The organism is Nocardia sp. NPDC051030, assembly GCF_040683015.1.
GTDB lineage: Bacteria > Actinomycetota > Actinomycetes > Mycobacteriales > Mycobacteriaceae > Nocardia.
In genome coordinates this window covers 57,402-171,420 of record NZ_JBFBCD010000001.1, presented here as the reverse complement: position 1 = coordinate 171,420, position 114,019 = coordinate 57,402, and the positions used below count along the sequence as shown (strand labels likewise).

Here is a 114,019-nt window from a genome sequence, read left to right as displayed (position 1 = left end):
AATCCTCGGCGGGCGTATGGAATCGGATGGACTACCGGCCCCTGGAAGGGTTCGTGTACGCCATCACGCCGTTCAACTTCACCGCCATTGCCGGAAACCTGCCCACCGCACCGGCCTTGATGGGCAATACCGTGGTGTGGAAACCATCTCCGACACAGACGCTTTCGGCGTACTACACCATGAAACTGCTGGAGGAGGCGGGACTGCCGCCCGGGGTGATCAATATGGTCACCGGGGACGGAATCCAGCTCTCCGAGGTCGTGCTGGCGGATCCACGGCTGGAGGGGATCCATTTCACAGGATCTACCCGTACCTTCCAATATCTGTGGCAGACCGTCGGCGCGAATATTGCCCGCTACCACAGCTATCCGCGCCTGGTGGGGGAGACCGGCGGCAAGGACTTCATTGTCGCGCACGCCTCCGCCGACCCGGATTCGCTGCGCACCGCGCTGATTCGCGGAGCCTATGAGTATCAGGGACAGAAATGCTCGGCGGCCTCCCGCGCCTACATCGCGAAATCGGTGTGGCGCGAGATGGGAGACGCGTTCCTCGCCGAGGTCGAGGAACTCACCTACGGTGATGTCGCCGATCTGTCGAATTTCGGTGGGGCGGTGATCGATCGGCGCGCCTACGACAAGAACGCCGCCGCCATCGACCGGGCCCGCAGCAAGGGGCTCACCATCGCGGCGGGCGGCACCTGCGACGACTCCGAGGGCTATTTTGTCCGGCCCACCGTGCTGCTCAGCGACGATCCGGGCGACGAGTCCTTCGCTACCGAGTACTTCGGCCCCATCCTGTCCGTGCATGTGTACGACGACGATGCCCCGGGCGGCTACGCCGATGTCCTCGCCACCGTCGAATCGACCTCGCCCTATGCCCTCACCGGCGCGATCTTCGCCCGCGACCGCCAAGCCGTCGAACATGCCGAGGCCGCACTGCGATTCGCCGCGGGCAACTTCTATATCAATGACAAACCCACCGGCGCGGTCGTCGGCCAGCAACCCTTCGGCGGGGCCCGCGCCTCCGGCACCGACGACAAGGCGGGCTCACCACTCAACCTGCTGCGCTGGGTCGCCCCGCGCACGCTGAAGGAAACCTTCATTCCCCCCACCGATTACCGATACCCGCACATGGAGGCGTGATGAACCCATTGCGTCCGGCGATCCTCGCCGCGGCCGGATCGACGCGCATGAAGAAGGCGGTCACGCGCATCCCGGTCACCGCCGGGGTGGTGCGGCGGTTCGTGGCGGGGGAGACGCGGGACGAACTCGTCCCGGTGGTGCGCGAGCTACTGGCCAGCGGCCGGATGATCAGCGTCGACTTCCTCGGCGAGTACACCACCGAACAGGCCATGGCGAATGCGGCCGTCGCGGAATATGTTTCACTCATCGACGACCTCGCGGCACTTGGGGACTCGCTGGGTGAGGTGCCGAACGTGGAAGTCTCGGTGAAGCTGTCCGCGCTCGGCCAGGCACTGGGGCCGGACGGTCCGGCCATTGCCACGGAGAACCTGCACAAGCTGTGCGTCAAGGCGGTCGAATCGCGGGTCTGGGTCACCGTCGATGCCGAGGACCACACCACCACCGACGAGACCCTGGAGACCGTGCGGCAGCTGCGGCACGAATTCCCTTGGCTGGCAGTGGCGGTGCAGACGTATCTGCGCGCCGCCGAGGACCGCTGTCGTGACCTCACCGCGGACTCCGCTCGAATCCGCCTGTGCAAGGGCGCATATCAAGAGCCCGAGAATGTTGCCTACCAGCGCAATGCCGATGTGGACGCGTCCTACCTGCGCTGCCTCGACGTCCTCATGCGCGGCCCGGGCTACCCGATGGTGGCTTCCCACGATCCGGCCATGATCGAGGCCGCCCTCGCCCTCTCCGCCGAAAACCGGCGCAGCCCCGGCGATTTCGAATTCCAGATGCTCTACGGGATACGCGACGCCGAACAACGCCACCTCGTCGACGACGGCCACGCCCTGCGCGTCTACGTCCCCTACGGCGGCCAGTGGTACGGCTACCTCATGCGCCGCCTCGCCGAACGCCCCGCCAACCTCGGCTTCTTCCTGCGCGCCCTGGCCGAACGTGGCTAGACCAGCGAGACGCCCAGGCGGCGGCGGATTCGCATGTCCGTCAGATAGAAGTTGAAGGGGAACACGCGGATCACCGTGGGCATGCGGGTCCACACGGCCGAGAAGGTCTTCAGGAACCGTCCGAAGTTGCGCTCGTCGCGGGCGGTCCAGGTCATGCGCATTTCCTCGCGAAGGTGCTGCGGGAGCAGAGCGGTGACGAAGAAGCGATTCAGCCGGGCGAAGACGAACTGGACGGGCTTCGGCATCATCTTCAGGTCAGCGAGGTTGTTGAAGTACTCGCGGGTCCGGTCGTCGATGGTGCGATTGGGGAGGTTCTCCTCCCAGTACGCGTAGAACTCGTCGCGGGTGGCGGGCCACATCTCCTCGCGCATCTGCAAGGTGGTGCCCAGACGCGCGCTGTACTGGTAGAAGGCTTCGGCGGTTTCGGGATCCATGGATCCGTGCATGCGCAGGTACATGTCGTCGAAACCCCAGTACAGGCAGCAGGCCACCCACAGCTGCAACTTCGGGTCGAAGGCGTTGTACTTGACCGGGCTGTCCGGCTTGGAGCGCACGCTGCGATGTGAGCGGTTGACGGCTTCGCGGTAGTCCGCGCGCTCGTCCTCGCTACCCATCCAGGCGACCGCCAGGTACGTGAGGGTGGTGCGCAGCCGCTTGATCGGGTGCAGGGTGACCTTGCCGCTGTCGACGTCACTCTCCAGTACGCCGTAGCCGACGGGCGGGTGGGAGAGCTGCATGATCACATTGGCCGCGCCGCCGAGGAATGCGGCGGGGCCGTCGAGGTACTCGCGGACGGCTTCCGGGGTCAGCTCGGCGTATTCGACCGGCTGGTACTCATCGGACTTGCGCAGGGGTGCGGTCATCGTCGACACGGCTCCTCGTAGTCACTCCTCGCCAATGAGGAGAATGTGAGAAAGTTCGCTTCTCACCTTCTCATCGAGGGGTGCCGGTGTCAATGTGCGATGATTGGTGCCTCATCGTATCTCCGCCATCGGAAGGGGCCTGGACCATGGCCAAGCTGGCCAAACTCCTGCCGCTCGTGCGCGGATCCGCCCCCGAGGACAAGGGGCAGACCAAGGTCCTGGACGCGGCGCTGATGGCCTTCCTCGACTTCGGCATCAAGCGCACCAGCATGGTCGAGGTCGCCCGGCGCGGTGGGCTCTCCCTCGCCACGCTGTACCGGCGCTTCGCGGGCAAGAACGATCTCATTGCCGCGGTGGGCCTGCGTCAGGCTCGCCAGTTCGTGACCGATGTGGATGCCGCCCTGCGCGAGCCGATCGAGCGCGATGCCAGCGCCGAGGAGCAGATCGTCGCCCTGTTCGTCGCCTTCAGTGAGGGCCTGCGCGGCAACCAGCTGCTCGTCCGGCTCATGAACACCGAACCGGAAATCGTGCTGCCCTACCTCACCGTGCAGGGCGCGCCGGTGCTCGAACTCGGCCGCGACTATCTGGCCGAGTTCATCACCCGCCTGCAATCGGAAGGCAAACTGCCCGAATACGATCCGCTACCGCTCGCCGAAATGATCGCGCGCACAGCGCTTTCCTTGGCGCTCACCCCGCAGACCGTCATTCCCCTCGACGACAGCGCCGCGCTGGAGCAGTTCGCCAAAGACCATGTGGTGCCGGGCTTCCGGATCTTCTGACCCTCACACGAGTTTCAGGCCCAGTCGGCGGCGCAGGCGCAGGTCGATCAGATAGGCGTTGAGCGGGAAATTGCGCACCGGCCGGGGTGCGACGCGCTCCACCGCACCGAGTGTGCGCATCATGCGGGCCAGCAGCTTGTCCTGGCGTGGAGTCCAGGTCATGCCCATTTCATCGCGAAGATGTTGCGGCAGTAGGCCTATGACGAAGAAGCGCTGGAGGGGTCCGAAGGCCATCTGTACGGGGCGGGGAAACATCTTCAGATCGATGAGGTCCTCGAAATAGGCCTTCACCGTCGGGTCGATCGACGTCTTCGCGAGGTTCTCATCCCAATAGGCTTGGAAGGCGGCGCGATCCGCGGGCCACATCTCCGGGCGCATCTGCAGGCTGGTGCCGAATCGGGCGGACCACTGGTAGATGGCGTCGGCGTCGGACTCGTTCATCGGGCCGTGCATGCGCTCGTAGGCGTCATTGAGGCCCCAGTAGATGCTGGCGGCCACCCACAATTGGAGCTTGGGGTCGAAGGCGTTGTACTTCACCGGACTTCCGGCGCGGGAGCGGACGCTCCGGTGCGAGGTATTGACGGCCTCGCGGTATGTCGCGACGTCTTCCTCATTGCCCATCAGCGCCACCGCCAGATAGGTGAGGGTGGTGCGCAGCCGCTTGATGGGGTGGAGCATGACCTTGCCGCTGTCCACGGTGCTCTCGACCACGCCGTAGGCGACCGGGGGAGTGGCGAGCTGCATGATCACGTTCGCGGTGCCGCCGAGAAACGCGGCTGCGCCATCCAGGAACTGCCGAATATCGATCGGCGGTTCGTCTACCTCGGGCGTCGTTGCGCGAAGCGGCTTGGTCATCGTTGACCCCATCCTCGTGTGAGAAGTTTGTACACAAACGCTCTCACCCACTCAGGGCTGTGTCAACCATCACAGCAAGATCGAAGCCCATTCGTGGCAGGCAGTAGCCTTGGCCCGTGTCGTACGGATCCCCGCTCTTGCTGAGCTCGCTGAATCCCGCCGCCGTGGCCGCCGGGGACGATATTCCGAATGCCGTCACCATCGACGGCGAAGTGCTCTCGCGCAGCGATCTGCTGGGCGGGGCCACCTCCGTTGCCGAGCGCATCGCGCAGGCGCAGCGGGTGGCGGTGCTGGCCGAACCGACCGTGACCACCGTGCTGGCCGTGGTGGGCTGCCTCATCGCGGGGGTCACCGTGGTGCCGGTGCCGCCGGATGCGGGAAGCGCGGAACTCGAGCACATTCTGAAGGATTCGGGTGCGCAGGCCTGGCTGGGCACAGCGCCGGAGGGGACCGGACTGCCGGTCGTGCCGGTGCGCAAGCATGCGCGGTCGTGGCATCGCTATGGCGAACCCGCCCCCGCATCAACGGCTTTCATTCTCTACACCTCCGGCACCACCGGCGCGCCCAAGGGCGTGATGCTGAGCCGTCGGGCCATCGCCGCCGGGCTGGACGCGCTCGCGCAGGCCTGGGAGTGGACCTGGAAAGACACTCTGGTGCACGGACTTCCGCTGTTCCATGTGCACGGGCTGATCCTCGGCGTGCTCGGTCCGCTCCGGGTCGGCAGCCCGCTCGTCCACACCGGTAAGCCGACTCCGCAGGCCTACGCCGCCGCGCACGGCAGCATGTACTTCGGCGTGCCGACGGTCTGGTCCCGGGTCACCGAAGAGCCCGACGCGGCAAGGGAATTGGCGAAAGCGCGAATTCTGATCTCGGGCAGCGCGCCGCTGCCGGTGCCGGTGTTCGAGCGGCTGCAGGAGCTCACCGGGCATGCGCCGATCGAGCGCTACGGCATGAGCGAAACCATGATCACCCTGTCCACCCGGCCCGACGGGGAACGGCGTCCCGGCTGGGTCGGCACGCCGGTCGCCGGAGTCGAGACCCGGCTGCGCGACGAGGCGGGCGAGGCCGTGCCCCACGATGGGGAAAGCGTTGGCGGGCTACAGGTTCGCGGGCCCATGCTCTTCGACGGCTACCTCGGCCGTCCGGAGACCACGGCCGAGAACTTCACCGAGGACGGCTGGTTCAAGACCGGCGATGTGGCGGTCATCGACGCGGCGGGCTTCCACCGGATTGTCGGGCGGGAGTCGGTGGATCTCATCAAGTCCGGTGGCTACCGGATCGGCGCGGGGGAGATCGAGACCTCGTTGCTCGGGCATCCGGCCGTCGCCGAGACCGCGGTGATCGGCGTTCCGGACGAGGATCTGGGGCAGCGCATCATCGCGTACGTGGTGCCGCGCAATGGCTTCGGTGCGGCAATTGCGCAGGAGCTCATCGACCATGTGGCGGGGGAGCTTTCGGCGCATAAGCGTCCCCGCGAGGTGCGCATGGTGGACTCCCTGCCGCGCAATGCCATGGGCAAGGTGCAGAAGAAGCTGCTGTCCTGACGCGCCCAGCCGTTTTCTGATGCGGACAGCCCGGCGGGCTTGACCTCGAGCGCACTCGAGGTCCTAATGTCGCGGGCATGATCGCAACACTGTCGCCCGCCCAGCTCGACTATCTCGGCAGCCAGCGCCTGGGTCGGCTCGCCACCGTGCGGCCCGACGGCTCGCCACAGAACAACCCGGTCGGCTTCCGCTACAACGAGGCCCTGGGCACCATCGATATCGGCGGCTTCAATATGGGCGCGAGCCAGAAGTTCCGGAATCTGGCCAAGGAGGAGCGCGTCTCCTTCGTCGTCGACGATGTCGCCTCACTCAACCCGTGGACCGTGCGCTGCCTCGAAATCCGCGGCACCGCACAGGCCTTGAAGGATGTCGACTCCTACGTCGAGGGCTCCCGCGAACTCATCCGCATCACCCCGGAGCGCATCCTCGCCTTCGGCATCGAATAACGCGGCATCGAATAACACAGCGCCCCTCGCGAATCCATCGCAAGGGGCGCAGCGTCAGAAGCGATAACTCAGTCGTTGGCGTGCAGCGCGGCATTCAGTTCGATGCCGGTGCCCTTGCGCGCCACCACTTCCACCGCACCCGAGAGCGAATTGCGGCGGAACAGCAGGTTGTTCTTGCCGGACAGTTCGGCGGCCTTGATCACCGCGCCGTCCGGGAGGACCACCTTGGTTCCGGCGGTGACGTACAGCCCCGCCTCCACCACGCAGTCGTCGCCGAGCGAGATGCCCAGGCCCGAGTTCGCGCCCAGCAGGCAGCGCTCGCCGAGCGAGATGACCTGCTTGCCGCCACCGGACAGGGTGCCCATGATGGATGCGCCGCCGCCCACATCGGAGCCGTCGCCGACCAGCACACCGGCCGAAATGCGGCCCTCCACCATGGAATTGCCCAGGGTTCCGGCATTGAAGTTCACGAAGCCCTCGTGCATGACCGTGGTGCCCGAGGCCAGGTGCGCGCCCAGGCGCACGCGATCGGCGTCGGCAATGCGCACACCGGACGGGGTCACGTAGTCGACCATGCGCGGGAACTTGTCGATGCCGTACACGGTGACCGGGCCGCGGGCGCGCAGCTTCAGCCGGGTCAGCTCGAACTCCTCGAGCGAGCACGGGCCGTGGTTGGTCCACGCCACATTGGCGAGCAGCCCGAACTGGCCGTCCAGGTTCGCGCCGTGCGGGCGGACCAGTCGGTGCGAGAGCAGGTGCAGGCGCAGGTACACATCATGGGTGTCGATCGGGGCCGCGGCCAGATCGGCGATGGTGGTGCGCACCACGACCGTCTCGACCCGGCGCGCCTCGTCCACGCCCGCCAGGTCGGCGAACTTGGCGTACTCCGCATCCGAGGCATCCAGGCGCTGGGTACCGGTCGCCGCGAATTCCCCCAGCTCGGGGTACGGGTACCAGGTGTCCAGAACCGTGCCATTGGTGGTGATGGTGGCGATGCCGACCGCTGATGCTCCCTGAATGCTCACAGCTCTAGAGGTTACCGGGAGTAGAAAGTGACACATCACGGTGTCGATTTGTGCCATCGCAGGTGGGATGCAGAGAGCGGAGGTAGTTCCTCCTTTAGGGTGGGTTGAGTGACCATCGATCTGAGCGCCGACCCCATCAACCTGACTGCCGCTCTCGTGGACATTCCCAGCGTGTCCAAGGACGAGAAACTCATTGCCGACATTGTCGTGAAGGCATTGCGTGAGCAGACCGAGGGGTTCGAGATCGTGCGGCACGGCAATACCGTGCTGGCGCGCACCAATCGCGGCCTGCCCACCCGGGTCATTCTCGCCGGGCACCTCGACACCGTGCCGATCGCCGACAATGTGCCCAGCCGCTTCGAGGTCGGGCCGAACGGCGAGAAACTGCTCTTCGGCTGCGGCACCGTCGATATGAAATCCGGCGACGCGGTCTTCCTGCATCTGGCCGCCACCGTCGCCGATCCGGTGCACGACATCACGCTCATCTTCTACGACTGCGAGGAGATCGCCGCCGAGTTCAATGGCCTCGGCCGCATCGAACGCGAACTCCCCGAATGGCTCGAGGGCGACCTCGCCATTCTCGGCGAACCCTCCGGCGGCTGGATCGAAGCCGGTTGCCAGGGCACGCTGCGCATTCGCCTCACCACCTCGGGCGTGCGCGCGCATACCGCGCGAGCCTGGCTGGGCGACAATGCGATTCACCGGCTCGCACCGATTCTGGAGCGGCTGGCCAACTATGAGGCACGTGAGGTCGAGATCGACGGCTGCGTGTACCGCGAGGGCCTGTCCGCCGTGCGCGTCTCCGGCGGTGTCGCGGGCAATGTGGTGCCCGATGTGGCCGAGGTGGACGTGAACTTCCGCTTCGCCCCCGATCGCACCCTGGACCAGGCCACCGAACATGTGCGCGAGGTCTTCGCCGGTCTGGACCTGGGCTTCGAGCGCACCGACGGCGCGCCCGCCGCGCTGCCCGGGCTGTCCGCGCCCGCCGCCAAGGACCTCATCGAGATCGTGCACGCGCACGGCAGCGGCGGCGTCCGCGCCAAGTACGGCTGGACCGATGTGTCCCGCTTCGCCGCCCGCGGCATCCCGGCCGTGAACTTCGGCCCCGGCGACCCGAATCTGGCCCACAAGCGGGACGAACACCTGCCCGTGGAGCAGATCACCCAGGTCACCTCCATGCTGCGCAGCTACCTCACGGGCGACAAAGCCTGACCCGGTACGGTTGGCTGCATGTCTGCTGAGGCCGAAAACCCCCGTGTGAATTCGCCGAAGACACCCACCTTCCGCGGTCCGATAATGCTGCGGCGCGACCGCAAGGAAGGCATCGGCACCACGGATCAGCATCTGCTGGACGAGGGCGGGTCGGCCGACTGGGTGCACACCGATCCCTGGCGCGTGCTGCGCATCCAAGCCGAATTCGTCGAGGGCTTCGGCGCTTTGGCCGAGGTCCCGCGTGCGGTGTCCGTGTTCGGATCGGCGCGTACGCCGGTCGAACATCCGGAATACCAGGCCGGAATGGCGATCGGTGGTGCCCTGGCGCGCGCCGGATTCGCCGTCATCACCGGCGGCGGGCCGGGAGCCATGGAGGCCGCCAACCGCGGCGCGTCCGAGGCGGGCGGATATTCGATCGGGCTCGGTATCGAGCTGCCGTTCGAACAGCACCTCAATGAGTGGGTCGACCTCGGGATCAACTTCCGCTACTTCTTCGCCCGCAAGACCATGTTCGTGAAGTACTCGCAGGCATTCGTCTGTCTGCCAGGCGGATTCGGCACCCTGGACGAACTCTTCGAGGCGGTGACTCTGGTTCAGACCCGCAAGATCACCCGTTTCCCGATCATCCTGTTCGGCACCAAATACTGGTCGGGACTGGTGGATTGGATGCGCGACTCACTGCTCGGCTCGGCCAAGATCGGACCCGGCGACCTGAATCTGTTGCACGTCACCGACAGCGTGGACGACGTCATCGCGATCGTCACGCAGGCCGCCGAGGCGCGCGCGGAATCCGAAGCGGCAGCGGGGGATCAGCGGTGAGCGACCCGTATTCGGTATGCGTCTACTGCTCCGCCAGCGCCGGTGACCAAGCCGCCCTGGATCTGGCGACCGCCGTCGGAGCCGAAATCGCGCGCCGCGGCTGGCAATTGGTGTCCGGCGGTGGCCACGTGTCCATGATGGGCGCGGTTGCCACGGCGGCGCGGGCGGGCGGCGCGAAGACCATCGGCGTCATTCCGAAGAAGCTCGTCCACCGCGAAATGGCCGACGTCGACTCCGATGAACTGATCGTCACCGACTCCATGCGCGAGCGCAAACAGATCATGGAAGACCGCGCCGACGCCTTCCTCACCCTCCCCGGCGGCATCGGCACCCTCGAGGAACTCTTCGAAACCTGGACCGGCGCATACCTCGGCGTACATGACAAGCCGGTGGTGGTGCTCGATCCCGAGGGCCACTACCGCGGCATGTTCGCCTGGATCGAAGAACTCCGCGAGAAGGGCTTCGTGGGGCGCCAGGCCCTCGACCGGGTGGTCGTGACCGACGATCTGCCGACCGCGTTCGCGGCTCTGAACCCCGACTTCTGACCTCGGGGTTGACCTAATCCGCCGAAGTTGCGATGCTTCTCGCCGAACGAAGTGGAACCAACTGGTTTCACTCGACAACCCGGCGTACATCCGCAAGGGTGTGAATCGGTGCGCCGAGGCTAACCCATGGGGGAGACAGCCACGTGCGCCGCGTGAGCACGACCCGGTGAGGAGTCAACGAAGTGAATACGGATGCCCGTTCGACCGTGAGCCTGCTGGACCTGGCCCGCAGTCTGCCCGGAATGGCGTGGCAAGCGCCCGGCATGCTCCGCAATGCCGTGCACATGCTGGTGAAACCCGGGAATCGGGCCTCCATCGGACTGTTCTTCCAGCGCACCGCTGATCGGCATCCGGACCGGCCCTTCCTGAAATTCGAAGGGCGCGTGTACAGCTGGGGCGAGGCCAATGCCGAGGTCAACCGGTACGCGAGCGTGCTCACCGACCGCGGCGTCAAGCGCGGCGACGTGGTCGGCATTCTGATGACCAACCGGCCCGAGGCGCTACTCGCCGTGCTCGCCGTGGTGAAGCTCGGCGCGACCGCCGGACTGCTCAACCACAATCAGCGAGACACCGTGCTGCAGCACAGTTTCGGACTCCTGAACTCGGTCGTGAACGTGATCGGCGAGGAGTGCGCGGACGCCCTCGACACCCTCTCCGAGTCGCTGACTGGCGTGCTCTGGGGCCAAGAGCTGGAAACCGCCGCCCGCACCGCCGATTCGAGCAATCCCGCTGTGTGCGAACAGATCACGGCCAAGGAACGCGCCTACCTGATCTTTACCTCCGGCACCACCGGCCTGCCCAAGGCCAGCGTCATGACGCATCTACGCTGGACCAAATCCATGGCCGGAATCGGAGGTCTCGGTGTCCGGCTCGACAACCGCGACACCCTGTACTGCTGCCTGCCGCTCTATCACAACAACGCGCTCACGGTGGCGCTGTCCTCGGTGATCGCCGGCGGCGCGACTCTCGCACTGGGGCGCAAGTTCTCGGCCTCCCGCTTCTGGGAGGAGGCCATCGCCAACCAGGCCACCGCCTTCGTCTACATCGGCGAACTCTGCCGCTATCTGCTCAACCAGCCCGCCAAACGGACCGACCAGCTGCACAAGGTCCGGCTCGCCGTCGGCAATGGCATGCGCCCGGAGGTGTGGGACAACTTCCAGCAGCGATTCGGCATCAAGCGGATCGTCGAGTTCTACGGCGCGAGTGAGGGAAACGTCGCCTTCATCAATGCCTTCACCGTCGACAAGACCGCCGGGTTCACCCCGTTGCCCTTCGCCATCGTCGAATACGACGAAGCCACCGGCAAGGCCCGGCGCGCCCCCGACGGCAAGCTGCGCCGCGTCCGCTCCGGCGGCGTCGGCCTCCTGCTCGCCAAGGTGACCACCAGCTCCCCCTTCGACGGCTACACCGACAAGTCGGCCACCGAATCCAAGCTCGTCCGCGACGGCTTCAAGCCCGGCGACTGCTGGTTCGACACCGGCGACCTGGTCCGCGACCAGCGCTGGGGCCACATCGCCTTCGTCGACCGCCTCGGCGACACCTTCCGCTGGAAGGGCGAGAATGTGGCCACCACCCAGGTCGAGGGCGCCTTCGACGGCATCGACTCGGTCACCCAGGCCGTTGTCTACGGCGTCGACATCCCCGGCACCGACGGCAAGGCGGGCATGGCAGCCGTAACCCTCGCGGAGAACGCCGTTTTCGACGGCAAGATCGCCGCTAAGACCCTCTACGACCGCCTCCCGACCTACGCCGTCCCGCTGTTCATTCGCGTGGTCCCGGAACTCGAACAGACCTCCACCTTCAAGAGCCGCAAGGTCGAACTCCGCAACCAGGGCTTCACCGAAGACTCCGATTCCACCCTCTACGTCCTCGCGGGCAAGTCCGACGGCTACATCCCCGCGTACCCGGACTACGCCGACGACGTGGCCGCCGCCAAGGCTCCGCGTAACTGAACCGTCGCCGCGGCCGACAGGCACCGTGTTTCGGTCCCCGCCGAAACATGGTGCGTGAGTCGACTACTCGTTCATAAGCTCCTGAACAGCAACGTTTAGGAGCTTGGACATGATGAAGGATGTAGCGGCGCGGGTAGACGGCGATATGGTGGTCGCGCACCTCGCCGACGATGTGATATCGGCGTGGAAACGTCTGCGGCTCTTGTGGTTGCAGGGTCGTCGGAAGGGTGCGCGGGAGTCATCGGTGGTGCCGCGGTCGCCGAGCGCGAACGATTTGCTGGACTCTCTCATCGCCGCGACATGGCGAGGTCCGCGGTGACCGGAGGTAGCGTGGTTCCGAACCGAGGAACGACGATGCGGGGCGGGGAATGAAGCGGATCCACTGCACGCCCGACGATTTGATGCGTATTCGAATCGGGCCGCCGCTCGGCGCGATCGGCGAGACCATTCTCGCCTCCCGCATCGTGCAGCGCCGCGACGCGGTCGTCTTCGACGGTTGGCGCAGGCAGGTTCTCGGCGCGATCCCGGAGAATTTCGGTGTCCTCGCCGATATCGTTCCTCCGATCGGCGGCCACTTCCTCGACCTGATCACGCCCACCCGCAACGCACAGCCGCGGTCGATGGCCGCGGGGATCGAGGCATTGCATCTGGCATCGCGCGACGAGATCCGCAATGAGGTGGAATGCCTGATCCGATACCGCGCGGAGAACGGTGTCCAGCCACTACCCACGTGGACATCGGAGCTGTCCGATCGGGACGGCAGCGCGCGACGCGATTTCGCGGCCGCCGCCGAGGCATTCCACTCGGTGGCGTTCGCCGGCCGATGGGCACATATCCAGTCCTATCTCGACAGCGCCGCCGAACAGCTGGCCCGCACCCTGGCCACCGAGGGCGTCGAACGAATGCTGGCCGCTCTGCGGCCGTTCGTGCGCTGGCACGCACCGGTCCTCGAGATCTCCACGAACGCCCACCGCCACGACGAGTACCTCGATGGACGCGGCCTCGTCATCGTGCCCTCCCTGTTCGCCTGCCCCGAACCGGTCCTGCTCATGTCCACCGTCGATACCGACGCGCCGCACACGCTGATCGTCCCGGTAGTGCACCGCATCGGCGATTTCGCAGCGGCATGGGGTCCCCGCCCGATCAACGAGGCACTGATCGGGCTGCTCGGCCGGACCCGCGCCGCCGCCCTCCAAGAAATCGCGGAAGGCTGCTCCACCACCGAACTCGCACGGCAATTGGAGATCTCACCCGCGACGGCGAGCGAGCACGCATCGATCCTGCGCGCGGCCGGGCTCATCGAGAGCCGCAGGTACCGAAACACCATGCGGCACGAGGTGACGCCCCTCGGCGCGGCCCTACTCGACGGCAATCTCGAGCGCGGTATTCGCGTCGCGTAATAGACCCCCGGCCAGGGATCGGTTCCGGTCGGCTGCCCCAGGAGGGGCGGTGAGGTTGACGGCTGAACTCCCACGAACCGGCCGTGCCCACGTCCTGTAATGCCGAGGTCCGGATTACCGGCCTATTCATGCACTAACCTCTGTTGCCGGTCAGCTTTCTGACTGTTCATGGGTCTAAGTGCATGTTCAGGCCGGACGCGATCGTTGCTGTGCCTTCCGGACGCGACATCCTGTCATGCCGCTGCGAGGGCGTTCTGTACGCGCGAGATCAACTGCGGCGCAGAACATTCGGTTGCCGACTGTGTGAGGTTGTCAGCAGCTGTTGGGCGTTCATGCTGCGGGCTGCCGGGCAGGGGTGTTCGTCAGGAGTCTTGGCGAGCGGTGGCGGTGAGGGTGCCGAGCAGGGTGAGGGCCTGGCGGCTGGGGGTGGCGGGGTCGGCGTGGTAGACGACGAGTGCTTGGCCGGGGCTGGATCGGACGTCGAAGGTTTGCATCGTCAGCGTGAGTGGGCCGAGGTCGTGGTGGTGGAAGCGCTTGCTTTCCAGGGTCTTTCCTCGAGCGTCGTGAGTGGTCCACAGGCGTGCGAATTCGGGACTGCGGTCGAGTAGTTCGCTGAGCACCTGCTGGATTCGCGGGTCGTCAGGAGCTTGGCCGTGGCCGAACCGGAACCCGGACACCGAATTACGGGCGACGTCGTGCCAGTCCGCGTAGAACTCTCGGGCAGCGGGGTCGGTGAAGACGATGTGCATGAGGTTGCGCGAGTGGGTCCAGTCGTGGAACAGCGCGTCGGCGATCGTGTTGGAGGCGAGGACGTCGTAGGCCCGGTTGTAGACGACGGCGGGGTTGTCGGGCCAGGCATCCATGAGCTGCAGCAGGCTCGGATCGACGCGGTCGGGTGTCGCGGTGGTGCGGGCGCGCGGGGTGAGCCCGGCCAGCCGGAATAGATGCTGGCGGCCGTCGGCGTCGAGCCGCAACGCGGTGGACAGGGAATCGACGACCTGCGCCGACGGTCCACGCTCACGGCCCTGCTCGAGCCGGATGTAGTAGTCGACGCTGACCCCGACCAACAGCGCCACCTCCTCGCGCCGCAGACCCGGAACCCGACGCGGTCCCACGGATGGGAGGTTCACCTGCTCGGGCCGTAGTTGCGCGCGGCGAGCCCGCAGGTATTCGCCGAGTTGGGTCGGTGCCATATCGGCCATGGTAGGTCGCGCCCGGCCCGGTCATCCTGGGTGCGCTGCTCCCACGAGAACGGCGTCCTGCCGCCAGGCGCTCGTCCCGGACATCGTGGTCGACATGGCTACGAAACAGAAGACAGTGCTGGTCACCGGTGCCAGCAGCGGAATCGGCGAGGCGGTCGCCGCCCGGCTGGCCGGTGCGGGACATCACGTCGTCGCGGGCGCCCGGCGCACCGACCGACTGCACGCACTGGCCGAACGCGTCGGCGGCACCCTGCATCCGGTCCGGCTCGACGTCACCGATCCCGCTGACGTCGCCGCCTTCGTCGAGGCCGCGCATCAACTCACCGGACGCGTCGATGTCCTTGTGAACAATGCCGGGGTGATGCCGCTGTCGCGGCTGGACTCGCTGCTGGTCGACGAATGGAACCGCATGATCGATGTGAACATTCGCGGTCTCCTGCACGGAATCGCCGCGGCCCTACCGTATTTCACCGCGCACGGCTCCGGCCACTTCGTCACGATCGCGAGCGTGGGCGCCCACGAGGTGGTGCCGACCGCAGCGGTGTACTGCGGCACCAAACATGCCGCCTGGGCGATCACCGAAGGGCTGCGACAGGAGTGTGACCCCTCGATCCGGGTCACGACGATCTCACCCGGAGTGGTCACCTCCGAATTAGCGGACTCCATCACCGAACCCAGTGCAGCACAAGCGATGCGCACCTACCGGGCACACGCCATCACACCCGATGCCATCGCCGCGGCCGTCTCCTATGCCATCGATCAGCCCGCGGAGGTCGACGTGAACGAGATCGTCATACGCCCGGCCCGGCAGCGTTGACAACCGGCAACCACCGACGGTTCGGGTACCTCGATAACCCGCCAAGTTCGCCGACCACAACCAGCAGCCGCAACGCGTACGCCTACAAGAGCCCCAGCTAGGGCTCGTATTGGCGTGGGCCGCGCTGCTCGAGCATCCTTGGCTGGCGGTCGACTCGGTGACCTAGCTCGAGCGCGGTATTCGCATCGCGTAGTGGCCCCCGGTCAGGGATCGGTTCCGGTCGGCTGCCCAGCAAGGCTGGAACAGGGGTCGGTACATTGGGGTGCATGTGTGCGCCGTTGCCGACATTGTGCGGGAAGCCGGTGGCGACGGATCGGGCGCTGGTGATGGCGATCGTGAACCGGACGCCGGATTCCTTCTATGACAAGGGCGCGACTTTTACCGATGAGGCCGCCATGGAAGCGGTTTCTCGGGCCGTGCGCGAGGGCGCGGATCTGGTCGATATCGGAGGCGTGAAGGCCGGGCCCGGGTCGGATGTGGATGCCGTGGAGGAAGCGCGGCGGGTGGTGCCGTTCGTGGCCGCCATTCGGGAGAAGTTTCCCGAGCTACTGATCAGCGTCGACACCTGGAGGGCTGAAGTGGCGCGAGCCGCGGTCGCCGAGGGCGCGGACCTGATCAATGACACCTGGTCCGGGGCCGATCCGGAACTGGTGGGGGTGGCGGCCGAGTTGGGTGTGGGGATTGTGTGCAGCCACACCGGCGGGGCGATTCCGCGGACCCGGCCGCATCGGGTGCGGTACGCGGATGTGGTGGCCGAGGTGACCGAGACCGTGGTGACCGCGGCCGAAAATGCTGCGGCCGCGGGGGTGGCCAAGGACTCGATTCTGATTGATCCGACCCATGATTTCGGGAAAAACACCTATCACGGGCTCGAATTGTTGCGGGCGATAGACGTTCTTGTGAAAAGCGGATGGCCGGTCTTGATGGCGCTGAGTAATAAGGATTTCATCGGAGAGACTCTTGGTGTCGGCCTGTCCGAGCGATTGGAGGGCACATTGGCTGCGACTGCTTGGTCAGCCGCCGCCGGTGCGCGTGTCTTCCGTGTGCACGAAGTCGCCGCGACCCGACGGGTGGTGGACATGATTGCCGCCATCCAAGGCCAGCGCCCGCCCGCCCGAACCTTGCGAGGTCTCGCATGAAGCATCAGAACTGGGTTTCGACGAACACCTGGGATCGTCCCGACTGGACGGTCCGAGAACTGGTAGCGGTCAAGGGCGACCGCACGGTCTCCGTGGTGCTGCCCGCACTCAACGAGGAAGACACCGTCGCCGCCGTGGTGGCCAGTATCCGGCCCCTGCTCGGCACGCTGGTGGACGAACTCGTCGTCCTGGACTCCGGCTCCACCGACGCCACCATCGAACGCGCGCAGGCCGCCGGGGCCCGCGTGGTGACCCGCGAGCAAGCGGTCCCCGAACTCGAACCGGTCCCCGGTAAGGGCGAGGTGCTGTGGCGCTCGCTCGCCGCGACCACGGGCGACCTGATCGCCTTCGTCGACTCCGATCTCATCGACCCGGACCCCATGTTCGTGCCCAAACTCCTCGGTCCCCTGCTGACCGTGGACGGCATGCACCTGGTGAAGGCCTACTACCGCCGCCCGCTGCGCCAGGGCGACACCATCGACGACAATGGCGGCGGCCGCGTCACCGAACTGGTTGCCCGGCCGCTGCTCGCGGCGCTGCGCCCCGGGCTCTCGAATGTCTTGCAGCCCTTGGGCGGTGAATACGCGGGCACCCGCGAACTCCTCACCGCGGTGCCCTTCGCGCCGGGCTACGGCGTCGAGATCGGCCTGCTCCTGGACACCCACGACATGCTCGGGCTGTCCTCCATCGGCCAGGTGAATCTCGGTGTGCGCCAGCACCGCAACCGGCCGCTCGCCGAACTCGGCGTCATGAGCCGCCAGATCGTCGGCACCTTCCTGCGCCGCATGGGCGTCGCCGACTCCGGTGCGGCGCTCACTCAATTCCCGCTGGTAGGTGGCGAATTCATCGCCCAATCCACCGAGGTCTCCCTGGCGGACCGTCCGCCGATGAACACCCTGCGCCCCGCGGAGGCTGCTGCCTGAGTGGGGCTGGGCCCCACGCCCCGAGGGGGAGATTCTTGGGGGCAAGCCCCCAAACTCCCAGTCAGGAGCCGCCGTTCAGCGGTCGTGGCGGTAGATCGGGGTGAGCAGGTCGGCCTCGATCGGCTCGCCGTTCGTGCGGTCGTAGCGGACACCCACCACCGCTGAGAAGGGGTGGGTGGCCGCTCGCTCGTGCAGGGTGGCGAGTCTCGTTGCCAGCAGCCGGATTGCGCCGAGCGAGGCGGGCGGGTGCAGGCCGTCGATGACCAGCACGGTGCCCTTGCCGTCCGGGCGGGGGAGCCGGGCCAGGTAGGCGATGTCGTAGGGCTCGGTGCCGCCGGGGCGGTAGACGCGGCGCGCGGCGCGGTCCTCGATGCCGCGGCGGACGCGGCCCGCGCGGGCCACCGTGCGCCGCAGCCGCGGGTCGGCGGCGACGAGATAGCGCAGGCTGGGCGACAATTCGGGTCCGCCGAGCACGATCAGGCCCTCGCGGTCCAGGTCGAGCGGGCGGCCGGGCAGGAACCGCTGGACATTGGCGGTGAAGCCGAGCTCCCGTAGCAACTCGACCAGGCGTTGCGGGGCCGCGGGATCCGGGGCTCCGACCAAGGCGATGGATCGGGTGGCGCTGCGCACGTCCGGGGTGACGATGGTGAGCGGTCCGTGGCCGAAGAAAAGACCCTCCGGTACCGGCCCCTGGGTGCTGACCTGATGGATGCGGGCCCGGGAAAGTCCCGCTGCCGCACCGATTCTGGCAAACGTCCAGCCCTCGGCGTGCAGTTCGCGAATGACGGCGCGGCGGATGCGAGTCAGCTCATTGATCTGCTGCTGCGCAGCTGCCACGCCTTCGGTGGCGGCTTTCAGGCGTTCGACCTTGTCCTCGATCGCGAATACCCGGGCCACCTCGTCGGCCGACATGTGCGCAGTCTAGATAGCTGGACAGCTCCAGGTGTCTAGTCGGCTAGACAGCTGTGATCTCAGGTGGCGTCCGGATCGACCGGCGGACGTTCGTTGCGCTCCAGCGGTTTCTGCGGTTTCGGCATGGTGAAGTCGCCGTATCCGCTGTTCGCGGAACTATTGGGGGAGCCGCCGGGTGAACTGATCGGCTTGTCGAAATTGAGATTCAGGAACGAATCGTCGCCATCCAGAAGATGTTTGGTCACCATGGCTCGCGGGTTCATACCGCGAAGTTCGTTCAGCTGTTCCAGGGGCTTGCGGATCTCGTCGAATTCCGGTCCGAGTTCCTGCTTCAGGGTCTGGGTCGCGCCACTGGCGTAATCGCGCGCCTGCCGCAGCGCCTGGGTAGCCCAGCGCACGGCACCGGGCAGGCGCTCCGGACCGAGAATCACGAGTGCGGCGACGAGCAGAATCAGCATCTCGCCCCAGCTGATATTGCTGAACACGGGTCCAGGCTACCCAGCTAGTCGGACTGGAGTGTCACGGGCACATCCACCTCGCGCCCGTCGCGAATCAGCCGGACCGTCACGGTCTGCCCGATCTCGTGCGACTGCACGGCCACGGTCAGTTCCTCCGGACCCGACACATCGCGATCGCCGACCTTCACGATCACGTCGCCCTCCACGATGCCCGCAATGGCGGCCGCGCTCCCGGCCTGCACATCGGCCACCGCCGCACCACTCATCACATCATTGGCGACGATCTTGGTCTTGGCGCTCACGCCCAGCTTGGGATGGTTCACATGGCCGTCGCGGATCAGCGCCTGCGAGATCCGCTTGACCTGATCGATCGGAATCGCGAAGCCCAGACCCACCGAGCCGCCGCTCTCGGACTTGATCGCCGAGTTGATGCCGATCAGCCGCCCCTGCATATCCACCAGCGCGCCACCGGAGTTGCCGTGGTTGATGGCGGCATCGGTCTGCACCGCGTCCAGGGTGGCATCGGTATCGGTGCCCTCGCCGCCGACCTTCACCGGCCGGTGCAGCGCGGACACGATGCCGGAGGTGACGGTCTTCTCCAGGCCCAGCGGTGAACCGAGCGCGATGACATCGTCACCGACCTGCACATCGTTCGAACTGCCGAGCTGAATCACCTTCAGGTTCTTCACATCGACCTTCAGCACCGCCAGATCCGATTTGGTGTCGCGGCCGACGATGGTGGTCGGCACCTTCGAACCATCGGAGAAGACGACATCCAGCTTGGCCTTGCCGGTCTTGTCATTGGCCGCGAGGGAGACCACGTGATTATTGGTGACGATGTAGCCCGCGCCGTCGATCACCACACCCGAACCGGTGGAACCGGTATCGCCGAGCCAGGCGCGCACGGTCACGACCGAGGGCATGACCGCATTGGCCACCTTGGCGATCTGATTGTGCGGCTGCTCGCCCCCGTCACCGGTCGATTGCAGGGCGACCTTGCTGGAAGTCAGCGAGGAGGTCGATTCCGCGGTCAAGCGGCCCACGTAGCCGCCCGCCAGCCCGATCACCAGGGCGACGGCCGCCAGCGTGCCCAGCGCCTTCGGCGCGATCTTCCCGCCGAACAGCACCTCGCGCGCGGTGAGCTGGCGCCCCGGGGCCAGCGGCTCCGAGCGCGGCGTCGCGACGGCGGGGGAACCCAAGCGGGCGGCGGAGTCGGGATCCCGCCACGGATCGGCCGGACCTGCGGCAGTGGCCTTCTCGCCCTGCGCATCCGGATCGCGCTGTAGCAGCTCATCGGAACCGGCCGGTCGGCCGAACGCCTCGGCCAGCACGGAATCCGGCGGCCGGTTCTGCAATTCGAGACCATTGGTTGCGGCGCTCGCGGCGGCGGCGGCGGAACGGGCCGAGAAGGAGCCGTTCTGCCCGCTCGGGCGGCGGAAGGCGCGCGCGGTGTGTTTGTCGACATGCGGCCTATAGACCGGTCGCGGCCCCAGTACGGGTGCGTCCGACGGCCTCAGGTTCCCCCGATCGGCCGCCGAATCCGAAGCCTGCGCAGATCGCGGCAGGTTGCCATCCGCGGGCCCGTCACCCGGAATCGGGCCCGTGTTCTTCGATTCGGTGGTCACGCGATGAACTCTACTTGCGCCACCACGAGGTCCACCGTCTGCTGTCGAACGAATCTTGGCGCAGCCCGAAGGAACTCGCGCCGCGGGCGAGTATGCCGCGATCGCCGTGCGGATCGGACGGGTTCGATGCGGAGAGAGTGTTTCCCGCGCCCGGCAGCTCGGACAGCGGAATACGGCTCAGGGTGTCGTGCAGGCGCAGCGGCGCGGAAATCTGATCCGCCGACTGCTGCAACGCGACACGGGCCTGCTCCTGGGCATCCACCTCGGCCGCGCATTCGCGGCACACGGAAAGATGATGGGCGGCACGCAGATACGCGTTCATCCGCAACTCACCGTCCACATACGCGGCAATGGCCTCGCTGGCCAGATGCTCGGTGGGAGCGAAACGAGGTGGACGCCGGGGCGATCTGTCCTCGCCACTCATACGCTGCACACCCTTCCGGACGATTCGAGCTGTATCGGGGGAATGCCGAGAAGCGGGCGGGAAAACCCGCACTCTCACCCGACCTTTTGAGCGGCCGTAGTGCGCCGCTCCACCCCATTATGCTCGAGGTGCTCGCGCAGTGCCTGACGTCCTCGGTGGATGCGGCTGCGCACGGTGCCCAGTTTGACGCCCAGCGTGGCGCCGATCTCCTCGTAGGACAGGCCTTCGATGTCACACAGGACCACGGCGGCGCGGAATTCCGGGGCCAGCGAATCCAGCGCGGATTGCAGCTCGGGATCCAGATTGGCATCGTGGTAGAGCTGCTCGGGGCCCGGGCCCTCGGACGGCACCCGGTCGTAATCCTCCGGCAGGGCCTCCATGCGGATCCGATTGCGGCGGCGCACCATGTCCAGGAACAGGTTCGTGGTGATGCGGTGCAACCAGCCCTCGAAGGTGCCGGGCTGATAGTTGGACAGCGAGCGGAACACCCGGATGAAGGTCTCCTGGGTGAGGTCCTCGGCGTCCTGCGGATCGCCGGTGAGGCGGTAGGCCAGGCGGTACACGCGATCGGCGTGCTCGCGGACCAGTTCGTCCCAGGTCGGCATCATGGTGCGGTCACCGGTGGCGTCGAAGGCGGCGGTGCCGGACAGGGCGGCGTCGTCCTCGGGCTCGATGACGGGGGTCGTGTCGGCGGGCATACCTATGCCATCGCTCGACACAGCGAATGCGCTATCGAGAGTGTCACTCGAAAGCGGCTTGACCTGCGGGTGCAGGGTGGCGTGTTCACGCGCCGCGTCGACCATGTGGATGGGGTTACCTCCTACTCGGGACCGTGGCTTCGGTTTTCGGGTACAACCGACTGTGTGAGTCGCGTTGTTCCCGATCTCCGGGCCGCCGGTCGCTGGCCTGGCGTAGGCATTACTTTTGCCGGTCGGGATGTGGCAGTCGTATGTGCACGCTGAGGGACACCTGAGAAAATTCGACGCACCGGCCGGTCGCAGCCGCACGATCCCGCCTTCGCGCCATTAGCCTCTAGATCGTGAGCCAGACTCCCGCGGCACAGAACCTGCAGCGCAACCTCGCCTACGTGGAGGAATCCGTCGCCGAAGACGAGATTCTCGTTTCCGCGCGCGAACGCGCCCTCGAACTCGGCGCCGCACCCGTACCACCGTCGGTCGGCGCGCTCCTGAGCATGTACGCCCAGCTTCTGGGTGCGCGTGCGGTGGTGGAGGTGGGCACCGGGGCCGGTGTGAGCGGGCTGTGGCTGCTCGACGGCATGCGCGAGGACGGCACGCTCACCACCATCGACTCCGAGCCCGAGCATCAGCGCGCGGCGCGCGAGGCCTTCCGGTCCGCGGAGATCGCGCCCGCCCGCACCCGGCTGATCAATGGCCGGGCCCTGGATGTGTTGCCGCGCTTGGCCGATGGGGCCTACGACCTCGTATTCATCGATGCCGCACCGCTCGAGCACCCGCAGTATGTGGGGCAGGCCGTGCGACTGCTGCGCGAGGGCGGGGCGATCCTGCTCTACAACGCGCTACTCGGCGGCCGGGTCCCGGACCCGGCCCAGCGTGACCCGCAAACCCAGGCCGTCCGCGCCGCCACGCGCGCGATCGCCGAGGATCCCTTGCTCACCAGCGTGCTGATTCCGGTCGGCGACGGACTGCTCTGCGCTTCGCGCGGATAGCGGCTATCCGCGCCGCAATAGGTGCCTCGACGCAGAGTTCCCGCGCGCAGAAGTCCGCGCCGAACCGTCGATGAGCGGCGCGAATGGTGATCTTCACAAGTTCGCATGAATGACACGGGCGTGGCTCTTGCCTTCCGGCTGAACGAGTGTTTAGCATATTGAACATGCGTTCAGCCGATGACTTGACGACCCGGGCGAGGATCCGCGATGCGGCGATCGTCGCCTTCGGGGAACAGGGCTTCGGAGTCGGAATCCGGGCCATCGCCGCCGCGGCGGGGGTGTCACCCGGGCTCGTCATCCACCATTTCGGGTCGAAGGACAACCTGCGCCAGGAGTGCGATGACCACGTTCGTGAAGTGATCCGGGTCGCCAAGATGGACTACATCGAGCATCCATCGCCCAACGGGCTGATGCAGCAGCTGGCGGAGATCGAGGACTTCGCGCCCCTGATGGCCTACCTGCTGCGCAGCTTCCAGAGCGGCGGCAGCCTGCTCGTCACCTTCTTCGACCATATGGTCGAGGACGTCGAGCAGTACCTCACGGCGGGCATCGCCAATGGCACCATCCGCGCGCCCAAGGATCTGAAAGCCATGGCGCGCTATGTCGCCACCACCAATGGCGGCGGCATGGTGATGTTCCTGCAGCTCTACGCGGCCGCGCAGGACGGGCCCGTGGACTACCGCAAGGCGCTGCGTGCCTACGCCGACAGCATGACGCTGCCCGCGCTGGAGATCTACACGCACGGCATGCTCACCGACTCGATGATGCTGGACGCACTCACCGATCCACCCGAGTAATCAACATCAACGTCGTTTTCCTACAAGGAGATTCGATGAACGCTCCGGCCAACCCGGCTATCGAAGTCCGGGATCTGCACAAGCACTTCGGGCAGGTGCACGCGCTCGACGGCCTCGACCTCGAGGTCGCCGAAGGCGAGGTGCACGGGTTCCTGGGGCCCAATGGCGCGGGAAAGTCCACCACCATTCGCATCCTGCTCGGCATTCTGTCCCGCACCTCCGGCGAGGCCGTGGTGCTCGGGAGAGACCCGTGGACCGATGCGGTCGCCCTGCATCGCGATATCGCCTATGTCCCAGGCGATGTCACGCTGTGGCCGTCGCTGTCCGGCGGTGAGACCATCGATTTGCTGGCGCGCATGCGCGGCGGGCTGGATCAGCAGCGGCGCACCGATCTGATCGAGCGATTCGAACTCGATCCGAAGAAGAAGGCCCGCGCCTACTCCAAGGGCAACCGGCAGAAAGTCGCACTGGTGTCGGCGTTTTCGTCGAATGCGCGACTGCTGCTGCTGGACGAGCCCACCTCCGGCCTGGATCCCTTGATGGAGCAGGCATTCAACGAATGCGTGGCCGAGGCGAAGCAGCGCGGCTGCACCGTGCTGCTGTCCAGCCACATCCTCTCCGAGGTGGAGAAGCTGTGCGAGCGGGTCACCATCATCCGGGCGGGGCGCACCGTGGAAACCGGGACGCTCGCCGAGATGCGACACCTCAGCCACACTTCCATCACCGCCGAATTGACCGGCAGCCCAGGCGATCTCGGCCGGATCGCGGGCATCTCCGACCTCAGCGTCGAGGATCACACCCTGCACTGCCAGGTCGACGCCGAACACCTCGGCGAACTCATTCGCGTACTCGGCGATGCCGGGGTGCGCAGCCTGGTCAGCCAGCCACCGACACTGGAAGAGCTATTCCTGCGCCACTATTCGCTCAATGGCGATGATGCGGCGCGGTCCGGCCGGGTCGGCGAGGAACGGGAGAAGGTGGCGAAATGACCGCCATCGCCGCGCCGCGAGCGCTCGAATCACCCTTGAGTTCAACGGATTTCACGGGCACCGGACGGTTGCTGCGTTTGTATCTGCGCCGCGACCGGATCGTGCTGCCGCTGTGGGTGCTGCTGCTGTCAGTGCCGATCGGCAGCGTGTACATCGACAGCGTCGACAAGGTGTACCCGGAGGCGGCGGATCGCGCGAGTCTCGTCGCGTCCATCCTCGCCAGTCCCGCCCAGCTCGCCATGTACGGGCCGGTGTACAACACCAGCCTCGGCGCGGCGGGCATCTGGAAGGCGGGGATGTTCTACACGCTCATCGCCATCGCCACCATTCTCACTGTCATCCGGCACACTCGCGCCGAAGAGGAAACGGGGCGTGGGGAACTCGTGGCCGCCACCCGGGTCGGGCGCTTCGCCGGACTGACCGCGGCGCTCATCCTCGCCTACGGGGGGTCCCTGCTGGCCGGGCTGTTCGCCTTCGCGAGCCTGTCCAAGACCGATGTGCCGCGGACCGGATCGCTGGCCTTCGGGCTGGCCCTGGCGGCCTCGGGTGCGGTGTTCGCCTCGGTGGCCGCGGTGGCGGCGCAGCTGTCCACCAGCGCGCGGCTGGCGCGCGGCATCGCCTTCGCGGTGCTGGGTCTCACCTTCACACTGCGCGCCATCGGTGATGCCCGCGCCGGAGACGGGCCGAGCAGTCCGCTCAGCTGGATGGCGCCGCAGGGCTGGTCATTGCAGGTCCGCCCGTATGCGGGAGATCATTTCGCGGTCTTGCTGCTGCCCGGTATCACCATCCTCGTGTTGACCGTGCTTGCGTATTCGCTGCTGCGGCACCGCGATGTGGGTGCGGGACTGCTGGCCGAACGGCCCGGCGTGGCCACCGCCGGACCCGGTTTGAACGGTCCATTCGGACTCGCCTGGCGCTTGCAGCGCGGCACGCTGCTGGCCTGGACCGTCGGGCTCGGCCTGTACGGGCTGCTCATCGGCAGCGTGATCCACGGGATCGGTGACGAATTGGGCACCAGCCAGGCCATTCGCGACCTCATCACCCGCATGGGCGGATCGGCGTCGCTGGAGAATTCGATGATCAGCTACGCCTTCACCATGATCGCGGTGGCGGCCGCCGCCTACTCGGTGTCGGCGGCGCTGCGCCTGCACTCGGAGGAGAGCAGCCAGCACACCGAGACCGTGCTCACCGGTGCGGAATCGCGAACCCGCTGGGTCGCTTCACATCTGGTGTTCGCGCTGGGTGGACCCGCGGTGGCGCTGCTGGTTTCCGGTTTCGTCGGCGGCCTGGTCTACGGGAAGTCGGCCGGGGATATCGGCGGCAAACTCGGAGATGTGCTGGCGGCGGCCTTGATTCAGTTGCCCGCCGTGTGGATGTTCACCGGTGTGACCGTGCTGCTGTTCGGCCTGCTCCCGCGCTGGACCCCGGTGGCCTGGGGCGTGCTGACCGCCGCCATCGCGGTATTCCTGCTCGGCGCGATTTCGGGTGCCCCGCAATGGTTCCGCGATCTCGAACCGTTCGAGCACGCCCCGAAGGTGCCGGGCGCGGACTTCACCCTCACCCCGGTGCTCATCCTCTTGATCGTCGACGCGGCCTTGATTGCCGTGGGGCTCTTCGCGTTCCGGCGGCGTGACCTGCGCTGATAGCGCTTCGAATCTGAAAAGACTATTACGGCGGCATCGGGATCACCCGGTGCCGCCGTTTGCCGTGGAGATGCGGGGCAGCGCTGGGGCAGCGGCAGGGTCTGGTTTCGGGTACCGCGCGAGTGGTACCGAAGAGGGGGAACAAATTCGAGGGAGGTGGGAGATGTTCGGCGAAGGATTGATGCTCGGTGTGCATCTACCGTCCGGATGGCTCTGGCCCGCACTGATTGTCTTCGGAGGCGTCGTCTTCGTGGGGCTGCTGGTGCTGCTGCTGGTCAGTGGGGCACGATTCGACGAACCGTCGAGCGTGGTGCCGTCCACACCCGGCTCGTGTCAGCCGTTCTGCGGGACCAGCACTCTCGCCCCGGCGAATCCGGGCTGAACGACCGCCCCGTTCGCGAGGATTACCGGGCCGCGATCGGGTTACTCCATGGAAGATATCGATGAATGAGGTTTCCATGGGTCAGCGAGTTCCGGCGGTGGTGGGCTTGTACTTCCGCGCGCGGACGAGAAGTGCGGCCGGGCGATGGCGGCGGATCGCCGAATTCCGCCTGACCGCCGACGGTCACGCCACCTTCCGGGCGGTGGATCCGGTCGAAGGACTGGTCGCCCGGGTCTGGTACCACCAGGGTGTCGACATTCTCGGCGAGGACCGCACCGTCACGCCCGAGAACGGCCCCGAATTCCTGCGAGCCCTGTTGCAGCCGTTCGGATTCCGCGACTACCGCTTCCGGGACGAAAGCACCTCAACCACCCGGCCGGGGCCGCCGCACGGCGGACGCAATGGCAGCACACACAATGCCGCCGCGCACAACGGTCATGAAGTGGCCGCGCACAACGGTCATGAAGTAGTGTGCCCCGAAAAGCCCACGGCCGATGCCGATTCCGAACGCCCCGCCGCGTGGCGGTCTCTCGACGCGGACGTCATCCGCTTCTGAACCGCCACAACGGGTTTCGGCATCTGCGCGAGCTATAGGCTATTGGCCAGCAGCGTGTATTGCGCCGCCGCCATCTTCTGCGCCTCCGCCTCCGTGCCCGCGCTCACTCCGGCGACATACCGCTTGTAGATGACATAGCAGCGATTATTGATATCGCCCGACTTATGGTGCACGCATTTCACCTCCGGCACCTTGTCCGGCGCGCCCGCCGAGGTCTCGTTCAAGCTCAGGATCAGCCCGGCGACCAGATCCGCGCCCGCCTTGGCATCACGGACGCGGAAGAGCAGCGTGTCGTCGGCCACGGCCATCTGATCCATGCCGGTATCGGTGAAAAGCCTGGTGCGCAAGGCCATATCGCCCGCCAGCCCGATCATCCAGTTGGGGCCGTAGACCGCGAAGTTGTCCTGATCGGGCTTGCGATTATCTCGATCGGCGACCAGCGCCCGCGCCAGCAGCCGGTCCGGATCGACCGGCAGCTGATCGACCTTGTCGGCCGGGGTGGGCGCGAACGCGTCCACCGCCGGGACCTCCGCGTCCAGCGTCTTCTTGGCCCAGGACAGCAGATCGGCCTTGTCGACGGTCGGGCGCGCCAGGAACACCGAGATGACGAATTCCTTGCGCGCCATGGTCACACCGATATTGCCGACATTCGGCCGCCAGTGCGCGAACGCGTCCGGATACTCCGGCATCGTCAGCTTCTGGTTCTGGTTCAGCGCCACATTGAAATCGGCGTCCTCGAGCTCCTTGGCCGCCAGCTTGGCGCTATCGGCGGACGGGAAACGCAGCAGTCGCAGGGTGACGCTGGTGCTGTTCGGGTCCGGTGTGTCCTTACCGGCCGGGTCCTCCATATCCGCACCGCTGTTCGCGTACCCGGCGATGAAGCCGCGGTTCGCCAGCACCGGCTTGGCCGACGAGGACAGGCGGCTCACGCTCACCACATCCGCGACGCTGGACAGCACCACGCCGCCGCGCCCGACCTTCAGACTGGGATCGATCTTCACGGCCGGGGCCACCGCATCGGCCATGCGCATGCCCTCCAGGGTCGCGCCATTGCCATTGGAATTACGGTCGTAGGTGAATCGATTGACCGGGTAGGTGCCGGAATCCAGCGTGCGGACATCCATTTCGGCCGCTACCGGTGTCCCCTTGGTGCCGCAGCCGGTCAATAGCGCGGTCAGCGCCAGACAGGTGACAGCGGTGAAAACCCGTGCCGCGTGGGCCATGATGCTCCCTCCCGCGCAACCGAGCCGGTGGCGCGCCACTCCAAGATTTTCGGACCCGGATGGGCGGACTGTCCACCTTTATCGGGAGAACCGCGCGTGACAGGCCGGAAGGGTCACACCCAGATGCCCTTGCCGACGGTCACCACGCCGCCATTGCTCACAGCGAAACGATCCCGGTCGCGGTCCAGATCGACCCCGATGATCTCGCCCTCGGTGACCACCACGTTCTTGTCCAGAATCGCGTGCCGCACCACGGCGCCCCGGCCGATCCGCACGCCCGGCATGAGCACGCTGCCCTCCACGGTCGCGCCGTCCTCCACCATGACATTGGAGAACAGCACCGAATTGCGCACCGTCGCCGCCGACAGGATGCTGCCCGCGCCGACGATCGATTCCTGAGTGAGCCCGCCGCGCCCGAACTTGGCGGGCGGCAGGTTCTCCGCGGCCCCGCGAATCGGCCAGTGCTTGTTGTAGAGGTCGAAGACCGGATCCACCGACACCAGATCCATATGCGCCTCGTAGAAGGCGTCCAGGGTGCCGACATCACGCCAGTAGCCGCGGCTGCGGTCGGTCGTGCCGGGGACCTCGTTATTGGCGAAGTCGTAGACCGAGGCCGCGCCCGAACGCACCAGGCCCGGAATGATGTCGCCGCCCATATCGTGGTCGGAGTCATTGTCGTCGGCGTCCGCGCGAATGGCGTCCACCAGCACTTTCGTGGTGAAGACGTAATTGCCCATGGAGGCGAAGGTGACGTTCGGATCGTCGGGGGTGCCAGGCGGATGCACCGGCTTCTCCAGGAAGCCGATGATGCGGCCGGATTCGTCGGAGTCGATGCAGCCGAACGCGCTCGCCTCGCTGCGCGGCACCCGGATGCCCGCGACGGTCACGCCCGCGCCGGATTCGATATGCGCCTGCACCATCTGTTCCGGATCCATCCGGTACACGTGATCCGCGCCGAAAACGACGATGTACTCCGGATCCTCGTCATAGATCAGGTTCAGCGACTGCATGATCGCGTCCGCGCTGCCGGTGTACCAGCGCGGGCCGAGGCGCTGCTGCGCGGGCACCGGGGTGATGTACTCGCCGCCGAATCCGGACAGCCGCCAGGTCTGGGAGATATGCCGGTCCAGCGAATGCGACTTGTATTGCGTGAGCACACAAATCCGCAGGTACCCGGCGTTCACCAGATTCGACAGCACGAAATCGATGAGCCGGTACGCGCCGCCGAACGGCACGGCGGGCTTGGTGCGGTCCTTGGTGAGCGGAAAGAGTCGCTTGCCCTCGCCACCGGCGAGCACGATCCCGAGTACGTGCGGCTGGCTCCTCACACTCGCCAAACTACCGCTTGTAGGGGAACGTGGAATGTCCGCCATGTCCCGTGTTCATCGCGTTGTCTGATTGGTTCGCTCGCGGCCCAGCGACTAGTTTGACGGGGTGAGTTACGGCGCGGACGGACCCCGCGGAGTGCGGGTAGCCATGATGACCCGCGAATATCCGCCGGAGGTCTACGGCGGCGCGGGCGTGCACGTCACCGAATTGGTGCCGCGACTACGGCAACTGTGCGACGTCACCGTGCACTGCATGGGCGTGCCCCGCCTCGATGCCGTGGTGCACCAACCCGATCCGATGCTCTACGCCGCCAACTCGGTGCTGCAGATGATGTCCGCGCAACTACGCATGGCCGATGCCGCGGGCGGGGCCGACGTGGTGCACTCGCACACCTGGTACGCCGGGCTGGCCGGGCACCTGGCCGCCGAGCTCTACGGCATTCCGCACGTGCTGACCGCGCATTCGCTGGAACCGCGGCGGCCGTGGAAGGCCGAGCAACTCGGCGGCGGCTACCGGCTCTCGTCCTGGTCCGAACACAATGCCATGACCTACGCCGATGCCGTGATCGCGGTGAGCGCGGGCATGCGCGAAGACGTCCTGGCCGCCTACCCGGACCTCGATCCCGCCAAAGTCCATGTGGTGCACAACGGAATCGACGCCGACGTCTGGCATCCCGGCGGACCCAAGCCCGGCTCCCGCGACATCCTCACCGAACTCGGCGCGGACCGGGACAGACCCATCGCGGCCTTCGTTGGCCGCATCACCCGGCAGAAGGGCGTCGCGCACCTGCTCGCCGCCGCCCGCCACCTCGACCCCGGCCTGCAACTGGTGCTGTGCGCCGGAGCCGCCGACACCCCCGCCATGGAAGCCGAAGTGGCCGCGGCCGTCCGCGAACTCGGCAAGACCCGCGACGGCGTGTACTGGGTCAAGGAAATGCTCCCCACCGAAATGGTTCGCCAAGTGCTTTCCGCCGCAACGGTTTTCGTCTGTCCCTCGGTGTACGAACCCCTGGGCATCGTCAATCTCGAAGCCATGGCCTGCGGGACCGCCGTCGTCGCCTCCGCGGTGGGCGGCATTCCGGAGGTCGTCTCGGACGGCATCACCGGCCGCCTCGTGCCCTATGACGAGAACGGACACGAGACCTACGAGCGCGGACTCGCCCACGCCATCAATGAGATCGCCGCCGATCCCGTGGCCGCCGCCGCCATGGGCAGCACCGGCCGCAGCCGCGCCATCACCGAATTCGACTGGAATCAGATGGCGGCCCGCACGGCCGCCATCTACGACAGCGTCCGCAAAACCTAGAGCTCGAACCTCATGAACACATCGGCCCGGTCGTAGGGGATCGGCCGCAATTCCGTGCGCGGGACATGCACGAAGCCGACCGATTCGTACAGGTGCACCGCGCTGGCGAGCCTGGCATTGCTGGCCAGGAACAGGGAGGTCGCGCCCAGCCCGCGCGCCTCATCGATGGCCGCGAGCAGCACCGCGCGACCGATGCCGCGGCCCTGGGAATTGGGCGAGACCGCCATTTTCGAGAGTTCGAAGACCCCGGGCTCCTCGGCCACCAGCGCGACGCAGCCGACCGCGTGCGCGCCGTCCCGGGCGATCAGCACCCGCCCGCCCTCGGCGACGATCTTCTCCGGATTGTCGAGGGTGACGAGGTCCGCGGGCTCGAGGGTGAAGTACGCGGCGATCCATTCCATATTCAGCTCTTTGAACGCCTGGGCATCGGCGGGACCGGCCATCGGTTCGACCACGACGGCACCGTGTTCGACGATGGCAGGGTGTTCGGCAATGGCAGGGCGATCGGCAATGGCTTCCGTTTGCTGAGTCACCAGGTCAGCATGCCGGGTGGCGAACCATAACGTCCAATACTTGATAGCTGCGATTGATACGCTCAGCTTATGGTTGAAGGCGTCGAACTCCGCCACCTCCGCTACTTCCTCGCCGTGGCCGACGAACTGCACTTCGGGCGCGCCGCCGCCCGCCTGCACATTGCCCAGCCCGCCCTCACCCAGCAGATCCAGCGCCTCGAAACCCTGCTCGGCACAAGACTGTTCGACCGCACCTCCCGCAGCGTCGCGCTGACCGCCGCCGGAACCGTCCTGCGCGAACGGGCCACCGCCCTGCTCGGCCACGCCGACCGCGACCTGGCCGAGATCACCCGCATCGGCCAAGGCGGCCAGGGCACCCTCTACCTCGGCTTCGTCCCCTCGGTGCTCCCGCTCGAGCCCCTCCGCGCCGTCCGGGACTTCCGCGACCGCTTCCCCCTCGTCGACGTGGACCTGGTCGAGGGCTTCACCAGCCACCTCATGGAACGACTCGCCACCGGCAGCCTCGACATGGCCATCGTCCGCGACCCCGACGACACCCCCGGCACCGAAACCGTCCCCCTTATCACCGAACCCTTCGTCGCGATCCTCCCCGCCGACCACCCGGACGCGAACCGCCCCACCATCACCGGAGCCGAACTGGCCACCAACCCCTTCGTCTTCTTCCCCCGCATCGCAGGCCCCCGAGCCCACGACCGCAACCTCTCCCCACTCCTGGAATCCGGCCACCGCCCCCACATAGTCCAGGAAGCCACCAACTGGACCATCCTGCTCTACCTGGTTGCCGCGGGCCTAGGCGTCACAATCGCCCCCCGCAGCGCCACTTTCACGGCCCCCAACACGGTCCGCATCATCCCCCTGGCCGAAACCCAAGCCACCACATCCATCTACATAGCCACCCGAACCGGCGACACCCGCCCCCTCATCCACAACTTCCTCACCCTCCTCCCCGCTATGCAGCGGTGAGGGAGCACTGGTGGAGTCAATTGTCCGATTTCGACACCACCATTACTCCCTGATCTTGAAGACGGGGGTCAGGTGCGGCGGTAGGTGGAGAGGGTGACGGACGCTGTCACCGTGAGGGGGTTCGGGAGTGCGGCGATGAGGGCGGTGCGTTGCTCTGCGGCGTGGTGGGCCGACGGGCCCATGGCGGCCACATTCGCGATATCGGTGTGGGTCAAGGACATCGGGTACTCGACCTCGGTGCGGTCGGCCAATGTGAAGTGTTCACCCAGAGTTTCGGCGAGGCGATCCGCCTTGGCCGCGTCCACGCTGACCATGCCGAGCGGGCGGATGAGTTCGGCCAGATGCCGGGCCGTCGGCGTGACCACGAGGAAGCGGCCGTCGGCGGCCAGCACGCGGGCGACCTCGTCGGCATTGCGCGGCGCGAAGACCGACAGCACCGCGCTCAGGACGCCATCGCGCACGGGCAGCCCACGCCATGCATCGGCCAGCACCGCGCCTGCCCGGGGGTGGGCGCGGGCGCTGCGTTTCGCGGCAGGTTTGGAGACGTCCAGTGCGATGCCGCGCGCATTGGGTACGGCATCGAGGACAGCGGCGGTGTAGTACCCGGTGCCCGCCCCGATCTCGAGCATGGCCGGACCCGTGGGGGTTGGTGTTGGGACCGGATGGGACAACAGAGTCGCGGAGAGTCTGGCCGACGAGGCGGCCGCGGCGGTCGAGCCGGGATGCGTGATCCCATTGGCGTGCTTCGCCGGAGCCGGGAGAACCGGCACGGCGGCAGCTGCCCGTGTGGGAGCTTCGGTCGCTGCCCGTGTGAGGGCTTCGGCGACTGCTCGTGCGAGGGCCTCGGCGATCGGGGTGAAGTGGCCCGCGGACTGGAAGACCACGCGGGCTTCGAGCATCGCGGGGGTGTCACCGGTCATCTTTGTGGATGCACCGGTCAGCAGACTGACATAGCCCTGTTTCGCGATGTCGAAGGTGTGGCCCCGGGGGCAGCGCAGGCTGCGGTCCGAGGGGGTGAGGTGCTCGGCGCACTCTGGACAAGCCAGGAGATCGGCACAGGCCATGAGTCGATCCGCCGGTGCCGGTGAGGGCGTGGCTGGTGACTCGGCTGGGCCGATATTTTCGGTGTGCACCGATGTGCCGGTGAGCCCCACCGGTTCGATGCGGTGGCTCACCGGCACGTGTGCGTCCGATTTCTAGCTGGTGACACTCTTGAGTTCGTCACCGAGCGCTGCGGCTTCTTCCGGCGTGAGCTCGACGACCAAACGCCCGCCACCCTCGAGTGGAACCCGCATGACGATTCCACGCCCTTCCTTGGTTGCCTCGAGGGGACCGTCCCCGGTGCGGGGCTTCATGGCCGCCATCCTCTGCTCCCTCCAGATCTGCGCGGTCTGCTGCGCACTTTCATGGAACTCCAGTTGTCACCAACCAGGCAGCCCGCCGGTATGTGGCGGGCCGCACCAAGCCCATTCTTCCCTATCGCGGATCGGGGCGGGTACCTGAGTTCCAAAAACCGACCGACGTGGCGTCTAAGAAGTACTCGGATTCACCCAGCAATCGGCCACGTGATCGTCTACCATCCCGGTCGCTTGCATGAGTGCGTACGCCGTAGTGGGCCCCACGAATTTGAATCCGCGGCGCTTGAGATCTTTTGCGAGAGCGGTGGATTCGGCGGTGACAGCGGGCACATCGGACATCCTCCGGGGCCGTTTCCGGGCCGCCGGAGCAAAGGACCAGAGCAGTTCGTCCAAACCGGTGCCGAGGTCCCCGGCAACCCGCGCATTGTGGATGCTGGCCTCGATTTTGGCGCGATTGCGAACAATGCCCGGATCCGCCATCAGGCGTTCGACATCGGCATCCCCGAACTCCGCGACCCGCTCGATCACGAACCCTTCGAAGGCCGCGCGGAAGGCTTCCCGCTTCCGCAAAATCGTGATCCACGCGAGCCCCGACTGAAACGCTTCCAGACAAACCCGCTCGAACAACGCATCGTCGCCATGGAGTACCCGTCCCCACTCGTTGTCGTGATAATCCCGATAAAGCCGGGACCCCAGCGACCACCCGCAGCGAACGCGGCCGTCATCCTCGAGTTCCAAGTCGGTACTCATTACGCTTTCCCGGTCTCTGAATCGGACGGTGCGGCGGTTTGATCGCTCACCGCGGGGATGGACTCCTCGGAAGCGCCGGGGAGGACCTGGGGGAGCGGTAGCGCTTCGCCGGACGCGGCCTGCGGCTCGATCGGTGGCACGCGGCGGGGTGCGGGCGCCCCATCCGATCCGGGATGCGTGGCGAAGGCCGTCGTGCCGTTCACGGAATTGTCGTGGGGTGCGGCGGAGGCCTTCTCCAGATTCGGCGCGGAGGGCGCGGCGTCGGCCGGTCCGGTGCGGGCCTGGGCCAGTTGCCATTCGAGTTCGTCGATGCGGGCGGCCAGGCGCGTCAGCGCCCAATCCACTTCGCCCGCCTTGTAGCCGCGCAGCACCTGCTGGAAGCGCAGGGCGCGGACATCGCTGCCGCTGATGGCCTCGGCGGGTAGCACGGTGACCGTGGTGCCCTCGGGTAATGGGCCGAGTTCCTCCGAGCGCCCGAATACCGCGCTCGCGACCAGGAACAGCAGCGCGGCCACCAGACCGACGATCAGCACGTACAGAAGCAGCGTGAGCATGTACCCGAGCTTAAGCGGAGCGCGGGCGCGGTCGCCGCGTCACCCCGGCGGATTTCGGCCGTCGAATTCCGGCGCAGCCGTAGCGCTCTCGACTCGGAACGAGAAAACCCGTGCCCGCCGCGAAGGCAACGGGCACGGGTGTCACTCGGGTGTACGACCTAGAAGTTCTTGGTGGTGTCGATGCTGAGGGACATGCCCGCGAGGCCGCGCTTGCGGACGGCGAGCTTGTCGGCGATGCCGAGCAGGGCCTTGCCGGACTCGCTGTCGGGGGCGCTCAGCACGATCGGGGTGCCCTCGTCGCCCGACTCACGGAGCTGCTGCTCGATCGGGATCTGGCCGAGCAGCGGGACGGGTGCGCCGATGGCCCGGGTGAGGTTCTCGGCCACGGTCTGGCCGCCGCCGGAGCCGTACAGCTCCATGCGCGAGCCGTCCGGCAGATCCAGCCAGGACATGTTCTCGATGACGCCCGCGATGCGCTGACGGGTCTGCAGCGCGATCGAACCGGCGCGCTCGGCCACCTCGGCGGCGGCCAGCTGCGGGGTGGTGACGACCAGGATCTCGGCATTCGGGATCAGCTGCGCCAGCGAGATGGCCACATCGCCCGTGCCCGGCGGCAGGTCCAGCAACAGGATGTCCAGATCGCCCCAGAACACGTCGGCCAGGAACTGCTGCAGCGCGCGGTGCAGCATGGGCCCGCGCCACACCACGGGCGTATTGCCCTGGGTGAACATGGAGATCGAGATGACCTTCACGTCATGTGCGATGGGCGGCATGATCATTCGCTCCACCTGGGTGGGGCGCTGTTCGGTGCCCAGCATGCGCGGCACCGAATGGCCGTAGATATCGGCGTCGAGCACGCCGACCGAGAGCCCGCGCGCGGCCATGGCGGCCGCGAGATTCACGGTGACACTGGACTTTCCGACGCCGCCCTTACCGGAGGCGACCGCGTACACGCGGGTCAGCGAGCCGGGCTGGGCGAACGGGATGACCGGTTCGGCATTGTCACCGCGCAGCTTCTTGCGCAGTTCGGTGCGCTGCTCGTCGTTCATCACGTCGAGGGTCACGGTGATCGCGCCGACGCCGGGCACGTCATTGACGGCCTTCGTGACGCGTTCGGTGATCGCGCCCTTCATCGGGCAGGCCGAGGTGGTCAGGTAGACCACCACATCCACGCTGCCGTCGTCGCCGACGACCACGCTCTTCACCATGCCCAATTCGGTGATCGGTTTCCGGATCTCCGGGTCATTCACCTTCGCGAGCGCGCCCCGCACATCCGATTCCGTTACCACTGGCATGCCGCCAGTCTATGAGCGCCGGTGCGGAACCCCGTCTCGGGTCCCGGACGCGGCTACTCGACGGTCAGATCCGGGGGAGCGCGGAGGCCGCGGGGGCGAGGCCGGAACCGTAGGCCGTCTCCCACGCCATCACATTCGCGACATAGGCCATGGAGTTGTTGTAGCGCAGGATGGCGCGGGTCTGCTGCGCCGGATCACGCATATCGAGGCCGCCCGAGCACAGGTACTTGCCGGAGGTGAGGGCCGCGTCGAAGAGGTTCTGCGGATCGGCGATGCCGTCACCATTGCCATCGGCGGCGTACTTGCGCCAGGTTTCCGGCAGGAACTGCATGGGGCCGATGGCGCGGTCGTAACCGGACAGGCCGTCGAGCTCGCCGCCGTCGGTGTCGTGAACGACGTTGTTGCCGTACAGACTTCCGTCCAGGACCGGTCCGTAGATCGGGTCGAGGGGGTTGCCGTCCGCATCGGCCTTGCCGCCGAAGGCGTGCGTGGATTCCACCCGGCCGATACCGGCCAGCAGCGACCACGGCATACCGCAGGCCGGATTCTCCGCTGCCAGAATGCGTTCCGCGTTCTGGTAGGCGTTCTCGGAGATGCCGGGCATTCCGAGTGGTCCGGCGGGGAGGGCGGCGGGTACTCGACCATTCGGCAGCGCAACGGTTTTCACGACCGGCGGCGGGGGTGGGAGTACTTGCTTGGCTTCGCGGAGCAGACGATCCGGTGCGGCGGCCGGGGCGGCGGCCGCCTCGGGTCTGGGTAGGTGCTCGTCCGAATCGTCCGAAAGCTGTTGCTGGACTGTCGATGTCAGCTTGTCGGCCAGATGGCCATCGGCTGCGCCGGTGACGGAAGCGAGTCCGGCAGGTACGAGACCGGTGAGCGCGACAACTGTCGAACGACGAACTGTCGGGACCGGCGGTTTGCGGTGACGTCCCACTTGGTGGTGACCCTCCATTGCCAACGGTTGTTACCGGGGGGTGAAGCAATGGAGGCCACGTTACCTTATTTGAGACCTTTCCGTTACTAGTTCGTGACCGGACCTGAAATGCCCAGGTCAGCCAACCGGAACCGGCACCGGAATGGTGATGCCGAACGGCAGTGTGATGCCCGGGGCCGCACTCGTGGGCTGAGCCGATTCGGGGGCCGCTTCCGGAGCCGCCTCGGCGGGCGCAATGGCCTCGGGCTCAGTGGTCTTCGCGGGTTCCGGGGCGGGCTGATTCTGCGGCTGCTGCACGGCCGCCTGATCCGGCACCGGCTGGCTGCACAGCACCTGGTTCTGCACCGGCTGGCCATTGGTGCCGACATTCTGCTCGGGCTGAGCGGCCTTGCCGTCCTCGGTCTTGACGTCCTCCGGCTTGGCGTCCGGGTTGGTCTCCTTCTGCGTCGAAACCGTGGTCGAGTCACAGGGATTCACGTTCACGGGCGCGGGGCAGAAGACGCCGCACGGAATGGCGGGCAGGCCCGGAATGGTGATCATCACCTGGGTCTGCTGGGTCGTCGACGGGGTGGTCGTCGTGGCTTCCGTGGTGGTGGGCAGCGTGGTGGAGGCCGCCGTCATATCCGGCCCGGCGGTCAGTGCGCCCGGCTGGACCAGATCCGCGGAGATCGCCACGGGCGCGGGTGTGCCGCCGGTCTTGTACGCGTTCGACCAGCTCAGCACATTGGCGGCGTAGGTCATCGAATTGTTGTAGCGCAGTACGGCTTTGAGCTGCTGCTGGGAATCGGCCAGGTCCAGGCCGCCCGAGCACAGGTACTTGCCCGCGGCGAGGGTGGCGTCGAAGACATTGTTCGGATCCGAGACGCCGTCGCCATTGCCGTCGGAGGCGTAGTTGGTCCAGGTGCCCGGCAGGAACTGCATGGGCCCGACCGCGCGCACGTAGCTACCGTCGGAGGCCTTGATGACCTCATTGCCCGCCAGGGTCCCGTCCAGTGCCGGGCCGAGGATGGGCGAGAGCGTGGTGCCCGCGGTGTCGGTGCGGCCATTGCTCGCGTGCAGGGATTCGATGCGGCCGATGCCCGCCAGGAGGTTCCAGGGCAGGTGGCAGTTGGGCATGGAGGAGCCCAGCGCCAGTTCGGCATTGCGGTAGGCGGCCAGCACCAGCTCTGGAATCCCGAGCGCGCCGGTGCCGCCGGGCAGGGCGATGTTCTGCAGCGCGACAGTGCCGGGATTGCCGTCGGCGGGCGGGACCATTGCGCTGAGTTTGCGGGGGGCTTCCGGAGCCGCTGGAACCAGGCCAACCAGTTGGTCCGAGGCCGGTTCGGCCGCGGTAGCGCGGCCCCCGGTATCGGTCGCCGCGGCCGCGAGCAGCGCCTCCGGCGCAGCCTGCGGGGCCGTGTTGTGCGCGGTGGTATTGGTGGCCGAACCCGCGGTGACCAGGCCCGCTATCAACAGCGCCGACGCTGTCACCGGTGCAGATATTCTCTTCGCCACCACACAATCCCCTCAGTCGTGCGGCCGGGCCCCGGGTGATGACACTCTCGAATCCCTAGTGTCTGGGTCGGTCGCTCGGAACAACGTGATCCAGGTTACCCATCAGTCAGCTTGTTCGTCACTGACTTGTGAGGTCATTCGCTATCTTTTTGCGACAAAACCGGGACCTCGGGCCTCTTTCGGTCGGTACTCTTCTTCGCTTTCTTGTCCTTGACCGGCTCCCCGTCAGAGACCAGCTTCTCCAGTCTGAACAGGTATTCCTTGATGTCGTCAAGCTCGCGCCGCACATAGTCGCGTGTCGCGACCTCACCCACGGCGAGTCGCACGGCCGCGACCTCGCGCGCCAGAAATTCGGTGTCGGCTTTCGTCTGGGCCGCCCGGGTCCGATCCTCCTCGAGCGACACCCGGTCGCGATTGTCTTGCCGGTTCTGCGCCAGCAGGATCAGCGGCGCGGCATAGGCGGCCTGGGTGGAGAACGCCAGGTTCAGCAGGATGAACGGGTACGGATCCCATTGCAGCCGCAGCGCGAAGACATTCAGCAGGATCCAGACGATCACGATGACTGTCTGAATCACCAGGTAGCGGCCGGTGCCGAGGAAGCGCGCGACGTTCTCGCTGGTGCGGGCCAGGGCCTCGGCGTCCCAGTCGAAACCGCGGAAGCGCGTCTCGACCGGGGTTTCCAGGCGCTGGCGCGCGGTGACCTTCTCCGCTCGATCGGTCATGCCCGGCCTCCGGTCCCGTCGATCACGGGCAAGCCGTGCACATCGTGGTTGTCCTCATCCTGCTCGCGCCAATCCTCCGGCAGCAGGTGATCGAGCACGTCGTCGACGGTGACCGCGCCCAGCAGATGATTCTCGTCGTCCACCACCGGGCCGCAGACCAGGTTGTAGGTGGCGAAATACCGGGTGACCGCGGTGAGCGGGGCCTCGGGCCGCAATTGCACCAGATCCGCGTCCACGATGCCGCCGACCAGGTTCGCGGGCGGTTCGCGCAGCAACTGCTGGAAGTGCACGCAGCCCATATAGCGGCCGGTGGGGGTGGCGGTGGGCGGCCGCACCACGAAGGCCATGGAGGCCAGCGCGGGGGTCAGCTCGGGATCTCGAATGCGGGCCAGGGCCTCGGCCACGGTGGTGGCCGGGGTGATCACCACGGGGGCGGGCGTCATCAAGCCACCGGCGGTGTACGGGGCGTGCTCGAGCAGGCGGCGGACCGGTTCGGAGTCCTCCGGATCCATCAGGGCGAGCAGCGATTCCGCCTCGCTGGTGGGCAGTTCGCCCAGCAGGTCGGCGGCATCGTCGGGGTCCATGGCCTCGAGCAGGTCGGCGGCGCGTTCCACGCCGAGCTGCTCCAGGAGTTCGACCTGATCGGTCTCGGGCAGCTCCTGCACCACGTCGGCGAGGCGTTCGTCGTCGAAGGCCGCCGCCACCTCGATGCGGCGCTTGCGCGGCAATTCGCGCAGCAGGTGCGCGACGTCGGCGGGCCGCATGCCCTCGAATTGTTCGAGCAGCTGGGTGACGTCCTGGCCGGGCAGGTTGAGCTCGGTCTGGGTGAGGCCGCGCACCTGATTCCAATTCACCACGTGAATGGCTCCGCGCCGCCCGAATCCGACGCTGAGCCGGCGGCGTTCGCGCACCGCGACCCGGTTGACCCGCCAATCGCGGGTGCGGGCCTGCTCGATGCCGAGGTCCACCACCACCACATCGGTATCGGCCAGCTGCGGCAGCTCCGGATCGGCGACTCGCACGGTGGAGTCGAGGATCTGCGCCACGGCCAGCACCTCGCCGTGCCGCTGTTCGAAGCGGCGCACGCTGATGGTGCCGGTGGTCAGGGTGACCGCGCCCGGTTCGACGGCCTGCACCCGGAGCATCGGCACGAAAATCCGCTTCCGGGTTGGCAGTTCGACGAGGATGCCGAGCACGCGCGGCTGTTGGCGGTCGTACCTGATCGAGATCACGATGTCCCGGAGGCGGCCGATAGACTCACCGTCCGGTCCCAGTACCACCAAGCCCGCCAGCCGGGCGGCGAAAACTTTCGTCGCTGCCATGAAGGCAAGGCTAGTGGGTAAAAGCTGCCCGAAATGCCACGCCACGGGCGTAGAGGAGTGATCCATGACATCCCGCCGTTCGGTGCTCGCCGTCCCCGGCAGCAACCCGCGCATGATCGAGAAGGCCAAGGGGCTGCCCGCCGACGAGGTGTTCCTGGATCTCGAGGACGCGGTCGCACCGGCGGCGAAGGCGGTGGCCCGGGACAACATCGTGGCGGCGCTGAAGTCGGGCGGGTGGGGGTCGCAGATTCGCGTTGTGCGGGTCAATGATTGGAGCACCGAGTACACCTACGCCGATGTGATCGCCGTGGTCGAGGGCGCGGGAGCGGAGATCGACGCCATCCTGCTGCCCAAGGTGATCGACGCGGGGCAGGTGCGGGCCCTGGATCTGCTGCTGACGCAGCTGGAGAAGGCCCATGGCCTCGAGGTCGGGCGGATCGGCATCGAGCCGCAGATCGAGAATGCGCTCGGGCTGCGCAATATCGACGCCATCGCCACGGCCAGCCCGCGCGTGCGAACCCTGGTGTTCGGTCCCGCCGACTTCATGGCGTCGATCAATATGCGCACGCTGGTGGTCGGTGAGCAGCCCGAGGGCTATGAGCCGGGTGATGCCTACCACCACATCTACATGACGATTCTGCTCGCGGCGCGCGCCCACGGCCTGCAGGCCATCGACGGCCCGTACCTGGCGGTCCGCGATCTCGACGGGTTCCGCCGCAACGCATCCCGCACCGCCGCACTGGGTTTCGACGGCAAGTGGGTGCTGCACCCGGATCAGATCACGGCGTGCAATGAGATTTTCAGCCCGCGTCAGGCAGATTACGACCGCGCGGAAGAGATCCTGGACGCGTACGCTTGGCACACCTCGGCCGCGGGGGGAGCTCGCGGCGCGGTCATGCTCGGTGATGAGATGATCGATGAGGCCAGCGCCAAGATGGCGCAGGTAATCGCAGATAAAGGGCGGGCCGCGGGAATGACGCGAACCACGCAATCTTTTGAAATGCCGCACAGCGTGACCCCGTCCGACGAGTCGAAATAGCATGATGGAGTCATGACGAATCCCTTGGGGAACGCGAGCCGGAACCGTCCGGGCCTGCCGACACCACCGTCGGGCTGGCCGGTCGGCTCGTACCCGACCTATGCCGAAGCGCAGCGGGCCGTCGACTACCTGGCCGACAATGCGTTCCCGGTCGAGAACGTGACCATTGTCGGCGTGGATCTCATGCAGGTCGAGCGGGTGCTGTACCGCTTGACGTGGGGCAAAGTCATTGGCGGCGGCATTGTTTCGGGCGCCTGGCTGGGTCTGTTCATGGGGCTGCTGCTGAGCCTGTTCACCAATGGCGCGGCATTGATCGTGGGCCTGGTGGGCGGCATCATCTTCGGGCTGATCTCCACCGCCATTCCGTACGCCGCCACTCGCGGGCAGCGTGATTTCGCCTCCACCATGCAGTTGGTGGCGGGCCGCTACGACGTGCTGTGTGACCCGAAGGCCGCCGAACAGGCGCGGGACATGCTGGCGAGGTTGGCTATCTAGATCTATGGATGTCATGGACAAGGTCCGGGCCGGGGTGCTCGGACATTTCAGTAATAGACACAGTGGTGTGGAGTCCGTGGATACGGCATCGGTGACGTTCCTCGGGTTGGAACCCATCGATATCCTGCGCGTCCCGGACGGCGAATTCGTGCACTACGTGACGGTCGGCGGCTCCCGGCATCCGATGACGGATCCGACTGCGGCGCTTGCCGATCCCTTGCTCGGACCGCGCGCGGAGCTATCGCTGACCCTGCTCGGTGGCGTCGGCGCGGGCTCGGGGCTGACCCGGGCGCTGGGCGTGCTGGTGGCGGCTCCGGCGGTGGAAGGTGTTGTGCTGCAAGCCGATGCGCTGCTGGATCTGGGCGAGCCCCTGTGGGCCGACGCGCCCTTTACCGCGGTATTGCTGGGGGAGAGCGACATTCCCGAGGTCGCCTTGCCGGAACCCGCTGAGCCGGTGCGCTTCCTGACCGTCACCCCGATCACGGCGACCGAGGCGGCCTGGGTGCGCATTCGCGGTGCCGCCGCGCTGCGCGATGCCTGGACCGAGGCGAAAATCGATGTGCGCGACCCGGATCGGGCCGCCGCCACCCTCTAGAGCCAGTTGTTGCGGTGGAAGTTCACCCAGAGTGCGGTGCACAGTCCGGCCATGAGGACGAGCACGGCCGGGTAGCCGAAGGTCCACGAAAGTTCGGGCATATGCTCGAAATTCATGCCATAGACGCCAGCGACCATGGTCGGCACCGCCGCCATGGCGGCGTACGCGGAGATCTTGCGCATATCGGTGTTCTGCTGGACGCTCACCTTGGCCAGCGCGGCATTGATGAGGGCGCTGAGGGATTCGTTGTAGTCCGTGATCTGGTCATTGACCGCGGTGTGGTGGTCGGTCACGTCGCGCATGTAGCGGCGGATCTCCTTGGGCACCGGCAGCGTGATGTCGTGGGTGAGCATCTGCAGTGGCAGGGTCAGCGGCTTGACCGCCCGACGTAGCTCCACCACTTCGCGTTTGAGCTGGTAGACGGCCTCGATAATGATCTTGCTGGCGGGGGTGAAGACCGCTTCCTCCATGGCGTCCACATCCTCGCCGATGGCCTCGGTGACCTGCACGTAGGAGTCGACGACCCGATCGGCCACGGCATGCAGGACCGCGCTCGGGCCGAGCGTCAGCTGGGTCGGATCGGCCTCCAATTCCTTGCGCACACTGGCCAGTTCGGTGTGTTCGCCGTGCCGCACGGTGATCACGAAATCCGGGCCGACGAACACCATGATCTCGCCGGTGTTCACGATCTCGCTGACACTGTTCATTTCGTGCTCGTGGTACTGCACGGTGCGCATGACCATGAACAGAATGTCGTCGTAGCGTTCGAGTTTCGGCCGCTGATCGGCGTCCACCGCGTCCTCGGCGGCCAGCGCGTGCAGCCCGAAGGTGTCGGCCACCCGGGTCATCATGTCCTTGTCGGGCCCATGCAGGCCGAGCCAGACGAAGCCCTTGCCGCGCTCGCGCACCTCGCCCAGCGCCTGCGGGTAGGTGCAGTGCTCGTGCACCCGATGGCCGTCCACATAGATCGCGCAATCGACGATCTCGTTGAGCCTCGGTGCGGGCTGTGCGGGCTTGCCGGGCCGCTCACCGGACCGTCCGGGCCAGCGGAAGTACGGTAGCGGCGGGATCGATGACACGTGCCGATGCTAACCGTCCCGGACCCGTCCTCCGGGACAATGGCTGCCGCGCAGGCAAGATAGAGCTTGTGCGTATCGATCTCCACACCCATTCCACTGCCTCCGACGGCACGGACACCCCCGCCGAGCTGATCGCGAAGGCCGCGGCCGCCGGTCTCGACGTGGTGGCGCTGACCGACCATGACACCACCTCCGGGTGGGCCGAGGCGGTCGAGGCGCTACCCCCGGGGCTGACGCTGGTGCGGGGCATGGAGATGTCGTGCGTGGGCATGGGTGAGGACGGGTACCCGGTGCCCGTGCATCTACTGGCGTATCTGTTCGATCCGGCCGACGCGTCGTTCGCGCAGGAGCGGGAGCGTTTGCGCGCCGAGCGGACTGTGCGGCTGCGGGCCATTGCCGAGAACATGGCCGCCGACGGCCTGCCCGTGGATCCGGACGCGGTGCTGGCCTCTGCTGGGCCGTCGGCCGGGCGGCCGCATCTGGCTCGGGCGCTGGTCGAGGCGGGCGTGGTGCCGACGGTGGACGCGGCCTTCCAGGATCTGCTCGCGCCGCACGGCAAGTACTACGTGGAAAAGGCGGACACGCCCCTGCAGCGTGCGGTGGAAATGGTCGCGTCGGCGGGCGGCGTGAGTGTGGTGGCGCATCCGCGGGCTCGAAAGCGCGGGCGGCTGCTGGCCCTCGATCACATTCGGGAGCTGGCCGAGCACGGTCTGGGCGGGCTGGAGATCGATCACATCGATCACAGCGCCGAGGATCGGGAGATCCTGCGCGCGCTGGCCGCCGATCTGGGGCTGGTCACCACCGGTTCGTCGGACTACCACGGTTCGAACAAGACCATTCGTCTCGGTGAATTCACCACCGACCCAACCCAATTCGAGGAAATCGTGGGCAAATCCAGCGGTGTCCCGGTGGTCACCGCATGACCCTTCCCGGCGCGGGGTCCTGTCCGGTGGCGCGCGCGTGAGGGTGCTGCGGGGGTTGAGTGGCATTGTCGCGGGCGGCATCGTGGTTTTGGCGGTGACGGTGATCGGGGCGGCGGTCATCGGTGCTGAACGCGGTTTTCCGGGCCCGGGGGCCACGGATGTGGCCTGGCATGCGGCGGCCGCATTGCTGGTTTTGGCGGCGCAGATTTATGCGGATAAGCGTCGTGGTTTTGCGTCCTTTTTCGGATGCTTGGTTGTTTTCTCGGTAGCCGGTTATCTGCTGTGGGCGCAGTGGTGGAATTGATATACGCATAACGGTTGCGGGCGGTTGAACTGTCCGCGAACATTTGTCGATATGACCGAATTCGACGCCGATGTGCTGGTGCTTGGCGGTGGTCCCGCCGGGGCCTGGGCCGCGCTCGCGGCCGCTGCCGCCGGCGCTCGGGTAGTGGTGGTCGACAAGGCGAAAGCCGGGTCCAGCGGGCCGACCGCGCGCGGCGGGGTCACGCTGTGGAACATTCCGCAGGGCCGGGCGCGCGAGGAAGTGGTCGAGCAGAATCACGCGCAGGGCGGCGGGCTCGGTGATCCGGAGTGGATGTGCCGGGTGCTGGAGGAGACGCACCGGCGTGTCGGGCAACTCGTATCGGGTGGTTTCCGGTTCCGGGGTGATCACGTCGAGCGGCCCGCGCGGGTGTACCTCGACGGCGCGAAATATCTCGGCCGGATGCGGCGCAGCATGATCGTGGCCGGAGTCCGGATTCTGGACCACCATCCGGCCCTGCAGCTGCTCACCGACGGCGATGGCATGGTGTCCGGGGCGTGCGGGGTCTCGCTGGACGACGGCTTCCGAGGCTGGACCGGACGGGCGAAATCGGTGGTCCTGGCGACCGGTGGCTGCGCCTTCCTCTCCGGCGGCGCAGGGACCGATGTGGACACCGGGGACGGCCTGCTCATGGGTGCGGAGGCCGGGGCTCAGCTGTCCGGCATGGAGTTCTCCAACGCGTATTCGCTGGTGCCCTGCGGCAGTCCGATCCAGCTCGGCGGCGCGCCCGCGCCCGTGGTCTTCACCCCCGATCAGATGATGCACTTCGCGACCCTCTACGACGAATCCCGGGCCGTGCTCTGCGGCGATGGAAGCGGTTCGCGGGCGCAGGCTTTCGCGGCCATCGCCGACGGCCGCCGCGTGTACGCCGCCCTGGACGAGTTGCCCGAGGAAATCCGGGCCGAACTGCATCGCCACGGCTCCACGCACCCGACCGGGCAGGTGCCGCTGCGCGCGGTGCTGGAGGGCACGGTGCGCGGCACGGGCGGGCTGCGACTGGCGGGAATGGATTGCGCCACCACGGTTCCGGGCCTGTACAGCGCGGGCGATGTCACCACCCGTGAGCCGGTGACCGGCGCGGTCAGCGGTTTCGGCGGCCAGAACGGAGCCTGGGCAATCTCCTCCGGCGTCTGGGCCGGTATGGGCGCGGCCCGCTTCGCCGGGACCCGCCGCCGCCTCGGCAAGGCCCGCCCCGTCCCCGGCGCGGGCCTCGGCGACAAGGCCCGCATAGACCCCCGCGCGGTCGTAGGCCTGGTCCAGGAACACACCCTCCCTCTGCGTCGCAGCTACTGGCGCAGCGACGGCAGCCTCCGAGACAGCATCGCCGAACTCGACAGCCTCTGGCCCGGCGCGGAATTCGACCTCGGCGGCAAAGGCTCCGACCGCCTCCAAGCCCGCCAAGCCGCCGCCCTCCTCGCGGTGGCCCGCTGGACCAAATACTCCGCCCTCGCCCGCACCGAAACCCGCGGCATGCACCGCCGCACCGACCACCCCGGCGCAGCCGCCGACTGGCGCGTCCGCCTACTCTCCGGCGGCCTCTCCGACGTCTGGGTCCACCCAGAGCGCGCGGAATCCGAAACCACCGCCCCAGCACCCACTCCCGCGTAGCCCTTCCTCACGACCGCGCACGCAATGCGGCATGACACCTCACCGGCGTCGCCGCGACGCGGTTGTGACAGTTCTCCGGAGTCGCGGCCGGACGTGCGAGTTTCCCTTAACCGGGAGGTGATTCGGGTCGCCTACGCTTCGTGGATGACGCGCGATCGGGACGGTCCGGCACCCGATTTGGCGCGTTGTCGCCGTGACTGGCAGAATGTGTCGATCCCCGGCTGTAGCCACCGCGCGGCCCGGGACACTCGGTGATCGCGAACCCAGACTCGGGTTCCTCCTGACTCACCCCGGCAGTATCGCCCGGACACACCCCTCCGGTTCTCGCTCGACGATCTGTGCCGCGACATACTCACGAGTAGCCGTAATACTTTGTGCCGACCGCCACGATGAAGTGGCATGGTTCCCGCACAGGGTTATTGCAAGAAGGCTTGCCGTGGCTTGTCCGGCGCGCCAAACGAGCACCGAAACCATCGAATATCTATTACCGAACGGTAACCGTCCAACGGTTGAGTCCGCACCGAGCAGGAGTGAAATCGTGTCACCTGTGACTGAAGCAGTGAATGCCACCCAAGCGAATCTGTCCGACATCACCACGGAAGAAATTTTCGCTGGTCATCTTGGCGGCAAGCTTTCGGTCGAACTCACTTCGCCGCTGGAAACCCAGCGCGATCTGTCCATCGCTTACACCCCGGGCGTGGCGCAAGTCTGCCGCGGGATCCACAAGGACGAGTCGCTCGTCAAGACCTACACCTGGGCCGAGCGCCTGGTCGTGGTCGTGTCCGACGGCACCGCGGTGCTGGGCCTGGGCGATATCGGCCCGCGCGCCTCGCTGCCGGTGATGGAGGGCAAGGCGGCGCTGTTCAAGAAGTTCGCGGGCCTGAACTCGATCCCGATCGTCCTGGACACCACCGATCCCGACGAGATCGTCGAGACCCTGATCCGCCTGCGCCCGAGCTTCGGCGCGGTCAATCTGGAGGACATCTCCGCGCCGCGCTGCTTCGAGATCGAGAAGCGCGTCATCGAGGCACTGGACTGCCCGGTCATGCACGACGACCAGCACGGCACCGCCATCGTGGTGCTGGCCGCCCTCAAGGGTGCGGCCGCGGTGCAGGGTCGCGACATGTCCGGCCTGAAGGTCGTCGTGTCCGGTGCCGGTGCGGCCGGTGTGGCCTGCACCAACATCCTGCTGGCCGCCGGTGTCGGCGACATCATCGTGCTCGATTCCAAGGGCATCGTGAGCCGCGACCGTGCCGACCTGAACGACGTGAAGGCCGAACTGGCGCAGCGCACCAACCCGCGCAATGTGACCGGCGGCCCGGCCGAGGCCCTCGCGGGTTCGGATGTGTTCCTGGGGCTTTCGGCGGGCACCATCGCCGAGGAGCTCATCGCCTCCATGGCTCCGGAGTCCATCGTCTTCGCCATGTCCAACCCGGACCCGGAGATCCACCCCGAGGTGGCGAGCAAGTACGCCGCCATCGTGGCGACCGGCCGCAGCGACTTCCCGAACCAGATCAACAACGTGCTCGCGTTCCCGGGCGTCTTCAAGGGCGCGCTGGATGCGGGCGCGCGCCGGATCACCGAGGGCATGAAGGTGGCCGCCGCCGACGCGATCTTCGCCGTGGTGGCGGACGAGCTGTCCGTGGACAAGATCATCCCGAGCCCGCTGGATCCGCGGGTGGCTCCGGCCGTGGCCGAGGCCGTGGGTAATGCCGCGCGCGCCGAGGGCGTCGCGTAGCTCGCTCCGCATAGAGTTCGACCCCCTTGCAGTTCCTGCAAGGGGGTCGAACTATTTGGCTTCGCCGATCAGGCTGCGGCCGTTGCCTTTCCGATCCCGACTGCCTTGTCCCGACCGGATTCCGAGGCGGCGGTGCGATCGCTGATGGCGTCGCCAGAACCTGCATGCCTTGTCGACACCTGCGCGCCCTACAACCCCTGCAACTGTCGAGAAGGTACGCAGCTTCGATCACGCCGTCCGGCGTGCTACTTCTGGTGGCCGCAGGCCTTGTGGTAGTCGATCACGGCCTGGCGGGCGGTGCGGAGGTCTTGTGCCGCTTGCGGATTGGCGGCGCGCCAGGTCTTCCATTCGGCCTTGCGCTGATCCTTGGGGAGCGTCTTGACCTTGGCGATCTCGGCGGCCACATCGGGGTGCCCGGCCAGGTACGCGGCCACCTTCGGTGTGGCGTCCGCGCGCGCCTGCGCAGCCGCGGCGGGGCCGCAAGTCGGGGTGTCAGCGGAGGCGGTGCCCGGCACCGCCAGCCCGATCACGGCGAAGGCCGCTGCGCCGGTAAGTGTTGCGGCGATAGTGCGTTTCATTTCCACTCCAAGTGCTGTGTGAACGGGTGCCGCACTCGAATCTGCCCCCGCGAGCTGAAGATGCCCTGAAGCTGAGGGGCATCTTCAGGGGATCTTCAGGAGGCGTGGGCAGAGCGGGGAAGTCGCAGGGTGAAGGCCGCGCCGGAGACACCGGGTGGGGGAGGAGTGCAGGTAAGAGTCCCGTTATGGGCTTGGGCGAGCCCTCGTGCGAGGGGGAGGCCCAGGCCGGAGCCCTTGTGCGGGTTACGGGCTTCGTCGAGGCGGACCAGGCGGTCGAAGATTCGTTCGCGGTGTTCGGGTGGGATGCCGGGACCGGTGTCGGTGATGGAGAGTTCGGCGGTGTCGGGGGTGGTGTGGATGTCGATGGTGACCGTGCCGGTGTCGCCGGTGGCCTGGCAGGCGTTGTCGAGAAGGTTGACCAGGATCTGGGTGAGGCGTTCCGGGTCGGCGGGGAGCGTGGGGCTGTCGCCTTCGAGGCGGAAATCGATGTGGGGGTACAGCATTCGCAGGCGATCGAGTTGGGTGGCGGCGACCGCGTGCAGATCGACCGGTTGAGCGTGTAGTTGCAGGCCGGTGTCGATGCGCGCCAAGTCCAGAAGATCATCGACCAGGCGTCCTGCGCGGTGCGCCTCGCGGGCGAGGAGTAGGTGCATGCGCTGGCGCTCTTCGGGATCGGTGTCGGCGGGTTGTTGGATGACGGCTTCGGCCAGGGCTCGGATTCCGGCTATGGGGGTGCGCAGTTCGTGGGCGGCGTCGCCGACGAACGTGCGGATCTGCTGTTCGGAGGCGCGGGCTCGGGATTCGGCGGCGGCGGTGTCGTGGAGCGCGCCTTCCAGGGCGTCGAGCATTTCGTCGAATGCGGCTGCGGTGCGGCCCAATTCGGTGTCTTTACGGGAGGGGTTGAGGCGGCGGCCGAGGTGGCCCCGGGAGATGTCGCGGGCGAGGCGGGTCATGGCGTCGAGGGGTGCGAGGGCGCGGGGGACGCCGAACCAGAGGGCGGCGGCGATCACGGCGATGGCGGCGGTGGTGGACAGGGTGAGCAGCAGGCCCAGGCGCGTTTGGACTTTGGCGAGAAGGGGCGTGTCCACCTGCAAGGTGAGGCGGGCATTGTTCAGGTCGCCGGAACCGGTGAGCCGGGCATTGCGAGATTTTGTGGTGCTGTCCTCGGCGTTCTTGCCTTTGAGGCTGCCGAAGGTGCGGCCGTCGGCGAGGATCAGGCGGGCGCGCACGGAATGGGTGTCGACGTGCGAGATGAGGTCGTCGGGCGACATGCCCTGCTGCGCGTATTGTTTCGCGATCTGGACGCGGTCATTGAGGACGGCGTTCTCGCCGCGATTCACCACCACCGCGAAGAGGCTGTGCACGATCACCGCTACCAGCACCAGGACCACGCCGGAAACGATTGCGGCGGTGAGGGTTACGCGGCGGCGCAAGGACACGGTTTTCACGCGTCGACCCTCAATGTGTAGCCGAGCCCGCGCACGGTGTGCACCAGCCGGTCCCCGTGTTCCTCGAGTTTGCGGCGCAGGGCGCTCACATGCACTTCGACCAGGTTGGGGTCGTAGTCCTCGTATCCCCAGACGGCCGTGAGGATCTGGGTCTTGGTGACCACGCGGTCGCGATGCGCGGCGAGGTAGGCGAGCAGTTTGAATTCGGTGGCGGTGAGGGTGAGGTCGGTGGAACCGCGTCGCGCACTGCCGGTTTCGACGTCGACGATCAGGTCGCCGATGGTGACCCGGGCCTGAGCGCGTCCCATGCGCCGCAGCAGCGCTTCCACCCGTGCCACCAGTTCGGCCAGGTCGAACGGCTTCACCACGTAATCGTCGGATCCGGCCCGCAGCCCGCGCACCCGGTCCTCGATCCCGTCGCGCGCGGTCACCATGACGACCCCGGCGGCGGACCGGGCCCGCACCGCTTTCAGCAGCGCGAACCCGTCCCGCCCGGGCAGCATCACATCCAGTACGACGACATCCGGCCGGAATTGGGTGAGGTCCGGCTCCAACCGCATACCGTCGGCCCGCCCGAGCACCTTGTGCCCGGCCGCGGACAGGCCTGCCACCACCGCGGCCCGAATGGCTTCGGCGTCTTCGATGACAAGAATGCGTCCCGGCTGCACGGGCTCATTCTGCTGCGGTCTCCTGTGAGTCCGCTGCGAATGCGGAAGGGGTCCGCTCCGTCCGGAGCGGACCCCTCGGTCTTGTGTCCGCGCTCAGTGCGGCACCGACACCGCTGCCACGAATTCGGCCAGTTGCTTGTCGCTGACGTTCTTGGCGAGGTCGGATTCGCAGATCATGCCGATCAGGCGTTTGCCGTTCTTCACGTCGATGACGGGCAGTCGCTTGATCTGGTTCTGTTCCATGATCTCGAGGATTTGGGCGACCTCGGTGTCGGCGTCGACCCAGCGGGGGGTGCCCTGCGCGAGGTCGCCGCAGCGGACGCGGCTGGGGTCGTGGCCCTCGGCAATGCAGCGGACGACGATGTCACGGTCTGTGAGCATGCCGATCAAGCGGTCGTTATTGCAGATCGGCAGGGCCCCGACATCCATATTGCGCATCATTTGCGCGGCTCGGTCGAGTGTTTCGTCCGAGGGCACGCATTCTGCGGTGCGGTGCATGATGTCGCGGGCTTTCATGGCTTTCACAAGAACCTCCTCAGTGACTTCGGTGGTGCTCGGCCACGAACATCGTGACCCGCATCACACGGAAGGTCAATGCGGCTGTTTCAGAACGCCTTGTGAGCGGCGCAGGCGTCCGGTGCCGGGGGCCGTCAGCCACGCCGCGAAGGCCAGCATCGAGTCCAGGGTCATGGCCAGCACGGCGACCAGCACCGCGCCGACGAGGACGCGATCGTATTTGTAGAGGCCGATGCCGTCGAAGATGTAGCGGCCCAGTCCACCCAGATTGACGTAGGCCGCGATGGTGGCGGTCGCGACCACCTGCAGGGTGCAGCCGCGCAGGCCGGTGAGCAGGACAGGGAGCGCATTGGGCAGCTCGACGCGGAACAGGACCTGCCGTTCGGTCATGCCCATGGCCCTGGAGGCGTCCACCACGGCCGGATCCACATTGGCGATACCGGCATACGCGCCCGCGAGCAGCGGCGGAATCCCCACGGTGACCAAGGCCAGCAGGGGCGGCAGCAGGCCCAGCCCGAGCAGCAGCACCACGAAGGTGAGCAGGCCGAGGGTGGGGAGCGCGCGCATGGCATTGGCGAAGCCGACAATGGCCGCCGACCCGCGCCGGGTGTGCCCGACGATCAGGCCGATCGGCAGTGCGACGATCGCCGACATGCCGACCGCGAGGAGGCTGTACCAGAGGTGCTGGAGGATGCGCTGGCCGATGCCGGTGGGGCCGGACCAGTTCGCGCCGTCGGTGAAGTAGTGCCAGGCATCAATGAAAAGGTTCATGCCGCAGACCCTTCCGTCGAATCGGCGGGATCATCCGGGAGGTTCACGGTCACAATCGGTAATGGTTTTGCCCCGCGCAGGAAGCGGTTTCGCCGATTCCGGCCCGTCCCGCCGATCCGCGACCACGGGGTGGCCACTCGTCCGAGCACATACAGCAATCGGTCCATGATCAGCGCCAACACCAGCACCACGATGATGCCCGCCAGGATCTCGTCCGGATAGTCGCGCTGATAGCCCTGCGTGAACAGTTTGCCGAGCCCGCCCACGCCGATCAACGCGCCAACGGTCACCATCGAAATATTGGTGACCGCGACAACACGCAGATTGGCGATGAAAACCGGTAGGGCCAAAGGAAAGTCGACGGTGAGCAGGCGGCGCACCCGGGTGTAGCCGATGGCGTCGGCGGCATCCAGCACCGCCGCGGGCACCGAATCCAGGGCGGCGGGGACGGCGGTCACCAGCAGCGCCACCGAGTAGATGGTCAGCGCGATAATCACATTCAGCGGATCGATGGCGCTGATGCCGACCAGCGGCGGAATGATCACGAACAGCGCCAGCGACGGAATCGTGAAGGCGACTCCGGCGATGAAGGTGCTGGTGCGCCGCAGCCACGGCACCCGATGCGCGACCGCGCCGAACGGGATGGCGATGACCAGCCCGATCAGCAGCGGCAGCAGCGCCAGATACAGGTGGGTGCGCGCGTATCCGGTGATCTCGTCGAGATTGTCGAGCAGATACCTCACGCCGGTTCCTGTTCGAAGAAGATCCGGTTTCGTTCGGCATCCTCGGCGGCGCGTTGCCGGGACAGCTGTTCCAGGACGTCCTTGGCGAGTACGCCGCCGCGGACGGCTCCGGAATCATCCACGGCCACACCGATTTCCGAGGGTGAGGAGATGGCGGAGTCGAGGGCGTGGCGCAGATCGCCGTCGGGCGGGAAGAGCGAGCCGCCCGCCGCGATGCTGTCGGCGAGCGCGTGCCCGGCGCGGACGCCTTCCACGCCGGTGGTGTCGATCCAGCCGACGGGGTGACGGTTGTCGTCGACCACCAGCCGCCATTCGCCCTTGCTCAGGCGGATTCCCTTGACCTCTTCGGCGGTGATCAGTGGAAGATCGTGCACCGGAACGGCATCCGCGGCGCGGAAGGAGAGCTCCCGATACCCGCGATCGCGTCCCACGAAGCCCGCGACGAAATCCGTTGCGGGCTGGGACAGTACCCGCTGCGGCTGGTCGAACTGCTGGAGTCGCCCGCCGGGTCCGAAGACCGCGACCCGGTCGCCGAGTTTGATGGCCTCGTCGATGTCGTGGGTGACGAACACGATGGTCTTGTGCAGTTCGGCTTGCAGCCTTTGCATTTCGTTCTGCAATTCGGCCCTGACCACGGGATCGACCGCGCTGAACGGCTCATCCATGAGCAGGACGGGTGGGTCGGCGGCCAGCGCCCGGGCGACTCCGACGCGTTGCTGCTGTCCGCCGGAGAGCTGTGCTGGATACCGTTGCGCCAGACCGCGATCCAGGCCGACGCGATCCAGCACCTCGAGGGCGGCCTTGCGTGCCTCGCGCCGGGACTGGCCCTGCAGCACGGGCACGGTGGCCACATTGTCGAGCACGGTGCGGTGCGGCAGCAGCCCGGCATTCTGGATGACGTAGCCGATGCCGAGCCGCAGCTTCACCGCGGACGTGCGCGAAATGTCTTGTCCGGCCACGGTAATGGTGCCGGAGCTGGGCGCCTCCATGCGGTTGATCATCCGCATGGAGGTGGTCTTACCGCAGCCGGACGGGCCGACGAACACGGTGAACGAACCCGATTCGATGTGCAGGCTCAGGTCGTGGACGGCGGTGGTGCCGCCCGGGTAGGTCTTGGTGACTCTGCTGAACTCGATGTCGGACACCGTGTTCCGCCTCCTATCCGATCGGCTTGTCGAGCCCTTGCGCCTGCACCCACTGCTTGGCAGCGGCCGCGGGCTCGGTCTTGGCCGAACCCGAGACTGCGGTATCGAGCGAGATCAGTTCGGCGGTGGTGAGTTTCGCCGAGACCGCATTGAGGACGGCGAGCAGCTTGTCGCTCTTCTTGGCGGTATTGAACAGCGGCACCACGTTCTGGGCGGCGAAGTTGTGCTTCGGATCGGCCAGCACCACCAGGTTATTGGCGACAATGGCGGGGGAGGTGGTGAAGATGTCGGCGGCCGTCACCTGGCCGTCGGTCAGGGCGCGCACGGTGGCGGGGCCGCCGCCGTCGGCGATCGGCACGAAGTTCGCGGCCGAGACGTCGAGGTTGTAGTTCTTCTTCAGGCCGGGCAATCCGCCCGCGCGCTCGGCGAATTCGGCGGGTGCGGCGAATTTCACCTCGGCCGAATGGGCGGCCAGGTCCTCGATGGTCTTCAGGTTCCACTTGTCGGCGGTGGCCTTGGTGACCACGACGGCGTCGGAGTTCTCACCCGGGGCGGGGGTGCCCATGCCGAGCTGATCGCCGAGCGCCTTGGCGAGCGCGGCATTCACATCGGCGGCCGAGCTGGCGGTGGCCGACTTGTCCAGGTACTGGAGCAGATTGCCGGTGTAGTCCGGGATCAGGTCGATGGCGCACTGCCGCAGCGACGGGATATAGGCTTCGCGGCTGCCGATATTGAGCTTGGTGTCGATCTGGAATCCATTGGCCCGCAAGGCCTCCGCGTACACGTCGGCGACGGTCTCGGATTCCGGGAAGTTGGCCGAGCCGACCTTCAGATTGTCGGTGCCGCCGGAGCAGTCGGATTTGCCGCCGAGGGGATTGGAGTCGCCGCCGCAAGCCGACAGCGCCATGGCCGCCGCCAGGGCCACCGAGGCGGCGAGTATGCGGAATACGGTGCGGGCGGTGCGCCTGCCGCCGACGCGGGTGGTGATGAGCGAATGCACTGTCGTCCTTCCGAGCGGGGTTCCTGAGGTCGGCCGGAATGCCGAACCTCCGGAACAGACCTGGCTGTATATATTGCCTGTTCCCTCGCTCGCTCGTTGCCTACCGTGGGTCGGTTTCGCGTTTCGGCGGTCCGAGACGGCAGACTGTCGCACGTGTTCGGCAGAACAGACTCCCGCGCGCTGACCGATCGCGCCCCCCGGCGAATTCGCCGCGCCCTGCTGCATTCCGCGCTGGTAGCGGCCCTGACCGCCGCGGCCGTGGGCTGCGGTTCCAGCGACGACGGCCCGGTCCTGACGATCGGCGCGGGCGATTCCGCACAATCACGAGTGCTCGCCGAGATCTACGCGCAGGCCCTGGCCCGCACCGGTGTCCGCACGGCAACCAAGAACAATCTCGGCGAGCGGCAAGGCCAGCTGGCCGCCCTCGACTCGAACACCGTCGCGGTGGTGAGCGATGTCAGCGGCGATCTACTGACCGCTCTCGACTCCACCTCGAAGGCCGAGAAGCCCGACAATGTCCTCAAGGCCCTCAATAGCGCCCTCCCCGAAGGCCTCACCGTCTCGGACGCCGCCGCCGACGGCACCGACCTGCGCCCCACCGTGGTGGCCGCCACCACCCGCACCGCGGATTTCCCCTCCTCCTTGAAGGCTCTCGCTCCCCGCTGCGAGGAACTCACCGTCGGCATAGCCACCGGCCCCGCCCTCGACCCCATGCGCGCCCCCCTCGACCCGCAACGCGACGTCGTGGACCCCCTCCACACCGTCTACGGCTGCACCATCACCCACTACCAGCCGTATCCCTCGGACATGGACCTCCGAAAAGCCCTCTCCGAAGGCGAAATCCAGCTGGGCGTCCTGTCCGGCCCCGCCTCCTTCCTCCCCGCAGGCGGCCCGGACCTGACCTCCCTGGCCGACCCGGATTACGCCTTCCGCGCAGCGAACATCCTGGCCCTCCTCCGCAAATCCACCCTCACCGCCCAGCAACTCCGCAAACTCAACTACGTCTCAGGCGAACTCGACACCACATCCCTCGCCGACATGATCCGCGCCGTCCGCGACAACCACGCCCTCCCCGCAGACCTAGCCCGCTCCTGGCTCGACGACCACGCTCTCTGACTCCTACACGGAGGTCAGGGGTTCGTTCACGGTGAACCGCTCGCGGGTGTTCGCGCAGACGACATCGGCGAACTTCACCAGTGCCGGAATCTCGCCTGCCTCGAAGTGTTCGAGGCCGGGCGCAATCAGAGTGTCGACATATTCGCCCCACAGAAGATTCATCAGCCGACTGAGAACAGCGTCCCGATCCGGATCCGCCAACACCATGACGGCCACCGAATAGCCGAGCTCCGTTGCCAGAGCGTGTATCCGGGCCTCATCCTGCTCGCGGGATCCGCCGGAGACATCTCGGCGCAGAAAACCGATCACATATCGTGTCATGACCCAGCACCCGCGCATTCGCGATACGTCGCCTTCCCGACCGCCAATCGCCCGCGATCAGTGCACCGCCAGCTCGCCGGACTCCACTGGGTGCCGAGCGCGAGACCATCGTTCGAGAGCCTGCGCAGCGCCCGCCGAATCGGTGCCGCATTCAGTCCCGTTCTGCCACACAGCTGCCGAACACTCATCGCTCCCGCGACATCCAGGGCAGACAAAGCGCCCAATACCTTCGCTTCTGATTCGGTCAGAGCCATCGTCGCTCCTTAGCGATTGCTGTAGGTGGTGACTCGGGAGCGGGACCATGAGCATGATCCGGACTGCCTAGATGGACGGTACGAATCGGACGACCCTCAGACCCAGGAGTTTGCAAAAGTTTGGAAGAATTCGCTATCTGCGACGATTTCTTTGCTCGCGGAGGATGATTGACGTAGCACGCGAAACGTCGTGCAGCACCGCAAATTAGGGGCCACATCATGCGCCTTCAATTTCTCGGCAAGGGCGGTTCGGGGGACAACGACTGCCCGACCCTGTACCAGACCGATCGGGGCAGCTTCCTCGTTCAGGGCTGGAAAACCGATCGACAGGACACCATCGAAATCCCACACCTTCTGCCAGGTTTCGCCGATCCGGATACCTTCATGGGTGCCACGTTGACCGATACCGGCCGCGGAACCTTCACGGTGTCCGGCCAGTCGATCGATGACGCTGAGACACTGAGCCGGCTCACGATGGCGGTCGATGAGGCGGTGATCGAGATTCCGAAGCTAGAGAGGACGTTCTACGGTGCTGCGAGTCCACGGACAGTCCGGTGAGCTGTTCCGCGAGTGCCGGTTCGACGCGTTCCACCTCGAAGTACGCGATACGTACGCCGTCCCATCGGAATCGGAAGAACTCCGCCGATTCCTGAACGGCGAGCCGACAACTGTCGACTACTCGTCACGCCCATGGATACAGCTCATGCGTGACACCACCGCTCGCGGCGTGACAGTGCGCCGCGTGCGAGTGATCACCGTCCCCCATTCGGACTATCACCGCTGGTTGCTGTCCATTACGCACAGCAACGCCGAGGCGGGTGAGGATATCCGCTACCTGCCCAGGCACCTCGCAGGCGAAGTCCCCACCGACGACTGGTGGCTCTACGACGACGCGCGTGTCGCGTTCAACCTGATCGACTCGGGCGGCAAGCCCGATGGGATGGCCGTGACAAGCGACGATGGGATCGTCGCGCATTGTCTGTCGACTCGGGATCGGCTGTGGCAGAGCGCGATTCCCTTCGTTGATTACGTTGACAGCGTGCGCGCTCGGTAGTGACGCAAAGTAGTCGCGATGCACAGGAGGCTCTCGGGCAGCGTCTGAGGGAAATTCGTCGGCGGGCGGGGTTGACCGGCCGCCGTCTGGCGAACTTGGCGGGCTGGCACGAGTCGAAGGTCTCGAAACTCGAATACGGGAAACTTCGCCCGTCCGACGCCGACATACGCGCTTACTGTGAATATTCGGGCGCAAACGAGCAGAGCGAGGATCTGCTCGCCACCCTCCACAATATCGACGCCGCGTACATGGAGACGCGACGCCTGCTCAGCAGCGGAACAGGCCGACGACAAGACGAGCTTGTCCGGCTGGCCGAACGGACCAAGCTGACACGCATCTATCAGAACGTCCTGATCCCAGGCATATTGCAGACACCCGAGTATGCGCGAGCGATCCTCGAGCGTTCCATCGCCCGCCACCGCATCCCAGACGACATCGATGCAGGTGTCGCGAAACGTATGGAACGCCAGCAGTTCCTGTACCGGCGCGACCGCCGGTTTCACATTCTCATCGCCGAACAGACACTACTGACCACCGTCGGCGGCGACGACGTGATGCTCGGGCAACTCGACCGCTTGCTCGTCGTAATCGGACTACCGCGCATCGCTTTCGGAATCCTCCGGGCAACGGCCGACATTCCACAGCAGACAACCAATTTCGTGATGTTCGACGACCGTACGGCCACCGTCGAAACCATCACGGCCGAGCTGACGATCACCCAGCCGCGCGAGATCGCGGAGTACGGGCGAACATTCGACATGCTCGCCGAGCTGGCCGTCACCGGCGACGCTGCCCGCACACTGATCATGGCCACGGCCGAGCGACGCCGCATGGAGAGTAGGTAGCGATCCGAACACGTCGTCGTTCAGCGGGTTCCATCGGCGTGCTCCGGGCTTGACGACCACGTCCTGTGACGGCTGAAGCCCTCCGGGGGTCGGAGGGCTTCAGGTGCAGTGCGTTGCCGTTCGGCGGGGTTAGTTCTGGGGGGCGGGTTGGGGCTGGGGGTCGGCCCACTTGGAGGTGCCCGGCGCGGCCTGCAAGGTGTTCAGTAGGTCGATGCCTACGGCGATCAAGGTGGGGCCGCCTGCTACCAGGCCGCCGATGATTCCGCCTGCGGGGACTCCGGCGACGCCGCCGGGGATGCAGCCGATGGCGATGCTGACGACGCAGCCAGCGACGAAACCGACTATGCCGCCTACCAATGCGCCGACTTGGCTCGCGATGGACAGCTTGCTGCTGAACTCGCTCAATGCCTTCTGGTCCTCGGTGGGGGAGGCAATGGGTTTGAGCACGACCGGCTGGTTGGGGATCTGCACGCCGTCCGGCTTGGTCGGGGTGATCTCGAGGACGGTGTCGTCATTCTTCGCGATGGCCTTGACCGGAATCTGCGCGTCCCCGATCCGGTAGTCGAGCGGGATCGACACGATCGTCGCGCCACTGTCGTCCTTGATGGTGGCCACCGTCGTCTTGGGAGCCTCGGGCGTCGTACCGTCCTGCTCGCTCAGCGCGAACTTCGCGCCGCGCAGCGAGGCGACGACGGTCTGGTCGATCACCTTGAGCGAGTACTTGATTCCCGGATCGGCCGGGGCAGCGGGATCGGCATGCGCGGTCCCCAGACCGGCGGTCAGTGCACCGGCAACCAGTACGGCAGCCGCGGTGGTGCTGCGGAATTCCATTCGATCTCCCAATCCGTTTAGGTTGCCCACACAACGTGGCCGCACGAGAGAGCTTGTCCCCCATGGTGATTCCATCAGTTTCGGTGGAACCACGGTGCGGCCACGGCAATCCAGATCAGCCTAGAACGGGTTGTAGCCCGAAACGGTCGCCGATGATTCGCCGGTGAGCCCACGATGATCATTCGATGATGCAGCGATGAGCCGAGCGACGGTCGGGCTTATTCAGGGTCGTGGAAGGACTCGATCACTTGCTGAACCCGCAGTCCGGCAGCGAAATCCGCCAGTGTGGAAGGCTTTCCGCCGACCGCGCCCGCGAACTCGGCCAGACGGGTGTCCTCGCCGCCGCGAGGAAGGGGTAGTTCGGATCGGTGCCAGCCCTCGCTGTCGCCGATCCACAGGTCGGCCCAATCGGTGATTCGATAGGAGCGCCGGGATCCGTAGAGGGTCCACTCGTAGGTTTCCGGGCCCGCGGCGACGTGGGCGTTCAGGTGGACGGGGACGCCGTTTGCGGAAAACAGCCCGGTGGCGGAACTTTCGCTCTGTTCGCCGTATTCGACCAGGGTGTGGATGCGTTCGAGTGGGCCTACTATCCGATCGGTGAGAAACGCGTAGTGCGAGCCGACCTCACGCAGGAAGCCGCCCTGTTCCCGCCCGGCGACCCATCCGGCATCACGCTGGAAGGCCCGGGGCCACTGCGGGAACAGGAGCCGGATTTCCACGCCGAGAATGCTTCCGGCCTCCCCGGCCCGAACCGCGCGCGCCACCTCGACCGCGGCGGCGCGATCGGAGAAGGTGTAGTTCAGTGCGTTCACCGCCCCCGTCGCCTCGGCCACGGCGACCATCTCGGCGGCCTCGGACAAATCGACTGCGAGCGGTTTCTCGCAGAAGACCGACTTACCGGCCTTCATCGCCGTGATCGTGTACCCGGCATGGGTAGCCGGGGGCGAGGCGATGTAGACGGCGTCGATGTCCTCGCGTGCCAGTACTTCTTCGGGATCGGCGGTCAGCGCGACTTCGGGGTGGGCGGCACGGACGCCATCCAGCGCCCGCGTATTCGGGTCGGCGGCGAGCACGACCTCGATACCGGGGTCGCGGACGGCGACGTCGAGCATTTCGGCACCCATGGCACCGAGTCCGATAACCCCGAGCCGGAGGATCTTCTGCGTCATGCCCGCTGCCAACCGCCGCCCCGCCCCCAAATGTTCCCGGAGCCTCAGTCGATCTTGACGTTCATGGTGTACGAGGCGTCATGCTCGGCGGAGGTGAGGGTCAGGCGGTAGGTGCCGGTGGAGGGGAGCCAGAGTTGGCTCCAGGTGGTGTTGGTGACCATTTGCCAGCCGTCGGGAGCGGTGAGGGTGTAGACGGCGGTGCCGGAGGCGGAGGTCATGTGGGAGATGAGGTCGGTGGTCATTTGCTGGCCCGCGCGGGCGTCGAGCGTCCAGGTGTCGCTGTAGCCGCGGTTGATGTAGCCGTCCACGGTGCCGTGGTCGGTGTAGGGGGCGAACTTGATTTCGGCATAAACCCCGCTCGCGTTCGCGGCTCCCGCGCCTGCCGTGACGGTGAAGAACGCCGCCCCGATCGCGGCCATGGCGAAGGCCGCTTTACGTGTGGTGGTGAGAAATGCAGTCATGATGTTCCCGTTTCTTCTTCCATCCGGTAGTACTAAGTACTTCGCGTACGGAACGAAAACCGTTGCGCCCCCAGTCTTATGGGCATGCCCCGCGCCCCCATGGCGGCAGCCGTGGCGAGCGTGGCCACAACTGTCTCGGATCGTGATGCGAGAAGCCGCCACCGGGGCGGGTGGGTCACTTACCGTGGGAAGCTCGAAGCAGGCTTTCGGGGGCACGGAATTGAAGATCACGAACCCTTTGGACGGCTGGCCTTGGCCGGAGCGCACATTCATGGCGCGGCTGAGTCCGCAGTCGCGGCATGATCTGCTGCGGCTCGGGGTGCAGACCTATCACCCGCCGGGGAAGGTGCTGACTAGGCAGGGGGCGCAGGGGACCGGCGTGTACCTGCTGCGGTCGAAGGATACGACCGTATCGGCCTGCGCGAAGATCACTGCGGGAGACGGGAAGTTATTCGCGATTCGGGTCAGCGGGGACGTGATCGGTGAACTCGGCGCACTGGAGCCGTCCGCGCCGCGCTCGGCCACCACCACCCTGTGCACCGCGACGATCGTGCACAGCATTCCGGGCAAGATGTTCCTGGAGTTCCTCGATCGGCACGAGGCCGGGTGGCAGACCCTGTGCCGCACGATCGCCGATCGGCTGGCCTGGTCGGATCAGCGGCGGCTGGATTTCGGCGGGTGCCCGGTGCACATTCGCCTGGCGCGGCTACTGCTGGAGTTCGTCGAATCCTATGGCGCGCTGGGCACATTCGAGCAGAACGGCACCGGGGCCAAGATCGAGGCGTGGGAGATCACGGTGCGGCTGTCCTATGAGGAGCTGGGCGATCTGATCGGCGCGGGGGTGGATGCGGTCGGGCTGGCCATGAGCCGGATGCAGAAGAAGGACCTGGTGTGCCTGCGCAATCGGCATGTGGTCGTGCTCGATATCGAGGGTTTGCGGGAGTTCGGCGAGTCGGCCTGAATTTTCGGTGTCGGTTGCCTGAGAGATCACTGAAGTACTGATTTTTCAGGTGCACGCGCATTCTCGTCCGTGGCAATCTCGTGGTCCTTGTTGCACAAGACCATCGGGAGGGCCGATGACGGCGCACCGAATACCGTCCGTGCCGATGACTGCCGCGCAGTTGTACCGCACCTTGACGGTGACCCACAGTCCCCTGGCGGCGGCGCTCATCACCGCCGCCGTGACCGGCGAGTGGCCGACCGACACCCCGTGCTCCTCGGTCAGAGGAGCAGCGCCGCGGCGAGGTCCGGGTTCAGGTTCAGGGCCAGGGCGGGCAGGGACGCGACGAGCATCTCGACGAGATCCTCGCGGGTGATGGGTTCCTCGCGGAGCCAGGTCAGGGTGGTTTCCTCGACGAAGGCGATCCAGCCCCGGACGGCCAGGGTGAGGCGCGGGCGGTCGGCGTCCGCGATGAGAATGGGCGCGGCGCTGAGGATTCGGTCCACTTGGGCCTGGCGGTGCGCATCGACCATGGTGGCGAGTTCGGGGCTCGCGCTGGCGGGGCCGCGCAGGAGGGCCTGGTAGGAGGTGCGGTTCTCGGAGACGTAGTCGACATAGCGTTCGAGCGAGTCGCGAAGCATGTCGGGGATGGACAGGGCGGGGTCCGGGGTGGTGTGTTCCAGCAGGGCGGCATTCGCGTATTGGACGATCGCCAGATGGAAGTCCTGCTTGGTGGGGAAGTAGTGGAAGAGCAGGCCTCGGGAGATGCCCGCCGTTTCGGCGATTTCGCTGATGGAGACGTCTTCGAGGGCGCGGTCGCGGAGCATTCGGGCGCCCAGCGTGATCAACTGCTGGCGGCGTTCCTCGGGGCTCAGGCGCACACGTTTGGCCGGGCTCTCCGGGGTCGGAGCAGCCTTCGTGCTGACGTTGCGTTCCTTGGTCACGGGTCCAATCCTACTGAACGTGGGTCAACAACTACTGAACATGAGTCAATAGTGTTGACTCGGACTCAATAAGCCCTTAGGCTCGATTATATGAGTCGCAAGGTTACAGACAACGCTGTCGGCGACCGGCCCGTCCGGCATTCGCGCGTCATCATCGTCGGCAGTGGATTCTCGGGCCTGGGGCTCGCGATCCGCCTGAGCCAGCAGGGCCGCAATGACTACCTCGTGCTGGAACGCGGGAAGGATGTCGGCGGCACCTGGCGCGACAATACCTATCCGGGCGCGGCCTGCGACGTACCGTCCCAGCTGTACTCCTACTCGTTCGCGCTGAACCCGGACTGGTCGCGCTCGTTCTCCAAGCAGCCGGAGATCCAGCGCTACATCCAGGGCGTCGCCGACAAGTACGGCGTGCGCGATAAGCACCTCTTCGACTGCGATATGACCGGCGCGCGCTGGAATGACGAGACCTCCCAGTGGGAGATCCAGACCAGCCAGGGCCCGTTCACCGCCGATATCCTGGTCTCCGCCGTCGGCGCGCTGTGTGAGCCGAACCTGCCGGATATCAAGGGCATCAACGACTTCCAGGGCGAGATCTTCCACTCCGCCCGCTGGAACCACGACTCCGACCTGACCGGAAAGCGGGTCGCCGTCATCGGCACCGGCGCGTCGTCCATTCAGATCGTGCCGTCCATCGCGGGCAAGGTCGCGCGCCTGGACGTCTACCAGCGCACCGCGCCGTGGCTGCTGCCGCGCGTGGACCGCCCGTACCTCGGCGTGGAAAAGCTTGCCTTCAAACATGTTCCGGGCTTCCAGGCGCTCTCCCGGGCCACCATCTACGCGCTCCGCGAAACCCAGGTGGTGGGCCTGGCCAAGTTCCCGCCCGCCATGAAGATCCTGGAGACCGTGGCCCGCGCCAAGCTCAGGGCCGAGGTGCGCGATCCGGAACTGCGCAAGAAGGTCACCCCGAATTTCCGGATCGGCTGCAAGCGCATGCTGATCTCGAACGACTACTACCCGGCCCTGTCCCGCGACAATGTCGATGTCGTCACCGACGGCATCAAGGAAATTCGCGCGAATTCCGTTGTCACCAAGGACGGTGTCGAGCGCGAGGTGGACGCGATCATTGTCGCCACCGGCTTCCACGTTACCGATTCACCCGCCTACGACGGCATCGCGGGACGCGATGGACGCACTCTCGCAGAGGTTTTCGAGGCGATCGGCCAGCAGGGTTACAAGGGCTCGGCCATCCACAATTACCCGAACATGTTCTTCATGCTGGGCCCGAATGTCGGCCTCGGCCACACCTCGATGGTGTACATGATCGAATCGCAGATCAACTACATCGCCGACGCCGTGGCCACCTACGATCGGCTGGGCCTGCGCACCGTCGAGGTCCGCAAGGATGTGCAGGACGAATTCAATACCGAATTGCAGCGCAAGCTGGAGGGTGCGGTCTGGAGCACCGGCGGTTGCGCCTCCTGGTACCTCGACAAGCACGGCAACAACACCACACTCTGGCCCGATTTCACCTTCCGTTTCCGTAGTCTGCTCGAGACATTCGATGTGTCGGCCTACGAGACGACCTCCGCTCAGCCCACCGCCGCAGCCGTTTAAGGCCCTACAGAACCGGCTGTGTACATTTCTGAAGAAAGTGGTATTTCCGTGAGCAACGATGCTTACTTCAAGGACAAGGTCTGTGTGATCACCGGTGCGGGCTCCGGCATCGGCCGCGCCCTGGCGGAGAACCTGGCCCGCCGTGGCGCGAAACTCGCGCTCTCCGATATCGATACCGAAGGCCTCGCCGAAACCGTGCGGCGCTGCGAAAAGTTCGGTGCCGCAATCAAATCCGATCGCCTGAACGTGGCCGAGCGGGAATCCGTACTGCTCTACGCCGATGAGGTGAACAAGCATTTCGGCAAGGTCAACCAGATCTACAACAATGCCGGTATCGCGCACCACGGTGACGTGGTCAGCACCCAGTTCAAAGACTTCGAACGCATTATGGATGTCGATTTCTGGGGAGTCGTCAACGGCACCAAGGCTTTTCTGCCGTTCCTGATCGAATCCGGCTCCGGCCACGTGGTCAATATCTCCAGCCTGTTCGGCCTGATCGCGGTCCCCGGCCAGAGTGCCTACAACGCGGCCAAGTTCGCGGTGCGCGGCTTCACCGAGGCGCTGCGCCAGGAGATGATCATGAGCGGTGATCCGGTCAAGGTGACGTGTGTGCACCCGGGCGGCATCAAGACCGCGGTGGCCCGCAACTCCACCGTCTCCGAGGGCCTGGACCAGAAGAACCTGGCGGCGCTGTTCGACAGCAAGCTGGCGATGCACACTCCCGAGATGGCCGCGCAGACCATTACCGAGGGGGTGCGCAAGGGCCACGGTCGCGTGCTGATCGGCTGGGAGGCAAAGGCTCTCGACCTGTTCGTGCGGACCACCGCCTCCTACTATCAGCGCATCGCCGCCGTGGTGCAGAAGCGCGTTCTGCCGTAAGGATTTTGGTCATGCCCGAGGTGACTCTGCCCCTGCCCGTCGCCCGCATCGCATTGAATCCGGTGTTCCGGTTGTTGATGAATCACCGGTTGCCCTTCACAGTGCAACGCGCGCTCATGAATTGGGGGTCGGTGGCGCAGCGTTCGCCGCGCGGCACCCATGTGGACCGGATTCGGCTGGGCGGTCGCCCGGCCGAACGGGTCACGCTCGGACCGGTTTCCGATGCCGCCACCGTGCTGTACCTGCACGGCGGCGGCTACACGGTCGGCTCGCCCGCCACCCATCGCGCGCTGGCGGCCTTTCTGGCGCGCGAAACCGGCTGTGCCGTACAAGTTCTGGACTACCGGCTGGCTCCGGAACATCCGTATCCGGCGGCCCTGGATGATGCCGAGGCGGCGTTCCTGGAACTGGTCGCCTCCGGCTTCGAGCCGGAACGCATTGCGGTGTCGGGTGATTCGGCCGGTGGCGGGCTCTCGCTCGCCCTGGCCGAGCGTCTGCGGGACCGGCATGCCTTCGTTCCGGCCGCGCTGGGCCTGATCGCGCCGTGGGGTGACCCCAATGAGGTTCCGTCCCGCTCCCGCGATCTGGTGATCAACCGCCCGTGGTCGCGGCAGTGCGCCGCCGCGTATCTGGGAGGCGGCGACGGAAACGACTCCGGTTACGCACCTTTGCTCGATGACCTGCACGGTCTGCCACCCACCTACGTGCAGGCCGACGTCGACGAAATGCTGCACGACCAGTGCACGCGCCTCGTCGCGAAGCTGCGCGCGGCGGGCGTCGACACCCGCTTCACCGAGACCGAGGGCCTCTGGCACGTTTCGCAGTTGCAGGCGTCCCTCATCGAACCCGCCGCGGCCATCACCCGCGAGCTCGGCGAGTTCCTGCGGCAAGCCTTGCGACCTGCGCAAACCCGGTCCACAGGATAGGGACGAACCGCGTGTGTCGGCCGTCCGCCGGGCTCCTCGGGAACCGGTTCGGGCGGCCGCCGGGCGTTACCAATAGACGTGGCGTAAATTACTGGCGAGTAAATCCACTGTGGAAGGGCAGCGATGCGAGAGTTCGAAGTCCCGGCTACCTACACCATCCCCGAGTACGCCAACATGTCGGACGGCGCGTTCAGGCATGCTGAGAAGACCCCTGACCTGGTCGTCTTCAATACCCCGGATGGCAAGGGCGGCTGGAACGACGTCACGGCAACCGAGTTCGCCGCGACCGTGACCGGTGTGGCCAAGGGACTCGTGGCCGCGGGCATCGAACTGGGCGACCGGGTCGGCATCATGGCCGCCACCTCCTACGAGTGGGTCGTGCTGGACTTCGCCATCTGGGCGGCCGGCGGCTGCACCGTGGCGATCTACGACAGCTCCTCCGCCGAGCAGGCCCGCTGGATCCTGGCCGACTCCGCCACCAAGCTGGTCGTCGTCCAGAACGACAAGCACCGCGCCACCATCGCGGAAATCGAAGGCGGACTGGATGATCTGGGCGAGGTGCTCCAGATCGACAAGGACGCCGTCGCCGAGCTCACCGCGCGCGGCTCCGACCTCGACGACAGTGTGGTCCACGACCGCCGCGCCCAGGTGAAGTCCTCCGCCCCGGCCACGCTCATCTACACCTCGGGCACCACCGGCCGCCCCAAGGGCGTCATGCTCTCGCACTCCAACCTGTATGCCGAGTCGGCCGCGGACCGCTCCGCCATGAGCGAATTCCTGCAGCCCGGACGCAAGTCCCTGCTGTTCCTGCCGCTGGCCCACATTTTCGCGCGGGCCGTCGCACTGGCCGCGTTCGATGCCGGTGTCACCACCGCGCATTCGGCCGACTGGTCCACGCTGGTGGATCAATTCGGTAAGTACAAGCCGGATTTCATTCTCGCCGTGCCGCGCGTGTTCGAGAAGGTCTTCAATGGCGCGAAGCAGAAGGCGCACGACGGCGGCAAGGGCAAGATCTTCGACTACGCCACCGATATCGCCATCCAGTACAGCCAGGCCATGCAGAACGGCGGCCCGGGACTGCTGCTCAAGTTGCAGCACACCGTGTTCGACAAGCTGGTGTTCAGCAAGCTGCGTGAGGCCATGGGCGGCCAGTGCGCCTCCGCGGTCTCCGGCGGCGGCCCTCTCGGCGCGCGCCTGGGCCACTACTTCCGCGGCGCGGGCGTCACCATCTACGAGGGCTACGGCCTGACCGAGTCCACCGCGGCCGTCAGCGTCAACACCCCCAAGCACATCAAGGTCGGCACCGTCGGCCAGCCGCTGCCGGGCCACGGCGCGAAGGTCGCAGACGACGGCGAGCTGCTGATCCGCGGTCCCGTGGTGTTCTCCGGCTACTGGAACAACCCGGACGCCTCCGCCGACGCCTTCGCCGAGGACGGCTGGTTCAAGACCGGTGACCTGGGCGCGCTCGACGAGAACGGCTTCATCTCGATCACCGGCCGCAAGAAGGAAATCATCGTCACCGCCGGCGGCAAGAACGTCTCCCCGACCCAGCTCGAGGATTCGCTCAACCAGAACGCCCTGATCGGCCAGACCATGGTGGTCGGCGACGGCGAACCCTTCATCGCCGCCCTGGTCACCCTCGACGCGGAAGCGCTGCCGGGTTGGAAGACCCGCCACAATATCCCCGCCGACACCCCGATCGAGCACCTCATCGAGAACCCGGCCCTGGTCGCCGAGATCAATGACGCGGTCGCGGCCACCAATAAGCTGGTCTCCCACGCCGAGGCGATCAAGAAGATCCGCATCCTCCCGGTCGAATGGTCCCAAGACGGCGGCGAGCTGACCCCGAAGATGTCGCTCAAGCGCAATGTGGTCATGAAGAAGTACGAGGCCGACGTGGCAGCCATCTACTCCTGATCGGAGTAAACCCGCTGAATGGCGCTGCCGGTGGATTTTCCACCGGCAGCGCCTTTTTGTGTGCGCCGATGATTTTCCGGGGCGGGGGTCGTCCTAATCTGTGGGTGGCTTGTTGCGCCCGTAGGTCCAATCGATCGAGGAGGCAAACCCATGGCCAATGTGAATCCGTATCTGCTGTTCAATGGCAATGCTGAGGAGGCGTTCGTCTTTTATCAATCCGTGCTTGGCGGTGAGCTGATGCTCGTCCGGTTCGGGGAGATGGGGGATGGCGGGGATCTGCCCGAGGGGGTGTCGAAGCTGATCGCCCATGCCGCGCTGCCGCTGGGGGACAGCATCCTCATGGCGTCCGACTGCCCACCGGATCGGGCTGCCGATCGCACTGATAATCCGCCGTTCACTGTGAGCCTGGATCTGGACAGCACTGCCGAGGTCGAGCGGATCTTCGAGCAACTCGCGGCCGGTGGCAAGGTGTCCATGCCGGTGGGCAAGACCGAGTGGGCCGAGGCATTCGCCATGGTCACCGATAAGTTCGGGGTGCCGTGGATGATCGGGTATTCGCTGCCTCGCTAGCTCGTCACCGTTCTGTCATTTCTCGATCCGGTACACGGTCCGATTCGCGCAGTAGGGTCGGATCGTGGCTGGTCGAGGAGTACGGATAGCTAGTGGAATCGCGGCTGCCGGGATCGTTCTCGGCGTCGCCGAAGTGGTGGGGGTGCTGGTCAGTCCGGACAGCACGCCCTTGCAGGCGGTCGGCGCGTGGGTGGTGGACCATACGCCGGACAGTGTGCGCGAATCGGTGATCAATACCGTCGGCACCAATGACAAACTGCTGCTTTTCCTTTCCATGGGGGTCGCGGCCGTACTGCTGGCCGCGCTGGCCGGACTCATCGAACGTGTGCAGCGCCCGCTCGGCTCGGCGCTGTTCGCCGCTTTCGGCCTGATCGCCACCCTCGCCGCCCTGACCCGGCCGCACGCGGCATGGACCTGGGCCTTCCCGTCCATCATCGGCGCGGTCGCGGGAATCCTGGTGCTGCGCAGCCTGATTCAACGCATTGCGAACTTCGACGAACTGGCCGCCGCGCCAACCGAGCCGGAAACCCCTGCGGCGCAGCCGAATACATCGCAGGATCTGACCTTCGAGCGACGGCAGGTGGTCCGGGCGATTGCCGTCACGGGCGCGGTGGCCGCGGGTGCGGGCCTGGTGGGCCGCTGGTTCGGGTTGCGCTCCCGAGATGTGTCGGGGGAGCGCGCGGAGGTGCAGCTGCCCTCGCCGTCCGGACCCGCCACGGTGGTCGAACCGGGTGCGGACTTGCAGATCTCCGGGCTCAGTTCCTATGTCACGTCGAATTCCAGCTTCTACCGGATCGACACCGCGCTGACCGTCCCGCAGGTCAGCAAGGAGGACTGGTCGCTGCGCATTCACGGCATGGTGGACAACGAAATCCACTTGAACTACGCCGATTTGGCGAATCGCACGCCGGTCGAACGCCTCGTCACCCTGACCTGTGTGTCGAATCCGGTGGGCGGCGAGCTGATCGGCAACGCCCGCTGGCTGGGCTATCGGCTCGATGAGCTGCTCGCCGAGGCGGGTCCGCACGCCGACGCCGATATGGTGCTCTCCCGCAGCATCGACGGCTTCACCGCGGGCAGCCCCCTCGCGACCCTCACCGACGGCCGCGACGCCCTGCTGGCGGTGGGCATGAACGGTGAACCGCTGCCGACCGCGCACGGCTATCCGGTGCGGCTGGTGGTGCCCGGACTGTACGGCTACGTCTCCGCCACCAAGTGGGTGACCGAGATCGAGGTTACGAGATTCGATCGCGCCGAAGCGTATTGGACCAAGCGCGGCTGGTCGGCATACGGCCCGATCAAGACCGGCTGCCGCATCGACACGCCGCGCGGCGGCACGCTCACCGCCGGAAAGGTCACCATCGCCGGGGTTGCGTGGGCCCAGCATCGCGGTATCCGCGGCGTCGAGGTGCACATCGACAATGGCGACTGGAAACCCGCCCGCCTCGCCGCCGAACCATCGGTGGACACCTGGCGGCAGTGGGTTTTCGATTGGGACACCGCGACTTCCGGCCCGCACACCCTCTGGGCGCGGGCCACCGACGGTGCGGGGGAGACCCAGACCGACGTCCGGCAGGGCGAGATTCCCGATGGCGCGACCGGATACCCCGCGCGCACGGTGCACGTCGGCTGATCGCTCGCCGTCGCGCGTTTCCCGGAGTGGCGAAAATGCCGAACGGCCTTTTTCTCTGGGCGCGCGGTTTACGATCGGCGGCGGCCGTCGTCGCCCAATCATAGGGAGCGCGCATGACCGGAGTATTGGAATGGGCGCGGGCGGAAAACCTGCAACCCGAACCGATCACCCTCGATATCTGGAAGAAGCTCCCCCGCGACTTCTGCCGCCTGGTCGAAGTGGTGAACGGCGATGTCGTGCGCGCCGAGGCCCCACCTCAACCGCACCGCAACGCCGCCCGCCGCATCGCCTCCATGGTCGAGAACGCGGCCGAAACCCATATGGCCCGCTACAACGACGGCTGGCTATACGTCGGGATCGACCAGGACGTCCTGCTCTGGGAGACCCCGCGAGTCACGGTCCGCCGCCCCGATGTCGCGCTGTTCACCTGTGCGCCCAATGATGTCGGCCCGCTCGCGGCGTCGCGGGTGAAGATCGCCATCGAGGTGGTCTCACCGATCACCGAACGGGTCGACACCACCGACAAACAAGCGGAATACGCTCTCGCGGGCATCCCCTGGTACTGGCTCGTCTATATGGACCGAGATCGTGTGAGCGCCATCCAAACTCACGTCCTCGTCCTCGGCCACTACCGGCCGCATCGGCGGATCACGCCCACCATCGGTGAAACCATGCTGGATATGCCGATCGAGATCCGCATCGACTGGACCCGGCTCTTCGCCCTCGTCTTCTGAGCGGACCTCTTCTGAGTGAACGACGATGCCCGCCCGGAGTTGATCCGGGCGGGCATCGAATTCACTGACCGTGCAGGCCGATTCAGCCCGCGACATCCACCTTGGGTGGGGTCGCAGTCTTGCCTCCGGCGGAGGCGGTGTGCCCGATGAACAGCGCGGACGCCACCACGCCGATCAGCAGGATCCCCGCCGGGAGATACATGGACTGGCTCAGCGCCGTGCTCATCTTCTCCAGGATCGGGCCCTTGACCTCCGGCGGCAGATGCGACAGACCGCCGCCGCCCATGCCCTCACCGATCGGTCCGCTGCCCAGGTTCTGCGCCGAGATGCGGGCCGCCAGCAGTGCGCTCACACCGGCCGAACCGAGCACCGAACCCACCTGGCGAGTGGTGTTGTAGATGCCCGCGCCCGCACCCGCCAGCTGCACCGGGAGGTTATGGGTGGCAATGCTCGCCAGGGGTGCCCAGATGCAGGCATTGGAGATACCGGCGATGCCACCGAGAACCAGGTAGACCGGGATCGAGGAATCCGGCTTCATCAGCACGGCGAACCCGAAGATGGTCGCCGCGAAGCCCGCGAAACCGATGGTCGGGATGACGCGCGGCGTCACCTTGTCCGACACCTTGCCGATGACCGGCGCGAACACACCGGTCAGGATGGCCATCGGCGCGAGCACCAGGGCCGAGCGGGTCGGCGACATGTCGCGGACCTGCTGCAGGTAGAAGTAGAACGGCACGAAGGTGGCGGTCACCGCCGCGCCCATGGCGGCGATGGCCAGGTTCGAGAGCGCGAAATTGCGATCCTTGAACAGGCTCAACGGCACCAGCGGCTCACCGGTATTACGCGACTGGTTGACCACGAACAGCCCCATCACCACGACGCCCGTGATGATCATCGTCCAGATCCAGGCGTTCCAGTGGTGGGTATTGCCCTCCTGGATGCCGAACACCAGCAGGAACAGGCCGATCGCGCTGAGCGCCACGCCCACGAAATCGAACTTGTGCTCATGGGTTTCGAGCGCGGGCACCAGCCACACCGCCAGCGCGAACGCGACAATGCCGATCGGCACGTTCACGTAGAAGATCCACTGCCAGCCCTGCCAGTCGACCAGCACGCCGCCCAGGATCGGGCCGATCAGGGTCGCGAGACCGGCGACGCCGCCCCACAGGCCCATGGCCGCGCCGCGCTTGTCCGGCGGGAAGGTGCGGGTGATGACGGCCATGGTCTGCGGCGTCATGAGCGCCGCGCCCAGGCCCTGCACGGCGCGGGCCGCGATCAGCATGTCGACGCTCGTGGACTTCGCGCACCACAGCGAGGCGAGGGTGAAGACCGCCAGGCCGATCAGATAGATGTTCTTGGGGCCGAAGCGATCTCCGAGCCGCCCGGTGACGAGCAGCGGCACCGCGTAGGCGAGCAGATAGGCGCTGGTGACCCAGATGACCTTGGTGATATCGGCATTCAGGTCCTGCATGATCGCCGGATTGGCCACCGCGACGATGGTCATGTCCAGCAGGATCATGAAGAACCCGACCACCAGCGCGTATAGCGCCAGCCACGGATTGCGTTGAGTGGACATGGATTCGAGTTCCTAACTGAGGTTTATGGAAGGATTCGGACCGCCCCGGCGCACCGCGGCGAGGTCTTCCTCGGTGAGACCCGCGCCCCAGTCGTGGCCCAGGGTCTTGGCGTGATGGCTGGTGCGCTCGCCGGTGCAGGAGTCGTAGGTCTCCCACTCCAGTTCGCCGCTGGTCAGCTCGTCGATGACCGTGCGCAGCCATTTCGCCTCGGTGGCGGTCTGCGCGGCGACATAGTCGATGACCATCCAGAACCGTCGCGGCACCTGCCGCTTCTCGGCCCATTCGCGTAATGCGTCGTACTCGGTGAGCTGTGCGTCGAGCCAGGTGATGCGTTCACCGAGAAGAGTGATCACCTCGTCCACAGGCAGATTGTGCGCCTCGGCCATGGCCACCGGGAAGATCGGGTACTCCTTCACGGGCTTGCGCAGGATTTCCGAGATGCGACCACGCAATGCCTCGCGACCAGCGCTTTTGATCCGGTAGGTGGTCCGTTCCGGCCGGTTACCGGCCCGATCGGTGCCTTCGGCGACCACCAGTTCCTGCTCCGCGAGGCGTGCCACCGTGTGGTACAGCGACCCCGGCTTGATCTTCAGCAGCTCGTCCTCATGCCGATTCATGAGCAGCTGATACATCTCGTACGGGTGCATGGGGTTTTCCTCGAGCAGTGCGAGCACCGCCACCGCCAAGGGCGTGAGCGCTGGTACCGCCTGCTTCCTGGTCACTGCCGCCTCCGTTCCGCCCGGCGAGTTCCGACGCTACGCGCCCTCGCCGACATCCTCCGTACCAAATATTCCACGTGGAATATACGGCGCGAAACAGCTCGGCCGCAACCCCGACGGGGGCTGCGGCCGAGCTGTGAGTTCCCCGGGCCGGTTCGCCGGTCAGCGGGCTCCGCGCACCAGCGCGCCCGGCCGGGCGCCGGTGTCCTCGCCATCGCGTAGCACCACCTGACCGGCCACGATGGTCGCCCGATAACCGTCGGCGCGTTGCAGTAGCCGCCGCGCGCCGCCGGGCAGGTCGTAGGCCATGGCGGGCGGGCGCAATTGCAGGTTCTCGAAGTCGATCACATTCAGATCGGCCTTCTTGCCGACCGCGATCACGCCGCGGTCGGTGAGCCCGTACATATCGGCGGTGTCCTTGGTCATCTTGCGAATGGCCGTCGGCAGTGGAATGCGTTCGCCGCGTGCACGATCGCGCGCCCAATGGGTGAGCAGGAAGGTGGTGTTGGAGGCATCGCAGATCGCGCCCACATGCGCGCCGCCATCACCGAGACCGACCGCGGTCGCCGGATGTAGCAGCATCTCCCGGATCGGGTCGTGGGTGAAGCCGGAGTAATTGAGCAGCGGACGGAAGAACAGCGCGCGTCCCTCCCGCGACAGCAGCAGATCGTAGAGGTAGTCGAAGGGTTCGCGGCCCGCGCGCTCGGCCTCGTGCGCCAGGCTGCTCACCGGATCGGGCTCGTACTGCGGCGGATCCCCGAGATTGAAGGTGCGATCCAGGCCGAGGCTGATGAACGCCATCGGATTGTCCGGTGCGTCCGCCTCGGTGAGAATCGTGTTGCGCAGCTGCGGATCTCGCAGCAGGGTGACCAGCGCGCCCAGATCTCCGCCCGCCTGCTCGGCGGCCGCCGTGTACGCGGGCCGGAACGAGAACGGATTGAATGTCTGCAAGCCGATCAGCAGGCCCAGTGGCCGGGACGAAACCTGCGGCCGCAGTGGAACTCCCGATTCGAAGACCTTTCCGGCCGCATCCAGCAGCCGCTTCCAGTCATCTGGTGCGCCATCATGTTGCAGCAGGCCGAAACTCACGGTCCGCCCGGTGAGTTCGGCCAGCCGCACCATCCAATCCAATTCGCGATCGGGTGCGGCCAGATCCTCGCCCATGATTCCGGCCGGAGCCAACTCGAACACCCCGGTCCCGGCCGCCGCCAGGGCCTTGCCGATGCCGAACAACTCGTCCTCGGCGGCGAAGGTGCCCGGCACGGGTTCCCCGTCGATGGCCCGGTGCACGATGGTCCGTGAGGTCGAGAACCCCAGCGCCCCAGCCTCTATGCCCTCGCGCACCAGCTTGGCCATCATGTCGATGTCCTCGCCCGAGGCGGCCTCGTTCTTCGCCCCGCGCTCGCCCATCACATAGGCCCGCACCGCGCCGTGCGGCACCTGTGTGCCTACGTCGATGGCCAGGGGTAGCTTGTCGATGGCGTCCAGGTACTGCGGAAACGACTGCCACGCCCACTGGATTCCGGCCGAAAGCGCCGCTCCCGGAATGTCTTCCACACCCTCCATGAGCCCGATCAGCCACTCCCGCTTGGCCTCGGTGACCGGCGCGAACCCAACCCCGCAATTGCCCATGACGACGGTGGTGACCCCGTGCCAGCAGCTCGGGGTGAGCATGGGATCCCAGGTGATCTGCCCGTCGTAATGCGTGTGGATATCCACGAATCCGGGTGTGACGATCAAGCCGGTCGCGTCGATGACGTTCTCGGCCTCGGCCCCCGCGAGCTCGCCCGGTCCGGCAATGACGCTGATCCGGCCCCCGCTGACGCCGATATCGGCCCGGAACGGTTCCCCGCCCGTCCCGTCCACAATGGTCCCCTGGGTAATGACGAGTTCATAGCTCATGGCGAGTCCTAGCTGACCTATACGTAGCTGACGTGCCGTATGCTAACTGGACACTCCGTCAGTGAATGGTCGATTCGCCGGACCCCGGAAGAATTCCGGTATCAGGCCACGGGTTTCGGGTCCGCCTCCGCCTCGTCCTCATCGAAGACGCCCGCCCAGCGCTCCGGTTCGGGCAGATATTCGCCCACCGGCGTGGCTTCGGCGGCCTCGAGCAGCCCGTGCCCCTCGTGCATCAGCGCCGCGTGCTCCTGCCAGCGCGGGCGGATCCAGCGGGAATCATTATTGGCGCAGTCGATTCCGACGTTCTCGCAGCTGATCAACTCGAATCTCAGATCACGGCACAGACGCCGCCCGTGCTCGTCCATCGGTTCCTGAAGCGCATTCAGCAATTCCCGAGCGGTCGCCCGCATACGGCGTTGCGTCCGGTAGAACCCTCGCCGGTGTGCGTGCGGTGCAACCATACTCAGGCAGATCACCGCAACGATCACACCGATCAGCGTCTCCGCGAACCGATCCCGGATCATCGACCCCGCCGATCCGCCAACCGCGCCCGCACCGCCGGTCAACAGTGCCACCGGCGTCATGAAGAGCACGGCCAGAGCGTAATTCGCGGCAATGAACAGTTCGATCGCGAACATCAAGGCTGCCACCACCGCGATCAGCGCGTACCCGGACGGCGACAACTGATAGATGCCCGCGAACAGCAGCAGACCAGCCGTGGTTCCCGCGAACCGCTGAAGGGCGCGGACCCGCCCGCCGGTGAGATGCGGTCCCTGCGACAGCACGACCAGTGCACTGATCACCGCCCAGTGCGGCCGGAACCAGTGCAGTGACGCCGCGATCCCGCCCGCGACCGCACAGGCGACGCCGACCCGCGCGGCCGTCGTGACGGCATGGGTATTCGGTGACCAGGAGCGCCGCAGCCGATACGCCGCACTCGGCTGAGCGGGCGGTCGCGTCCAGTCACCCCACCGCCGATCGATCCCCACGCTGGCCAGCGTCACGACCAGCGCCCCGGCCAGGCCGATCGCCGCGCTTCCGACGATCGTCGCGGCGGCCACCCCGCCCTCGGCGGCGACCATGGCCCCCGCGCAGGTCAGCACGAAGAACAACGCGCCCGGCGGTCCCGGCCGCAAGGCATTCACCACATAGACGGCCACCACGGCGACCGCTGTCAGCGCCCCCACCGTGACCGCCGGTGCGGCCGCGTGCCCGGCAACGGCCCGCCCGAGCAATGCGCCGAGGCTCGTGCACAGCAGCAGCCCCAGCCCGGCCGCGCCCGCCGACCGCAGTCGCGTCCGCGCGGGCCGCCCGTCGGCGTACATCACCGCGAACGCGCCGAACGCCGTCAACAGCGCCCACGGCGCATGCCCGGTCGCCACCAAGAGTGTCGCGGGTATCCCCAACGCCGCCGCCGACCGCACCCCCGGCCCCCACCGATGCCCGATCGGCGGCAGCGCGAACAACAGCGTGCGCAGCCGGGTCGTCGTCGGCAGCTGAGGCGAATGCGGAACCGAAGTCATCCCACCATTGCAGCATCCACCCGGCCACCGACAATCAGCGCATGAGTCACGCCTGCTCCGCGCTGGATAGCCTGGGCGGGTGACCACCACTTCACCCGTCCCGCCCGCAGGTGCCGCCGGGCTGCTCGAACGGATCGTTCGCCGACCGCGACCCTGGGTCACCGCCACGGTTTTCGCGGTTACCGCCGCGACCGGCATCGCGCAGCTCGTGGACTCCGCACTGCTCGACGAGTTCCGTCGTGACCCGGCGAAGATCGATGACGGGCAGTGGTGGCGACTGGGTTCGGCAATGTTCTTTCAGGACGGCTGGACTCGCGGGCTGATCTTCAACCTGCTGATTCTGGCGTTCTTCGGCATTGTCGCCGAGCGAGCATTCGGCCGAACCCGTTGGCTCCTACTGTATTTCGGCTGCGGTCTGTTCGGTCAGACCATGAGCTACCTGTGGCTGCGGTCGACCGGAGCGGGCAATTCGATGTGCGTGGCCGGGCTCATCGGCGCGCTCACCGTCGTCGCCCTCGTGTGGCCTGACCGTCTGCCCGCATTCCGTCCACCCAGGCTCGCCCTTCTGGCGGTCCCCGTCTTGGCCGTGGTCGATACCGTCGTCCGCGACAACCACGGTCTCCCACTGCTTCTCGGGATGGTCGCCGGATTCGTGCTCCTGCCCCGGGACCATGCTCAGCTCGCGGGGAAGTGACGGGTCAGGAATTCGGCGAATACGTGTCGGGAGATCTGGGTGCCCCAGTCGCCCCACGTGAAGTCGTAGACGTGTTCGCCGTAAGGGATCAGTAGCAGGTCGTGGTCGATGGCGGTCGCGGCGAGTTTCTCTGCGAGGGTGATGGATTGGGCCTCGGGCACCACGTGGTCGCGGGTGCCGTGCATGAGGAGGGTGGGTGGGAGACCGGGGCGGACGTAGGTGATCGGTGAGGCCGCGGCGTAGCGGTCGGGGTATTGGTCGGGGGTACCGCCGATGTAGTTCTGGACGTCATCGCGGATGCCGGTGAGCAGTAATGGATCTCGCCATGCGGCGGCGAGGTCGGTGGCAGGGTAGAACGCGGCCACGGCGCGCACGGAGGTATCGGTGACCGCACAGCTCGGGGAGATTCGCTCATCGGAGTACGCGCCCATGAGGGCCAGGTTGCCGCCCGCGGAACCGCCCGCGAGCATCACGCGATCCGGATCGATCGAGTACTGCTGCGCATGCTGCTTCACCCAGCCGACGGCGCACTTCACATCGGCGGGAGCCTGATCCCAGCGCGGCGGCGGAGTCATGCGGTATTCGATGGCGAACACGGCATATCCCTTGTCGTTCAACCACTCATGCCATTTCGGCGCTTCGCCGCGATTGCCTTCCGCCCAGCCGCCGCCGTGCACCCACACCACCGCCGGGCGGGGCCGCGCCGGTGTTCCGGACGGGAGTTTGACGTCCAGCAGCAGATCCGTGCCATCAATCGTGTTGTAGGCGGTGCTGAGTCGCTCGACCGGGCTGCCGGTATTCGAGCGGCCGGTGAAGTAATCGACGATAGACAGGCTCGCCCCATTGCGGTGCGCCTCCCGCCACGACGCCACCACGGGCACGCACGCCACCACCATCCCCGCCACGCACAGCAATGCGATCCCGGCCGCCGTCCACCGCAGCGCCTGCCCCGCCCGCATCCGCGCCAGCCCGGTCAATCCGATGCCGACGAGCCCAAGCGGGATCAGATACAGCCCGTAATTGCTGACCACATAAGAGAATCGGACAAACCACGCAGGTAGGTCGAATCGCACAATCACCACCGTGCACGCCATCATCACCGCAGCGATCACGGCCGCCAATACGGCGAACACCCAGCGAATGATCATGCGCACATCCAACACTCGCACCCGCATCCCCGCCCTGCGGCACGCCGAACCACTCAACCGATGGTGATCGCCTGCGTGATGTCATCCGATGGCAGCGGCCCCTCGACGAAGGCATTCACCCAGAGCCCGTTCATGGTGATATCACCCCCATGATTGACCAGGAACGCGATATCCGACGCATCCCGCCCCGTGGCGATCCGCACCACACTGGACCGCGGAGCCAGCCGAGCCGGGTCGAACGCCCGCCAGGCATCCCCGGTGTACACCTCGACAATGGAATGGAAATCCATTGGGACACAACCGGGTGCATACACAGCGGTCATCCGCGCGGGCAGCCCCACCGCCCGCATCAGCGCCACAGTCAAATGCGAGTAATCCCGGCACACCCCCGCCCCCGACAACAACGTCTCCACCGCCCCATCGATCGGCGCACTACTCCCCGGCAAATACCGAATCCGCCGCCCCACCCACGCCGCGATCCGCCCAGGAAGCTCCGGATCGCTTATATCGCACCCGAACTCGGCCCCCGCGAACGCGAGCAACCTATCCGACTCGGCATACCGGCTGGGCCGCAAATAAACGACCCGGTCATACTCCGAAGCCCCCTCCGCCTGCGCCACCCCGAGCACGGTGGCGCTGTACTCCACCCGCAAAGTTCCGGCCCCGCAATCCAATACGTGAATCCGAGTGTGATGCGGCCCCGTCACCTCCCGCGCCTGCACCCGCCACCCGTCCAGCCAGAAATCCATTCGCTCGATCACCTCGAGCCCCGCCTGCCGGGTAACGGCGATCTGAAATTCGAGAACGGTTGCAGCATGAACCCGAACATCGAGCCGCGCGGAAACTTCCCGCTTCACCCCTCCATCCTCCCAGCCCCACCCCTCCCGCGCCGCATGTCCCCAACTCGGTCACCAGCCCGTTATAGGATCGGGGCGTCGTTGTCGGCTGGGCGAGGAGCGCATCATGTCCGAAGTGCTCGATTGGGCGCGGGAGGAGAACCTTCAGCCTGCGCCGATCACGGTCGACATCTGGAAAAAGCTGCCGGAAGAGTTCTGTCGGTTGGTCGAGGTGGTGAACGGTGAGGCTGTGCGCGCCGAGTCTCCCTCGCGGCAGCACCAGAAGGCGGCCCGGCGGATCGCCGACTTGATCGAAACAGCGGCCGAACTCCATATGGGTCGCTACAACGACGGATGCCTGGACATCGACACCGATTTCGATGTGCTGCTGTGGGAGTTGCCGAGAGCGACCATCCGGCGGCCCGACGTGGCCCTGTTCGATTGTGCTCCATCGGAGCTGCGACCGCTGCCCGCATCGAAGGTCAAACTGGTTGTGGAGATCATCTCGCCAGGCACCGAACGTGTCGACACCGCTGACAAACTCGCTGAATACGCGCTTGCCGGAATCCCCTGGTACTGGATCGTGTACGTCGTCGACAACGATGTTGCCGCAATCGAAACCTATGTGCTCGACCATGTTCTCAACCAATACCGGCCACATCAGAAGCTGGAGCGCTCCGACGAGATCACTCCCGTCGACCTGCCGATAGCGATCAAAGTGGACTGGAAGCGACTGACGCAGCTCGCCCGCTGACCGAGCCGGACTGCGCACGCAGTTCCCCGTCCGTCAGGAAGGGGTTGTGGCTCAACTCTTTCAACCTGGCCAGGCCGGTCTGCTGCCGTTCGATCTGTTCGGTGTCGGGCACTGAGGCGTCTGGCACTCTCCCAAGATACGGCGCAGGGCCGGACCTCGGGATGAGGTCCGGCCCTGCGGGGCGAGCGGGAAGGCTTACGCGGTGGGGGCGAAAGCTTCCTGGATGATCTCGGCCTGCTCCACGGCGTGCACCTTGGACGAACCCGAGGACGGGGCCGACATGGCGCGACGGGAGATGCGGCGCAGCTTGCCGAAGCGAGCGGGCAGGATCTCCGGGAGGTTGAGGCCGAAGAAGGGCCAGGCGCCCTGGTTGGCGGGTTCTTCCTGAACCCAGACCAGATCGGTGGCGTTGGCGTAGCCCTCCAGGGCCTCGTTGAGGCGGAACTTCGGGATCGGGTACAGCTGCTCGGTGCGCACGATGGCGACATCCTCGCGGTTGTTCTTCTGCTTCTCCGCGACCAGCTCGTAGTAGATCTTGCCGGAGGTCAGCAGGACCCGCTTCACCTTGGAACGGTCACCGTCGCCGGACTCGTAGGTGGGCTCCTCGAGCACGGTGCGGAACTTGTTGTCGGTGAAGTCCTCCACGTCCGAGACCACAGCCTTGTTGCGCAGCATGGACTTCGGGGTGAACACGACCAGCGGGCGGCGGATGCCGTCCAGGGCGTGGCGGCGCAGCAGGTGGAAGTAGTTCGACGGGGTGGACGGAACCGCCACCGTCATCGAACCCTCGGCACACAGCTGCAGGAAGCGCTCGATACGGCCGGAGGTGTGGTCCGGCCCCTGGCCCTCGTGGCCGTGCGGCAGCATGAGGACGACCTCGGAGAGCTGACCCCACTTGGCCTCACCGGAGGAGATGAACTCGTCGATGATGGTCTGCGCGCCATTGACGAAGTCACCGAACTGCGCCTCCCACAACACGAGTGCGTCCGGGTTGCCCAGCGAGTAGCCGTACTCGAAGCCGACGGCCGCGTACTCCGACAGCGCCGAATCGTGCACCGCGAACCAGCCCGGGTTCTTGGAACCGATGTTGTGTAGCGGGGTGTACTCGCCACCGGTCTTGCGGTCGATGATGACCGAGTGCCGCTGCGAGAAGGTGCCGCGACGCGAATCCTGACCGGTGAGACGGACCGCGCGGCCCTCGTCGATCAGGGTGCCGAAGGCGAGCAACTCGGCCATGGCCCAGTCGATCTTGCCCTCGTACGCCATCTCGCGGCGCTTCTCCATGACCGGTTTGACGCGCGGATGCACGCTGAAGCCCTCGGGCGGGCTCACGAACGCATCGCCGATGCGCTGCAGCACCGTCTTGTCCACGGCCGTCACGACCGAGGTCGGCATCTTCTGCTCGTCCTCGACCGACTCCGACGGCTCCGGAACGTACTTCTCCAGTTCGCGGACCTCGTTGAACACGCGCTCCAGCTGACCCTGGTAGTCACGCAGCGCGTCTTCGGCTTCCTTCATGGAGATGTCGCCACGACCGATCAGGCTCTCGGTGTAGGCCTTTCGCACCGAGCGCTTGGTGTCGATCACGTCGTACATTTCCGGCTGCGTCATCGAGGGGTCGTCGCCCTCATTGTGACCGCGGCGGCGGTAGCAGATCATGTCGATGACGACGTCCTTGGAGAACTTCTGGCGGTAGTCGACCGCCAGCTTCGCCACCCACACACACGCTTCCGGATCGTCACCGTTCACGTGGAAGACCGGTGCGCCGATGAACTTCGCGATATCCGTGGAGTATTCGGTGGAACGCGAGTACTCGGGCGCGGTGGTGAACCCGATCTGGTTGTTCACCACGATGTGCACGGTGCCACCGGTGCGGTAGCCGCGCAGACCCGAAAGGTTCAGCGTCTCAGCCACAACGCCCTGACCCGCGAACGCCGCGTCACCATGCAGCATCAGCGGCACGACCGAGAACGACCGCGCCTCTTCGCCCTTGGTGACCAGGTCTTCCTTGGTCAGCAGATCCTGCTTGGCGCGAACCAGACCCTCGAGCACCGGGTCGACCGCTTCCAGATGCGACGGGTTGGCGGTCAGCGACACCTGAATGTCGTTGTCGCCGAACATCTGGATGTAGGTGCCCTGCGCGCCCAGGTGGTACTTCACGTCACCCGAGCCGTGCGTGGCGGCCGGGTTCATATTGCCTTCGAACTCGGTGAAGATCTTCGAGTACGGCTTGCCGACAATGTTCGCGAGCACATTCAGGCGGCCACGGTGCGGCATGCCGATGACGACCTCGTCGAGCGCGTGCTCGGCACACTGGTCGATCACCGCGTCCATCATCGGGATGACGGCTTCCGCGCCCTCGAGCGAGAAGCGCTTCTGGCCGACGTACTTGGTCGCCAGGAAGGTCTCGAACGCCTCGGCCGCGTTCAACCGGGACAGAATGTACTTCTGTTCGGCCACAGTCGGTTTGGCGTGCTTCTGCTCGACCCGATCCTGAATCCACTGCAGCTGCTCGGGATCCAGAATGTGGGTGTACTCCACACCCACGTGGCGACAGTAGGCGTCGCGCAGCACCGACAGCACGTCGCGCAGCTTCATGCGCTCTTCGCCGTGGAAGCCCGCGACATTGAATTCGCGGTCCAGGTCCCACAGGGTGAGGCCGTGCTGGGTGACATCCAGGTCCGGATGCGAACGGAACTTGTCCTTCACCAGCCGCAGCGGATCGGTGTCGGCCATGAGGTGGCCGCGGCTGCGGTAGGCGTTGATCATCTCCTGGACGCGGGTCGACTTGTCGATACCGCGTTCCTTGATGTCCTTGCGCCAGCGCACCGGCTCGTAGGGGACACCCATGCCGTGGAAGATCTCGTCGTAGAAACCGTCCGAGATCAGCAGGTTGTGCACGGTCCGCAGGAAGTCACCGGACTCCGCACCCTGAATGATGCGGTGGTCGTAGGTGGACGTCAGCGTCATGAGCTTGCCGATGCCGATCTCGGCCAGCTGCTCATCGCCCATGCCCTGGAACTCGGCCGGGTACTCCATCGCGCCCGCACCGATGATCGCGCCCTGTCCCGGCATGAGCCGCGGCACCGAATGATTGGTGCCGATGGTGCCGGGGTTGGTCAGCGAAATGGTGACGCCGGTGAAGTCCTCGACGCCCAGCTTGCCGTCGCGAGCGCGCCGGACGATGTCCTCGTACGCGGTGTGGAACTGCGCGAAGGTCATGTCTTCGGTGTTCTTGATGGCCGCCACAACCAGCGTGCGGTTGCCGTCCTTGCCGGGCAGGTCGATGGCCAGGCCCAGGTTGGTGTGCGCGGGGGTGACCGCGTTCGGCTTCCCGTCGATCTCGGCGAAGTGCCGGTTCATGTTCGGGAAGGCCTTGACGCCCTGCACGATGGCGTAACCCAGCAGGTGGGTGAAGGAGATCTTGCCACCGCGGGTACGGGCCAGATGGTTATTGATGACCAGCCGGTTGTCGATCATCAGCTTCGCCGGGAAGGCGCGCACGCTGGTCGCGGTCGGGATGGTCAGTGACGCCGACATGTTCTTGACCACGGCCGCGGCCGGCCCGCGTAGCACCTTCGACTCGTCCGACGCGACCGGCTTCGGGCCACCCGAGGTGGGGGCCGCATTGGAAGCCGGGGCGGGAGTCGTCTGCGGAGCACGCACCTGAGCGGGCGCCGGTGCCGGGGCGGGCGCGGCGGCGACAGGAGCGGGCTGCGGAGCGACGGAAGCCGGGGCGGCAGGCGCGACCGAGTCATTGACCGAAGCTGCGGCAGGCGGAGCGGCGGCGGCCGGAGCGGGGGTGGTGGCCGGCTGGCTGTTGTTGCCGGTATCGCCGGTGGTTTCCGGCGTGTAGTCGGCGAGGAACTCGTGCCAGCTCTCATCGACCGACGACGGGTCTTGCTTGTACTTTTGGTACATCTCGTCGACGAGCCACTGGTTCTGTCCGAACTGGGATGTTGAGCTGCTCACAGCAGGTGTTCGCCTCATTTCGTTCTTCGCGCTGCGACGTTTGTGACGTGCCCGGCACGGGTAATCGGCTGATGCGCGCCGATGCGCCCCCACTGAGGATATGCCCATCCAAGTTTGCCGACGGGCATGGCTACCACCGAGTGGACACACCTTCTCGTGACGACTCGTCCTCGACCGAGAATATTCCTTCCGTTGCCCGTGCCGCAGCCCACAGTCGCGAGTACGTGCCGTTCGCGGAAAGAAGTTCTTCATGCGAGCCGATTTCGGCGATTCTTCCGTGCTCCACGACCGCGATCCGATCGGCCTGCGCGGCCGTCGCCAAACGGTGCGCGACAATCACCGCGGTCCGTCCCCGCGTCACCGATTCGTTCGCTACCAGCACCGATGCCTCGGCCTGCGGGTCCAGCACCGCGGTCGCCTCATCCAGCAGCAGCAGATCCGGGTGGACCAGTTCGGCACGGGCCAGGGCGATCAGCTGACGCTGGCCCGCGGACAGCCCGCGACCGCGTTCGCCGACCGGTTGCCGCATTCGATGGGGCAGCGCATTGATGGTTTCCAGTGCTCCGACCGCCGCGGCCGCCGCCTCGATCTCCGCGGATGTCGCAAAAGGTTTGCCAAATGCAATGTTGCTGGCAATGTCTCCTGTGAATAAGTGAGCTTCCTGAGGCACAACTCCCAGGCGGGAGCGGAAGTCGGTGAGCTTGTAGTCGCGGATATCGACGCCGTCGACCCGGACCGAACCGGTGCTCGCGGGGAAATCGCCGGGGGCGTGCGGCTGGACGGATTCGACACCGACCGGCACAACGTGATTCGTGTCACCCGGCACAAATTCGGCTCCCGCCGAACCGGATTCGAGAGGTAGATCGCGTTCCAGTCGAGGCATGTCGTAGAGCCGCGCCAGCAGTTTGACGATGGTCGACTTGCCCGCGCCGGTCGCACCGACCAGAGCCAGACTCGACCCGGCCGGGATGTGCAGGCTCACACCGTCCAGTGCGGGGCGGGCCGCGCCCGGGTACCGGAAGCGCACATCGTCGAAGTCGATATCGCCGCGCAGCCGTCCCTCGATGGCCACCGCATCCGCCGGATCGGGGCTGATGGAGGACGGGGTGCGCAGCAGGTCCCCGATGCGCCGCAATCCGACCACCGCCTGCTGATAACCGTCGAACAACTGCGACAACTGCATGATCGGGCCGAACAGCAATTGCAGGTACAGCACGAACGCGACCAGCGTGCCCGGCGTGGTCGAGCCGTTCGCGACCGCCCACGCACCGGTGAACACCACCGTCGCCAGCGCCAGATCGGCCCACATGCCGACGAAGGCGAAGAAGGTCGCGATGGCTCGCTGCGCCCGCATGCGGCTGACCCGGAAGTTGTCCGAGTATCCGGCGAACCGGTGCGCCGAGACCGCCTCATGCCGATTGGCCTGCACCACACGCAGACCCGCCACATTCTCGGCGAAGTCCGCGTTCACGGTCGACGCGTCCTCGCGTGCGGCGGTGTAGGCGGCGTCCGAGAACTTGCGGAAGAACCAGGTGGCCACCGCCAGCACCGGCAGGGTCGCCAGGACCACCAGCGCCAGCTGCGCGTCGATCACCAAGAGCGCCACCGCGATTCCGGCCACGGTCAGCAGCGCCACCAGCGCATCCGGCAGCCCGGTCTGCATGAAGGTGGACAGCGCGTCGATATCCGTGGTCATTCGCGTCATGATGCGGCCGGACAGTTCCCGCTCGTAGAAGTCCAGGCCGAGTCGCTGCAAATGCGCGTAACTGCGCACCCGCAGCCCGTACAGCACGCGCTCTCCGGCGCGATTGCTCCACAGCACCGAGCCCGCCGCGACCAGCCAGCCGATGCCGACCAGGAGCGCGCCGATCACGGTGGCGCGCACCAGCGCCCAGCCGTCATGGCGCGTGACGCCCGCGTCGATCGCATACCGCACGATCGACGGGAACCCCACGCTCACCACGGCATTCGCGGCCAGCAGGACCATGGTTCCGGCCACCAGCCAGCGCACCAGCCGCAGCGCCCGCCGCAATCGGAATCCCGGATCGGGCTCGCGCAACTCGGCGTAGTCCAGCTCGGGTTCCTCGATGGCGGGAGGCAGCTTTCCTAGTACGCGCCGAACCTCTTGCGGCGTATCCCGATCCACCTCATCGGCCGGGTCCGGCAGGGCGGTGTGGTCGGATTCGGTGGAATCGGGTGCGGGGAGGCGGATTACGCGGTCGGCGTGCGCGAGGGTGGATTCGCGGTGGGCCAGGATGAGGGTGGTGCGGCCGGTGCCGGTGGGGAGGGCCCGGAAGATCTCGGCCTCGGTGACGGCGTCCACCGCGGAGGTGGCGTCGTCCAGGACGAGGATGCGGGGGTCGGCCAGGAAGGCGCGGGCCAGGGCGATGCGCTGGCGTTGTCCGCCGGAGAGAGTGAGGCCGCGTTCGCCGACCACCGTGTCGTAGCCGTCGGGGAGGGCGTCGATGAAGTCCTCGGCCGCGGCCTGTTTCGCGGCGGCGCGGATCTCAGCCTCGGTCGCGTCGGGGCGGGCCAGGGCGATATTGGCGGAGATGGTGTCGGACAGCAGGAAGGCCTCGTCGAACACCACCGCGATGGCCGCACGCAGGTCCGATGCGCGCAGATCCGCGATATCGGCGTGGGAGTCGTTGCCGAACAGGCTGATCCGGCCCGACTCGGGGGCGTAGAAGCGGGGGAGCAGCAGGGACAGGGTGGATTTCCCGGATCCGGCGGGGCCGATGATCGCGACCGTCTCGCCGGGGGCGATGGTCAGGTCGAAGTCGTGCAGGATCGGGCGGCCGGGTTCGAAACCGTAGGTGAGGCGGTCGATTTCGATGCCGAGCGGACCGGCGGGGAGATCCACCGGATGCGCCGGATCGATGTGCTCGGGCGCGCTGTCGATGACCTGGTGCACGCGTTCGGCGGCGGCGCGGGTCAGCTGGGCCATGACGATCACATAGGACACGATGCGAGTGGAGTTGGTCATGGTGCTGACGTAGGCGGTGAAGGCCAGGAAGGTGCCGAGCCCGATGGTGCCGTGCAGGGCCAGCGCACCGCCCGCCGCGATGACCGCGACCAGTCCGGCCTGCGGGACCGACGAGAGCGTCGGGGTGAAGCGGGCGTCGATGCGGGCCGCGCGCATGCGTTCCGCGAAGAGCTTGCGGCCCTGCCGTTCCAGCAGGTCCACCATGCGGGCTTCCTGCCCGAAGCCCTTCACCACGCGCACACCGGTGACGGTCTCCTCGACATGCTGGGCCAGGTCGGCGGCCCGCTGCTGCGCCGACCAGGTGGCCGCGTACAGCCGCGGCCGCACCCGATAGACCACCAGGGCCAGCACCGGCACCACCAGCAGCGCGGCCAGGGCCAAGGGCGGGGAGAGCCACAGCATGACGCCCGCGGCCAGCACGAACTGCAGGGCCGCGACCAGCGACCACGGGCCCATGGACAGCAGTCCCTGCACCAGGGTCAGATCGCTGATGGAGCGGGAGATGACCTGGCCGGTGCGCAGGGCGTCCTGGCCGTGGCCGTCCAGTCTTTGCAGCGAATCGAGCAGGTCCAGGCGGAGTTCGTGCTGCACTTCCAGGGCGAGCTTGCCCGCCAGCATGCGGCGGGTGAAGGAGGCGATGGCCCGGCCGACGGCGATCAGCGCCAGCAGTCCGGCCATGGTGGCGATGATTCCGGTGTTCCCGGCGGTGGCGCCATCGAGGGCCTTCTTGGCCAGCAGCGGCCCGGTCACCTCGACGATCGCGCCGAGTACCACCGCCGAGCCGATTCCGGCCAGCATGCGCGGGTGCTCGCGGCACCGCTCCCACAACCGGCGAATCCAGCCGGGCGTCACCCTGTCCTGCGCAGGAACAGTCTCTGCCCGCCCCGTCATCGCCTCACCCACCTCGCTCGCACTCATCTACGACCGTAACGACCGGCGCACCCCATTTTTGTTCCCGCGGGTCCGCCGACCGGCGTGCGACGGGGGAACCTGCCCGTTCGCGGTCAGATATTGCGGTGGTCAGATATCGCGCTGGTTCACGAACCACCAAGCGCCCGCCACCGCCGCGGCCGTCCACAGCACCAGCACGGCGGTAGCGGCCGGTGGCGGCGCGAGGAAGGCGGTATCGGCGAACTTCCCACCACTGATGGCGCTCACCGTCGCCGAGACCGGCAGGATCGTCCCCAGCCCCGCGAAACCGATGGCGCGCGCGGTAATCCACACCAGCGGCTCGAGAATCGCGAGCCCCAGCACCACGCCCACCGCCTGAATCGGCGACCGCAAGAGAAATCCCAGCGACGCGCCGATGACGGCCCAGCAGGTCGCGGCCAGCGCCACCCCACCCAGCACGGCGAACAATCCCGCCGTCACCGGCACCTTGTCCCGCCCGATCAATAGCATCGCAGCCCCGCCGACCAACTCCATGGCCAGCACGGTCGCCAGCGAAAACGCCGCCACCACCCCAAGTTTCGCCCCGAGCAGCAGATTCCGGTCCGGCGTGAACACCGAACTCACCGCCAAACTCCGAAACCCGTACTCCCACCCCGAAGCCAACGCCCCGAACACCCCGGCCGAAGCCACGGTCAAAACCAATGCCCACCCGACAACCGCGGCTCCCCACCCGGAAGCGAAGACGAACCCATCCTTCTTCGACGCGCCGGGCTCGAACGTCAACCCCAAAGCCAGGAACGCCAACACCCCGACGCCGAACACCCCACCGGCCAACGCCCAATTGACCCGAACCGAAGTAGCCTTCCGCACTTCGGAATTCGCGGCCCGAGCCACCACCGGCGGCACAGTCACGATCATCGAGCATCCTTTCGTCGGGTGCGGCAGCCACCGAGAACATGATCAGCCGTGGCGACCCCGAGGTGACGGAATCGGCCAGGAAGTTCCGCCATCCGGGCTCCCCGGTCATGAATTCCGGCCGGGCGCGGCCCGGTGCCCGCGTGGTGAGGGGTGATTGGTCCGGCTACGCGGGACCGACTGGCGGGGTCCGCTCTCAACGCGGCATTCCGTACATGACGGGAGAGGTTTGGGGGCGGGTGAGGGCCGCGAGGACCTGGTCGGGGTGAATGTGTTCCGGAGTGATCTCGGTGAGCTGGACTCGGGCCGAGGAGGCGGCGGATTCCAGTTGGGAGAGCGTGGCTTCGGCCACGGCGAGGCGGCCGTCGGGGCGCATGACCGCGTCGGTGAAGCCCTGGGCGGCGAGGGTGGTGGCCAGGGCGATGGGGCTGGAGGATTTGACCAAGAGGCGGTCCGGGTGGCTGCGGCGCAGGCGAGCGGGGCTGCCCTGGTAGACGATTCGGCCCTGGTCGAGGACGATCAACTCGTCGGCGGCGGGCAGGATCGTGCTGAGACTGCGGGAGGTCAGCAGGACGGTGCCGCCGCGGCGGGCGTGCGAATGTAGATGCTCGTAGAGCCAGGTGCATTCGGCGGCGTCCAGCCCGGAGATCGGGTCGTCGAGGATCAGCAGCGGGGGATTGCCGAGCAGCGCGATGGCCAGGGCCAGGCGGGTGCGCATGCCCTCGGTGAGGCTGCCGACACGCTGGTCGGCCATCGAATCCAGCCGAACCAAGCCGAGTAGCTCATCCACGCGCGCATCGGAAACGCCTGCGGCGGCGGCGAATACGCGTAGTTGGGCGCGCGCGGTGCGGGCGGGGTGCAGACCCCGGGGCGAGAGCATCGCGCCGATCGCCTGCCTGCCGGGCTTGACTCCGGAGCCGGGGCCGCCGACCTGTGCGGTGCCGGAGGTCGGCCGCAAGTGGCCGAGCAGCATGCGCAGGATGGTGGTCTTGCCCGCGCCGGGCGGGCCGACCAGGGCGGCGACCTTACCGGCGGGCACCACGAAGCTCACCTTGTCGACGGCGGTGACGGTGTCGAAGGTCTGGCTCAGCCCGGCGGCGGCGAAGGCGAGCGGCCGTGGCCGGGTCACGACTTCCGGTTCCCGGGCGCGGTTTCCACGGCGGGCAGCGGATCGGCGTCGATCACCAGCGGACGCGGCCAGACCAGCGGCGGCGCGCCGAATGCGTTGCGCGCGTTGTCGATCGTCTTGTGGCCGAGCGCCCGATTGCCGAAACCGCCGATGGCCGCGCCGATCCCGGCCGGAATCACCTTGCCGAGCATGAGCGCGCTGCGCTTGGCGAGGAACTGCACCATGAATCGCTTGAGCAGCGAATCGTTCATGGAGCTGATGCCGGGAATCTTGGTCGACATCAGGCTGCCCCAGTTCTTGGCGGAGGTCCCGACGCTCTTCTGCACGATCTCCATGCCGCTCTCACCGAGCACGACGCCGAGCACCAGGGCCCGCCGCCGTTCCTTGTCCTCGGGCGCGACACCGTGCACGGCCGCCACGGCGAGCGTGAACACGGCCGAGGCCTCCAGGAAGAACGCGGTCTCCGCACTCATGGCCGCCAGCGCCGTGAAGGTGCCGACACCCGGCACGGCCGCGGTCGCGCCGACCGCGGTGCCGCTGCCGGTCACGGCCTTCAAATACAGCTTCTCGATCCGCGTAACAATCTGCGCGGGCGACTCACCAGGGTGCGCGTCCCGCAGCTTGCCCACATATTTCGCGACGGCAGGCGCTTGCACCTGGGCCCCGTTGTCGAGCAGCGAAACGACCGTTTTCTCGAACCCGGCCTTGAACATCGACAACACCCCTTCTTAGTGCGGTCCTCCGACCCAAACTCTATGGCACCCGGACAACGATCCGCATCGGACAGCGGTTCCGAGCCCGCGGGCAGCACACCCGGGGCGTGTCGTTCGCGCATCGGGGCCAGCCCGCCACCAGCCGGGCGAAGGCCACCGGGTGGGCGGACTGAAACCACTGAGTAATTGGTGTGGCCGCCGGGTGAGGTGGGTGATCGGGGTGTGGCCGCCGGACGGGCGAAGCGAGGCGAGGTTGCCGGGCAATTGGGCGAGACCTGCTGGGCAATCGGGGGTGAGGTTGCCGGGTGATCCGCGTGCGTCCGTTGGATGGGCGGAGCGAGGCCGCCGGGTGGATCGGGCGGGTCGGCGGGCGATCGGGCGTACGGGTCGGCGTCAGTATCGGCCTCGATCCACCACTCCTGCATGCCGAGCCACTTCCGTACCGAGCGGTCCTCGAGGTGGCCCGAATCCGCCTACCGTGAAGACCGTGGCAGGTGTGTCGGACGGCGCGAAGGGATTACCCGACCCGCGACTGCGCGCCTATGTCTGCGGGTACAGCGGTTACCTGCTGCGCGGGTTCGAGCCCGGCACGCATGTGGGCATGCCTGGCACCGGGCTCACCGTGATCATCACCATCGATGAGCCGATCAGCGTCCCGGTCTCCTCCCATCCGGAGCAGCCCGGCGGTACCTGGGACATGCTGGCCAGCGGGTTGACCGTGCGACCCGCTGTCATTGCGCACAACGGTTTCCAGCACGGCATTCAACTGGCCCTGACCCCGCTCGGCTGCCGCGCGCTGTTCGGCGTTCCGGTCGCCGCGCTGGGTTCGTGGATCGTGGGCCTGCCCGAGGTGCTCGGCCCATGTGCCGGGGAACTCTGGGAACGCCTGGCATCCACCGTGACCTGGCCGGACCGCTTCGCGGTCCTCGATGAGATCCTGCTGCGACGGGTGCGCCCCGTGCACTGGGATTCGGAGCTGACCCGCGCCTGGGAGCTGCTGTCGGGCCCCGACCCGGCCGTGCGGGTGGCCGCCGTCGCCGACGAGATCGGCTGGAGCCGAAGACATCTCGGCAATCGCTTCACCGCTGAGTTCGGTGTCACCCCCAAGGACACCGCCCGCATAGCCCGCTTCGAACGCTCGCACGCCATGCTGCGCAACCCGAACCCGCCCCCCTTGGCCGAGGTCGCCGCCCTGGCCGGGTTCTACGACCAGGCCCACATGGCCCGCGAATGGCGCGAACTGGCGGGCATGCCGCCCTCGGTGTGGCGGGAGCGCGAGGTGTTCCCATTCGTCCAAGACCAACAGCACGCCGACGCGGGACGCTGAACCCATGACCGATTCGACCACCTCAGTAAAGACCGGCACCGTCGTCTGGCCCACCTTGGTCTACGCCGACGCCAATGCCGCGATCGCGTTCCTGGAAAAGGCCTTCGGCTTCGAAACCACCGCCCGCTACGGCGAAGGCGACGTCGTCCACCACGCCGAACTGGCCTGGCCCGGCGGCGGAGCCATCATGCTCGGCGGCGTCCGCGAGGGCATGGCCCTGGAGTGCCAGCCCCCCGGCGTGGGTTCCGTCTACGTCGCCCTCGAAGATCCGGACACCCTCTACGCCCGCGCCAAGGCCGCAGGCGCAAATATCACCCGAGAACTCCGCGACGAATCCGACTACGAATCCCGCGGTTTCACCTGCCGAGACCCCGAAGGCGTCTACTGGAGCTTCGGCACCTACCGAGGCGCCCAATCCCACTGACCGCCCATCGCCGAGGGAGCGATGGTGGAGGAATTTGTCCGATTTCGCCACCACCACCGCTCCCTCGGTGGTGTGTCAGTTGGGGGCGTGGCCCGGGGGGACTCGTTCGGCATCGATCGGTGGCGGGGGAGGGGTGCCGTCGCCGAAGGGGTTGCCGCCCAGGGATTCCCGGCCGTGCGGGGTCAGCCAGTCGGCCAGGTCAGGGCCTTGGGGGACGATCTTCGTGGGGTTTATGTCCGTGTGGACGATGTAGTAGTGGTCCTTGATCTGCGTGAAGTCGACCGTGTCGCCGAAGCCGGGGGTTTGGTACAGGTCTCGGGCGTAGGACCACAGGACCGGTAGTTCGGTCAGCTTCTGTCGGTTGCATTTGAAGTGGCCGTGATAGACCGGGTCGAAGCGGACCAAGGTGGTGAAGAGGCGGACGTCGGCCTCGGTGATGGTGTCGCCGACCAGGTAGCGCTGGGTGGCCAGGCGCTCGGAGAGCCAGTCGAGGGCCGTGAAGAGGCGGTCGTAGGCGGCCTCGTAGGCCTCCTGGCTACCGGCGAATCCGCAGCGGTAGACGCCATTGTTGACCTCGGTGTAGACGCGGCGGTTCACCGAATCGATCTCGGCGCGAAGGTCTTCCGGGTACAGCGCGGGCGCGCCGGGACGGTGGAATTCGGTCCACTCGGTGGAGAAGTCGAGGGTCATCCGCGCGTAGTCGTTGGTGACGACCTGACCGGTCCGTTCATCCACAATGGCGGGCACCGTGATGCCGCGCGGATACTCCGGATCCCGCTTCAGATACGCGTCGCGCAGAAAGTGGATCCCCAGCACCGGATCCACCTCGCCCGGATCCAGATCGAAGGTCCAGCTGCGCTTGTCATGCGTCGGCCCGCACAACCCCAGCGACAGCGCCGATTCCAGCCCGAGCAGCCGCCGCACGATGAGCGTGCGATTCGCCCACGGGCAGGCGCGCGCGGCCACCAGGCGATACCGCCCGGCCTCGACCGGATACCCCTCGCTCCCGTCGGCGGTAATGCGCGTGGTGATGTAGTTCGTGTCCCGTGTGAACTCGCCAGGTTCGACGTAGCTCCCCGATTTGGTCGTGGTCACCCGCCCAGTCTTCCAGATTCAGGGCAGGACAGCTGAGACGTTCGTGTCAAATCGTGCCATTCTGTCGGGAGTCGGGTTGTAGAGGTGGCTCGATGGTTGCGCGTGTCGATCCTGAGAGCTTTTGTGTCGCAGTGTTAATCCCTACGATCGAACACATGAGCGATTGTGGGGAGGTTTCAACCTCCGGTGCGCAGCGTGTGACCCAGGCGTACCGCTTCGCTCTCGAACCCACCGCCGAGCAGCAGGCGATGCTGCGGTCGCATTGCGGTGCACAACGATTCGCCTACAACGCCGGGCTCGCGCGGATCCGAGCGAACCTGTCCCAGCGCCACGCCGAAGCCTCCTACGGCATTGCCGAGGAACAGCTCACCCCACCGGTGGGGTGGTCGGGCTATGAGTTGCGTCGCTGGTTCAACTCGGTGAAGGACACCCTCGCCCCGTGGTGGGCGGAGAACTCGAAGGAGGCCTACAGCTCCGGATTCGCCCACCTCGCGGCCGGGTTGACCAACTTCCGCGCGTCGAAGAAGGGCACCGCAAAGGCCGGAAGGTTGGTTTTCCCGCCTTCAAGCACAAACACGGCAGGCAGAGCGTCACCTTCACCACCGGCGCAATCGGTGTGGTGGACACCGATTCCCGCCACATCAAGTTGCCGAGGATCGGAGTGATCCGCACGGCGGAGTCCACGCGCAAGCTGGCGCGGCGGGTGCGCATCGGCACCGCCTCGATCGGTTCGGCCACTGTCTCCTACGGCGGTGGCCGCTGGTTCGTGTCGTTCGTCGTGACCGTGCAATGCCACCCCCGTGCCGCCCGCGCCTTGGCGCGGTGGTGGGCGTGGATCTGGGGGTGAAGAACCTGGCGGTGTTGTCCACCGGGGAGGTGATCCCGGCGGCGAAGCATTACCGCAAAGCGCAGAAACGCCGCCGCAAGGCGGCCCGGAAGATGTCGCGCCGCCAGGATCCGGCGCGGGGTAAACAACCGTCGAATCGCTGGCGACGTGCGCGCGGAGTTGGCGAAGGCCGAAGCGCGGGTGGCGAATCAGCGCCGCGATGGCCTGCACAAGCTGACGTCGCGGCTGGTGCGCGAGTTCGGGACGATCGTCATCGAGGATCTCAATGTCGCCGGGATGGTGCGTAATCGGTGCCTGGCCAAGTCGATCCATGATGGCGGGTTCGGTGAGTTCCGTCGCCAACTGACCTACAAGACGGCTTGGTCCGGCGCCCGGTTGGTGGTGGCCGATCGGTTTTATCCCAGTTCGAAGACGTGCTCGCGGTGTCGTTCAGTGAAAGCCAAGCTGGGCCTGCGTGAGCGTGTCTTTCGGTGCGAGGTGTGTGGTCTCGTGCTGGATCGTGATCTCAACGCGGCCCGTAATCTGGCGGCGTTGGCTGTTGCCGCGGTGACCCCGTGGGCGTCCTCGGCGAGTTGCGTCGCGACGGTAAACGTGCCTGCTGGAAACCGTGTCAGACGGGCTCGCGCCCGCAGTGGTACTGCCACAGGAAGACCCGCACCCTCGGGGGCGGGCCAACCCGGCCGGGGTAACCCGGCAGGCCAAGGAATGCTTTCACACGTTTCTTGAACGGTTTAGATTCAGGCCATGACTGACGCGAAGCCCACCCGCCTGGAACGTATCGAGACCGCAGGGGGTGCGCAGGCCGCGATCCTCACGATCGCCCACCCGCCGCTGAATCTGTTCGACAAGGCGCTGCTGGAGGCCCTGGCGGCCGATATCGAGGAGTTGTCGGCAAATCCGCCGCGCGCGCTGTTATTGCGCGCCGAGGGCAAGTTGGTGTCCGGCGGGGTGGATGTGCATGTGTTCGACGGGCTGTCGGTGGAGGAGGGCGCGCAGCTGTGGCAGACGCTGTTCGCGCGGATCATCCATCCGCTGGAGGCGCTGCCCTGCCCGGTCATCTTCTCCGCGCACAGCCTGACCCTGACCGCCGCCTTCGAGATCGCCCTCGCCTGCGACATCATTCTGGCCGCGCCGAAGGCCAAGTTCGGTCTGGTGGAGACCGTGGTCGGCCTGACTCCGTCCATGGGCGGCCCGCAGCGGCTGGCCGAGCGTGCGGGTTCCGGGCGGGCGCGCGAGTTCGTCATGACCGGCGATCTGTACGACGCGCCGACGATGGCCGACTGGGGTGTCGTGAATGCGATTCACGAGGATGTCGATACCGCTGCCCGCGCACTGCTGGCCCGCCTGGCCGAGGGGCCGACCAAGGCGCATGCGGCGACCAAGGAAATCATCGGTGCGTGGCGTTCCGGCGGTGTGGCACACGCGGATTCGGTGACGCCCGAAGTCTCGGGGCAACTCTTCGCAACCGACGATCTGCAAGGTGCGGTTCGCAGTTTCCTTGCGGTCGGTCCGGGGAAGGCCACTTACACAGGGCGGTGAAAGGTTTCGGGGGAATCAAGCCCCGCATCGGTTTGCCGACAATCCGCCCATTCATGTGATCTGCATCATATAGTCACTCATGCCTGCACGCCTCGGAGGCATTCGGAGGGACTGATGTCGCAGTTACTGGTCGAATACCCGCACTCGCGAAATGTCCGGTGCGACAACCCCCTTGCGCGCGGGGCAGATGGTGTCCTGCGCTACGGAAATCTGACCCCGGCCCTCACCGAGTTGCTAGACATCCAGGTACACACCTTCGCGGCGCGTGAAGCGGTGGTCGAGATCGGCGGCCCCCGCCTCACGTATCGCGAACTCTGGTACTCCGCCTCGCGGATCGCGGGCGGGTTGCAGGAGCACGGCATCGGCTACGGCGACCGCGTCGCGGTGCGCATGCCGGTCGGCGCGCGCTGGGTGCAGGCATTCCTGGGTGCGCTGCTCTCCGGCGCGGTCCCGGTGCTGGTGCACGACGGACTCCCGGATGCGGTGGCGGAGCAGGTGATCCACGATGCCTGCACCGATTACATACTGGACGGTGGTGGCAGCGCGGCGGGCTACCGCGACGCGCTCCCCGACGCCGCCGCCTTCATCGACGACGGCGCGTCCCTCGGCGAACTGGCCCTGCTCTGCTACACCAGCCCCGGCGCCGAATCCGGTCCGCGCGGCGTCGAACTCACCAATGAGAACCTGCTCTCGGCAATCCGTTCCGTGGTCGGAGCCCTCGAACTCCCGATGGAGGGCCTGCGCAACCTGGTCCTGCTGCCCTTGGCCCACGCCAGCGGCGTAGTGGACCAACTCCTCCCCACCTTCGCCGTGGGCGGCACCGTCGTCCTCACCCCCGATCCGGCCGCCGTCCCGGAAACCCTTGTCTCGGAACGAATAGACATGGTCTCCGCCACCCCCCGAATCTTCGCCGGACTCCTCCCCGGCCTCGCGGGCCTGCGCGTCGAACGAGTCCGCCAAGTCTGTAGCGCCGGGCACCGAGCCGAACTCGCCGCCGCCGATTCCGCCCCCGACACCGTCACCGACCGCCTCCGCGAAGTCTTTCCCGAAGCCCGCCAATGGTCGGTCTGGGGTGCCACCGAAACCAGCGGAATCGGCCTCGCCCGAGACGACGCCGCAGCCGCCCCGGATGCCCTCGGATTCGCCTTCGGCGGAACCGAACTCGCCCTCTGCGGCCCCGAAGCCGCAGCAGGCCAAGGCGAACTCCTCTGCCGAGGCCCGAACGTCACCCGCCGCTACTGGAACGACCCCCAAACCACCGAATCCCGCTTCACCGGCCCCTGGTTCCACACCGGCAACCAAGTAAGCATCGACCCCGACGGCCTAGTCCGCCGAGCCCTCGCCGACTAACCCCCGAGGGAGCTGCACCAGCGGGAATCCGAGTGCCCTGTCCGCCGAGCCCGTGAGCGCACCTCGCGAGGGAGCCGTGGTGGTGGGAATCCGAGCGGCGTCACACCACCAGAGCTCCCTGACCATGAACCCTGCGCGGCCTGGTCCGCCGCGCCCTCGCCGACTGACCCTCGGAGCCGAGTGGAGCAGTTCGATGCGCCCGCCTGCATGCCCTCACCCCGCGATTCGCTGAGGGAGCTGTGGTGGCGGGAATCCGAGCGAAAACACGCCACCAGCGCTCCCTGATCATGAACCCCGCGCGGCCTGTTCCGCCGAGCCCACGAGCGAACTTCGGTGAGGGAGCTGTGGTGGCGGGAATCGGGGTGGAATCACGCCACCAGTGCTCCCTGATCTTGGTCAGTCGAGGAGGCGGGTGCGGAGGGCTTCGCGGTGGGTGGGGGTTATGCCGCATTCGGTGAGGTAGCCGTCGAGGTCGCCGTACATGGTGAGCATGGAGGTGGTGGCGGACTCGAGGTATTCGGGGCGGACGCCGAGCAGGTCGTCGGAGAGTTCCTCGTTGGATTCCTCGGTCATCCAGGCGCGCAGGGTGGGGACGGCGTCATTGCTGAGGAGGTAGTCGGCGTAGACGTCCTCCTCGGTGACGTCGAGGGCGCGGAGCAGGGTGGCCACGGCCCAGCCGGTGCGGTCCTTGCCCGCGGCGCAATGCACGAGGGCGGTGCCCGCCAGGACGGTGTCGGCGAGCGTCTTGATGGCGATATTGGCCTCGGGCAGGGCGGGGAACTCGCGGTAGACCTCGAGCATGTGGGCGCGTGCGGTGGCGTCGCGGCGGGCCTCGTGCGGCGGGGTGTCTCCTATGCGCGGATCGAAGGGGGTGACGTGCAGGCGAACCTGCTCGGGCAGCACGTCATGGCCGATGAAGTCGATCTCGCTGTAGCCGCGTAGGTCGTGCACGTCGGTCACGCCGAGACCGAGGAGGGTGGCCTGGCCTTCGTCGTCCAGCCTGCTCAGCTGGGCCGCACGGAGCAGGATGCCCTCGCGGACCGTGCCGCCGCCGGTGGTGCGGGCGCCGCCGACATCGCGGAAGTTGAAGGTGCCGGACAGGAGGAATTGGTCGTGGCGCGCTGAAGTCACCCGATCAGGCTAGCCGTGGAGTCTCGGTTACCGGGCGGTTGAACTCGGTGACCGGGCAATCTTCGGCGGGAAGCTCGAGTGTCCGCTGTGAATTCGGCGGCGCGTCTTCGGGGGTGTGTCGTGTGCGTTGTCGCACAGTGGCTATCTTTGTCTCGAGCGATGTCCGTAAAATACCGAATGGTCCTAATGGTGGCTTTACCGGGCGATTGAGCAATTTCGACGATTCCCATTCGATCGCGAGCCCGTTCCGATTAGGTAACGAAACAATCTTGTGGTCCGAAAACGGCTATCAAAGCTGGTCACGGACATCGAAAACGACGTAGCATCGATACCCGTTGAACGGGTACGCCGGGTCCTGCTCGGGGATCAGTGCCGATCTGCCAGCCCGTTGAACGAACTGCGCACGCAAATGCGCGAGTTCATTCGCTATAGGGAGTCGTCGTTGAGCGCTAGTGGAGAAATCATCCAGGCCGGGCTACGCCCGGCCATGACCGAGGCCATCGAGAAAACGGCCGCGTCGCTCGACTTCACCGGTAATCGCGCCCTGCGGGTCCTGCTGCATGCTGGAGTCAGCACGCTGTGGCCGATGTTGAAGTCCACGCCGGATCGTCAGCTGAAGGCCTATGAGGCCACCCTCCAGGTGCTGCGTCGGCGTTGGGAGCATCAGGGGGTATGTGTTCCGGATCCGGTGGCGTCGGCCATGTTCCAGGAACTGGACGCGTCGGTCACCGAATTTCTGGAACTGTGCGCGGTCCGCTCGGGCACGCAGTGGCTGGAGCCGTGCGATGCCATTGCCGCCTACCTGCTCGCCGTGATCCAGGGCATGGTGTTGCGCTGGCTGGCCGATTGCGATGACGAGACCTCGCTCGTCGTGCTGGACGACCTGGTCCAGTACCTGTCCACCAAGGCGGTGGACGTCCCCTGACCGGGACTGACCGAACCGTCGTCCGGTTTCCCTGGACGAGTGACCAGTTTCGTGGTCGAATGAACCCGTGACAGATCCGTCGCCGATTTCCGGGCTGCACGCGGCCACCGCCGAACTCGACCCGCCACTGGCCGCGGTCGACCTGAACGCCCTGCGCGCCAATGCCGCCGATCTGGTGCGCCGCGCACGCGGGGTGCCGATCCGGGTGGCCAGCAAATCCGTGCGCTGCCGCGCCGTCCTCGAAGAAGCGCTGGGCAGCGGCCTCACTGCGTCCGGCGGATTCGCCGGGATCATGGGTTACTCGCTGCGGGAAGCCATTTGGCTGGCTCGCCAAGGTGCCCGGGACATCCTGCTCGGGTATCCGACCGCCGACCGCGCCGCACTGGCCGAACTCGCCGCGGATCCGATGCTGCTCGATGCCATCACGCTGATGATCGACGACACCGCCCAGCTGGATCTGATCCGCGCCGCCATTGGCACCGAGAAGATCGCTCCCCGTGTGTGTCTCGATGTGGACGCCTCCCTGCGGGTCGGCCCGCTGCACCTGGGCGTGCGCCGCTCTCCGATCCGTACCCCCGAACAGGCCGCGACGCTGGCGACCGAAACCCGTGCTCGCGGTTTCAGAGTCGTCGGGCTGATGACCTATGAGGCGCAGATCGCCGGGCTGCCGGACACCAATCCCGCTGTGCGACTGCTGAAGAAGGCGTCCGCCGCCGAAATCCTGCGGCGTCGGCACAAGGTCGTGGAGGCTGTTCGTGCCGCGATCGGTGAACTGGAGATCGTCAATAGCGGTGGCACCGGTTCGATCGAGGTCAGCATCGCCGACCCGAATGTCACCGAGGTGACCGCCGGATCCGGCCTCTACCTGCCGACTCTCTTCGACGGCTACCGCAATCTGGCTCCCCGGCCCGCCATGTACTTCGCCCTGCCGGTGCTGCGCCGCCCCGCCGCGGGCATGGCCACCACCTTCGCCGGTGGCTATATCGCTTCCGGCCCGGCGGGAACCTCACGCGTCCCGAAGCCGGTGTGGCCCAAGGGTTTGAGCCTGATCGGCACCGAGGGCGCGGGTGAGGTGCAGACTCCGCTCACCGGCGCGAACGGCTTGAGCATCGGGGATCGCGTCTGGTTCCGGCACGCCAAGGCGGGTGAGCTATGTGAGCGCTTCACCGAGGTTCATCTCGTCGAAAACGGTATGCGCAGAACGGTTCCCACGTATCGCGGTGAAGGGCAGTGCTTCGGCTGAGACCGGAGCGGCCGGGTCAGACGCGATCCAGTTGCAGGGTTGCCGCCAGGTCCGAGAGTTCCGCCGTTGTGGCCGGGAGGTATTCGGTCAGCAGCGGGGAGCGGACGATGACGGCCGACCACATGGCGCGGGAGATGGCGCTGGTCAGCCAGTGGCGCGAGAGCAGTGCGGCAATGCCGTGCGGGGCGTCGGCGGGGGCCGAGGTGGTCATGGAGACCAGGACCACGGCGGCTTCACGGCCCTGGAAATGGTCGGGGGTGCCGACGAGGACGTCTTCGATTCGCGCCCGGGACAATAAGGTTCGAATGCGGGCCACCTGAGCGTGATAGGGGGCCACGACCAAGATGTCGTGCGGGTGCAGGCGGCGGGTGACCGCGCCGGTGTGCCAGGGCAGGCCCAGGAGGGTGCGGACCTGGCGGACTATTTCGCGGGCCTCTTCGGCGGATTCGGTGCTGTTGCCGTGGTGTTCGACCGAGACGGTGCGCACGCCCGGCGGGACGCCGTCGAGTTCCCTTGCCAGGGTGACGGTTTCATTGGAGCGGAGCCGATTCTCGTAGCGCAGCCGGGACACCGGGCCGGACATGCGCGGGTGCATGCGCCAGGTGCGGTCCAGGAAGTAGCCGTGCGCTGCGGGGAGGGTGCGGTTCGCGCCGACCAGGCGGCCCAGGGCGGATTCGGCGATCGGCTCTGGATGCGCGCCGTGCGCGGCGGCGGGCGCGGGATCGCCTACGAGTAAGAGATTTCGGGCGCAGACCGCGACGGCGACGGCCTCGGCGAGCGGGAATTTCCCGGCGTCGACGATCACCAGGAGATCCAGGCCCGCCCGGGAGATGCGTTCGTCATCGGCGAAATCGCCTGGGAGACCACCGACTACACAGCCGTTCACGGCATTGTCGAGGAAACGCGGATACCGGGAGGCATCGATGGGCAGCCACTCCGAGGCCACCGACTGCGCGTCGGCCTTGGCGACGAGCTCGGGCAGCACCCCGACCTCCACCACCGCGTCCAGCACATGCTCGACCACCGCATGCGAGCGCGCCACCACCCCGACCCGCCACTTGTACCGGGTGACAAGCCTTTCCAGCACGCGCGCGGTGGTGTCGGTCTTGCCGGTGCCGGGCGGGCCCTGCACCGCCACATAGGAATTGTCGAGATCGAGCACGGCCGCGGTGACGGCGGCGGCGTGATCGCCGAACACCTCCGGGAGCGCCTCGCCGGTGCGCAGTCGCGGTGGGCGGCGGCACAGCAGATCGAAGACGGCGGTCTCCGGCACCTGCGGCAGCGTGATCAGCAACCCGTGCGCGATGTCCTCGAGGGCTTCCTCCAGGAACACCTCGCGGCCCGGCGGGCGGGGGGCGATGGCGGTGGGTAGCTCATCGTAGGGCTCGCACCCGGCGGGCAGCTGTTCCACCACCCGCACCACATCCTCGAAATTGGCGTCGAGGGAGCAGCCGAGCACGGTGGCGTGCGCGGTGGCGCGACGCCCCGGCAGCGCGGTCATGCCCGGCGCGGGACGGTCGTAGAGCGTGAGCACGTGAGTCCCGGGTTTGGGTGCGTTCCCGGTGCCCAGCCGTCCGGTGAGCGTCAGGTACCGCCGCATCGGCCGCTGACCGGTGCTGTGCCACTTGGTATCCACCGTGCCCCAGTCGGCGAGCAGCACGCCGGGGGTATCGGCCCATTCCTCCACCGGATGATCGAGCCGATCGTCATGCGCCCACCGCTGCGGCTGCCGTTCCCGCCGGTGGTACCCGAGCGCCGCCGCGGTGTACGCCGCCGCCGTCTGCGCCATCGACCGATCCACCCGCCCGGCATCCGCGAATTCCCGCAGCGCCGCCTCGATCTCATCCGACCCGGTCTCCGCATAGTCGTACGCCCATCGCCGCGCGGGCCGCACCTCATGCTCGGCGGCCACATCCAGCAGCCAATCCCGCAGCCGCAGTACAGCTTCCGGCCCGTCATCGGCCTCGCCCTGATTAGGCGGCAACTGATGCAGGTCATAGGACCGCTCCCCGACGATCAACGCCGCCCGCACCACCGGATACAAATCGACCAGCGCGGGCAACAACTCCGCCACCAGATCCTCACCCTCGGAATACCGTTCCCCGAGCGCACTCAATACCGCCCGCAGATTCCCCCGATAGTGATGAATCCGCAGCTCCGAGAACTCCCGCTGCCGCTGCGCCAAGAACTCCAACAACGCATCCGCATCATCCTGCGAACCCCCCTGCCGCCCAGCCTTTTCATCCCTCTCAGCCCGATGCCCCGCCCGAATGATGAAGGTGCGCACCGCATCCCCGCCCAGGTCATCGCCGGGCCCGAAGGTCATCTCCTCATCCAGCTCGCCCGCTGTCCCGGCGGTCGGGTCGAGCACCGTTGCTCCGGTCTGGCCGGGCGCTGCCCCGCTCGTGGGGGACGTCTCCTCGGCCGAGTCGAGTGGGATGTCGCCCACGGAGGCGAGCGGCGATTCGCTGCCGGGAGCCATCACAGTTTCGGGCGTGAGTGCGAGTGGCGACCGTGCGGCTGGGGCGAAGCGTGTCCGTCCGGCCGGGGCGAGCGGTGTCGCGTCGGTTCCAGGGGTTGCGGCTCGGATGGCGACTATGAGGTCGCCGATGGCGTCGGTGAGGCGGCCGGAGAGGGGGTCTATGGGGAGGTCGGGGATTCGGACGCTGATGAAGAGGTCTCGGGGGGTGGGGGTGGGGAGGGCGGCCAGGGCGGCGGCGTCGATGAGGGTGTGGGCGGGGGTGCCGGTGGTTTCGCGGTGGATTTGGAGTTCGGCTTGGCGGCGGAGGGTGGTGAAGGTGGGGGCGGGGACTCGGGTGACGGTGGCGTCGGCGGCGGCGAGGCGTTCGACGGTGGTGATTCCGGCGTCGCGGAGTTGGGCCCGGGTTGCCGGGCGCATGCCCGCGACGAGAGCCAGGTCTCGGCGGGACTCCAATTCGAAGGTGCAGGCGGGGCAGCGGCCGCAGGCGAGGAAGCGGCGGTCGCCCCACTGCACCGGCAGTAGCTCACCGAGTTTGGCGTCCAGGATGAGGTTCAGGCGGGCGCGGCGCGCGTGATAGACGACGGCGATATCGGCCAGCGAATGCGTGGTCGCGATGCCGTCCAGCCACAGCCGGGCCTGGGGCGCGGGCCGGAAGCCATTGTGGCGCAGGGCGTCCGCGCAGGCGGCCAGGGTCAGCAGGGCGGTGACGGCGGTGCGCGGGGTGGCCACGGCGGCGGGCAGGTAGTCGTGGGTTTCGGGGTCGCTGTCGTGGAGCAGGAAATCGCATTGGGCGGCAAAAGAGCCGTCGAACACGACCGCTCCTGCGACCGCGTCGGCATTGGCGCGCAATGCGGTGAGGGTCTGCTCGTGCGCGGCGTGCAGGGCGGCGGTGGACTCCGCGGGGTCGCTCGTGCCCGGAATGCGTACGCGCACCACGCCGCTGCCGTAGCGGTCGCGCAGATCCGCGAGCCGGTGCTCCACGGACATATCGGAGGCATGAGTCAGCGCGCCGGTCGACGGGAGCTCGATCGGCGTCACCAGTCCCAGTTCGGCATCGAGAGCACGCAACAACGCGAACTCACAGCGCGCCGCCGCAACCAGGTCACCGGTGCTGCATACAACGCGATCACCGAACAGAATCAATCGCGGCCCTCCTGCGTCCCTCCGCCCGACACCCGCACCCGGCCGGAGCGTCGTTCATGGCCGAGTCGCGCAACAGCGTAATGACTCCCGGCGCGATGGTGTGTGGCCAGGTGGGGTCGGGGGCGTTCCGCGGCCGGTCCGCGCAGCCGCACGTCAGCGTGCGTTTTGCGGGCGGTGTTGCGGGACAACATGACTCGGGATCGCGCGGATTCGCGACGGTGGGCGCGGGCCCGGCCGGGTGGGTGAAAGGCGGCGTGCCATTCCGGCGTGTCGCCCACGGTCCGGCGCGCAGAAACGCTCCCGGAGTGGAGCAAACTCCTTGCGCGACCGCCCTCCCGATGCGATCGCACCTTTTGCGACAATCACCCGATGCCGTATCTCGATGGCGCTCGCGGCCGTCTGCACTACCGCCGTTGGCCGATCGAAAACCCGGTGGCACTGATCGCCCTCCTGCCCGGAATCGGACAGCACAGCGGCCACTACCACCGCTTCGCCCGCGCCCTCGAGCCCGCCGGAATCGAACTCTGCGCCCTCGACACCTCCGGCCACGGCCTCAGCGAAGGCGACGCCGCCCGCCCCGGCACCCTGCCCGAATTGTCCGCAGACGCCACCACTTTCCTGAATGCGATTCGCCCCCACCCCAACCCGCCCCTGATCCTCATGGGCCACTCCCTGGGCGCGGCCACCGCTTTCGCCGTCCTGGCAGACGACCCGGCCCCGCCCTGCGCCGGTCTCATCCTCTGCGGCACCCCCAAAGCAGTCTTCGAGGGCCTTCCGCCGAAATCTGCCCGCGGCAGCGACGCCTCCGATCCCGGGGGCAGCAGCGCTGTTTCGCGTGCGCGCACCGAGGGGGCCGTCCGCCGCACGGCCGCCCCGCGGACGGCAGCACCCGGCGACGATGCCGTGGTCGCGCAGCAGACCGGTGGCCGTGGCGGACTCGGCTGCGGTCGGCGCACCTCGGCGGCAGCTGGTCCGGTGCTGCCGGAGGGGTTGCCGGTGCTGGTGGTGCACGGGGTGGATGATCGGCGGGCTCCCATCGATCCCGTGCGTGCGTGGGCGGGGAAGGTGGCGGTGACGTTCCGGGAGTATTCGGATGCGGGGCACGACCTGCTGCATGAGCCGGTGGCGGCGCAGGTCAGCGCCGATATTGCCGAATGGGTGCGGGCGTTCGCCGGAGTGCGTTGAAAAGATCTTCAACTGTTGTGGCTCGCAGGCGTTTACGGCTGAAGGGCATCAACGAGGTTCACTGACGTCCGGAGGTTCGGTGGGGTGCAGCAACTCCACCACCTCCGCATCGGTGAGCTGATGGAAGTCCCGATACGCCCCGCCCACTCCGCCGAGAAAACGGGGGACCAGCGGGCACACCACCTGATCGCAGAACGAGCGAACCCGGTGCAGCGCCTCGGCGGAGGACACCGGGACCGCCACGATCACCCGCCGGGGCTCGTGCAGGTATGCGATCTCGCAGCCGACGGCCACGGTGGCTCCCGTGGCCATGCCGTCGTCGACGATCACCACGGTCCGGTCCTTCAAGGGAATCGGCGGCTCGGCCCGCAATACCAGCCGCCGCCGCTCCAACTCGGCCCGCTCCATATCCTCGATCTCGGCGAGCTGCTCGGGTGTGACCCCGGTATGCCGCATGACATCGTGATTGAGGACCCGCACCCCGTCCTCGCCGATCGCCCCCATCGCCAGCTCCGGCTGCCACGGCACGCCGAGCTTGCGGACCAGCAGGATATCGAGCTCCCCGCCGATGACATCGTGCACGGCCACGGCCACCGGAACCCCGCCACGAGGCAGTCCCAGCAGCAGCGGGTCAGCCGCGCGCAGGTGCTCCAGCATCCCACCCAGCGCGCGTCCGGCGGCCCCCCGATCCGGATAGATCATCGGTTCCAGTCTAGTTGCCGAAGGCCCGCTTCGGGCCGCCGAGCAGCGCAAACTCTGCCGTCGAGCTGCGCGGATCCGTTCGCCCCGATCCAGCTGGACGGTGCGACCAGGGCTCGCCCGTCCGAGCGGTGATGTGCCGCAGGGGTTTTCGCTACTCGCCGCGAATCGTGTAGCGGCGGAGAGCGAGGCTGGGGTTGGTGGTGCGGACCTCGGCGAGATATTCGAGGTCCACGTGGGCGGTGGCGATGCCCGGGGTGTCGCCGAGTTCGGCGAGGACCGCGCCCGTGGGGGAGACGATCATCGAGGTGCCCGCGCCGCGCGGGGCGGCGTGGTCGGCGGCGGCGACGTACATGGTGTTCTCGATGGCCCGCGCGCGCAACAGGGTCGTCCACTGGTCGACCTTGCCGGGGCCGGGAATCCATTGGGCGGGGAGCACCAGGACGTGTGCGCCGGCGGCGGCGATGCGGCGGATGCCTTCAGGGAAGCGGAGGTCGAAGCATGTCTGCATGCCGAACACGACGCCGTCGACGGTGAAGGTCTGGGGTTCGTCGAGCGGTCCGGGGAGCACGAAGTCGGATTCGCGGAAGCCGAAGGCGTCGTAGAGATGCGTTTTGCGGTAGATCGCGGCGAATTCGGCATCGGGGGACGCGGCGACGAGGGTGTTGTAGATGCGCCCCGCGGGCGCGTCCCCGCCCGGCGCTTCGGCCACGCCGGCCACCAGATGCACCCCGAATTCAGCTGCGATTCCGCGCAATCCGTTCACGAACGGCCCGGTGAGCGGTTCGGCCGCGGCCACCACCCGCTCGTCCAGCCGAGTCGTGGCGAACATCGAGTATTCGGGTGCGATCACCACCTTCGCCCCGAGTTCGGCCGCCGTCTTGACCTCTCGACGCAACGCGGTGAGATTGGCCACGGTGTCGGTGTACGGATCGAACTGCACCACCGCCACATCCACGGTGCCCGCGGCGGCCGTTTCGGTGAGCGGTTGCACGGCGGGGGAGGGTTCGTGAATCACGGTCGCCATCCCGCTCGAGCTGGCGGATTCGGGCGTGGCGAGGGTGCCGGTCACGTAGTTGTGGACCGGGACCGGTTCGGTATGACCGAGTCCGGAGGGCGGAGTGAAGGGCGCGGAGGCGGCGGGCGCGGGCGGGTTGTCCGGTTGCACGACTACCAGCGTATTCACCCGATGGTTGGGGCGACTACTAGCAGGCAGTAAACTGCTGGTCAATATGAGCACCTCACCGGCCGACACCGTTCCAAGCGACGACGAGAGGGACGCGACCGGCCCGTCCTTCGCCGATCTGGGCATCGATGACCGCATTCTGCGGGCCATCGCCGATGTCGGCTACGAATCGCCGTCGCCTATTCAGGCAGCGACGATTCCGCCACTGCTGGCGGGCAACGACCTGGTGGGTCTCGCACAGACCGGTACCGGTAAGACCGCCGCCTTCGCCATTCCGGTCCTGATGGGCCTGAACCCGACCGGCAAGGCGCCGAAGGCGCTGGTGCTGGCTCCGACTCGTGAGCTGGCGATCCAGGTCGCGGAGGCGTTCGGCCGGTACGCCACGCATATGCCCGGACTGCATGTGCTGCCCATCTACGGCGGCCAGAACTACGCGGTGCAGCTGTCGGGTCTGCGGCGCGGCGCACAGGTGGTGGTCGGTACTCCCGGCCGCGTGATCGATCACCTGGAGCGCGGCACGCTCGATCTGTCGGAGCTTCAGTACCTCGTCCTGGACGAGGCCGACGAGATGCTCAAGATGGGCTTCCAGGAGGACGTCGAGCGCATCCTGCGTGACACGCCCGCCGAGAAGCAGGTCGCCTTGTTCTCGGCCACCATGCCGACGGTGATCCGCAAGATCTCCAAGCAGTACCTGAAGGATCCGGTCGAGATCACGGTCAAGACCAAGACCTCCACCAACATCAACATCACCCAGCGCTGGGTGCAGGTGTCGCATCAGCGCAAGCTGGACGCGCTGACCCGAATCCTCGAGGTCGAGCCGTTCGAGGCGATCATCATGTTCGTGCGCACCAAGCAGGCCACCGAGGAGTTGGCCGAAAAGCTGCGCGCGCGTGGGTATTCCGCCGCCGCCATCAATGGCGATATCGCGCAGGCACAGCGCGAGCGCACCATCGGGCAGCTCAAGTCCGGTGTGCTCGACATCCTGGTCGCCACCGATGTCGCCGCGCGTGGCCTGGACGTGGATCGCATCTCGCATGTCGTGAACTACGACATTCCGCATGACACCGAGTCGTACGTGCACCGCATCGGCCGCACCGGTCGCGCGGGCCGTTCGGGTGAGGCGCTGCTGTTCGTCGCCCCGCGCGAGCGCCGCCTGCTCGATGCCATCGAGCGTGCGACCCGTCAGCCGCTGACCGAGATGCAGCTGCCCAGCGTCGACGACGTGAACGCACAGCGTGTGACCAAGTTCGGTGACGCCATCACCGAGAACCTGGCCTCGGACAATCTGGCCTTGTTCCGCAAGCTGATCGAGGACTACGAGAAGGAACACGATATTCCGCTCGTGGATATCGCCGCGGCCCTGGCCATCGGCTCCTACGACGGCAATAACTTCTTCATGGAGCCCGATCCGGAGCCGGTGGAGCGTCCGCGCCGCGAGCGGGGTGAGCGCAGCTTCGAGGATCGCCCGCCGCGCGAGCGTCGCGAGGGCCCGTCGCATCACCGGAACACCGGCGAGGAGCTGGCCACCTACCGGATCGCGGTCGGCAAGCGGCACAAGGTCGCGCCGGGTGCGATCGTCGGGGCCATCGCCAATGAAGGTGGCTTGCGCCGTAGCGATTTCGGGCATATCAGCATTCGGCCGGATCACAGCCTGGTCGAGCTGCCCGCCGATCTATCGGATGAGACGCTGAATGCGTTGAGCCGCACCCGGATCAGCGGTCAGCTGATTCAGCTACAGCTGGATTCCGGTCCGCCGCGGTCGATTACCCGGGCTCCGCGTCGCGATGCGGGCGGGAGCGCGAAGCCGCGCTTCGAGCGTCGCAAGCCGCGCTCCTGACGCACTAGCTGGACACGAATAACGGCCGGGCCCAATGGGTCCGGCCGTTATTCGTTGTGTGTGATCAGGTCGTCTGGGATCAGTTGGCGTCGGAGGAACCCATATTGCCCGAGCCGGAGTCCGGTGCCGCGGCAGGCGTGGTGGCGGGGGCCGCCGGGTCGGTGGTGGCGGGAGCGACCGGGATTTCGGGCACGGTGAACAGGCCGACGGTCGGGAAGACCAGGCAGCGGGCCGCGGGGTAATCGACTGTGCCCCACAGGGTTGCGATCACGGTGCCCGCTCCGGAATCGACGGTCTTGGCCAGCGCGGGCAGGTTGTATTCGGTCTGCTCGTCGAGCATGTCGATACCGCTGCGGCCATTATTGATATTCAGCCAGACCACGCTCAATCCGGAGGAGAGCGAGAAGCCGACCTGCTGCACATTGGCCTGGAAGCGCAGGGTGCCGGGCTTACCGGCGACGCCATTGCCGGTGCTTTCGATCCCGGGGACACCCGCGGCCGAGGTCATGCTGAACGGCAGGCTGTAGCCGCAGCCGATGGTGGGCGCGGCATAGGCGAAGGGCGTGAACCCGATCGTGCCGAGGTTCGCGGCGGCCACCAGCTTGGCGGTCTTGACGGCGTCCTGCACCGCGACCTGAGCGTTCTCGTCGTGGCCTGCCACCTCGGTGAGGTGTTCGATGCCGATGTCCAGCGGGGTCTTCGGCTGGTCGGTGATCTTCGGTTCGGCGGCCGCGGTGGTGGTGCCGAGGGCCGCCGTGGCGGCCGCGATGGCGACGACCGATGCGGCGCGCCGGGACAGGGTCCTGCCGTTCACTCGTACTGCTCCTGCGAACTCGGGTACCGATGGTTGATCGGGTGGCCTGATCTTCTCGGCAACGTACCAGCTCCGACTGTGAGCCGGAACACGACCCCGGCCGGTCGGTGTGATCCAGCCGACAGGGTCCGACTTACCGGGGGGTAAGTTTATTCGTGACACGACAGCGAAGCTGGGAGAAGCGATGAAACTTGCCCTGTCACCAGACGAGGTGAAATTCCGGGATGAACTGCGCGAGTTCTACCGATCCAAGATCCCGGCGGAGATCCGCGACCGCGTCAAGTACGGCCGTGAGCTCTCCCGCGACGACATCGTCACCACGCACAAGATCCTCAACGAGCACGGCTACGCGGTACCTAAGTGGCCGGTGCAGTGGGGCGGGCGCGACTGGACGCCCATGCAGCGGCATATCTGGGAGGACGAGATGCAGCTGGCATCCGTCCCGGAACCGCTCACCTTCAATGCGCAGATGATCGGGCCGGTGATCGCGCAATTCGGCTCCGAGGAACTCAAGCAGCGCTTCCTGCCGCCGACCGCCGCCCTCGACATCTGGTGGTGCCAGGGCTTTTCCGAGCCCGACGCCGGATCCGACCTGGCCTCGCTGCGCACCACCGCCGTGCGCGACGGCGACTCCTACATCGTCAACGGCCAGAAGATCTGGACCACGCTCGCCCAGTACGCCGACTGGATCTTCTGCCTGGTCCGCACCGACCCGAATGCCAAGAAGCAGGCGGGCATTTCGATGCTGCTCTTCGATGTGAAGACACCGGGCGTGACCATCCGCCCGATCAAGCTCATCGACGGGCATCACGAGGTCAACGAGGTGTTCTTCGAGAACGTGCGGGTGCCCGCCGATCAACTGGTCGGCGAGGAGAACATGGGCTGGACGTACGCGAAGTTCCTGCTCGGCAATGAGCGCACGGGTATCACCGGCGTGGGGCGCACCAAGGTCAAGCTGGGTGTGGCGAAAGAGTATGCGGCACAGGTCAAGTCGGGTCACGGCACGCTGCTGGAGGATCCGATTTTCGCGGCGCGCATCGCGGAGTTGGAGAACGAGCTGCTCGCGCTGGAGCTGACGCTCGCACGCGTCGTGTCGAATACCGATGACGGCAAACCGAATCCGGCCTCCTCGGTGCTGAAGCTGCGCGGGTCCGAACTCCAGCAGGCCGCCACCGAACTGCTCCTGGATATCGCCGGGCCGGACGCCCTGCCCGTTCATGCCGACGACATCGCTTCCCCGGCATGGGCGCAGCGCAGCGGCCCGGCCTATCTCAACTATCGCAAGACAACCATCTACGGAGGTTCCAGCGAGGTGCAACGCACCATCATCGCCTCCACCATCCTCGGATTGTGAGGCGCCACCATGGATTTCGATCTCACCGATGAACAGGTCATGCTCCGCGATACGGTCCGCGACCTCCTCGCCCGCGCCTATGACCCCGAATCCCGACTGAAGACCACCGACACCGAACTCGGCTGGAGCCGCGACGTCTGGAACCAGCTCGCCGAACTCGGCGTCCTGGGGCTGGCTTTCAGTGAGGAAGACGGCGGTGTCGGCGCGGGGCCGGTGGAGACCATGGTCGTCTTCGAGGAGGTGGGGCGTCGGCTGGCCCCGGAACCGATCCTCGACGCCGTCCTGACTCCCGGCCTCCTCATTGCTCAAGCTGGCAATGCCGACCAACGTCAACGGGTTCTCCCCGACGTGGTCGGTGGTGAGAAGCTCCTCGCCTTCGCCCACGACGAGCCCGGAACCCGTTGGCCTGTAAACGAACTCGCCACCTCGGCCACTCCCTCCGGCGATGGCTTCACGCTGACCGGCACCAAAAACCCGGTCCCGCATGGCGATTGCGCCGACACCCTCGTGGTCAGTGCCGCTCTCCCGGACGGCACCATCGGCCTGTTCTTGGTCGACGCCACCGCCAGCGGAGTAACCCGCATCCCGTTCCGCACCTTCGATGGGCGTCGCGGCGCACAGATCACCTTCGCCTCGGCCCCTGCGGAACAGTTGAACGGTGCCCCGGCGCAGGCGGCGATCGACGCGGTGACCGCCCAGGCTCAGGCCGCCCTCTGCGCCGAATCGCTAGGCGCGATGGAGGAATCCCTGCGCCTGACCACCGAATACCTCAAGACCCGCAAGCAATTCGGCGTAACCCTCTCCAAGTTCCAAACCCTCAGCCAGCGTGCTGCCAACATGTACGTCTCGCTGGAGTTGGCCCGGAGCATGAGCCTCTATGTCACAGCGGCTCTCGCTGACGACATCACCGATCCGGTGGTCGCGTCTCGGGCGCGACTCCAGATCGGCCGGGCTGCTCGGCATATTGGGCAGGAATCTATCCAAATGCATGGCGGGATCGGCATAACCACCGAATACCCGGTGAGTCACTACGTGGCCCGGTTGACTGCCATCGGCCGGACCTTGGGCGACGATCTCTCCCACCTCCGAACCCTGACCGACCGCGTATCCGACTACACCCTCGTGGAGTTCTGAGGCGAAACCCTTGTCCGGCTCGGCCTTCGGCCATCGCTTTCATTTACCGCACCGGTCAAAAACACCGACTCGGCCGCTCGTGCCCCAAGCGCACGGCAGTACGGATATAGCGTGGTCGCCTCGCCTGCCGTACCCGACTTTGGCTCCCCAGCCCGGAGCCGTCACCTCTCGTCCCAGCCTGGCTGGAAGGTTGTGGTCCCGTTCCGGGACCAACAACCAAAGAACAAGAGACGAAAGATGAAAAGACTCGAGACACCCACCAGGGGCCGGGGCGCGGCGGGGTCGGGTATCGGCGTGTCGCGGCGTGTCGGCGTGGCTTGTTCATCGAGAGGGGACATGAGCCGGGGTTTTGTCCGGATCGACCAGCCTGATGTCCCCTCTGAACGTGTTTCACCTCGGGATGCGCGATCGGCGGACCTCCCCGCTGGTGAGACGCCGAGAAGGCCAGCGGGGGAAGCCCCTCAAGGGCGTGCCCCTGCAAGGGAATCCGGCAAGCCGGGCATGAACCCGCACGAGCCGGGGCGGGCGTCGGTGTGTCGCGGCGTGTCGGGGTGGCTTGTTCATCGAGGAGGACATGAGCCGGGGTTTTGTCCGGTTAGACCAGGCTCATGTCCCACTGAACGTGTTCTACCCTGAAGGCGCGCAGCGGCGGGGGCCTTGGGAGGCCTCGCGGCTGCTCGTTGGTCTTTGTTCTTGTCTTGTATCTCTTGTTTTGTCTCTTCTTGTCCAGGCGTCTTTTGTCTTGTGTCTCTTGTCTTTTAATCTCTTCAGCCGAGCGCAATGAGGGCCATGCGTTGTGAGGCT

Annotated in this window: 108 protein-coding genes and 2 pseudogenes (1 of these 110 running past the window's edge); 57 read left to right on the top strand and 53 right to left on the bottom strand. The window is 66.9% G+C overall.

What is annotated here, in order from left to right:
• On the top strand, positions 1 to 1,142 hold the 3' portion of the coding sequence (pruA, locus tag AB0N05_RS00810; protein ID WP_364685625.1) for an L-glutamate gamma-semialdehyde dehydrogenase. 493 nt of this gene lie to the left of the window's left edge; only the last 1,142 of its 1,635 coding nucleotides appear in the window; the start codon falls outside the window, past its left edge; the stop codon is at positions 1,140 to 1,142.
• Positions 1,142 to 2,089, top strand: coding sequence for a proline dehydrogenase family protein (locus AB0N05_RS00805; RefSeq protein WP_364685622.1), 948 nt, complete (start codon positions 1,142 to 1,144; stop codon positions 2,087 to 2,089). Before pruA ends, AB0N05_RS00805 begins: the two co-directional genes overlap by 1 nt.
• Here the strand turns inward: AB0N05_RS00805 and AB0N05_RS00800 are convergent.
• Positions 2,086 to 2,952 (bottom strand): oxygenase MpaB family protein, encoded by an 867-nt coding sequence (locus AB0N05_RS00800; protein WP_364685619.1) that lies wholly within the window; start codon positions 2,950 to 2,952, stop codon positions 2,086 to 2,088. The genes AB0N05_RS00805 and AB0N05_RS00800 overlap by 4 nt on opposite strands.
• A gap of 146 nt (positions 2,953 to 3,098) precedes the next feature.
• Here AB0N05_RS00800 and AB0N05_RS00795 point away from each other — a divergent pair, with 146 nt between their 5' ends.
• Positions 3,099 to 3,731, top strand: a complete 633-nt coding sequence (locus AB0N05_RS00795; RefSeq protein WP_364685616.1) for a TetR/AcrR family transcriptional regulator — start codon at positions 3,099 to 3,101, stop codon at positions 3,729 to 3,731.
• Positions 3,732 to 3,734: 3 nt separating this feature from the next.
• Here the strand turns inward: AB0N05_RS00795 and AB0N05_RS00790 are convergent, their stop codons facing one another.
• The gene (locus AB0N05_RS00790; RefSeq protein ID WP_364685612.1) at positions 3,735 to 4,586 is read right to left on the bottom strand and encodes an oxygenase MpaB family protein; all 852 of its coding nucleotides are present in this window, start codon (positions 4,584 to 4,586) and stop codon (positions 3,735 to 3,737) included.
• Between the two features lie 116 nt (positions 4,587 to 4,702).
• Here AB0N05_RS00790 and AB0N05_RS00785 point away from each other — a divergent pair, with 116 nt between their 5' ends.
• Together AB0N05_RS00785 and AB0N05_RS00780 are read left to right on the top strand one after the other, a co-directional pair.
• Entirely contained in the window at positions 4,703 to 6,130 is a 1,428-nt protein-coding gene (locus AB0N05_RS00785) for an acyl-CoA synthetase (RefSeq protein WP_364685609.1), read from the top strand.
• A gap of 77 nt (positions 6,131 to 6,207) precedes the next feature.
• The gene (locus AB0N05_RS00780; RefSeq protein WP_364685606.1) at positions 6,208 to 6,576 is read left to right on the top strand and encodes a PPOX class F420-dependent oxidoreductase; all 369 of its coding nucleotides are present in this window, start codon (positions 6,208 to 6,210) and stop codon (positions 6,574 to 6,576) included.
• A gap of 68 nt (positions 6,577 to 6,644) precedes the next feature.
• Here the strand turns inward: AB0N05_RS00780 and dapD are convergent, their stop codons facing one another.
• Positions 6,645 to 7,601 (bottom strand): 2,3,4,5-tetrahydropyridine-2,6-dicarboxylate N-succinyltransferase, encoded by a 957-nt coding sequence (dapD, locus tag AB0N05_RS00775; RefSeq protein WP_364685603.1) that lies wholly within the window; start codon positions 7,599 to 7,601, stop codon positions 6,645 to 6,647.
• Between the two features lie 108 nt (positions 7,602 to 7,709).
• Here dapD and dapE point away from each other — a divergent pair, with 108 nt between their 5' ends.
• The 6 genes from dapE to AB0N05_RS00745 all read left to right on the top strand — a co-directional run bounded on the left by dapE (position 7,710) and on the right by AB0N05_RS00745 (position 13,529).
• On the top strand, positions 7,710 to 8,813 hold the full coding sequence (dapE, locus tag AB0N05_RS00770) for a succinyl-diaminopimelate desuccinylase (protein WP_364685600.1): 1,104 nt from the start codon (positions 7,710 to 7,712) through the stop codon (positions 8,811 to 8,813).
• Positions 8,814 to 8,831: 18 nt separating this feature from the next.
• Complete coding sequence (locus tag AB0N05_RS00765) at positions 8,832 to 9,632, top strand: TIGR00730 family Rossman fold protein (RefSeq protein WP_364685597.1); 801 nt, start codon at positions 8,832 to 8,834, stop codon at positions 9,630 to 9,632.
• Entirely contained in the window at positions 9,629 to 10,177 is a 549-nt protein-coding gene (locus AB0N05_RS00760; protein WP_364685594.1) for a TIGR00730 family Rossman fold protein, read from the top strand. The genes AB0N05_RS00765 and AB0N05_RS00760 overlap by 4 nt, the downstream gene beginning before the upstream one ends.
• Positions 10,178 to 10,359: 182 nt before the next feature.
• On the top strand, positions 10,360 to 12,129 hold the full coding sequence (locus AB0N05_RS00755; RefSeq protein ID WP_364685591.1) for a long-chain-acyl-CoA synthetase: 1,770 nt from the start codon (positions 10,360 to 10,362) through the stop codon (positions 12,127 to 12,129).
• A gap of 109 nt (positions 12,130 to 12,238) precedes the next feature.
• On the top strand, positions 12,239 to 12,448 hold the full coding sequence (locus AB0N05_RS00750) for a hypothetical protein (RefSeq protein WP_364685588.1): 210 nt from the start codon (positions 12,239 to 12,241) through the stop codon (positions 12,446 to 12,448).
• A gap of 49 nt (positions 12,449 to 12,497) precedes the next feature.
• Complete coding sequence (locus AB0N05_RS00745; protein WP_364685586.1) at positions 12,498 to 13,529, top strand: winged helix-turn-helix domain-containing protein; 1,032 nt, start codon at positions 12,498 to 12,500, stop codon at positions 13,527 to 13,529.
• A gap of 362 nt (positions 13,530 to 13,891) precedes the next feature.
• Here AB0N05_RS00745 and AB0N05_RS00740 read toward each other — a convergent pair whose 3' ends face one another.
• Complete coding sequence (locus AB0N05_RS00740) at positions 13,892 to 14,722, bottom strand: helix-turn-helix transcriptional regulator (RefSeq protein ID WP_364685583.1); 831 nt, start codon at positions 14,720 to 14,722, stop codon at positions 13,892 to 13,894.
• Positions 14,723 to 14,825: 103 nt separating this feature from the next.
• On the opposite strand from AB0N05_RS00740, the gene AB0N05_RS00735 reads away from it, so the two are divergent.
• From AB0N05_RS00735 to AB0N05_RS00725, 3 genes are all read left to right on the top strand, one after another.
• Positions 14,826 to 15,548 (top strand): SDR family oxidoreductase, encoded by a 723-nt coding sequence (locus tag AB0N05_RS00735; protein ID WP_364685580.1) that lies wholly within the window; start codon positions 14,826 to 14,828, stop codon positions 15,546 to 15,548.
• A gap of 266 nt (positions 15,549 to 15,814) precedes the next feature.
• Positions 15,815 to 16,687 carry a dihydropteroate synthase gene (gene folP, locus AB0N05_RS00730; RefSeq protein ID WP_364685577.1) on the top strand — a complete coding sequence of 291 codons (873 nt, stop codon included), beginning with the start codon at positions 15,815 to 15,817 and terminating at the stop codon, positions 16,685 to 16,687.
• Positions 16,684 to 17,610, top strand: coding sequence for a glucosyl-3-phosphoglycerate synthase (locus AB0N05_RS00725; protein WP_364685574.1), 927 nt, complete (start codon positions 16,684 to 16,686; stop codon positions 17,608 to 17,610). The genes folP and AB0N05_RS00725 overlap by 4 nt, the downstream gene beginning before the upstream one ends.
• Before the next feature lie 75 nt (positions 17,611 to 17,685).
• On the opposite strand, the gene AB0N05_RS00720 is transcribed toward AB0N05_RS00725, so the two are convergent.
• The 5 genes from AB0N05_RS00720 to sigE form a co-directional block, all read right to left on the bottom strand.
• A complete protein-coding gene (locus AB0N05_RS00720) occupies positions 17,686 to 18,522 on the bottom strand; it encodes a hypothetical protein (RefSeq protein WP_364685571.1) in 837 nt (278 codons plus the stop codon).
• Positions 18,523 to 18,581: 59 nt separating this feature from the next.
• On the bottom strand, positions 18,582 to 19,007 hold the full coding sequence (gene tatB, locus AB0N05_RS00715) for a Sec-independent protein translocase protein TatB (protein WP_364685568.1): 426 nt from the start codon (positions 19,005 to 19,007) through the stop codon (positions 18,582 to 18,584).
• 17 nt (positions 19,008 to 19,024) lie between these two features.
• On the bottom strand, positions 19,025 to 20,545 hold the full coding sequence (locus AB0N05_RS00710; protein ID WP_364687403.1) for a trypsin-like peptidase domain-containing protein: 1,521 nt from the start codon (positions 20,543 to 20,545) through the stop codon (positions 19,025 to 19,027).
• A 70-nt stretch (positions 20,546 to 20,615) separates the two neighbouring features.
• The gene (locus tag AB0N05_RS00705) at positions 20,616 to 21,029 is read right to left on the bottom strand and encodes a hypothetical protein (RefSeq protein ID WP_364685565.1); all 414 of its coding nucleotides are present in this window, start codon (positions 21,027 to 21,029) and stop codon (positions 20,616 to 20,618) included.
• A 74-nt stretch (positions 21,030 to 21,103) separates the two neighbouring features.
• Complete coding sequence (gene sigE, locus AB0N05_RS00700; protein WP_364687401.1) at positions 21,104 to 21,727, bottom strand: RNA polymerase sigma factor SigE; 624 nt, start codon at positions 21,725 to 21,727, stop codon at positions 21,104 to 21,106.
• 341 nt (positions 21,728 to 22,068) lie between these two features.
• On the opposite strand from sigE, the gene AB0N05_RS00695 reads away from it, so the two are divergent.
• The 6 genes from AB0N05_RS00695 (at position 22,069) to AB0N05_RS00670 (ending at position 27,083) form a co-directional block, all read left to right on the top strand.
• Positions 22,069 to 22,716: an O-methyltransferase gene (locus AB0N05_RS00695; protein ID WP_364685562.1), complete on the top strand. Its 648-nt coding sequence runs from the start codon at positions 22,069 to 22,071 to the stop codon at positions 22,714 to 22,716.
• 164 nt (positions 22,717 to 22,880) lie between these two features.
• On the top strand, positions 22,881 to 23,513 hold the full coding sequence (locus AB0N05_RS00690) for a TetR family transcriptional regulator (RefSeq protein ID WP_364685559.1): 633 nt from the start codon (positions 22,881 to 22,883) through the stop codon (positions 23,511 to 23,513).
• A gap of 35 nt (positions 23,514 to 23,548) precedes the next feature.
• On the top strand, positions 23,549 to 24,502 hold the full coding sequence (locus tag AB0N05_RS00685) for an ABC transporter ATP-binding protein (protein WP_364685556.1): 954 nt from the start codon (positions 23,549 to 23,551) through the stop codon (positions 24,500 to 24,502).
• Complete coding sequence (locus AB0N05_RS00680; RefSeq protein ID WP_364685553.1) at positions 24,499 to 26,145, top strand: ABC transporter permease; 1,647 nt, start codon at positions 24,499 to 24,501, stop codon at positions 26,143 to 26,145. Before AB0N05_RS00685 ends, AB0N05_RS00680 begins: the two co-directional genes overlap by 4 nt.
• A gap of 163 nt (positions 26,146 to 26,308) precedes the next feature.
• Positions 26,309 to 26,527 (top strand): hypothetical protein, encoded by a 219-nt coding sequence (locus AB0N05_RS00675; protein ID WP_364685550.1) that lies wholly within the window; start codon positions 26,309 to 26,311, stop codon positions 26,525 to 26,527.
• A gap of 61 nt (positions 26,528 to 26,588) precedes the next feature.
• The gene (locus tag AB0N05_RS00670) at positions 26,589 to 27,083 is read left to right on the top strand and encodes a hypothetical protein (protein WP_364685547.1); all 495 of its coding nucleotides are present in this window, start codon (positions 26,589 to 26,591) and stop codon (positions 27,081 to 27,083) included.
• Positions 27,084 to 27,115: 32 nt separating this feature from the next.
• Here AB0N05_RS00670 and AB0N05_RS00665 read toward each other — a convergent pair whose 3' ends face one another.
• Together AB0N05_RS00665 and glgC are read right to left on the bottom strand one after the other, a co-directional pair.
• A complete protein-coding gene (locus tag AB0N05_RS00665) occupies positions 27,116 to 28,306 on the bottom strand; it encodes a hypothetical protein (protein WP_364685544.1) in 1,191 nt (396 codons plus the stop codon).
• Positions 28,307 to 28,419: 113 nt separating this feature from the next.
• On the bottom strand, positions 28,420 to 29,634 hold the full coding sequence (gene glgC / locus AB0N05_RS00660; protein WP_364685541.1) for a glucose-1-phosphate adenylyltransferase: 1,215 nt from the start codon (positions 29,632 to 29,634) through the stop codon (positions 28,420 to 28,422).
• A 136-nt stretch (positions 29,635 to 29,770) separates the two neighbouring features.
• On the opposite strand from glgC, the gene glgA reads away from it, so the two are divergent.
• The gene (glgA, locus tag AB0N05_RS00655) at positions 29,771 to 30,940 is read left to right on the top strand and encodes a glycogen synthase (RefSeq protein ID WP_364687399.1); all 1,170 of its coding nucleotides are present in this window, start codon (positions 29,771 to 29,773) and stop codon (positions 30,938 to 30,940) included.
• Here glgA and AB0N05_RS00650 read toward each other — a convergent pair.
• Positions 30,937 to 31,473: a GNAT family N-acetyltransferase gene (locus AB0N05_RS00650; RefSeq protein ID WP_364685538.1), complete on the bottom strand. Its 537-nt coding sequence runs from the start codon at positions 31,471 to 31,473 to the stop codon at positions 30,937 to 30,939. The genes glgA and AB0N05_RS00650 overlap by 4 nt on opposite strands.
• Before the next feature lie 69 nt (positions 31,474 to 31,542).
• Here AB0N05_RS00650 and AB0N05_RS00645 point away from each other — a divergent pair, with 69 nt between their 5' ends.
• Positions 31,543 to 32,436: a LysR substrate-binding domain-containing protein gene (locus AB0N05_RS00645; protein WP_364685535.1), complete on the top strand. Its 894-nt coding sequence runs from the start codon at positions 31,543 to 31,545 to the stop codon at positions 32,434 to 32,436.
• A 68-nt stretch (positions 32,437 to 32,504) separates the two neighbouring features.
• On the opposite strand, the gene AB0N05_RS00640 is transcribed toward AB0N05_RS00645, so the two are convergent.
• The 9 genes and pseudogenes from AB0N05_RS00640 to AB0N05_RS00600 form a co-directional block, all read right to left on the bottom strand.
• The gene (locus tag AB0N05_RS00640; RefSeq protein ID WP_364685532.1) at positions 32,505 to 33,500 is read right to left on the bottom strand and encodes a putative RNA methyltransferase; all 996 of its coding nucleotides are present in this window, start codon (positions 33,498 to 33,500) and stop codon (positions 32,505 to 32,507) included.
• Between the two features lie 132 nt (positions 33,501 to 33,632).
• On the bottom strand, positions 33,633 to 33,800 hold the full coding sequence (locus AB0N05_RS00635) for a DUF3117 domain-containing protein (protein WP_006554284.1): 168 nt from the start codon (positions 33,798 to 33,800) through the stop codon (positions 33,633 to 33,635).
• A gap of 165 nt (positions 33,801 to 33,965) precedes the next feature.
• On the bottom strand, positions 33,966 to 34,544 hold the full coding sequence (locus AB0N05_RS00630; protein WP_364685528.1) for a DNA-3-methyladenine glycosylase I: 579 nt from the start codon (positions 34,542 to 34,544) through the stop codon (positions 33,966 to 33,968).
• A gap of 284 nt (positions 34,545 to 34,828) precedes the next feature.
• Positions 34,829 to 35,098: pseudogene (locus AB0N05_RS00625) on the bottom strand (DivIVA domain-containing protein); the annotation flags it as partial.
• Between the two features lie 158 nt (positions 35,099 to 35,256).
• Positions 35,257 to 36,393: a P-loop NTPase gene (locus AB0N05_RS00620; protein ID WP_364685525.1), complete on the bottom strand. Its 1,137-nt coding sequence runs from the start codon at positions 36,391 to 36,393 to the stop codon at positions 35,257 to 35,259.
• Between the two features lie 64 nt (positions 36,394 to 36,457).
• Complete coding sequence (locus tag AB0N05_RS00615; protein WP_364685522.1) at positions 36,458 to 37,327, bottom strand: lytic murein transglycosylase; 870 nt, start codon at positions 37,325 to 37,327, stop codon at positions 36,458 to 36,460.
• Positions 37,328 to 37,444: 117 nt separating this feature from the next.
• Positions 37,445 to 38,797, bottom strand: coding sequence for a lytic murein transglycosylase (locus tag AB0N05_RS00610; protein ID WP_364685519.1), 1,353 nt, complete (start codon positions 38,795 to 38,797; stop codon positions 37,445 to 37,447).
• Positions 38,798 to 38,955: 158 nt separating this feature from the next.
• The gene (locus AB0N05_RS00605) at positions 38,956 to 39,543 is read right to left on the bottom strand and encodes a DUF1003 domain-containing protein (protein WP_364685516.1); all 588 of its coding nucleotides are present in this window, start codon (positions 39,541 to 39,543) and stop codon (positions 38,956 to 38,958) included.
• On the bottom strand, positions 39,540 to 40,865 hold the full coding sequence (locus AB0N05_RS00600) for a CBS domain-containing protein (protein WP_364685513.1): 1,326 nt from the start codon (positions 40,863 to 40,865) through the stop codon (positions 39,540 to 39,542). Before AB0N05_RS00600 ends, AB0N05_RS00605 begins: the two co-directional genes overlap by 4 nt.
• Before the next feature lie 64 nt (positions 40,866 to 40,929).
• Here AB0N05_RS00600 and AB0N05_RS00595 point away from each other — a divergent pair, with 64 nt between their 5' ends.
• The 3 genes from AB0N05_RS00595 to AB0N05_RS00585 are packed head-to-tail and all read left to right on the top strand — an operon-like array spanning position 40,930 to position 42,994.
• Positions 40,930 to 41,904: a CoA ester lyase gene (locus AB0N05_RS00595; RefSeq protein ID WP_364685510.1), complete on the top strand. Its 975-nt coding sequence runs from the start codon at positions 40,930 to 40,932 to the stop codon at positions 41,902 to 41,904.
• 12 nt (positions 41,905 to 41,916) lie between these two features.
• Positions 41,917 to 42,399, top strand: coding sequence for a general stress protein (locus AB0N05_RS00590; protein ID WP_364685507.1), 483 nt, complete (start codon positions 41,917 to 41,919; stop codon positions 42,397 to 42,399).
• Positions 42,400 to 42,403: 4 nt separating this feature from the next.
• Positions 42,404 to 42,994, top strand: coding sequence for a suppressor of fused domain protein (locus AB0N05_RS00585; protein WP_364685504.1), 591 nt, complete (start codon positions 42,404 to 42,406; stop codon positions 42,992 to 42,994).
• On the opposite strand, the gene corA is transcribed toward AB0N05_RS00585, so the two are convergent.
• Complete coding sequence (gene corA, locus AB0N05_RS00580; protein WP_364687396.1) at positions 42,991 to 43,977, bottom strand: magnesium/cobalt transporter CorA; 987 nt, start codon at positions 43,975 to 43,977, stop codon at positions 42,991 to 42,993. The two genes, AB0N05_RS00585 and corA, sit on opposite strands and share 4 nt — an antisense overlap.
• Positions 43,978 to 44,141: 164 nt before the next feature.
• On the opposite strand from corA, the gene AB0N05_RS00575 reads away from it, so the two are divergent.
• From AB0N05_RS00575 to AB0N05_RS00560, 4 genes are all read left to right on the top strand, one after another.
• Positions 44,142 to 44,996 (top strand): PHP domain-containing protein, encoded by an 855-nt coding sequence (locus AB0N05_RS00575; RefSeq protein WP_364685501.1) that lies wholly within the window; start codon positions 44,142 to 44,144, stop codon positions 44,994 to 44,996.
• Between the two features lie 55 nt (positions 44,997 to 45,051).
• Complete coding sequence (locus AB0N05_RS00570; protein ID WP_364685498.1) at positions 45,052 to 45,300, top strand: hypothetical protein; 249 nt, start codon at positions 45,052 to 45,054, stop codon at positions 45,298 to 45,300.
• 51 nt (positions 45,301 to 45,351) lie between these two features.
• The gene (locus AB0N05_RS00565) at positions 45,352 to 46,926 is read left to right on the top strand and encodes an FAD-binding protein (RefSeq protein WP_364685495.1); all 1,575 of its coding nucleotides are present in this window, start codon (positions 45,352 to 45,354) and stop codon (positions 46,924 to 46,926) included.
• Between the two features lie 538 nt (positions 46,927 to 47,464).
• Complete coding sequence (locus AB0N05_RS00560) at positions 47,465 to 48,664, top strand: NADP-dependent malic enzyme (protein WP_364685492.1); 1,200 nt, start codon at positions 47,465 to 47,467, stop codon at positions 48,662 to 48,664.
• Positions 48,665 to 48,909: 245 nt separating this feature from the next.
• Here the strand turns inward: AB0N05_RS00560 and AB0N05_RS00555 are convergent, their stop codons facing one another.
• From AB0N05_RS00555 to AB0N05_RS00520, 8 genes are all read right to left on the bottom strand, one after another.
• Positions 48,910 to 49,242: a hemophore-related protein gene (locus AB0N05_RS00555; protein WP_364685489.1), complete on the bottom strand. Its 333-nt coding sequence runs from the start codon at positions 49,240 to 49,242 to the stop codon at positions 48,910 to 48,912.
• 95 nt (positions 49,243 to 49,337) lie between these two features.
• The gene (locus AB0N05_RS00550; RefSeq protein ID WP_364685486.1) at positions 49,338 to 50,690 is read right to left on the bottom strand and encodes a HAMP domain-containing sensor histidine kinase; all 1,353 of its coding nucleotides are present in this window, start codon (positions 50,688 to 50,690) and stop codon (positions 49,338 to 49,340) included.
• The gene (locus tag AB0N05_RS00545) at positions 50,687 to 51,358 is read right to left on the bottom strand and encodes a response regulator transcription factor (RefSeq protein WP_364685484.1); all 672 of its coding nucleotides are present in this window, start codon (positions 51,356 to 51,358) and stop codon (positions 50,687 to 50,689) included. The genes AB0N05_RS00550 and AB0N05_RS00545 overlap by 4 nt, the downstream gene beginning before the upstream one ends.
• 93 nt (positions 51,359 to 51,451) lie before the next feature.
• Positions 51,452 to 51,874 (bottom strand): CBS domain-containing protein, encoded by a 423-nt coding sequence (locus AB0N05_RS00540; protein ID WP_364687394.1) that lies wholly within the window; start codon positions 51,872 to 51,874, stop codon positions 51,452 to 51,454.
• Positions 51,875 to 51,949: 75 nt separating this feature from the next.
• A complete protein-coding gene (locus AB0N05_RS00535) occupies positions 51,950 to 52,645 on the bottom strand; it encodes an ABC transporter permease (protein ID WP_364685481.1) in 696 nt (231 codons plus the stop codon).
• The gene (locus AB0N05_RS00530) at positions 52,642 to 53,388 is read right to left on the bottom strand and encodes an ABC transporter permease (protein ID WP_364685478.1); all 747 of its coding nucleotides are present in this window, start codon (positions 53,386 to 53,388) and stop codon (positions 52,642 to 52,644) included. Before AB0N05_RS00530 ends, AB0N05_RS00535 begins: the two co-directional genes overlap by 4 nt.
• Positions 53,385 to 54,533: an ABC transporter ATP-binding protein gene (locus AB0N05_RS00525; RefSeq protein ID WP_364685475.1), complete on the bottom strand. Its 1,149-nt coding sequence runs from the start codon at positions 54,531 to 54,533 to the stop codon at positions 53,385 to 53,387. Before AB0N05_RS00525 ends, AB0N05_RS00530 begins: the two co-directional genes overlap by 4 nt.
• A 13-nt stretch (positions 54,534 to 54,546) precedes the next feature.
• Positions 54,547 to 55,440, bottom strand: a complete 894-nt coding sequence (locus AB0N05_RS00520) for an ABC transporter substrate-binding protein (protein ID WP_364687392.1) — start codon at positions 55,438 to 55,440, stop codon at positions 54,547 to 54,549.
• A gap of 246 nt (positions 55,441 to 55,686) precedes the next feature.
• Between AB0N05_RS00520 and AB0N05_RS00515 the strand changes: the two genes are divergently transcribed.
• A complete protein-coding gene (locus tag AB0N05_RS00515) occupies positions 55,687 to 56,649 on the top strand; it encodes a glycine betaine ABC transporter substrate-binding protein (RefSeq protein WP_364685472.1) in 963 nt (320 codons plus the stop codon).
• 3 nt (positions 56,650 to 56,652) lie between these two features.
• Here the strand turns inward: AB0N05_RS00515 and AB0N05_RS00510 are convergent, their stop codons facing one another.
• Both AB0N05_RS00510 and AB0N05_RS00505 read right to left on the bottom strand, forming a co-directional pair.
• Positions 56,653 to 56,970: a hypothetical protein gene (locus tag AB0N05_RS00510; RefSeq protein WP_364685469.1), complete on the bottom strand. Its 318-nt coding sequence runs from the start codon at positions 56,968 to 56,970 to the stop codon at positions 56,653 to 56,655.
• Entirely contained in the window at positions 56,967 to 57,224 is a 258-nt protein-coding gene (locus AB0N05_RS00505) for a winged helix-turn-helix transcriptional regulator (RefSeq protein ID WP_364685466.1), read from the bottom strand. Before AB0N05_RS00505 ends, AB0N05_RS00510 begins: the two co-directional genes overlap by 4 nt.
• A gap of 219 nt (positions 57,225 to 57,443) precedes the next feature.
• Here AB0N05_RS00505 and AB0N05_RS00500 point away from each other — a divergent pair, with 219 nt between their 5' ends.
• From AB0N05_RS00500 to AB0N05_RS00490, 3 genes are read left to right on the top strand one after another with little or no spacing between them, the layout of a single operon-like run.
• A complete protein-coding gene (locus AB0N05_RS00500) occupies positions 57,444 to 57,782 on the top strand; it encodes a hypothetical protein (protein WP_364685462.1) in 339 nt (112 codons plus the stop codon).
• Positions 57,754 to 58,278, top strand: coding sequence for a DUF6879 family protein (locus tag AB0N05_RS00495; protein ID WP_364685459.1), 525 nt, complete (start codon positions 57,754 to 57,756; stop codon positions 58,276 to 58,278). The genes AB0N05_RS00500 and AB0N05_RS00495 overlap by 29 nt, the downstream gene beginning before the upstream one ends.
• Positions 58,278 to 59,123: a helix-turn-helix transcriptional regulator gene (locus AB0N05_RS00490; RefSeq protein ID WP_364685456.1), complete on the top strand. Its 846-nt coding sequence runs from the start codon at positions 58,278 to 58,280 to the stop codon at positions 59,121 to 59,123. The genes AB0N05_RS00495 and AB0N05_RS00490 overlap by 1 nt, the downstream gene beginning before the upstream one ends.
• A 129-nt stretch (positions 59,124 to 59,252) precedes the next feature.
• On the opposite strand, the gene AB0N05_RS00485 is transcribed toward AB0N05_RS00490, so the two are convergent.
• The 3 genes from AB0N05_RS00485 to AB0N05_RS00475 all read right to left on the bottom strand — a co-directional run bounded on the left by AB0N05_RS00485 (position 59,253) and on the right by AB0N05_RS00475 (position 61,584).
• Positions 59,253 to 59,954, bottom strand: a complete 702-nt coding sequence (locus tag AB0N05_RS00485) for a hypothetical protein (protein WP_364685453.1) — start codon at positions 59,952 to 59,954, stop codon at positions 59,253 to 59,255.
• Positions 59,955 to 60,172: 218 nt separating this feature from the next.
• A complete protein-coding gene (locus AB0N05_RS00480; RefSeq protein WP_364685450.1) occupies positions 60,173 to 61,123 on the bottom strand; it encodes a Gfo/Idh/MocA family oxidoreductase in 951 nt (316 codons plus the stop codon).
• 44 nt (positions 61,124 to 61,167) lie between these two features.
• Positions 61,168 to 61,584 carry a hypothetical protein gene (locus AB0N05_RS00475; RefSeq protein WP_364685447.1) on the bottom strand — a complete coding sequence of 139 codons (417 nt, stop codon included), beginning with the start codon at positions 61,582 to 61,584 and terminating at the stop codon, positions 61,168 to 61,170.
• A 271-nt stretch (positions 61,585 to 61,855) separates the two neighbouring features.
• On the opposite strand from AB0N05_RS00475, the gene AB0N05_RS00470 reads away from it, so the two are divergent.
• The gene (locus tag AB0N05_RS00470; protein ID WP_364685444.1) at positions 61,856 to 62,545 is read left to right on the top strand and encodes a Crp/Fnr family transcriptional regulator; all 690 of its coding nucleotides are present in this window, start codon (positions 61,856 to 61,858) and stop codon (positions 62,543 to 62,545) included.
• Positions 62,546 to 62,805: 260 nt separating this feature from the next.
• Here AB0N05_RS00470 and AB0N05_RS00465 read toward each other — a convergent pair whose 3' ends face one another.
• Entirely contained in the window at positions 62,806 to 63,468 is a 663-nt protein-coding gene (locus AB0N05_RS00465) for a TetR/AcrR family transcriptional regulator (protein ID WP_364685441.1), read from the bottom strand.
• A gap of 90 nt (positions 63,469 to 63,558) precedes the next feature.
• Here AB0N05_RS00465 and AB0N05_RS00460 point away from each other — a divergent pair, with 90 nt between their 5' ends.
• The 7 genes from AB0N05_RS00460 (at position 63,559) to AB0N05_RS00430 (ending at position 71,741) form a co-directional block, all read left to right on the top strand.
• Positions 63,559 to 65,082 carry an NAD(P)/FAD-dependent oxidoreductase gene (locus AB0N05_RS00460; RefSeq protein ID WP_364685438.1) on the top strand — a complete coding sequence of 508 codons (1,524 nt, stop codon included), beginning with the start codon at positions 63,559 to 63,561 and terminating at the stop codon, positions 65,080 to 65,082.
• Positions 65,083 to 65,130: 48 nt separating this feature from the next.
• Positions 65,131 to 65,961, top strand: a complete 831-nt coding sequence (locus tag AB0N05_RS00455; RefSeq protein ID WP_364685435.1) for an SDR family oxidoreductase — start codon at positions 65,131 to 65,133, stop codon at positions 65,959 to 65,961.
• Between the two features lie 11 nt (positions 65,962 to 65,972).
• On the top strand, positions 65,973 to 66,887 hold the full coding sequence (locus AB0N05_RS00450; protein WP_364685432.1) for an alpha/beta hydrolase: 915 nt from the start codon (positions 65,973 to 65,975) through the stop codon (positions 66,885 to 66,887).
• A 123-nt stretch (positions 66,888 to 67,010) separates the two neighbouring features.
• The gene (locus AB0N05_RS00445; protein WP_364685429.1) at positions 67,011 to 68,804 is read left to right on the top strand and encodes a long-chain fatty acid--CoA ligase; all 1,794 of its coding nucleotides are present in this window, start codon (positions 67,011 to 67,013) and stop codon (positions 68,802 to 68,804) included.
• Between the two features lie 150 nt (positions 68,805 to 68,954).
• Entirely contained in the window at positions 68,955 to 69,374 is a 420-nt protein-coding gene (locus AB0N05_RS00440) for a VOC family protein (RefSeq protein WP_364685426.1), read from the top strand.
• A gap of 64 nt (positions 69,375 to 69,438) precedes the next feature.
• Complete coding sequence (locus AB0N05_RS00435) at positions 69,439 to 71,007, top strand: molybdopterin-dependent oxidoreductase (protein ID WP_364685423.1); 1,569 nt, start codon at positions 69,439 to 69,441, stop codon at positions 71,005 to 71,007.
• Between the two features lie 113 nt (positions 71,008 to 71,120).
• Positions 71,121 to 71,741 (top strand): Uma2 family endonuclease, encoded by a 621-nt coding sequence (locus AB0N05_RS00430; RefSeq protein WP_364685420.1) that lies wholly within the window; start codon positions 71,121 to 71,123, stop codon positions 71,739 to 71,741.
• Between the two features lie 82 nt (positions 71,742 to 71,823).
• Here AB0N05_RS00430 and AB0N05_RS00425 read toward each other — a convergent pair whose 3' ends face one another.
• The 4 genes from AB0N05_RS00425 to AB0N05_RS00410 form a co-directional block, all read right to left on the bottom strand.
• Complete coding sequence (locus AB0N05_RS00425; RefSeq protein ID WP_364685417.1) at positions 71,824 to 73,317, bottom strand: DHA2 family efflux MFS transporter permease subunit; 1,494 nt, start codon at positions 73,315 to 73,317, stop codon at positions 71,824 to 71,826.
• Positions 73,318 to 73,329: 12 nt separating this feature from the next.
• Positions 73,330 to 74,040 carry a PadR family transcriptional regulator gene (locus AB0N05_RS00420; RefSeq protein ID WP_364685414.1) on the bottom strand — a complete coding sequence of 237 codons (711 nt, stop codon included), beginning with the start codon at positions 74,038 to 74,040 and terminating at the stop codon, positions 73,330 to 73,332.
• A 159-nt stretch (positions 74,041 to 74,199) separates the two neighbouring features.
• Positions 74,200 to 75,939: an amidohydrolase family protein gene (locus AB0N05_RS00415; RefSeq protein WP_364685411.1), complete on the bottom strand. Its 1,740-nt coding sequence runs from the start codon at positions 75,937 to 75,939 to the stop codon at positions 74,200 to 74,202.
• A 101-nt stretch (positions 75,940 to 76,040) separates the two neighbouring features.
• The gene (locus AB0N05_RS00410) at positions 76,041 to 77,462 is read right to left on the bottom strand and encodes an FUSC family protein (protein ID WP_364685407.1); all 1,422 of its coding nucleotides are present in this window, start codon (positions 77,460 to 77,462) and stop codon (positions 76,041 to 76,043) included.
• Between the two features lie 79 nt (positions 77,463 to 77,541).
• On the opposite strand from AB0N05_RS00410, the gene AB0N05_RS00405 reads away from it, so the two are divergent.
• Entirely contained in the window at positions 77,542 to 78,156 is a 615-nt protein-coding gene (locus AB0N05_RS00405; RefSeq protein WP_364685404.1) for a rhomboid family intramembrane serine protease, read from the top strand.
• Here the strand turns inward: AB0N05_RS00405 and AB0N05_RS00400 are convergent.
• A complete protein-coding gene (locus AB0N05_RS00400; RefSeq protein WP_364685401.1) occupies positions 78,138 to 79,325 on the bottom strand; it encodes an alpha/beta hydrolase in 1,188 nt (395 codons plus the stop codon). The two genes, AB0N05_RS00405 and AB0N05_RS00400, sit on opposite strands and share 19 nt — an antisense overlap.
• Before the next feature lie 32 nt (positions 79,326 to 79,357).
• The gene (locus tag AB0N05_RS00395; protein ID WP_364685398.1) at positions 79,358 to 80,161 is read right to left on the bottom strand and encodes a transglutaminase family protein; all 804 of its coding nucleotides are present in this window, start codon (positions 80,159 to 80,161) and stop codon (positions 79,358 to 79,360) included.
• Positions 80,162 to 80,267: 106 nt separating this feature from the next.
• Here AB0N05_RS00395 and AB0N05_RS00390 point away from each other — a divergent pair, with 106 nt between their 5' ends.
• Entirely contained in the window at positions 80,268 to 80,894 is a 627-nt protein-coding gene (locus AB0N05_RS00390; protein ID WP_364685393.1) for a Uma2 family endonuclease, read from the top strand.
• A 195-nt stretch (positions 80,895 to 81,089) separates the two neighbouring features.
• Here AB0N05_RS00390 and AB0N05_RS00385 read toward each other — a convergent pair whose 3' ends face one another.
• From AB0N05_RS00385 to AB0N05_RS00365, 5 genes are all read right to left on the bottom strand, one after another.
• On the bottom strand, positions 81,090 to 84,884 hold the full coding sequence (locus tag AB0N05_RS00385; protein WP_364685390.1) for a multifunctional oxoglutarate decarboxylase/oxoglutarate dehydrogenase thiamine pyrophosphate-binding subunit/dihydrolipoyllysine-residue succinyltransferase subunit: 3,795 nt from the start codon (positions 84,882 to 84,884) through the stop codon (positions 81,090 to 81,092).
• Positions 84,885 to 84,996: 112 nt separating this feature from the next.
• Positions 84,997 to 88,743 carry an ABC transporter ATP-binding protein gene (locus AB0N05_RS00380; RefSeq protein WP_364687390.1) on the bottom strand — a complete coding sequence of 1,249 codons (3,747 nt, stop codon included), beginning with the start codon at positions 88,741 to 88,743 and terminating at the stop codon, positions 84,997 to 84,999.
• A gap of 129 nt (positions 88,744 to 88,872) precedes the next feature.
• A complete protein-coding gene (locus AB0N05_RS00375; RefSeq protein WP_364685387.1) occupies positions 88,873 to 89,661 on the bottom strand; it encodes an ABC transporter permease in 789 nt (262 codons plus the stop codon).
• 193 nt (positions 89,662 to 89,854) lie between these two features.
• Positions 89,855 to 90,787: an ATP-binding cassette domain-containing protein gene (locus tag AB0N05_RS00370; protein WP_364685384.1), complete on the bottom strand. Its 933-nt coding sequence runs from the start codon at positions 90,785 to 90,787 to the stop codon at positions 89,855 to 89,857.
• Positions 90,784 to 91,500 (bottom strand): hypothetical protein, encoded by a 717-nt coding sequence (locus AB0N05_RS00365; protein WP_364685381.1) that lies wholly within the window; start codon positions 91,498 to 91,500, stop codon positions 90,784 to 90,786. Before AB0N05_RS00365 ends, AB0N05_RS00370 begins: the two co-directional genes overlap by 4 nt.
• A 487-nt stretch (positions 91,501 to 91,987) precedes the next feature.
• Here AB0N05_RS00365 and AB0N05_RS00360 point away from each other — a divergent pair, with 487 nt between their 5' ends.
• On the top strand, positions 91,988 to 92,827 hold the full coding sequence (locus AB0N05_RS00360) for a helix-turn-helix domain-containing protein (protein ID WP_364685378.1): 840 nt from the start codon (positions 91,988 to 91,990) through the stop codon (positions 92,825 to 92,827).
• Positions 92,828 to 92,831: 4 nt separating this feature from the next.
• Positions 92,832 to 93,251, top strand: a complete 420-nt coding sequence (locus AB0N05_RS00355; protein ID WP_364685375.1) for a VOC family protein — start codon at positions 92,832 to 92,834, stop codon at positions 93,249 to 93,251.
• A 75-nt stretch (positions 93,252 to 93,326) separates the two neighbouring features.
• Here the strand turns inward: AB0N05_RS00355 and AB0N05_RS00350 are convergent, their stop codons facing one another.
• Positions 93,327 to 94,346 (bottom strand): glutathione S-transferase family protein, encoded by a 1,020-nt coding sequence (locus AB0N05_RS00350; protein ID WP_364685372.1) that lies wholly within the window; start codon positions 94,344 to 94,346, stop codon positions 93,327 to 93,329.
• Positions 94,347 to 94,501: 155 nt separating this feature from the next.
• On the opposite strand from AB0N05_RS00350, the gene AB0N05_RS00345 reads away from it, so the two are divergent.
• The 6 genes and pseudogenes from AB0N05_RS00345 to AB0N05_RS00320 all read left to right on the top strand — a co-directional run bounded on the left by AB0N05_RS00345 (position 94,502) and on the right by AB0N05_RS00320 (position 98,082).
• Positions 94,502 to 95,011, top strand: a complete 510-nt coding sequence (locus AB0N05_RS00345; protein ID WP_364685369.1) for a helix-turn-helix domain-containing protein — start codon at positions 94,502 to 94,504, stop codon at positions 95,009 to 95,011.
• Positions 95,008 to 95,193 carry a hypothetical protein gene (locus AB0N05_RS00340; RefSeq protein ID WP_364685366.1) on the top strand — a complete coding sequence of 62 codons (186 nt, stop codon included), beginning with the start codon at positions 95,008 to 95,010 and terminating at the stop codon, positions 95,191 to 95,193. The genes AB0N05_RS00345 and AB0N05_RS00340 overlap by 4 nt, the downstream gene beginning before the upstream one ends.
• Positions 95,136 to 95,282, top strand: a pseudogene (locus AB0N05_RS00335) (transposase); the annotation flags it as partial. The gene AB0N05_RS00340 and the pseudogene AB0N05_RS00335, both read left to right, overlap by 58 nt.
• A complete protein-coding gene (locus tag AB0N05_RS00330; RefSeq protein WP_364687388.1) occupies positions 95,242 to 95,919 on the top strand; it encodes an RNA-guided endonuclease TnpB family protein in 678 nt (225 codons plus the stop codon). The pseudogene AB0N05_RS00335 and the gene AB0N05_RS00330, both read left to right, overlap by 41 nt.
• An 18-nt stretch (positions 95,920 to 95,937) precedes the next feature.
• Positions 95,938 to 96,732 (top strand): enoyl-CoA hydratase/isomerase family protein, encoded by a 795-nt coding sequence (locus tag AB0N05_RS00325; protein WP_364685364.1) that lies wholly within the window; start codon positions 95,938 to 95,940, stop codon positions 96,730 to 96,732.
• 114 nt (positions 96,733 to 96,846) lie between these two features.
• Positions 96,847 to 98,082, top strand: a complete 1,236-nt coding sequence (locus tag AB0N05_RS00320; protein WP_364685361.1) for an AMP-binding protein — start codon at positions 96,847 to 96,849, stop codon at positions 98,080 to 98,082.
• A gap of 396 nt (positions 98,083 to 98,478) precedes the next feature.
• Here AB0N05_RS00320 and AB0N05_RS00315 read toward each other — a convergent pair whose 3' ends face one another.
• Positions 98,479 to 99,213: a tyrosine-protein phosphatase gene (locus tag AB0N05_RS00315; protein WP_364685358.1), complete on the bottom strand. Its 735-nt coding sequence runs from the start codon at positions 99,211 to 99,213 to the stop codon at positions 98,479 to 98,481.
• 442 nt (positions 99,214 to 99,655) lie between these two features.
• Between AB0N05_RS00315 and AB0N05_RS00310 the strand changes: the two genes are divergently transcribed.
• Together AB0N05_RS00310 and AB0N05_RS00305 are read left to right on the top strand one after the other, a co-directional pair.
• Positions 99,656 to 100,138 carry a TetR family transcriptional regulator gene (locus AB0N05_RS00310; RefSeq protein WP_364685355.1) on the top strand — a complete coding sequence of 161 codons (483 nt, stop codon included), beginning with the start codon at positions 99,656 to 99,658 and terminating at the stop codon, positions 100,136 to 100,138.
• A 67-nt stretch (positions 100,139 to 100,205) separates the two neighbouring features.
• On the top strand, positions 100,206 to 101,381 hold the full coding sequence (locus tag AB0N05_RS00305; protein WP_364685353.1) for an amino acid deaminase/aldolase: 1,176 nt from the start codon (positions 100,206 to 100,208) through the stop codon (positions 101,379 to 101,381).
• Positions 101,382 to 101,397: 16 nt separating this feature from the next.
• Here the strand turns inward: AB0N05_RS00305 and AB0N05_RS00300 are convergent, their stop codons facing one another.
• Positions 101,398 to 105,006 (bottom strand): AAA domain-containing protein, encoded by a 3,609-nt coding sequence (locus AB0N05_RS00300; protein WP_364685350.1) that lies wholly within the window; start codon positions 105,004 to 105,006, stop codon positions 101,398 to 101,400.
• Between the two features lie 369 nt (positions 105,007 to 105,375).
• Between AB0N05_RS00300 and AB0N05_RS00295 the strand changes: the two genes are divergently transcribed.
• A complete protein-coding gene (locus AB0N05_RS00295; protein ID WP_364685347.1) occupies positions 105,376 to 106,191 on the top strand; it encodes an alpha/beta fold hydrolase in 816 nt (271 codons plus the stop codon).
• Positions 106,192 to 106,239: 48 nt separating this feature from the next.
• Here AB0N05_RS00295 and AB0N05_RS00290 read toward each other — a convergent pair whose 3' ends face one another.
• Positions 106,240 to 106,893, bottom strand: a complete 654-nt coding sequence (locus tag AB0N05_RS00290; RefSeq protein WP_364685344.1) for a phosphoribosyltransferase family protein — start codon at positions 106,891 to 106,893, stop codon at positions 106,240 to 106,242.
• A 151-nt stretch (positions 106,894 to 107,044) separates the two neighbouring features.
• Positions 107,045 to 107,917 carry a carbon-nitrogen hydrolase family protein gene (locus AB0N05_RS00285; RefSeq protein ID WP_364687386.1) on the bottom strand — a complete coding sequence of 291 codons (873 nt, stop codon included), beginning with the start codon at positions 107,915 to 107,917 and terminating at the stop codon, positions 107,045 to 107,047.
• 205 nt (positions 107,918 to 108,122) lie between these two features.
• Here AB0N05_RS00285 and AB0N05_RS00280 point away from each other — a divergent pair, with 205 nt between their 5' ends.
• Positions 108,123 to 109,913 carry a DEAD/DEAH box helicase gene (locus AB0N05_RS00280; RefSeq protein WP_364685341.1) on the top strand — a complete coding sequence of 597 codons (1,791 nt, stop codon included), beginning with the start codon at positions 108,123 to 108,125 and terminating at the stop codon, positions 109,911 to 109,913.
• A gap of 79 nt (positions 109,914 to 109,992) precedes the next feature.
• Here the strand turns inward: AB0N05_RS00280 and AB0N05_RS00275 are convergent, their stop codons facing one another.
• Positions 109,993 to 110,727: a hypothetical protein gene (locus tag AB0N05_RS00275; RefSeq protein ID WP_364685339.1), complete on the bottom strand. Its 735-nt coding sequence runs from the start codon at positions 110,725 to 110,727 to the stop codon at positions 109,993 to 109,995.
• Positions 110,728 to 110,911: 184 nt separating this feature from the next.
• Here AB0N05_RS00275 and AB0N05_RS00270 point away from each other — a divergent pair, with 184 nt between their 5' ends.
• Positions 110,912 to 112,081: an acyl-CoA dehydrogenase family protein gene (locus AB0N05_RS00270; RefSeq protein WP_364685336.1), complete on the top strand. Its 1,170-nt coding sequence runs from the start codon at positions 110,912 to 110,914 to the stop codon at positions 112,079 to 112,081.
• A gap of 9 nt (positions 112,082 to 112,090) precedes the next feature.
• Positions 112,091 to 113,215 carry an acyl-CoA dehydrogenase gene (locus AB0N05_RS00265; protein WP_364685333.1) on the top strand — a complete coding sequence of 375 codons (1,125 nt, stop codon included), beginning with the start codon at positions 112,091 to 112,093 and terminating at the stop codon, positions 113,213 to 113,215.
• Positions 113,216 to 114,019 lie beyond the last annotated feature (804 nt).

Bases quoted from the DNA above. Each gene is read 5' to 3' on its own strand.
- AB0N05_RS00600 (WP_364685513.1), bottom strand. From the start codon at position 40,865: ATGGCAGCGACGAAAGTTTTCGCCGCCCGGCTGGCGGGCTTGGTGGTA.
- AB0N05_RS00390 (WP_364685393.1), top strand. From the start codon at position 80,268: ATGTCCGAAGTGCTCGATTGGGCGCGGGAGGAGAACCTTCAGCCTGCG.
- AB0N05_RS00480 (WP_364685450.1), bottom strand. From the start codon at position 61,123: ATGACGCAGAAGATCCTCCGGCTCGGGGTTATCGGACTCGGTGCCATG.
- AB0N05_RS00720 (WP_364685571.1), bottom strand. From the start codon at position 18,522: ATGTCGGCCGACGAGGTGGCCCGGGTATTCGCGATCGAGGACAAGGTC.
- AB0N05_RS00665 (WP_364685544.1), bottom strand. From the start codon at position 28,306: ATGGCCCACGCGGCACGGGTTTTCACCGCTGTCACCTGTCTGGCGCTG.
- AB0N05_RS00265 (WP_364685333.1), top strand. From the start codon at position 112,091: ATGGATTTCGATCTCACCGATGAACAGGTCATGCTCCGCGATACGGTC.
- AB0N05_RS00620 (WP_364685525.1), bottom strand. From the start codon at position 36,393: ATGCCAGTGGTAACGGAATCGGATGTGCGGGGCGCGCTCGCGAAGGTG.
- AB0N05_RS00735 (WP_364685580.1), top strand. From the start codon at position 14,826: ATGGCTACGAAACAGAAGACAGTGCTGGTCACCGGTGCCAGCAGCGGA.
- AB0N05_RS00375 (WP_364685387.1), bottom strand. From the start codon at position 89,661: ATGATCGTGACTGTGCCGCCGGTGGTGGCTCGGGCCGCGAATTCCGAA.
- AB0N05_RS00485 (WP_364685453.1), bottom strand. From the start codon at position 59,954: ATGGAATTCCGCAGCACCACCGCGGCTGCCGTACTGGTTGCCGGTGCA.
- AB0N05_RS00670 (WP_364685547.1), top strand. From the start codon at position 26,589: ATGAATGAGGTTTCCATGGGTCAGCGAGTTCCGGCGGTGGTGGGCTTG.
- AB0N05_RS00690 (WP_364685559.1), top strand. From the start codon at position 22,881: ATGCGTTCAGCCGATGACTTGACGACCCGGGCGAGGATCCGCGATGCG.
- AB0N05_RS00365 (WP_364685381.1), bottom strand. From the start codon at position 91,500: ATGTTCAAGGCCGGGTTCGAGAAAACGGTCGTTTCGCTGCTCGACAAC.
- AB0N05_RS00280 (WP_364685341.1), top strand. From the start codon at position 108,123: ATGAGCACCTCACCGGCCGACACCGTTCCAAGCGACGACGAGAGGGAC.
- AB0N05_RS00740 (WP_364685583.1), bottom strand. From the start codon at position 14,722: ATGGCACCGACCCAACTCGGCGAATACCTGCGGGCTCGCCGCGCGCAA.
- AB0N05_RS00445 (WP_364685429.1), top strand. From the start codon at position 67,011: ATGCGAGAGTTCGAAGTCCCGGCTACCTACACCATCCCCGAGTACGCC.
- AB0N05_RS00430 (WP_364685420.1), top strand. From the start codon at position 71,121: ATGACCGGAGTATTGGAATGGGCGCGGGCGGAAAACCTGCAACCCGAA.
- AB0N05_RS00645 (WP_364685535.1), top strand. From the start codon at position 31,543: ATGGTTGAAGGCGTCGAACTCCGCCACCTCCGCTACTTCCTCGCCGTG.
- AB0N05_RS00635 (WP_006554284.1), bottom strand. From the start codon at position 33,800: ATGGCGGCCATGAAGCCCCGCACCGGGGACGGTCCCCTCGAGGCAACC.
- AB0N05_RS00355 (WP_364685375.1), top strand. From the start codon at position 92,832: ATGACCGATTCGACCACCTCAGTAAAGACCGGCACCGTCGTCTGGCCC.
- AB0N05_RS00295 (WP_364685347.1), top strand. From the start codon at position 105,376: ATGCCGTATCTCGATGGCGCTCGCGGCCGTCTGCACTACCGCCGTTGG.
- AB0N05_RS00505 (WP_364685466.1), bottom strand. From the start codon at position 57,224: ATGGCTCTGACCGAATCAGAAGCGAAGGTATTGGGCGCTTTGTCTGCC.
- AB0N05_RS00630 (WP_364685528.1), bottom strand. From the start codon at position 34,544: ATGAGTACCGACTTGGAACTCGAGGATGACGGCCGCGTTCGCTGCGGG.
- AB0N05_RS00325 (WP_364685364.1), top strand. From the start codon at position 95,938: ATGACTGACGCGAAGCCCACCCGCCTGGAACGTATCGAGACCGCAGGG.
- AB0N05_RS00425 (WP_364685417.1), bottom strand. From the start codon at position 73,317: ATGTCCACTCAACGCAATCCGTGGCTGGCGCTATACGCGCTGGTGGTC.
- AB0N05_RS00535 (WP_364685481.1), bottom strand. From the start codon at position 52,645: ATGAACCTTTTCATTGATGCCTGGCACTACTTCACCGACGGCGCGAAC.
- AB0N05_RS00470 (WP_364685444.1), top strand. From the start codon at position 61,856: ATGGCGCGGCTGAGTCCGCAGTCGCGGCATGATCTGCTGCGGCTCGGG.
- AB0N05_RS00585 (WP_364685504.1), top strand. From the start codon at position 42,404: ATGGATGTCATGGACAAGGTCCGGGCCGGGGTGCTCGGACATTTCAGT.
- AB0N05_RS00415 (WP_364685411.1), bottom strand. From the start codon at position 75,939: ATGAGCTATGAACTCGTCATTACCCAGGGGACCATTGTGGACGGGACG.
- AB0N05_RS00640 (WP_364685532.1), bottom strand. From the start codon at position 33,500: ATGGCCTGTGCCGATCTCCTGGCTTGTCCAGAGTGCGCCGAGCACCTC.
- AB0N05_RS00725 (WP_364685574.1), top strand. From the start codon at position 16,684: ATGAAGCATCAGAACTGGGTTTCGACGAACACCTGGGATCGTCCCGAC.
- AB0N05_RS00680 (WP_364685553.1), top strand. From the start codon at position 24,499: ATGACCGCCATCGCCGCGCCGCGAGCGCTCGAATCACCCTTGAGTTCA.
- AB0N05_RS00510 (WP_364685469.1), bottom strand. From the start codon at position 56,970: ATGACACGATATGTGATCGGTTTTCTGCGCCGAGATGTCTCCGGCGGA.
- AB0N05_RS00805 (WP_364685622.1), top strand. From the start codon at position 1,142: ATGAACCCATTGCGTCCGGCGATCCTCGCCGCGGCCGGATCGACGCGC.
- AB0N05_RS00765 (WP_364685597.1), top strand. From the start codon at position 8,832: ATGTCTGCTGAGGCCGAAAACCCCCGTGTGAATTCGCCGAAGACACCC.
- AB0N05_RS00790 (WP_364685612.1), bottom strand. From the start codon at position 4,586: ATGACCAAGCCGCTTCGCGCAACGACGCCCGAGGTAGACGAACCGCCG.
- AB0N05_RS00320 (WP_364685361.1), top strand. From the start codon at position 96,847: ATGTCGCAGTTACTGGTCGAATACCCGCACTCGCGAAATGTCCGGTGC.
- sigE (WP_364687401.1), bottom strand. From the start codon at position 21,727: ATGCCCGCCGACACGACCCCCGTCATCGAGCCCGAGGACGACGCCGCC.
- AB0N05_RS00705 (WP_364685565.1), bottom strand. From the start codon at position 21,029: ATGAGTGGCGAGGACAGATCGCCCCGGCGTCCACCTCGTTTCGCTCCC.
- AB0N05_RS00385 (WP_364685390.1), bottom strand. From the start codon at position 84,884: ATGAGGCGAACACCTGCTGTGAGCAGCTCAACATCCCAGTTCGGACAG.
- AB0N05_RS00290 (WP_364685344.1), bottom strand. From the start codon at position 106,893: ATGATCTATCCGGATCGGGGGGCCGCCGGACGCGCGCTGGGTGGGATG.
- AB0N05_RS00520 (WP_364687392.1), bottom strand. From the start codon at position 55,440: ATGGCGCTGTCGGCTTGCGGCGGCGACTCCAATCCCCTCGGCGGCAAA.
- AB0N05_RS00380 (WP_364687390.1), bottom strand. From the start codon at position 88,743: ATGACGGGGCGGGCAGAGACTGTTCCTGCGCAGGACAGGGTGACGCCC.
- folP (WP_364685577.1), top strand. From the start codon at position 15,815: ATGTGTGCGCCGTTGCCGACATTGTGCGGGAAGCCGGTGGCGACGGAT.
- AB0N05_RS00800 (WP_364685619.1), bottom strand. From the start codon at position 2,952: ATGACCGCACCCCTGCGCAAGTCCGATGAGTACCAGCCGGTCGAATAC.
- AB0N05_RS00440 (WP_364685426.1), top strand. From the start codon at position 68,955: ATGGCCAATGTGAATCCGTATCTGCTGTTCAATGGCAATGCTGAGGAG.
- AB0N05_RS00675 (WP_364685550.1), top strand. From the start codon at position 26,309: ATGTTCGGCGAAGGATTGATGCTCGGTGTGCATCTACCGTCCGGATGG.
- AB0N05_RS00595 (WP_364685510.1), top strand. From the start codon at position 40,930: ATGACATCCCGCCGTTCGGTGCTCGCCGTCCCCGGCAGCAACCCGCGC.
- AB0N05_RS00345 (WP_364685369.1), top strand. From the start codon at position 94,502: ATGAGCGATTGTGGGGAGGTTTCAACCTCCGGTGCGCAGCGTGTGACC.
- AB0N05_RS00795 (WP_364685616.1), top strand. From the start codon at position 3,099: ATGGCCAAGCTGGCCAAACTCCTGCCGCTCGTGCGCGGATCCGCCCCC.
- AB0N05_RS00605 (WP_364685516.1), bottom strand. From the start codon at position 39,543: ATGACCGATCGAGCGGAGAAGGTCACCGCGCGCCAGCGCCTGGAAACC.
- AB0N05_RS00500 (WP_364685462.1), top strand. From the start codon at position 57,444: ATGCGCCTTCAATTTCTCGGCAAGGGCGGTTCGGGGGACAACGACTGC.
- AB0N05_RS00750 (WP_364685588.1), top strand. From the start codon at position 12,239: ATGATGAAGGATGTAGCGGCGCGGGTAGACGGCGATATGGTGGTCGCG.
- AB0N05_RS00450 (WP_364685432.1), top strand. From the start codon at position 65,973: ATGCCCGAGGTGACTCTGCCCCTGCCCGTCGCCCGCATCGCATTGAAT.
- AB0N05_RS00780 (WP_364685606.1), top strand. From the start codon at position 6,208: ATGATCGCAACACTGTCGCCCGCCCAGCTCGACTATCTCGGCAGCCAG.
- AB0N05_RS00540 (WP_364687394.1), bottom strand. From the start codon at position 51,874: ATGAAAGCCCGCGACATCATGCACCGCACCGCAGAATGCGTGCCCTCG.
- AB0N05_RS00745 (WP_364685586.1), top strand. From the start codon at position 12,498: ATGAAGCGGATCCACTGCACGCCCGACGATTTGATGCGTATTCGAATC.
- AB0N05_RS00565 (WP_364685495.1), top strand. From the start codon at position 45,352: ATGACCGAATTCGACGCCGATGTGCTGGTGCTTGGCGGTGGTCCCGCC.
- AB0N05_RS00590 (WP_364685507.1), top strand. From the start codon at position 41,917: ATGACGAATCCCTTGGGGAACGCGAGCCGGAACCGTCCGGGCCTGCCG.
- AB0N05_RS00475 (WP_364685447.1), bottom strand. From the start codon at position 61,584: ATGACTGCATTTCTCACCACCACACGTAAAGCGGCCTTCGCCATGGCC.
- AB0N05_RS00285 (WP_364687386.1), bottom strand. From the start codon at position 107,917: ATGGCGACCGTGATTCACGAACCCTCCCCCGCCGTGCAACCGCTCACC.
- AB0N05_RS00270 (WP_364685336.1), top strand. From the start codon at position 110,912: ATGAAACTTGCCCTGTCACCAGACGAGGTGAAATTCCGGGATGAACTG.
- AB0N05_RS00685 (WP_364685556.1), top strand. From the start codon at position 23,549: ATGAACGCTCCGGCCAACCCGGCTATCGAAGTCCGGGATCTGCACAAG.
- AB0N05_RS00410 (WP_364685407.1), bottom strand. From the start codon at position 77,462: ATGACTTCGGTTCCGCATTCGCCTCAGCTGCCGACGACGACCCGGCTG.
- AB0N05_RS00460 (WP_364685438.1), top strand. From the start codon at position 63,559: ATGAGTCGCAAGGTTACAGACAACGCTGTCGGCGACCGGCCCGTCCGG.
- AB0N05_RS00555 (WP_364685489.1), bottom strand. From the start codon at position 49,242: ATGAAACGCACTATCGCCGCAACACTTACCGGCGCAGCGGCCTTCGCC.